The following is a 115,343-nucleotide window of genomic DNA, read 5'->3' on the forward strand; positions in this document are numbered from 1 at the left end:
CGTTGATAGGCAGGGTGTGTAAGCGTTGTGAGGCGTTGAGCTAACCTGTACTAATGACTCGTGAGGCTTAACCATACAACCCAGATGGGTTTTGCAGATGGTTTTGCTTAACTGAAAGAATACGAAGCATTTGATTTTAGTGTGACTCAATATTTATTTTAAGCTTTTCAAATTTTACCAAATTAGTCTGGAAACCATAGCATTGTGGCCCCACCTGATCCCATCCCGAACTCAGAAGTGAAACGCAATCGCGCCGATGGTAGTGTGGGGTCTCCCCATGTGAGAGTAGGTCATTTCCAGGCGCCTAATAACGATAAAGCCCATTGCTAACGCAATGGGCTTTCTTCGTTTTTAGATTGGAAAGATGACCGCTCGAACATGGGGAGTAGATAGCGCATGCGAAGCATGCATCTTATCCATGTGATAGGTCGATGATTGCATCCTGCATAATCGACACTTCCCACATCCATGTGGGTCGTAGGGTGATACCCCTGCGCTTATCAAACGCAGTTTGATGCTGTGGTAGAACGCGGAGAGCTCAGCTCGAAGCTGACCATGACAGGCGCCTAATTTTCTCGTAAAGAGAGTCGATAAAGCCCGTTGCTAACGCAATGGGTTTTTTTCGTTTTAGCCTGGAAAGAAATGACCACTCGAACATGGGGGAAATAAAGAGTCCGAACGAAGTGAGGCACAATACCCATGTAGTGCCTATGGTCGTAGGGGAGAGGTGTCTGTGTTCATCAAGCAACGCTTGAAGCTGACTCTGAACGCGGAGGATTTATCCGAAGCTGACCATGACAGGCGTTTTTTTTGTTTTATCTGCTTTTTGAAATGACCCTCTTACATGGGGCGTAAATAGCTCCTCGGCTCTAGCGTCCTGCTTCGCCCTACCTCCTATATTCATATAGTCGTGCATTTACTGCACTCCCTACTCCTTGTATGTCATAGGGTGAAATGGGCGTTGTTGGCGAAGCGAAGCTTTGCGCCCATTGAACGCGGAAGGTTTCGATAACTGCTCCTGCGTTATTCTAATCACCGTCATCCATGGCGGCATACCCGCAGCTGACCATGACAGGTGTCTTAGAGTACTGTAAAGCATCTGTATTGATATCAGACGGGGTATCCACTTAAGTGCGAATGCAAATGCCAGCCTTTCATGTCGGTCAATAATTCCCTCTCGGCTATAGCTGTCAGTTCAGTTCTACTACCTATTTTCTTATAGTCGTGTGTGATTCTAATTATCGCCATCCTTGGCAGAATGCTCGAAGCTGGGCTATCGGAGATCGCTTCACTTTTTGGTACGTAGATGCGTCGTAATTTTGCTCCTCGGTAACAGTTCTATGTACGAGTCAATCTCTGGGGTCATCCAAACGACACTTTCACTTTGTTGAATGTCGTGGTTATCTCACTCTTAGTGAAGCCTCTAGAGCTATTGAGGCCGTTTTTTATATTTACAAAGGGGTTAGGGGAGTGGGATGCGTCGTATAATGCCAGTGTATAGGGAGAGTTGCCTTGGTTTGCGGATTACTTCATTTTAATGGGCCTAGAAATGGGCTCATTTTTGCTCTTTATGCAGTTGTTGAATGTCGTCGTCAAAAATTGAACGCTTCTTTTCACCTGTCATTTAGTTGCTTTAATCTGCTAAGTGTAGAAATGTTGAACCCCTTGTGTGAAAATCATTCGGTTGAACGTTTTATTCTAAATAGTGCTTTACCTTTTAAGGGAGTTTAAGCATAATGCGTCTCGTCAACAGGGGTGTAGCTCCAATTGGTAGAGCGGCGGTCTCCAAAACCGCATGTTGTGAGTTCGAGTCTCCCCACCCCTGCCAAATAAAGAAAAAGCCGAGCATTAGCTCGGCTTTTTTGCATCTGAAATTCAGTCAATGAATTCATGGCAATCATTTCGTTACTTCTCTCTAAGGGGATCTTTCATTTTCTAGTTTCTTGCTTGATAGCTTAGGCTTTCAAGTCTACTGCTTATGATAAAGCGAAGGCATCGAGAAACTGGTATCCTAACGCATATCAAACTCTTCATTTAAGTGAACGCAGCGTGGAAAAATCGGCATATCTAGATGCAATGGGAATTTCGAGGTGGAGCCAAGGAGGGGAGGGCAAGCAGGCATATATTATTTTGGTCGATAAGGTCTCTTCTGAATTAGAAACCCACCCTGTCATCACGTCTGCGTTGTCCTTAATCGATTGCCCTTTTGCTCACTGTACATTTTCAAGTTCATTGGTTAAAGGCGCGGATGTTATTTGGGACATGCGCAGGGTGAAGCTACCTAAAGCTAATGCTATCCTGACTTCGCCTCCCTTGAAAGAGCTTGAGAAGACAGCCGAAAGTAAACGTGAGCTATGGCAGTTGATAACCGCTTATCAGGAGGCGGATTAATGAGTCTTAGTAACAATCCTCGTATAGCTATTCTTGATATCGATATATGCCCTGAGATGGCTCATATTGCGTCTCAAGCACACTCTCATCCTATGAGTCTGTCGACTATCCAATCCTGTTTCGGAAACTTGTATAAATCCTTTGGCGTTTACTTAGCCGATGAGCTGCAAGGGTTCGCCATTTTGCATCAAATATTTGAAGACGCCACACTGATGGATATTTGTATCTGTCCACAGTCCCAAGGAGCTGGCTTAGGTCGTTTTCTATTAGAGAAGGTGATTGCTGACGCTAAAGAGGCGAAAGCTGAAACTCTTTTTCTTGAAGTCAGAAGTTCTGGTGTCGCAGCAATAAAGTTGTATCTGAGGTATGGTTTTAAAGAGACCGGACGTCGTAAAGGCTATTATAAAACTGCTGATGGCAGTGAAGATGCCATTTTAATGGAACTTCATTTCAATTCATAAAAAACGACGCCAGCTAATTGTTCTGCTGACGCCATCATATCTACTAGAAATAAGAGCGTATTACTTTACTTCTTTGCCTTGAGCTTGAAGATCTGCATGGTAGCTAGACCGAACCATAGGCCCACAAGCTGCGTGAGTAAAGCCAATGCTCTCGGCAAACTCTCTCAGCTCATCAAATTCTGCCGGCGGTACATAACGCTCGACAGGAAGGTGGAATTTTGAAGGTTGCAGATACTGCCCCAATGTAAGCATCTCAACGTTATGAGCGCGTAGATCTTTTAGTACGTCAGCTATCTGCTCGTTGGTCTCGCCTAAGCCCATCATCAAACCTGATTTAGTCGGTATACTCGGATGGCGCTCTTTGAACTTCTTGAGCAGATCCAACGACCATTGATAATTCGCACCCGGTCTCGCTTTGCGGTAATGCATTGGAGCCGTTTCAAGGTTATGGTTGAAAACATCTGGTGGCTCAGTAGCTAAAATGTCCAGAGCAGCATCGATACGACCTCGGAAATCAGGAACTAAGATCTCAATTTTTATGCTCGGACTAAGCAGACGAATTTCTCGGATACAATCGGCAAAATGCTGTGCTCCACCATCCCGAAGGTCGTCGCGATCGACAGATGTGATCACCACATATTTAAGCTTCATATCTTTGATAGTTTGAGCCATTTTCTTTGGCTCATTGGCATCTGGCTTCAATGGGCGCCCATGGGCAACGTCGCAAAATGGGCAACGACGTGTGCAAATCGCGCCCAATATCATAAAGGTCGCTGTGCCGTGGTTAAAACACTCGGCAAGGTTAGGACAAGATGCCTCTTCGCAGACAGAATGTAGGCCATTACTTCGTAATGCTTGTTTGATCTCATCAATACGTTGGTTTGATGAAGGTAGTTTCACTCTGAGCCAGTCGGGTTTACGCAACATCGTTTCGCGTTCAGAGGGAACCACTTTTACCGGGATGCGAGAGACTTTATCTGCGTCTCTAAGCTTGACACCTGGTTGTAATCTTTCTGGCCTATTCATATGACTCTGGTAATCCTTGGTGGTGAACTAGTTTCTCTAAACCGAGTTCTTGGCTAAGGGTTTTAATCAGTTGCGTGCCAGCTTCTTCGACAGTTTGTGGTCCACCGAGCTGTTTGCATTGAACCATTTCCATTCCGGCGTAACCACACGGATTAATGCGCTGAAATGGTGACATGTCCATATCTACATTGAGGGCCAATCCGTGGAATGAGCATCCTTTGCGGATCCTAAGGCCGAGAGAAGCGATCTTACGCTCTTCAACATAAACCCCGGGTGCATCAGCTTTGGCGTAAGCGTCTATTTGATAACACTTGAGCATGCTAACGATACTTTGTTCTATATGGGTAACGAGTTGTCGTACACCCACTTTTAGTCTTTTGATATCAAGGAGAGGATAGATGACCAACTGTCCTGGGCCGTGATAAGTCACTTGCCCACCACGGTCAACTTGGATGACCGGGATGTCGCCAGGATTTAGGATATGCTCACTCTTACCGGCTTGGCCTTGAGTAAAAACGGGCGTATGTTCAACAACCCAGATCTCATCAGGACTGTTTTTATCGCGATTATCTGTGTAGTGCTGCATAGCGTGCCACACTGATTCGTAATCTTGCTTACCTAGATGCCGAATATGCAAACTGCTGTCTTGCAAGGGCAACCTCTCCCCTCAAATATTAGTGCGGGTATTATACGCTTCAATTTGCTAAATGTAAGACAGATCACATTTATAAGTTATGAGTAACATTTAGAGTACGCGTTTTACGCCATCTATTTTGGCAAGATCGACGTACAAAGTTTCGATATGTTCTTTACTCTGTACTGTCACTCGGATTGTGATTGAGTGATAAGTGCCTTTACTTGAGACTTTCGTGCTTGGCGAGTAATCACCAGGAGCATGTTGTTGAACAACAGCAACAACACGATCGGCTAAAGTTTCATGGGCATCGCCAACGACTTTAAATGGGAAAGAATTTGGAAACTCAATCAACTCATCAAATTTAGTATCTAACATTTTTTTACTCTCAACAATTTCAACATAGTTAATATGGTGCCAATTATACCGAATTCAAGCCCGTGAGTCTTGTTTGGGCATTAAACGAAACAAGCCACCCTAAGGTGGCTTGAGCTTTCCCTGCAATTTCAATCCTTAGCTGAACCAGCCTGAGAACATCTGCTTGAAATAATCCATTAACTTGCTAAACCAGCTGCCTTCATTTACCTCTTGTAGCGTTACAAGCGGGAATTGAGCAATATCTTTACCGTTAAGTTGGAAGAAGATTCGTCCGACAGTTTCGCCCTTGGCTAATGGAGCCGTGAGCTCTTTAGTTAACTCGAAGTTAGCCTGTAGGTTTTTAGCCTGTCCACGACTGATCGTGATTGGAGTATCTGTGAGCACGCCTAAATCTACCGACTCTTTATCACCGTACCAGATCTGTTGTGTAACGAAGCTTTCGCCCGCTTTATAAGGAGTAATCGTTTCGAAGAAGCGGAACCCATAGTTCAGAATTTTTTTACTTTCAGCCTTTCGTGCCGCTTCACTCTTGGTCCCCATAACAACGGCAATTAAGCGCATACCATCTTTCGTCGCTGAAGTGACTAAGTTATAACCTGCACCTGAGGTGTGACCGGTCTTAATGCCATCTACATGTAAGCTTTTATCCCACAGTAAACCATTACGGTTATACTGTTTTATACCGTTATAAGTAAATGATTTCTTACTATAGACCGAGTACTCTTCAGGTACATCGCGAATAAGCGCCGCACCAAGGATGGCCATGTCATAGGCCGTTGTTTTATGGTTCTCAGAATCCAGGCCATGAGAGTTTTCGAAATAACTGTCTTCCATGCCAAGTTGCTTAGCCCAGGAATTCATAAGATCAACGAATCCATCCTCTGTTCCAGCAATATGTTCAGCCATAGCGACACAAGCATCATTACCTGATTGAACAATTATTCCATGGTTCAGATCATCGACAGTGACTTGTTTACCCACTTCGATAAACATTTTTGAAGAGTCTGGAAAGTTCTTAGACCAGGCTTTCTTACTGATGGTGACTTCATCATCAGGGGAGATATTACCGACCTTAATTTCATGACCAATCACATAACTGGTCATCATTTTGGTCAAACTTGCAGGGTTTAAGCTTTCATAAGCATTTTCTTCTGCTATGACTTGTCCTGTATTGTAATCCATTAAGATGAAAGCTTTTGCGGCAACCGTAGGAGCGTTGGGAGTAACGATTGGGGTGGCATAAGCGAATGAACAAGCGACTGAGGTCGCAAGGATAAGCGTTTTTAAAGGGCGATTAAAAAAATTCATATCAATAAGGCGCATCTTATTTGGTTATATTCGGGAAATCAAAACTCGTCAAAGTATATCATTAGTCGACAAACTAATTCAGTGAAGGTTCATTAATCTTTAGAAATTGGCGGTCACTGCCATGTCAAAGCTCTGGCACTCGTTTAACCCTTTCAATGAAACTACTCAGAGATCAGGTAGCTTTGGGGATATCCATCGTTCTTTAGTTTTTCATTTAGTTTGGTCGCTATTTGGTGTTGTCCTATCGGCCCCATCTGAAGTTTGTACAGATTGTTGACCGATACGAGTCTGGTTTTGATCAGGTATTTTGTTTCAAGATTTCTAGCGAGTGCATCGATCTTCGTTTTATCCGAAGAGGCTAATACCTGAATGTAATGCGATTTGGTCTCTTGTAATTCGGCAAGTGCAATAGATTCCGGGTTTTCGATATAGATGACTTCTATCTTTACCTGCGCCGTCCCTGTTTTAAGTACGTCCAGCCTGTGCGCTGCCGCGTAGGAGAGATCTATGATTCGTCCCTCATGAAAGGGGCCTCTGTCGTTCACTCTCACGATGACTTGTTTACTGTTATCCAGATTCGTCACTTTCACATAACTAGGTAAAGGAAGCGTTTTGTGGGCTGCAGACATAGAGTACATGTCGTAGGTTTCACCATTAGAGGTCAAGTGCCCATGAAATTTGGACCCATACCATGAGGCTATGCCCGTGGCTTGATACCCTTTACCCGAGTCCATCACCTGGTATCCTTTTCCAAGTACGGTGTAGTTTTTCTTATTCCCTCCACGGCTGTAGGGTTCATATTTAGGGTGGGCATCCTCGACTCTGGTTACATCCGGTGCGCTGCTCGGTGCCTTATCATTTTCCATATCATAACGCCCACCGTTAGAACTCGAACATGCAGAGAGTGTGACTGCGAAAAATAGGGGCATTACCCATCTGGTTTTTTTATTGAGCATCATGAGCTTTCTTTAGTTTCTGACTGAATTGATAAACTGCCATTGCATATAATGGACTGCGATTATAGCGAGTGATTACATAAAAGTTATTTAAACCCAGCCAGTAATTGCTGCTTAACTCCTGTTTAAGTTCTATCACCAAGGCGGGCTGGGAAATATCCAGATCAATGGATTCAGCTAAGGAGACTGACGGAGATAAGATATCCGATGCCTGATAGTGTAAACGTTCACCAGCCCATACTTTTATACCTGAGGGCAGTTCGGTAGAGATTGTCAGTGGTATCGCCACTGGTGCCTGTGCGACCCAGCCGTGCTGATGAAAGTAGTTTGCTACACTACCGATGGCATCGATTGGATTGTTCAATAGATCTCTTCGGCCATCATTATCGAAATCGACCGCGTAGTGGCGATAGCTGGACGGAATAAACTGCCCGAAACCCATAGCGCCGGCATAGGAGCCATTGAGGTTATTGATATCGAGTCTTTCTTCTTTCGTCAGAGTTTGTAAGTTACTCAGCTCTTTTCTGAAAAAAGTCGCTCTGGGTGGGTAATAAAAGCCTAACGTATACAGTGCATCCACTACCGGGTAGTTGCCCATATAGCCACCGTAGAAGGTTTCAATACCGATAATCGCGATAATAATTTCCGGGTCGACACCAAACTCTTTGGCTGCTCGGCTAATGGTAACTTCATGTTTTTTCCAAAAATCGAGTCCGGCGTTCAAGCGTTTTTCTGTGAGAAAAATGGGGTAGTACTGATGCCAGGGCTTAGCTTCCCAAGGCTTAGTCATCGCATCAATAACTGCTTGATCAAATTTGGCCGTAGCTAGAAAAGTTTCCACCTCTTTTTCGGAAAAGCCTAAGGCTAATTGAGTTTGTAAAAACTCAGATTTTAATGTCGCTGCACTCGCCTCTTCTGGAGCTAACTTCGAATCGATAGTATTTGCAGATGTGCCGAAAGACAGTGTGGCTAAGAGCAGTGGTGCCAGCAGTTTAGACAATATTTTCACTTAAGCAGATCCCTTTGTTGAAAACCTTTCAGAGTCAGATATCGGAGGCAATCCGGATACCGATAAGAAGGACTCTGCTTTGTTAAGGTATCGATATTAACTGACTTGTCTTAATTGTCGATGAAGCATTTTACTGCTCATCAAAAAAACCAGTAAATATCGATACGCGCCTACCGCTTTTATCTGTCGATAAAACGCCTGTGTGTATGTATGCTCATTAAGATACCAAAACCCGTCATCAAAGTTAGCATGGATGTACCCCCATAACTAATTAAGGGCAGGGGAACACCTACTACAGGTAGTAGACCCGAAACCATGCCGATATTAACAAAGATATAAACGAAGAAGGTTAAGGTTATACTGCCAGCCAACAGTCGAGCGAAGCTAGTTTGTGCTCGGGACGCAATAACAAGGCCTCTGCCTATGACATAGAGGTATATGGCAAGTAGCAGTAGGCTACCGATTAAACCAAATTCTTCACCGATAACGGCGAAAATAAAGTCGGTGTGACGTTCCGGGAGAAACTCTAGCTGTGACTGTGTACCGTCAAGCCAACCCTTCCCCCACATCCCGCCCGAGCCGATAGCGATTTTAGATTGAATAATATGATAGCCAGCGCCCAAAGGATCTTTTTCCGGGTCGAGTAGAGTGAGTACCCGGGTACGTTGATAGTCATGCATCAGAAAAAACCACAACACAGGCAGCATGGCGAGGACGCCACCGATGAAGGTACCTACAATCGCCCAACTCATCCCCGATAAAAACAACACGAATATACCCGAAGCCGCGACCAGTATAGAGGTACCAAGGTCAGGTTGTTTGGCAATCAAGAGTGTCGGAATAAGTAAGAGAACGCCTGCACCGGCTAAGTATCTTTTCTTAGGCGGAAGTGGGAACTTACTTATGTACCAAGCCATGGTGATAGGGAAGGCAAGTTTGATAAGTTCCGATGGCTGAAACTCCATGAAGCCAAGGTTTAGCCACCTTTGCGCTCCCTTGTTGATCTCACCAAAAAAGTGCACCCCCAGCAGCAAGACTATTCCGGCCAGATAGATGGGAAAGGCCCAACGCCGGAGTACTTCGGGATTAATCTGAGCGACAATAAACATGATCACCAGTGATAAGCCCATTCGAACCAGTTGGCGTTCCATGAGGGCTAAGTCTTCACCGCCTGCAGAATAGATGACGAATAAGCCGAAGCCCATCAAGGCGAGAATGCCGAATAAGAGTGGCAGATCGATATGGAGTCGCTGCCAAATATTCAGTCTATGGTTTTGCGTACTCATTGAATCGACTCCCAGCTATCTCGTAACATATATTCATCAAGCAGAGCTCTGGCAACCGGGCCTGCATTGGCGCCACCCCAGCCGGCATTTTCAAGTACCACGGCCAGAACAATTTTGGGATTCTCAAAGGGGGCATAGGCAATAACTAATGCGTTATCTCTAAGGTGTTCATCAATAGTATCAGCATCATACTTTGCATCCGCAGCGACACTGATAACCTGAGCCGTACCGGTTTTCATAGCTGCACTATATGTGGCATCTTTAAATCGTTTTTTATGAGCCGTATCTCTCATCGCGTTATTGATGATCTCCCAGTTTTTAGGGTTTTTAAGCTCAATCGGTGCCATCTCATCGACGGGTGAGTTAATTTTTGCCGTGCTGTCTTTTATTGATTTCAACAGGTGTGGCACAAAGCGTTTGCCTTTGTTCGCCATAATCGCCGCAGCGTTGGCGAGTTGTATTGGTGTCGTGGTCCAGTAGCCCTGACCAATACCTACAGAGATGGTGTCACCGATATACCAAGGTTGGTTGTACCTCATGCGCTTCCAATCTTTCGATGGCATGATGCCAGCCGACTCTTCAAAAATGTCGATCCCAGTCCGCTCACCAAAACCAAAGGGTTGCATGAAATTGGCAATCTTATCTACACCTGTTTTATAGGCAAGCTCATAAAAATAGGTATCGCAAGAGCCGATTAAGGCGCTATTAACATCTACCCAGCCATGTCCCCAGCGTTTCCAGTCTCTGTACTTTCTCTCGACGCCGGGGATCTGCCAGAAGCCGGGATCCCAGACTCGAGTCTTCGCTGTGATTGTTTTCTCTTCTAAGCCAAGCAGGGCTAAATGAGGTTTAACTGTCGATGCCGGGGCGTATTGTCCCTGAGTCGCCCGGTTAATCAGAGGGCGGGAGCGAGAGTTGAGTAACTCGTTGTATGCCTTGCTACTGATCCCGTGTACAAAAAGGTTCGGGTCATAGGTTGGACTCGACACCATAGCTAATATTCCGCCATCGCGAGGATCTATTGCCACAACAGAGCCCCTGCGACCATTCAGCAATTCAACGGCTTTTTCTTGTAGCTTTAAGTCTAAAGTCAGGTAGATATCCTGACCAGGTACCGGAGGAACTGATTTTAGCGTTCGAATAGTGCGGCCACGGTTATTGACCTCTTCCTCTAAATGACCTGGCTGACCATGAAGCAGATTTTCATAGAACTTCTCGATACCTTGCTTACCTATATCTTTGGTGGCAGCGTAATTTTTCCATAGATCATTACGCTGTAGTGCTGCCCGGTCTCGATCGTTAATTCTTCCTACATAGCCTAATGCATGGGTCATCATCCCGTTGTAAGGGTAGTGACGTTTTAGTCCGGCAACCACAGATATACCGGGAAATCGATGACGATTGACGCTGAACAGTGCGACTTCACTTTCGCTCAGGCGGTTCTTTAGCGTTAACGGCTTAAAACGTCTGTGATATTTCAGTGACTTTTGGAAGTCTTCCTGCTCATCGGCAGACAGTGGGATAAGCGTACTTAATTCAGCCAGTACAGCGGGGACATCTTTTACTTTCTCAGGGATGAGTTCTAAGGAAAAGAAAGGCTGATTTTCAGCTAGGAGCTTGCCATGGCGGTCGAATATCAGACCCCGACTCGGCGCGACAGGCACAACTCTGATCCGGTTATCATTAGAACGAGTTTCGTAGTCGGTATATGAGAGTATTTGCAGGTGATAGAGGTTTGTCAGTAATATTCCCAACAAAATGACGACGCAAGCGAATGTAAACAATGCTCTTCGTTTGAAAAGCGATGCCTCCGCTGCGTGGTCATGCATAGTTATCCGCTTCTTTGGCGCCACTTACACTTTCTCCAGCTTAGATATAAGCGATTGACACATAGCCTTGTCCTTAGCTAACTAGCTTAGGTCCCAACAGGAACACCTATTCTCTATGGTAAGGGTGATTATTATTGACGCTCCAAGCTCGATAAAGGCTTTCGGCAACAACAACTCTGACTAATGGATGGGGTAGAGTCAAAGCGGATAGGCACCAGCTTTGAGATGCTGCTTGTTTACAAGCAGGGGCAAGACCTTCGGGTCCACCAATGAGCAGGCTCACATCTCGTCCATCTAACTGCCACTTACTGAGTTGAGTGGCAAGATCTGGTGTCGTCCAGGTTTTTCCCGGCAGGTCTAAGCTGACGATATGATTACTTTTGGGAATAGCAGCCAACATCTGCTCGCCTTCTTTATGAAGAATTCGAGCAATATCGGCATTCTTGCCTCTTTTCCCCGCAGGGATCTCAACCAGTTCGAGTGCCATATCTCTAGGAAAACGACGTTGGTATTCCTGGAAACCTGTGGTGACCCAATCTGGCATACGAGTGCCAACTGCGATTAACTGTAACTTCATTAAGCAGGTTTTTCTGACCAAAGCTTCTCGAGTTCGTAAAAATCACGAGTTTTATCTTGCATGACATGAAGGATCACATCACCTAAGTCAACTAATACCCATTCGCTGCTTTCACGGCCTTCAACACCATAAATGTGTAGCTTGGCACGCTTAGATTCAACCACAACATTTTCAGCAATTGCTTTAACGTGAGTTTTAGATGTTCCAGAACAAACCACCATGTAATCAGTGATGTTAGACTGGTTAGATACTTCTAATGTAACAATATCTTTGGCTTTTAAATCTTCGATTTTATCGATTACAAATTGCTTTAGCTCGGCGCTATCCACGCGGAATACCTCATTAAATTTTTAACAGCGCAGTAGTATAACAGGTTATGGCAAATCTCATAAGCGATTGGTGATACAGAATGGCAATTTCCCATGGGGAAGTGATAAAGGTGAGGTTAAACCTAGGGCTGATAAAGACTATTTTTTTGAATAAATTTAATAATCTTACTTGGTAGTGCATTTTCCGAAATGATGCCATTCAGTAGTTGATGGCGAATCTCTGTAGAGGAATAGGGCTGCGGGGCTATTTCAACCGGGATAATGAGTCCGGTGCTTTGTGGTGGTATTTGATTGGTCGGGGTTAACCTATGCTCGTATTCTTCGTAGACAGCGCTATCCGGTTTTAAGCACCAGCCATGGCGCTGAGAAACGACAATATGACACAATGTAAATATTGATCTCCATTCGTACCAGGTCGGCAGTGATACGAGCGAGTCCATCCCCATGATAAAATAGAACTCATCATTAGGATGTTCACCTCTGAGCTGTTTAAGTGTAGTCACCAGATAAGATGGACTGTCGCGTTTGGCTTCAATGTCACAAAGGTCAAATTCATCATATTGCTCGCAAACAAGCTGAACCATCTCGAGTCGCTGCTCTGTACTGACACTCGTTGACGCCTTATGAGGCGGTATATGGTTTGGCATCAACCATACCCTATCCAAATTCAGCTTCTCTCTCACCTCAAGGGCTGGGCGAATGTGACCAAAATGAATAGGGTCGAAGGTGCCGCCTAGTATGCCGATACGCATGATTAACCTAGCTCCATTCGTTGAGTTTAATATGGAACAAGCTAACATGTGCTTTACTGAGGTCGAAGGTGCCGGGCAATATACCGATACGCATGATTAACTTAGCTCCATTCGTTGAGTTTACTATGAAATAAGCTAGCGTTTGCTCTAGTGGAGCCAAAGGTGCCGATACGCATGGCTAACTTTAGCTTCATTCGTTGAGTTCGATATGGGATAAGCTAGCATGTGCTTTAGGGTCAAACAGCAGGCATAGATGGCTCATACCTGTCCAGTCTTCCATTCCCTGTTGTTTGAGCTTTAACTCGATGGCAGATGCCCCGCAGAGCAAAGACTCAATTTGAGTGAGCGTCAGCCTGTTCAGTGCAGCTTGATATAAAGGTTTACGTTTATCCCAGATCCTGAGCTTGCTCCAAAGAGTTTGCAGCGATTGTTGACTCTCAAGTGCACTCTTTAGCTGCAGTAAAATCGCTAGCTCCTTAAATACTCCCCACATAATTATCGGCATGGCAACTCCCTCAGCCTTTAGCTGTGAAAGGATATGTTGGGCTTTGTCCTGATGATTATTTAACATGGCATCGGTGAGCTGAAATACACTGAATCGCGATTGATCTTCGAAATAGGACTCGAGTTGCTGACTATTTATCTCAGTGTTGGGACTTAGCAGCTGCAGCAGTTGCAATGATTGGTCGGCTGCGAGTAAATTTCCTTCGTAAAGGCTGAATAACATCTCTCTGGCATCGCGAGTCAATAACAACTTAAAGTGACTGATGCGGCCATCGAGCCAGCGCTGAAATTGCTGACCTTCGGGAGTTGCGCAGGGGATGTAGACGCCTTTAGCGTCCAGAGTCTTAAACCATTTACTCTTTGTCTGCTCTGCTGCGAGTTTGGGACCCGTTATTATCAACAGAACATCTGGATTTTCCATCTGCATTAAGTGTTGAAAAATAGCGCCACCTTCGCTGCCGGGTTTGGCCTGCGGAAGTGTGAGTTCGATGACTCGTCTGCTCGAAAACAAGCTCATCGCCTGCCACTCGTCAACTAACTCATTCCAGTTAAAATTGTTCTCTTGTGTTAGCTGAACTTTCTCTTCAAAACCATCACGTTTAGCCTGAGCATAGATCTGGGTTCGACTTGTTTCACATAGCCAAGGATCATCGCCAAATATGAGGTAGCACTGTTGCAGCGGTTTGAGATGACGGGCTAGCTGATCCGGGTAGACCCTCATCAGTAAGCCTTAATATAGAAAAATAAGCGAAGGTCGTGGTTCTGTAAACCGTGGGTTGAAAAAGCCATCAATTTATCTCTATCGATGCGAGTGTCTGTATCATCTGATCTGCTGCCTGGATACGCATCTCTTTTAAGAGTAGCTCCATCTCTCGGCTTTTTGCTAACGCAGTACGTGGATCATCGAGGTAATCTCTCTGAATATCGACTTCGAATGTCTGTGCCTCACCTTCCGGTAAGCTTACTGCGAATGTTACGTGATAGGTCAGTTCATATTCAGCCACATTACCCGTTGGGTAAAGGGAGAGGGTCGATCTGTCCAGTGAGTCCCGCAAAATATTCAAGGTAGGCGTTTCGTCTGATTCATCCACAAGTGAGATACTGTGTAGACGTAAGCGCTCACGTACCAGACGAGTCAGCTCGCTATACTCATCTTGACTGGTAAGGTGCAGGGTTCTTAGCTGCTCTGGAATAGAGTAGCTTCCCTGAAGTTTAAAGCCGCAACCGGCGCAGAGCAAAATGCTCAATGCCATTATTGCGAAACATATGCGTTTAATTAGCATAAGCTAGGCGTTTATTCCTTGTAAGTGAAGTCACTTATTAGTAATGACACTGAGCAAAACGCTCAGTGTCATTATAATTGCGAAACATATGCGTTAAATTCGTATATGTTAAGCATTTTTCCTTGTAAGTGAAGTGTCTAGTTAGCCACGATGTTGAGCAATTTGCCCGGTACATAGATAACTTTGCGAACGGTTTTACCTTCGGTATGTTTAACTACACCCTCTTCTGCAAAACCTTGTTCCTCAACAACCTCTTTAGTCGCATCGGCTGGAACGGTGATCTTGGCACGCAGTTTACCGTTGACTTGAACGATAATTAGCTTGCTATCTTCAACGAGTGCAGACTGATCCGCTTCAGGCCAACGCACATCTTCGATGTTCTCTGCATTCCCAAGTTCATTCCACAGGCTAAAGCTAGTGTGTGGAATGATAGGGTAAAGCAGGCGGACAACTGCAGAAAGTGCTTCTTGCATCAGAGCACGGTCTTGCTGAGTTTCAGTTGGTGCTTTCTGAAGACGATTCATCAGCTCCATAACGGAGGCGATGGCTGTATTGAACATCTGGCGACGCTCAATATCATCACCGACCTTAACTATGGTCTTGTGCAGTTCACGACGTAACTCTTTCTGCTTAGCATCGAGAGATTTAACGTCTAATGGAGCTGTGGCGCCTTTAGCAACATGGTCATGGGCGACTTTCCACAAACGCTTAATAAAGCGATGTGCACCTTCAACACTCGATTCTTGCCATTCAAGTGTCAGCTCAGGTGGCGCGGCAAACATCATAAACAGACGTACGGTGTCGGCGCCGTACTTATCTACCATCACTTGAGGATCGATGCCGTTGTTTTTAGACTTAGACATCTTGCTCATACCGGTATAGACAAGCTCATGACCTTCGCTGTCAACGGCTTTTTGGATGCGACCTTTCTCGTCAGTTTCCTGAACGGTCACATCTGACGGAGCAACCCAAACCCGCGCGCCTTTCTCGTTGTTATAGTAGAAAGCGTCGGCTAATACCATACCTTGAGTCAGTAGACGTTTAGCTGGCTCATCAGAATTAACTAAACCGATATCACGCAGTAATTTATGGAAGAAGCGGAAGTAAAGCAGATGCATACACGCATGCTCAATACCACCGATATACTGATCTACCGGCAGCCAGTAGTTAGCCTTAGCTGGGTCTAACATCTCATCGGCATGTGGACTACAGTAACGCGCATAATACCAAGACGACTCCATAAAGGTGTCGAAGGTATCAGTCTCTCTGAACGCTTCCTGGCCATTAATCTGAGTTTTAGCCCACTCTTTGTCAGCCTTGATTGGGCTTTGGATCCCATCCATGACCACATCTTCAGGCAAAATGACAGGCAGTTGATCTTCCGGTGTCGGAACGACTGTACCGTCAGCAAGCGTGACCATAGGGATCGGTGCACCCCAATAACGCTGACGGGAGACACCCCAGTCGCGTAAACGGAAGTTCACCTGACGTTTACCTTTGCCTTCACTCGATAGCTTGGCATCGATGGCATCGAAAGCGCCTTGGAAGTCCAGGCCATCCAGCTCGGGAAAAGAGTCACCCGAGTTAAACACTACGCCTTTTTCTGTGTAAGCTTCTTCGCTGATGTCTAAGTCGCTATCGCTTGGCTTAATAACACCTTCGATAGCTAAGCCGTATTTAGTCGCGAACTCATAATCACGTTGATCGTGAGCTGGGACTGACATTACAGCGCCTGTACCGTAGTTCATCAATACGAAGTTAGCGGCCCAGATAGGTACTTGCTTACCCGTTAATGGATGAGTGGCATACAGACCAGTAGCAACACCTTTCTTTTCCATCGCAGCCATAGCGGCTTCGGTAGTATCGGCGTTTTTACACTCTTCGATAAAGTCGGCAAGCTCAGGGGTATTCGCTGCGGCTTTTTCTGCAAGCGGGTGACCTGCAGCAATGGCAACATAAGTTACACCCATTACAGTATCCGGGCGCGTGGTGTAGATATCGAATGTCTCTTCACTATCGACAACGCCGAAAGTCATCTCGATGCCTTCGCTGCGCCCAATCCAGTTACGTTGCATGGTCTTAACTTGCTCAGGCCATTCGTCTAACTGATCGATATCTTTCAGTAGTTCGTCCGCATACTCAGTGATCTTGATAAACCACTGTGGGATCTCTTTTTGCTCTACCGTTGTATCACAACGCCAGCAGCAACCATCAATAACCTGTTCGTTAGCCAAAACGGTTTCATCGTTCGGACACCAGTTGACCGAAGCCGTTTTCTTATAGACTAAGCCTTTTTCAAAAAGCTTAGTGAAAAACCACTGCTCCCAACGATAATACTCAGGGGTACAGGTTGCGATCTCACGGCTCCAGTCATAACCGAAACCCAGCATTTTCAGCTGGTTTTTCATGTAATCGATGTTTTCGTAAGTCCAAGGCGCCGGGGCTGTGTTGTTTTTAATCGCAGCGTTTTCAGCAGGAAGACCAAATGAGTCCCAACCTATAGGCTGTAATACATTTTTTCCCTGAAGTCGCTGGTAACGAGCGACAACGTCACCTATGGTGTAGTTACGAACATGACCCATGTGTAGCCGGCCAGAAGGGTAAGGAAACATAGAGAGACAGTAGAATTTCTCTTTGTTTTCGTCTTCGGTGACTTCAAATGTTTTTTTGTCTTGCCAGTGCTGCTGCACTTTAGCTTCAATTTCTGAAGGTTTATATTGCTCTTGCATCAATATTTCCCGGCCATGCCGCCCATTTATTTGATCTTGCGCACTTACCGCGCGAGTTAGATCTGCATAGAATAAACTAGAAGTGAGTCATTAAAAAGGTTCAGTTGAAGGAGTATTGAGTATGAGTAAAAAAAGTACTGAGTTACTAGCGCTTTATGAAGCCTTAATTACACAAGTGAAATCTGATTATTCTGACGATAATACTATGACTGTAAAGAAGTTATTTAACATCGTCACTAACAGTAAGGAGTTCCTTTCTTTAAAAGATCGAGCAAAAGCTAATGAGTTAGCTTTAGTCGAACAATTTTTAAAACGTGATATTGCGGCTTACCTTCAAGAAAAAAATGATACTGACCTCAGTCATAGTCCAACTATGATCACCGTAGAGAATACCCTTTGGCATTGGTTGAGTGGAATTACCGATAGGAGTCAGATTGAATGGCATGAAGTTATTCAAGACTTTAAGCATCAGGGGCATTACATGAGTGGCGAGATTGTGGGGCAGGGCACCATGGTATGTACCAACTGTGGACATGAGATGAGAATCGAGTTCCCGGGTGTGATCCCTGACTGCCCTCAATGTGATAAGGGGGAGTTTACCCGAGAAGCGTTAGCGCCATAGATATATTTGCTCCGTTACTTATCTGAACTAAGTAAGCATGTGTTATTTAACACATGCTTGAAGGGGCATCATGGCTTATGAATGCCCTAATATATGAATATGGTAAGCAGTCATTATTAACTGCTTAACTGCCAAATTCCTGCTTCATAGACCCCAAATTTCTGGTCGTTTTCTCCTGCTACCGGTCCAAATACCGCTATTTTTACTCAATTTTATCTACTTAATTGAATTCATTTGATATGAATAACCATGATGTGAAGAATCTTTACTATATTTGTACTGTAGTTTGTGAACTTCACTGTAGTTATTCTGTGTGAGACTGTTATTTTTTAGTTAAAGGCGGCGCGTTGTCATTTGCAAAGCCATTCGTATCTCTTGGGGGAGTTAGAATGAAGTTTGTACATAAGATTGTGATGGCTGTGAGTTTAATCTTGATGTTGTCCTTGGGTTGTCTGTCAGGATATCAATATATTCAAATAAAACAGCAGATTAATGATCAGGTGAACAGTAGTGTTTCTGAGCTTGCCAGTTCGATGAACAGTAACATTCAAGCTGTCATGGCTGAAAAGGCCGATCTTACGGCTTATGCTGTTTCACTGTTGCAGGAAGATCTATCAGATGAGCATTTCATTGAAATATTAGGGCAAGCGGTTATAAAGAAACACTTTCTTTTGGCGGGTATGGGCCTGGAGAGTGGACACTTTGTAGGAAATGATCCTAATTGGAATCCCGGATCGAGTTATGATCCTCGTCAACGTATGTGGTACAAGGAGGCTAAAAGTAATAATAAACAATTATTTACTGCGCCTTATGCCGATGCTTCCAGCGGTGAAATCATGATCTCTACCGCAGCTCCCTTATACGAAAATGGTCAATTTAGAGGTGCACTGTTTACCGATGTCAGCCTTAAGAGTCTGGCAGAGATCAGTAATGAGGCGCACCTATTTGGTGCGGGTTATGCGTTTATAGTGGGTAACGATGGGGAGTTTATCGCGCATCCTGAGGCAGCACAGAATGGACGTGCGATGGACCAATTTTTTGGTGAGAGGTTAGATACAAGCAAGGAGTTTGGTGAAGTAGAGATTGATGGACAGATGCACGCAGTGATCTTCAGTCCTCTATCCGGTCTGGGTTGGACTCTGGGTATTGTTTTGGATGAGAGCATCATCTATGCCGCCGCCGATGAACTTAGAAATGCAGCGATTCTGTATTCAGTGTTGTCACTCATCATAGCGATAATAGTCATGAGCGGGATTATCAGTCGTTTGATGAGACCTTTGGAAGTATTAAATGAAGCTATGGCCGATGTTGCAACGGGAGAGGGAGATCTTACCCGTCGTTTGAGTACAGATTCAGATGTCGAGTTTGCCACCCTAGCCGGCAATTTTAATAACTTCGCCATTAAACTTCAGGACCTAATCCAGCAAGTTAAGTTGATCGGAGGGGAGGTCAGCCTAGGTACCGAAACCACGGCGAGAGGGGCGAGTGAAGTGACGCACTCGATGAGTTTGCAAACCCAAGAGGTTGAACAGTTAGCTACTGCAATGCATGAGATGGCGACAACGGCTTCAGATGTGGCCAATAATGCTCAAGGTGCGGCCTATGCGGTTCAACAAGCCGATAATGCCGTGAGCGATGGTGCCTCGGCCGTGCTGCAGACAACCGAGTCTATCGAGCATCTGTCGAAGCAGATTGAAGAGGCTGTAGTGGTCGTTAAAGAGCTGGAAACGGATACAGTGAGTATCGAGTCAATACTCGGTGTCATAAACGAGATCGCGGGTCAAACTAATTTGCTGGCACTTAACGCGGCAATCGAAGCCGCAAGGGCCGGTGAGTCGGGAAGAGGCTTTGCCGTCGTTGCCGATGAGGTTCGTAGCCTGGCCGCACGGACTACGGAGTCGACTTCAGAAATTAAAGAGAAAATTGAGAAGTTGCAGTCAGGTGTTGCCGCCGTCGTAAATGTAATGGATGAAAGCCGTACAACAACGGTCACAACCGTTGATAAAGCCAAAGCTGCGAATGAAACCCTCAGCGAGATCCGTAAGAGTATCGAAGAGATAACCGATATGAACTTGCAGATCGCCAGCGCCGCAGAGGAGCAGAGCCAGGTGGCCGAGGAGATGAATAAGAACACCTCCAATATCAGAGACCTGTCGATGCAGGTTTCAGACAGTACCGAGCAGACAAATCATGCGATGAGTGAGCAGTTGGATCATGTTAAGAAACAAGAGGAGTTATTGAATCAGTTTATCGTGTAATAACTATCTCACTAAATAGGTGAGTCGTTCATAGCTAATGCCGGCACTTTTTTGGAACAGGGTCGGCATTTTTTTACATTGTTGGTATCTGCGATTTGAGCATAAGCGGAGAAGATCCCACGGCAAGGAAGTTCAGTAAGGTATAATACCAATCAGTATAAGCCTGCATGTATACTGGGTTCTGGGCTATTGTAGCTCCGGGGAACTAATCAGGTTCCCATTCTTTCTTGTGTCTGTGTTGCTACTCTTGCTCATTATTACCCGGTTACGGCCATTTCGTTTTGCCTGATAGAGTGCTCTGTCAGCATTTTCGATCAGACATTGGCAGTCTTTACACTGAGCATTCAGCTCTGCGACACCAATACTTACAGTGACGTTTATAGATAGTGGCTCACTATCAGGCTCTCTGGGTAACGTTAGCTTAAAGTCTGCCACGACATGCCTGAGTCGTTCAGCGAGTGTATAGGATGTTGAATCCTTAGTTCGAGGGAGAATGACAACAAACTCTTCACCACCAAAACGGGCAAGCACATCCGACTCTCTGAGCGAATGCTTGATCAGCTGGGCAATGTTTTTTAGTACCAGATCACCAACCTGATGCCCATAGTTATCATTGACCTGTTTGAAGTGATCGATATCGATTAGAAAGATGGAGAGGGGATGAGAGTAATTTAGTGCCCTTTCTGTCTCATCTTTGAGTCGGCGATCAAGGTAGCGTCGGTTGAAGATCCCCATTAGTGAGTCGGTGATATTCTCCTGTTTAAGTGCGTAGTTCTGCATGATATCCCTGGTGGTTCTGAGGGAGAGGTTACAGACAACAAAGACAAAAATAGCACCGCAGAAGAAGATGATTGGCACGACCAGATCGAGTGGTTGAGAAAATTGAACCGAACTGAATTTTGCATATACGATATAACCAGCAATAAAAATCAGGATCAGCAGAATCAGAAATCCCCAGCTGTATCGTAGTCCGCCTGTAGGTAGTTGGCGAAATATCTTCCATACCGGTGCGATTGCAGTTGCCAGCAATAGTGCACCGGAAATAACCAGACCACTTCCTAACACAGATAAAATATCGAACAAATTGAGTCCTTATTAAGGTGTCACTTCAATTTGAAAAACGCTTGAACCTTGAGTTGTTTTCAATATCGTTGTGAATATCTTCCTTGGCTCCACAGAAAAATATCCGGGATACGATTTTAGAGTAGCAGATGGATTACACAGAAAAGTGACGGGACTCAAAACTTGATCATTTTACTTACAAATGTGGCTGGTTATGTTAACCAGCCACAACTACGAGTGAATGTTGTCAGTAATTCGGTAGGCTATTTAGATATTTTTACTGCGTGAAGAGAGGGGGAACCTGCTTCGGCCGATCCCAACTAGCAATAATAAGCCCGATAATATCAGCACCGGCCACTGACCCCATTTCGAAAATAAGGTTTCACCTTCTACCAATGGTATATCTGCTACGAGTACCCCAGATTCAAACTGAGGTAGCTGGTGGGTAATGTTGCCCTTTTCGTCGACCACCGCAGTTAACCCATTGTTGGTTGCACGGACTAAGGGCCTGCCCAACTCTATTGAGCGCATCTGTGCGATCTCCATATGCTGCAAGGGACCATTAGAGGTGCCAAACCAGGCATCGTTTGATACGGTCAGTAAAAGTTCTGTGCCTTCATCTACATTGGCTCTTAATTGTTCGGGAAACGCAATCTCATAACAGATTGCAGGGGCAATCTGGTGCCCCAAGGCATTGAGGTTTGGTTGTCGGTACTGGCCACGGGCAAAGGAGGACATAGGTAAGTTGAAAAGAGGCGCTATGGGCCTTAACAGCGTCTCGAATGGCACAAACTCCCCGATTGGAAGCAGGTGATGTTTCTTAAACTCATTTGTACCATCGCCTAGATAGTTCGCCTGAGTTTGCACTTTTTCATTGTGGTTACCGAGTACAATTAAAGAGTTATAGAAACTATCCTGCTGGTGGCTGATGATGCCTGTGATAATTGCACTCTGGTTAAGGTTAGCGACCTTATTTGCATTATCAAGAAACTCGGACACCATATATTCCGGGGCTGGGATAGCGGCCTCGGGCCAGATGATAATATCAGCATTGAGTTCAGGCCTGGTCAGGTCCATGTACTTACTCATCGTCGGCCAAAGTGCATCGGGGTCCCATTTCATACTCTGGGGAATGTTGCCCTGCACTAATACAACTCTTACTGACTCACCTTTTGGCTCGATTGTTGAAAGCTTGGGAGCGAGATAAGTGGCAATGATTAACAGGGGAATAATGATGACTGCGGTTCTAAATTGTTTCTGCAGGCATAATGCTAATGCTCCGGCCACCATAGCCATAAGGTAGCTTAATCCTAATGCGCCTACGATGCTGGCAAGTTCCTTTATCGGTCCCTCTGTTTGTGAATAACCCGCCCATAACCAAGGAAAGCCAGTTAACATCCAGCCTCTGACCCATTCAGTTAGGGTCCATAAAGCAGGAAAAAGAATAATGTTCCTCATTAAAGCTGCGTTTGGAGCAAGCTTTTGCATGAGGTAACCAGCAATGGCAGGGTATATGGCAAGATAGAGAGCTAATAAGGCCATTAAGCCTATCGAGGCAATAAGTGGTAATCCACCAAACTTGTCCATACTCACATGGACCCAGCTAATGCCGACAGAGAAACACCCGAAGCCGAAACTTAACCAATAAGAAAATCCAGCTTTTGCTGGTAGGCCGCGGCTTTGGTGCAACGCAAAGATCATGGCTAACAGGTATATCGGCCATATCGCATAGGGGGCAAAAGCAAGAGCCGTACTGGCACCGGCAAAGTATGCCAGCACCAGACGAATTTTAGAATGATGGGCGAATGCCCGAAGTTTATTCAGCATTCCAGCCTCATCAAAAATAGTCACCGTGTAAGAGAGTGCGTTATGCCGTTTTCTCTTCGGTATTTGGATCGGGGAGTTTAACTCTGAGTTGCAGTAATCTGCGTGTATCGGCGCTAATCACGGTAAATTCAATCCCATCAATGCTCACCTTCTCATTTCGCTCGGGAAGATGGCCAAATGCATGTGAGACTAAGCCACCGACAGTATCAAACTCTTCATCGCTGAATTTTGTTTGAAACTCTTCATTGAAATCTTCGATAGGCGTTAGCGCTTTGATCATATAGACCTGTTTACTCACCTTACGGATCTCGGTCTCTTCTGCAGAGTCGTGGACAAACTCATCTTCGATTTCACCGACAATTTCTTCGAGGATATCTTCGATGGTAACCAGACCCGATACTCCGCCATATTCATCGACCACAATGGCCATATGATATCGTTGAGAGCGGAATTCTTTAAGCAACACATCGACTCGTTTGCTTTCTGGGACAACAACAGCCGGACGAATCACTTGTCCTAATGAGAAAGGCTCTTCGTTGTTTTTAAACCCATATTGAAGCAGATCTTTGGCCAGTAAAATGCCTTCTATATGATCTTTATCTTCATTAACGACGGGAAAGCGGGAGTGTGCCGAACTAATAACTGTAGAGAGGAGCTCTGCCACCGTGTTATCAATTTGAAGTGCGACAATTTGCGCTCTCGGAATCATGATGTCTCTGACACGTAGATCAGATACTTCTAATACACCTTTGATCATTTCGCGAGTATCTTCAGAGATAACTTCACGCTGCTCCGCATCGTGTATTACATCAACAAGATCATCACGGCTTTGAGGTTCGCCCTGAAACAACTGGCTTACTTTTTCTAACCAGCCCTTTTTTTGGGCGCTGGTACTGGGGGGGATATCGTCACTCATAGTTTTTCCTGACCAATTATGGCCAATTATTGCTCCTTGTAAGGATTGTTAAAACCTAAACTTTCAATTAGTTGAGTCTCTAAAGACTCCATCTCTTCGGCTTCGGCATCGTTAATATGATCATACCCTAGCAGATGCAGACAACCATGTACAACCATGTGAGCCCAGTGGGCTTGTAGGGGTTTATTTTGCTGCATTGCTTCTAGTTCGACAACGGGTGCACAGATGATTAAATCGCCTAATAGTGGGATTTCAATCTCCGGTGGCGCCTCAAAAGGAAAAGATAGCACATTTGTTGGTTTATCTTTTCCTCTGTATGTCGAGTTTAACTCCTGGCTCTCATCTTCATCGACGATTCTTATCGTTAATTCGGCTTCAGCCAGAGTCTTTGGGAGTGCTGTACGCACCCAAAGTTCAAAATTTTGTTTGCTCGGTAACTCACTATTTTCTATAGCGAGCTGTAGATCGAGATCTAATTCAATTTCTGCTTGGCTAGTGTTCATTTTCCGGGGTTCCCTGAAGCTTATATTGGCTATCTTTCTTAGCTTTAGCCACTTGAATTCGTTGCTCGTGCTCTTCATAGGCTTCAACAATTCTGGCTACAATGGGATGACGAACGACATCTTTAGCCTGGAAGAAGTTGAAACTCACCTCATCAACTTCACTTAACACTTCAATAGCGTGCCGCAGACCTGACTTTTGACTCTTAGGAAGATCGATCTGAGTGATATCGCCGGTGATCACGGCTCTGGAGTTAAATCCAATACGAGTGAGGAACATTTTCATCTGTTCAACCGTTGTATTTTGGCTTTCATCTAAGATGATAAATGCGTCATTGAGTGTGCGACCACGCATATAGGCAAGAGGGGCCACTTCGATGATATTACGCTCAATTAAGCGCTCTACTTTTTCAAACCCCAACATCTCGAACAGGGCATCATAAAGTGGGCGAAGGTAAGGATCGACCTTCTGACTGAGATCGCCCGGAAGAAAACCCAATTTTTCGCCGGCTTCAACCGCAGGTCTGGTCAGTAATATACGACGAACCTCTTGATGCTCTAAGGCATCGACAGCAGCAGCGACGGCAAGAAAAGTTTTTCCAGTACCGGCAGGCCCAACTCCAAAGGTAATATCGTGACGAACTATGTTAGCGACGTAATCACTTTGATTTGGATTTCGAGGCTTGATTACACCGCGCTTAGTCTTAATATAGAGCTCTTTTTCGTCTCTTGGCGCTTCGGCTTCTAATGCAACGGCTTCCTGGATTGCTAAATGAACGGCATCAGGTTCAAGATCCGGAGTACTGCCTTTGATTGCTTGAGTCTCTATATAAAGTGTTTTCAATAGATTATTGACGATGAGGCAATTTCTGGCTTGTCCGACGATCTGAAAGTGATTATCCCGGTAGCTTATCTCGACACCGATACGGCGCTCAAGTTGCTTGATATTGTCATCGAATGGTCCACAAAGGGAGATTAATCTACGTGTATCTGCTGGCTCTAAATAGAGGTTCAGCGTCGTTAACTTGTTAGACAAAATAACTCCAATTAGCAATTGTCATCTGCTTTCTATATTCACAGTTTACGAGTCAACACTAAGAAATGCTAACTGAATTTTTCTTAAAGCTGACTAAACTGATTGAAGCTAAGATGAAAGCAAAAAAAGGCGGCATTATAGTGCCGCCTTCTTAATCAATATCTCAATATTATGGGATGTATTGAGTGACACCTAAATCATCGTCTTTCTTATGTTTAGCAAGAATGTCAGATGGTGTGAGTGAGCGGCGCAGATCCATCTCATCTTCCCCGCGGACAAAGGTGCCACGCAGTGAGTTGGTGTAAACATCAACAATTTCGACATCGACGAAACTACCAATATGTTTAGGATCGGCTTCGAAGTTCACTACTCGGCTGGTTTCAGTGCGGCCTCTGAGCTCCATCGGATTCTTTACCGATGGCCCTTCGACTAAGATTCGTTGAACTGTTCCTAGCATTTGACGGCTATAACGCATGGCTTGCTGAGTAATCCGGTCTTGCAAGATAGCCAAACGTTCTTTCTTTTCAGCTAAGGTCACATCATCGGGGAAATCGGCTGCAGGCGTGCCTGGGCGGGCACTGTAGATAAAGCTGAAGCTGTGATCAAATTGCACATCTTCAATGAGTTTCATTGTATCGGCGAAGTCCTGCTTAGACTCACCCGGGAAACCGATGATAAAGTCAGAGCTGATTTGGATATCCGGACGTGCTTTTTTGAGGCGTCGAATAATTGATTTATATTCGATAGCCATATGACCACGTTTCATCTGAGTCAGAATGCGATCTGAGCCTGATTGTACCGGCAGATGAAGGAAGCTGACGAGTTCAGGTGTATCCTCGTAAACGTCGATAATATCTTGAGTAAATTCGATTGGGTGACTCGTGGTAAATCTGAGTCTATCGATTCCATCAATGGCTGCAACGTAACGGAGCAGTTCTGCAAAGGTGCAGATCTCATCATCATGAGTCGCGCCACGATAAGCGTTAACGTTTTGACCTAATAGATTAACTTCGCGAACGCCTTGGTCTGCTAGTTGAGCAATTTCCAGGATAACATCATCAAGAGGACGACTGACCTCTTCACCCCGGGTATAAGGCACGACACAGAAAGAGCAATATTTACTGCAACCTTCCATAATCGAAACATATGCACTTGGACCATCGGCACGCGGTTCAGGTAATCGATCGAATTTTTCAATTTCAGGGAAACTGATGTCGATCACCGACTTTGCTCCGCCCCTGATTTGCTCGATCATCTCAGGAAGACGATGCAATGTTTGTGGACCAAAGATCAGATCGACGCACTGAGCACGATCCTTGATGATTTTGCCCTCTTGGGATGCAACACAACCGCCAACCCCGATGATTAGATCAGGATTTTTATCTTTTAGTTTTTTCCAGCGTCCAAGTTGATGGAACACCTTTTCTTGAGCTTTTTCACGAATAGAACAAGTATTGAGAAGCAATACATCTGCTTCACTGGGCTCTTCTGTCAAGGTATAGCCTTGGTACTCGTCCATCAGGTCAGCCATCTTAGATGAGTCATACTCATTCATCTGACAGCCCCAGGTTTTAATATGGAGTTTTTTACTCATCTGTTTGCGTCACTCTTGGAACCACGGGAAAAATAGCGCGACATTTTACCTCTTGAGCACCCCAGTGGCTAGCTTTTGCACTTTTTTATTGGAAATCATTCTGTACTAACCCACTTATTCGCGACCTCTATTGTCGTGTAGGGAGAATTCCATGCTGTCATAGGTTGTTGAGATTTAGCCATTTTAAGTGAGCTGGCTCGCGCTTGAGTATAAATGTCGGCTTGGATTTGAATTCTGAATTTGCTCAATAATTCCGTGGTATATTGATGTAAGGCATAATCAAAAGGTGTCCTATAGATTACAGTAATCACTTCCATCGTTTCACTCTCGGCGGTTTCTACAGCCGGTGCAGCTTGAATCGATAATGGTAAAAGGCTGATTGCTAGTAAGGTAAGAGATGTTGTTAGTTTCATAATATTCTCACTCATTCCATTGGCTTTGGTTTGAAGACTGAGTGTAAAGTAAGAAGTTGTATTTAAATTCTACTGTTTGTAAGCAGGTGTGAGTTAAAGTGGATATAGCAACATTTGCATACTCAATTAAATAATATTGACACGCTTATTGCCCGCAGTAGGGGATTTAGCGGGTAAAACACAGTTCGATATCGGCGATTCAACCTCAGTGGCTAAGCAAGTACGCTGAGAATTTAGTAATAAATGTGGATTTTTGGACCATTTGAATCAGATAATTATAAACAAAGACATAGAATAGTATGGATGAAACCTTGGTGAGTCAGTCTCAAATGAAAGCTGTAAAAAAAGATGTTGTCATCGTTGGTGGAGGGATGGTTGGCGCCGCCGCGGCCATAGGGCTGGCACAATTGGGTCTCAATGTTGCTGTGGTTGAAGCCTATGCACCTAAACCATATAGCAGCGAACAAGCTATAGATATCAGGGTATCAGCTGTGAGCCTGGCATCAGAGCAGTTACTCGAACGCCTCGGGGCGTTTAAGAGTCTTAGTTTGATGCGTCGAGCCGCTTATCTTGGATTAGAGACTTGGGAGTTAGACGGTTTCATTACTCGGTTTCATGCGGATCAGGTCGGTGTCCCATATCTGGGACATATTATTGAAAATAGAGTGATACAACTTGCGCTATGGGAGCAGTTTGACTCATTTGATAATATTGAACTCTTTTGTCCGGCAAAGGTTGAGCAATTTATTCGCCAGGAAGAGGGAGTGACTGTAACATTAGATAATGGTGTCTCACTCGATTCTAAATTACTTGTCGGCGCCGACGGGGCAAACTCTCAGGTCAGAAGTTGGGCTGGAATAGGATTGACGGGCTGGGATTATGCTCAGTCTGCTATGTTAATTAACATCAAGACAGATCGCGCTCAACAGGATGTGACCTGGCAGCAATTTACCCCTCAAGGACCTCGTTCCCTTCTGCCTCTGCCGGGAAATAATGCATCTTTGGTGTGGTATGACGATGCAAGTCGCATTGCGCAGCTAAGGCAATTAAGTAATACGGCTCTCGCACAACAGATAAAACAGCACTTTCCAGCGCGTCTGGACAGACAGTTTGAAGTGTTGCAAAAAGGCAGTTTCAAGCTGACAAGGCGTCATGCGCAATCTTATTTCACCGACAATTTGGTTATCCTGGGTGATGCGGCGCATACCATTAATCCACTAGCCGGGCAGGGGGTTAACATTGGTTTTAAAGATGTCGAAGCATTGATTTCAACTGTTTCAGAAAAAATAAACCAAGGTGAACCTTGGTGGGAAGAACCGGCATTACGCTCATATCAAGAAAGCCGTTATAAAGATAACCAGTTGATGATGTCGGCAATGGATCTCTTCTATGCCGGATTCAGTAATGAGCTTTTGCCGGTAAAGATATTGCGTAATGCGGCATTGAAAGTGGCAAATATTGACTCTCCTATAAAAAAATATGTGCTTAAGTATGCCTTGGGTTTGTAATGCCTATCTCGCTAAATAGGTGTTCAGTTCAAATTATACTTAAGTTATATCTCTTCAAGCTCTACAGCGCTTTGGCTGACTGATAGTGAACGCTATCAGTCGCCGCTCTTCGTTCTTCTCGTGAATCGTGAAGTCATCGATAGCAAGCACTCTTTCGCTCCGTAACTCCCTACTTTTTACCTATCCGATAGAAGATTTTTGCTCATTATTTGTTGAGTCGGGCATTGAGTGTTAAAATGCCGCGTTTTTCTTTGTGACAAGTTCACTCGCAGAATGAAAGAATAGGCTAAATGAGTAACATTAAACTGATAGTTGGGCTCGCAAATCCTGGCGATAAATACGCTCAGACCAGGCACAATGCGGGGGCTTGGTATGTACAAGAGTTGGCGAGAGTGTGCGGTGCCACGCTCGTCGCAGATAGCAAGTATTATGGGTTAACAGCAAGGGCGACATTGCACGGGAAAGATGTTCGTTTACTCATCCCGTCCACTTTTATGAATCTTAGTGGGAAATCAGTCGGTGCTTTAGCCAACTTTTTTCGCATTGAGCCTGAAGAGATCCTGGTTGCTCATGATGAGCTGGATATGCAACCCGGCGTAGCTAAGTTTAAACTCGGTGGGGGCCACGGCGGGCATAATGGTCTGAAAGATATAATTGCCAAGCTTGCCAATAACAAAGGTTTCTATCGACTCAGGATCGGTATTGGCCATCCAGGTGATAAGAATCAGGTAAGCAACTATGTATTAGGCAAAGCGCCTGCATCAGAACAAACCCTGATAGAAACGGTGATTGATGAGGCCGTGAGGTCGACAGAGTTGCTATTTAATGAAGATATGGCGAAAGCAATGCATAGATTGCACTCTTTTAAAGGCTAGCCTCGGGGCATTTTTATCTCCGGTGTAGCTTGTTCAGGCATTAGTTTTTATTTGCAAAATGGATGAAAACCAAACTTAAAAGTTTAAGAAATTGATGGGGCTGCTTTGTGTGGCTCTTATAAGAACTTAATCGGCAGTGATACTGCTGGTTTACTATTGATATTAAAGGTAAAAATATGGGTTTTAAATGTGGCATCGTGGGCCTGCCAAACGTAGGTAAATCAACGTTATTTAATGCATTAACTAAGGCTGGCATCGAAGCGTCAAACTTCCCGTTCTGTACTATTGAACCTAACACCGGTGTGGTTCCTGTACCTGATGCGCGTTTAGATGCTCTGGCTGAGATCGTAAAACCAGAACGTATTTTACCTACCACAATGGAATTTGTAGATATTGCGGGCTTGGTTGCTGGTGCGTCAAAAGGTGAAGGCTTAGGAAACAAATTCCTGGCTAATATCCGTGAAACTGATGCAATCGGTCATGTTGTACGTTGTTTCGAAGATGACAACATCGTTCACGTAGCTAACAAAGTCTCGCCAGTTGCCGATATTGAAGTGATTAACACTGAACTTGCTTTAGCGGATCTTGATTCTTGTGAACGCGCCATAATGCGCCAAGCTAAGCGCGCCAAAGGTGGCGATCAAGATGCTAAATTTGAAGTGTCAGTGTTAGAAAAAATGCGTCCAATACTGGATGAAGGGCATATGTTGCGCTCAATGGACCTCTCAAAAGAGGAACTGTTAGCGGTAGATTATTTGAACTTCCTAACACTTAAGCCAACGATGTATATTGCTAACGTCGCTGAAGATGGCTTCGAAAACAATCCGCATCTGGATGCCGTTCGTGAAATCGCAGCACAAGAAAATGCCGCTGTTGTTGCTGTTTGTGCAGCCATTGAATCTGAACTGGCTGAGATGGACGCTGAAGATCGTGAAGAGTTTATGGCTGATCTTGGTCTTGAAGAGCCAGGATTAGATCGTGTGATCTGTGCAGGCTACGATCTATTAACGCTACAAACCTATTTTACCGCTGGTGTGAAAGAGGTTCGTGCCTGGACTGTGGCTGTTGGAGCAACGGCTCCACAAGCAGCTGGTGTCATTCATACCGACTTCGAGCGTGGATTTATCCGTGCCCAAGTTATGGCCTATGATGACTTCATTACCTATAAAGGTGAAGCAGGTGCAAAAGATGCAGGCAAGTTACGCGTAGAAGGTAAGACATATGTCGTTAAAGATGGCGATGTGATGCATTTCCTATTTAACGTATAAGTTATCTCTATAGGTTTGCTATCAATATATAGCAGGTTATAGCGTGAGTTAATTGAATGGCCCAATTGCAAAGTTGGGCCATTTTTGTTTTCAAGCTATGGATAACCGATCTCAACGCTTGTGACCAGAACTTGTAGCTTATAGTAAGTTGAAGGTTCGCGAACACATCAACAGAAGTGCCGATATCATTTTCGGTCGTTCACTAATTTCAGATCTCCCAGTTAGGCTCAGGTTTACCCGTTTACCGTGAAATTGATATCCGTGGATATTACAGACTGGCTACTAAGGCAGCAGTAGAAGATAAAAGTGAAGAGATAATTTATCGGGAAACGGTTAGTTGGCCATATCTTAATGCGTAATATGGGGCGTTTTTCTGGTTATTCAGCTTTTTATCAGAGAGATTTTTGCTCCTTAAGACAGTATTTAACTGCATTCATCGAGAATAATAGGCTATATTTGTGCATCTGACGCTCACTTTGGTGAAGTTATAGCCGAACAGGCGGCTTAGTTTAAAATAGAGAAAAAAAGCGGTTGACCTAAATACTCTGAATAAGCATAATACGCCCCGTTCCTCACCAAGAGGGACACGGAAACGATGGCAATGTAGCTCAGCTGGTTAGAGCACAGCATTCATAATGCTGGGGTCGCAGGTTCAAGTCCCGCCATTGCTACCATCTTTCTCGAGATGTAAAATGCGAGCCATCTTAATCAGGATGTAAAACCAGATGCAGTGCGGGAGTGGTGGAATTGGTAGACACGCCAGATTTAGGTTCTGGTGCCGCAAGGTGTGAGAGTTCAAGTCTCTCTTCCCGTACCATTTGTTTTAAAGTAATGAGCTTAGGCTTGTTATTAGTAAGAAAGATTAATTGGGATATCGCCAAGCGGTAAGGCACCGGGTTTTGATCTCGGCATTCCCAGGTTCAAATCCTGGTATCCCAGCCATCTTTGGCAATGTAGCTCAGCTGGTTAGAGCACAGCATTCATAATGCTGGGGTCGCAGGTTCAAGTCCCGCCATTGCTACCATCTTCTCAAGATGTAAAATACGAGCCATCTTAATCTAGATGTAAAACCAGATGCAGTGCGAAAGTGGTGGATGTGGATATTAGACACGCCAGTTACTTAGTACCATCCGAATCAGGATGTAAAAACAGATGCAGTGCGGGAGTGGTGGAATTGGTAGACACGCCAGATTTAGGTTCTGGTGCCGTAAGGTGTGAGAGTTCAAGTCTCTCTTCCCGTACCATTTATTTTAAAGTAATGAGCTTTGGCTTATTATTAGCAGGACAGTTTAATTGGGATATCGCCAAGCGGTAAGGCACCGGGTTTTGATCTCGGCATTCCCAGGTTCAAATCCTGGTATCCCAGCCATTTTTAAAAGGTTGATTTATTGACCTTGTCTTAATAGTGACGTGACAATCTGATTGTTGTACATTATAAAGATAAATAGGCAAGGTGACTTGTCAGAAAGTTCGATGCGGGAGTGGTGGAATTGGTAGACACGCCAGATTTAGGTTCTGGTGCCGTAAGGTGTGAGAGTTCAAGTCTCTCTTCCCGTACCATCGAATTTTTCAAAAAGTATTATTGGGATATCGCCAAGCGGTAAGGCACCGGGTTTTGATCTCGGCATTCCCAGGTTCAAATCCTGGTATCCCAGCCATACACAGAAAGCCCGTCTTATGACGGGCTTTTTTGTGTCTGGGCTTCTTGTAACAGAGAGTTATGTCGCTTTTTTCAAAAGAGTCCATGGGTCAAAGATGTTCCAGACATCTTCATGACATTCCCTCCATCCTTGGAGGTCATGGAATGAAATTGGCTTTGTGTCTGTTATAAACTTCAGTGCCAATCATTTATGTTGTTCAAGCTAAATGATGAGCTGTTCATCAGCCTATCAGCCCATAGCTGCTTTTCCTTTTATCTTTTCCTTATACCAATCGGTATCTTCGTGAGAGCTCCACACACCAGAGGTTAGGCCATTCGCTGCTCGGCGATAACGTATAGATGTATTACTCTCGATCATTGTTCTTCGGCTCTGGCATCCTGCTTCACTCTACCTCCTATATCCATATAGTCGTGTATTATTCTACCTTTGCCCATCCTTGGGCTCGTACCTCCTGAATCCTTTCAGTAGTGCTTGGCTCTACCTTCTGTATCTGCTCTCCATGGTCTTAAGCATTCCATACGCTTTAAAGACATTTCCCATATCCCTATGGGTCAGTGGAGGAAGTGTCTGATTTTGTATGGAACAAAATAGACCATATAGTCGTGCATTATTCTACCTTCGTCCCGTACTACCTATATCCATAGCCATGCAATATAGGTATTCACACCTCCTATTTGCAACGAGTGAAGGACATAGTGGCGGAGGGTTTCAGCTCGTTAATCCAGTATCAAATGCATAACCTTGAGCAAGTATCACCTAAAATTGGCTTAAACAATGCCTTCTAAAAATGTAGGTAATCGAGCTGAATCGCTTCAATATGAGCCCGTCAGTACAATATTTAGAGACATAGGCTGTTGGGCATACGCTGCACAATGGAGATAATTCCTACGCTTTGGTAACAAATCAGCGTTTTGTTAGCTTTTGTTAGTGCTTTAGGTGCTAACAATCACACTATAAAAGATGGCTGAAACCTTTTTGCAGCATCCAGGCATCATTTTGCCTTTATTTTTTTATCAGTTTGTTATCGTTTTGTCTTGTTTTTGTGCTCTGTTTCTCGTTGATTGCTTTCGAGGCAATTGCAAGCGTGCTAGTCACACTTTATTTCCTGTCACTTAGGTACATTTCTTCTGCCCCAAATTAGAGGGCACCAATAAAAGTGAGTGAGGGAAATGATGAAACGATTCGATATGAAGGTTGCTACATTAGCAACATTAATCGGTCTGGCACTTTCAGGCTGTAGTGGCGATGATGGTAAAGACGGAGTAGATGGCAAGGACGGCACGCCAGGTACTCCGGCCATTATTGTTGCAACCAGTGCGCAAAGTTTGAATGTGACAGTCGACAAGGTGGCCATCGCCAGTGACTCAGCTGTCACTTTTATGGTGACCAATGAGAAAGACCTGCCTGTCGTTGGGTTGAGCCATTTTGGCTTTATGCTCTCTGGCCTTGAGCAAGGCGAAAATGGCGATGCCAATAACTGGAAACTACTGAGCTCAGAATCTTGTCCGGACAGCAAATATGCCAAGTGTGGCACTCTGACTGATAATGGTGACGGTACTTATAATTATCACTTCCTTAAAGATGTGACTGCTGAGCCTGCATTTACTATCAACGATGACAAGACACTGCGTCTGATGGTCAATACCGGTGGTGAAAAAGTAGGGGCTTCAGAGCTACCCTACGCCAATATGAACTATGATTTCCGTGCTCAGGGCGAAACCCCTCTGTACACCAAGAATGTGGTCAACAACCAGAACTGTGAAAGTTGTCATGATGACTTTACCATTCATGGCGGACATTACACTGAAGTGGAGACCTGTGTATCTTGTCATACAGACAACAAGGTCAGCAGCAGTGAAAAAGTGTTCCCAATGCTGGCTCATAAGGCTCACATAGGTGTGATCTCTGCGCCAGTCGGTGGTTGTGATAACTGTCACTCCCCAAATGAGCAGGCGACAGATTTCGCCAACTGGAAGAACGTACCTACCCAGGAAACTTGTATTACCTGTCATACAGACGTTAACTTTAAGGAAGGCGTTGGCCATTGGCCGTATCAGGACAATGCACAATGTGCCAATTGTCACACGCCAGATACCCTCGAGATGGTGCATTTGTCTACCTATAAGGGACAAAACGAGCGCCGTAACAATCTTCACCTGACTGTGACCGAAGCCAAGATGGTTGATGCTCCGGAAGCAAAAGCCAACATCGACGCCAACTTAGATACCGATAAGACTGGCTATGTACAGTTGACAGTCGACATTTTAGACAAAGATGGCAAGACGCGTAACGAGCAGCTAGATTTGGTTAAGTACATGTACTACGCCGAGTTCTATATCAACTGGGGCGGCCAGGATATGGGCATGGAGCGTGGTAAGGTACTGCGTGTTCATACTAACAAAGAAAACTTCCCAGGCTATGTAGATGCTCCAATCGTGCTTAACTATGAAAATGGTAAGACTACGTTTGAAATTGGTCCATTCGATCTTGAAGATGACTTCGATGGTGACTTGAACGATAGCTACGGTATGGTGACGCCGCGTATTTGGTTCTGTATCGACAAAGATGGCGAAACAATTCAGGACTGTGATGGCAAAACTGATTGGAGTAACGGTGCCGCTGGTTATAACTGGCAACACTTCTTCAATAAGGAAGGCATGCTGGAAGAGCGTCCACGTCGTCAAATCGTGACTAATGAGTTGTGTGGCGACTGTCATGGAACCACTACCTCAGAAGATGGCTTCGTACAGATGACTCTTAACTGCCGTAGCTGTCATTCTGTGGTCAAGAACGATAGTACCTACTTCGCTACCACTTGTGCTTCGGGCTCGGTCGATTCCGATGGTGACGGTTCTTTGGATCCAATGATTATGATGAAGAGTCTGATGCCACGTGGTGAGCGTGACTGGACTACTGCATCGAATGCTGGTGAAGAATGTCTGGCTTGTCATAACGCCAACAACATGCCAACTCAGGTCATACGTAATTCGCAAACCAAGCAAGGTGATGAGGATTACGTTGAGCAGCTGACCATGAGTCATCCTGATCAGAAGGTATGGATTCATGCTATGCATGCTAACAACCGTGCTAACCAAAGTGGTAAAGGTTGGAAGCGTAATGTTGAGTACTCGGCAGATCTGGCAAACTGTGCCAAGTGTCATATCGCAGACAGCTTCGATGCCAAGTACCTAGTGGGTCGCAAGCCGCTAGCGCTGGATCTTGACTACATGGATACCTATGACGGTCTGGACCCTGCAAATGGTAAAGACACCAGCGGTAACAAGCGTTATGCCGTCGATGCAGTTGCAGATGCTTTTGTATCGCCTACCGCAGCTGTATGTTTGAGCTGCCATGGTAAGCGCGCCGCGGAAGAGGGTGAAGATCGCCGTCAAGTCCGTAAAGATGTGGTCAGTCACATGAAGCAAAATGGCGCTCAGTTCGGTGTCGAACTTGGTCAGTACACAGGCGAAGAGTCTTGTGCAGTCTGTCATGACCTGACCAATCTGAAAGAGGTTCATGGTCTGAAGTAAAAATGCTCCACCCTGCAATCCCATCTTGGCCCTGGTCTTTTGATCAGGGTCTTTTTTGCTGAGTGCAGGCAGGTTCACATTTTTTCTTGATTTCATTGCCGAATTCGGAGAGGCATCAAGCTTAAATGAAATTCATTCCAATATAATATAATGCTTAATAATCGCTTAAGTATCACTAAAGGGAGTTATGATCTGAGGATGAGATATGGTGAAGTTATCTAAATATCTTTCGATTGATCTGGAGTCAAGAGAGTTGCTGGATGAGAGCAATCAGGACCGCAGTCCACTGTCTCTGGCCGAACTCGAAATCATCAAGTTGCTGGCCCAACGCATCGGTGAAGTCGTCAGTAAGGAAGATCTTAATGAAGCCGGCTGGCCCGGACGTTTGGTGGCTCCCTCATCGCTGACACAATGTATCAGTACCTTGCGACGTAAATTAGAGTCCCAAAATGATATAGAGCTCAAAAACATTCCCAGGTATGGCTATAGTCTGTGCGTGATTGAAACCGATGAGTCGGTCGAATTGATGGAGCCGCAATCTCAGGTTGACAACGCCTCGCCTGTAGCTCGCAATTTTAGTCGTCACTGGCGTTGGCTAGGAGTCGTGATGTTTGTTGTGCTCCTAACTAGCCTGCATTTCTCCGGCAAGTTGAAGCAGACGGTCAACTATCTGGCTCTGCTGGCTCAACCCGGGGTGGCGTCAATTTTGGATGCTGAGACTGAGCTTGCCGGGCAAAAAGTACAACTGAGTCAACTCAGGTTAGAGGAGCAGCCCGAGGTCAATCCGTCGGCAGATCGTTTAATCGGTAATTGGTCGAACACAGAAGCCATCTTTGGCAACGGACAACTGAAGCGAATTTTTGCTAATGACAACAATCGTTATGAATCGGTTGCCCTGTGTAATCAGTACGAAGGGGAGTGTAATGATACTCAGCCCCTGAATCTGGTGAGAGAGATCAATACAGTTTCGCCATTAGATCTGCAGTGGCTCAGTGAAACTAAGCTGCGTATGGAGCAGGTGACCTATAACAAGATTTTGTTGGATAAGTTTGATAACCCGTCTCAGGGGTTGGTAGAAGATATCTATCGGGCCGATGTCTACTATTATGGTGCCAGTAAGAATGTGGTTCGAGCCGACGTACGCCTGTCTTTGGTTTATCAATCTCCGTCCCGGGGGACTCTGGTGATGGCGGCCTGTATCACAGACGATCTACTACGGCATGTATCTATGCGCTATCAGTTCAGCGGCGAGTTTAAGATGCGGCAAAAGACGGTCGATGGTCAGTTGGTGAAGTCATTTCTGCTGGATACTGAGAATGTCAGCTTTACAAGCCCGGATGCGATATCCGAAGAGTCGGCGACCATCTACCGTGAGATCCGCAAGTCGGTGCTGAGCAATGAAACTCAAATCCTGCGGCAGATTTATCAGGATGCCAATAGCGGGGTATGGATGCTACCGCTTTGGGGCGATACCATGGTATGGGCACACAGGGTAGAGGTGACGTTATAAACCCAAATTGAACGTGAGTCTCTCTTTCCGTACCCTGATTTAAAACTTAAACAGCAGATAAAAAAAATGCACTCATCTGAGTGCATTTTTTAGATATTAATCAGCGATTAATGCTTGAACATCGCAGAGATAGATTCTTCATTGCTAACGCGACGAATAGCTTCAGCCATTACAGACGACATACTCAATTGAGAAACCTTATCGAGTGCCGCAATTTCAGGGCTCAATGGAATAGTATCGGTCACAATCACTTCATCGATAACAGATTCAGCGATGTTCTTAGCGGCATTACCAGAGAATACAGGGTGAGTCGCATAAGCAAATACGCGGTTAGCACCATGTTCTTTCAATGCTTCAGCTGCTTTACAAAGCGTACCGCCGGTATCGATCATATCGTCAACGATGATGCAATCACGTCCCTGAACATCACCGATGATGTGCATGACCTGAGCTACGTTCGCTTGTGGGCGACGCTTATCGATAATGGCCAGATCTGAATCATCGAGAAGTTTAGCTACGGCACGTGCACGAACAACGCCACCGATATCAGGAGAAACCACAACTGGATTTTCAAGATTCTTAGCTAACATATCTTCCAGTAACACAGGGCTACCAAATACGTTATCTACAGGTACATCGAAGAAACCCTGGATCTGCTCGGCGTGTAGGTCACAAGTCAATACACGGTCAACACCTACGCTAGACAAGAAGTCGGCAACGACTTTAGCGGTAATCGGTACACGAGCACTGCGAACACGACGATCTTGGCGAGCATAGCCAAAGTAAGGGATAACTGCAGTAATACGTCCTGCAGAGGCACGACGTAACGCATCAACCATAACGATAAGTTCCATTAGGTTGTCGTTAGTTGGTGCACAAGTAGATTGAATGATAAAGACATCCGCACCACGTACATTCTCGTTTATCTGGACACTGATTTCGCCGTCACTGAAAACGCCAACGGCTGCGTCTCCAAGTTTACAAAATAGACGATCGGCTATCTTCTTAGCGAGACTAGGTGTAGCGTTACCAGCAAAAAGTTTAATGTCAGGCACTGTGTCAACCTCAGGCGTATGCTTTATTTTTAGTGGCTGGAGTTAATGAATACAAGCTATAACTCCAGGATATTGTGTTTAGAGCTGAGCTAATCTCAGCTCTAAAGATGATGTATTTGCCCCTTTCGCCACAAGCCCTGTCATATCGCTTGGCAATGTCGCCAAAACATCTAAGGCCTGCTGCTGCTGTTCGAACTCCCCGAAAACACATGCTCCTGTTCCGGTCATTCTGGACGGCGCATATTCTAGCAGCCAGAGCAGTGTTTTGGCAACTTGAGGGTGACGCTTTGCAACCAGTGATTGGCAGTCATTTTGCCAGATACCGTTCATTAAAGAGGCAATATCAAGCTTAGGTGTATCACGAGGTAACTCAGGATCCTGGAATATTTCTGCGGTAGAAACATGTACATTAGGGATCAGCACTAAGTACCAATATTCTTTTGGGGAAACGGCCTGTAACTCCTCACCAACGCCTTCGGCGAAGGAGGCTAAACCATTAATAAAAACAGGGACATCGGCACCGAGTTGTAATCCGATTCTCATCAATTTATCTTTACTTAATTGGGTATTCCAAAGGTGATTCAACGCGACTAATGTTGTTGCGGCGTCGGATGAACCACCACCGATACCTCCCCCCATAGGGAGTCGTTTATCAAGCCAGATCTCAGCGCCTTTGCTACAGCCGGATTCCTGTTGCAGTAATTTTGCGGCACGCAGAATTAAGTTATCGCTATCGGCGACAGCGCCGCCCATATTGGAGTGCAATTTAAGGTTCGATGTGTCAGTGACTTTGAAGTCGAGATAATCGCAGTAGTCGATAAATTGAAAAAGGGTTTGCAGCTCATGATAGCCATCAGCCCTGCGACCATTGATGTGTAAAAAAAGATTGAGTTTGGCCGGAGCGGGCCAGCCTTGTGATAATTTATTGCTCATTTAAGCGCTCTTCTGGTTGATTCGAAGGCAATAAGTGGGCCGCTGACAAGGCCTGCCAGTGGCTGATCTGTAATTTGAGGCGCAGGTCCTCTCTTTTTAGTTGTAGTAATCGGGGTAATTCTGCACCACTTTGTTGTTGCCAGCTTATAAACTCAACTTCCCAAGGTGGTGGATTCTGTGTTGTTAGTTTTATCGGTCTTTGTTGCTCATCTTGAACGAGCAGTTCGTCGTCATCACTGAGTTGCCCCGTTATCCATAGCGGAAGAGCATCGACCGGAATCGACCAGCCCGTCACTCTGGTGAGGAGCCGTTGAGCATCTCTATCCCGATAGACCTTGCCATCGACCTCTAAGCGAGCCTCGTCTTCTAAGGTCGTTAAAGAGAGTACGGTTGTGCCTAACATGGTGGTGAGCGTTAATTCATTTTTCTTATCGGTATGAAACCAGTAGATATTCGTACTGAATTTGTCCTTACTGGTTCTTACTGCAAGTTTTCCCTGCATCTCCCATGCCTGAGCGTTTGAGACATCATCCACCTGCACCGGAATGAAATTCTCTGGTGGTGCTATGGAGCAGGCTGAAAGCAAAGTTACGCTTAACAGCACCCAGATGAGTGGTATTTTTGTGAGATAGCTCAAATTATTCATCTATTACTGATATTAACGACTTCATATGATACGAGGGCTTGATAAGAATACCAATGGTAATCGTAAAATATACTGTAAGGCGCAGCCAATCAAGCTTGTGACTCACTCCTGTCAGCGTCTTTAGAGGCGTAAATTCGGTGACCTTAATTGTGAAAATGGATAAGAAATGAGATTATTATTCGGTTTTGTTAAGCATATTCTGTTTTTAGTTCACTCAATTCAGTAGAATGGCTGACAATAAATGAGATGCCTAGAGACTAAAACGAGTCAGATGAGCCTTGTAGCAATCGGTATTAATCATAAAACAGCCACGGTCGACCTACGTGAAAAGGTAGCGTTTTCACCAGATAAAATTCATGATGCTATGAAAAGTCTGGCGAGTCGTACCAAGACCGGCGAAGCTGTTATCATATCAACCTGTAACCGAACAGAGCTTTACACCAACACAGGTGATGAGGCTGAGGTTATTCGTTGGTTAGAAGAGTATCACCAACTCTCCCACGAAGACGTCGAGCCTTGCTTATATAAGTTTGAAGGCCAAGCCGTTGCACAGCATTTAATGCGTGTATCTTCAGGTCTCGACTCCCTAATTCTTGGTGAGCCTCAGATCTTAGGCCAGGTAAAGCAATCTTTCGTTAAGGCGAAGGAGGCGGGCAGCGTTGCGATTACCATGGACAGGCTTTTCCAAAATACATTTTCAGTAGCAAAAAAGATTAGAACTGAAACAGAGATCGGCGCTGCCGCCGTTTCTGTCGCTTTTGCTGCCGTGAGTATGGCCAAGCATATCTTTTCATCCTTGAGTACCACAAAAGTGTTGCTCGTCGGTGCCGGTGAGACCATAGAACTGGTTGCACGGCATTTGAAAGATAATGGTGTCGACTCTATGGTGGTTGCAAACCGCACCCTTTCACGTGCAGAAGGCATGTGTGAAGAGTTCGGTGCCACGGCAATTACGCTGGAACAGATACCTGATTATCTCCCGCAGGCCGATATCGTGATATCATCTACCGCAAGCCCGCTACCTATCTTAGGTAAAGGCATGGTAGAAAAAGCGCTTAAGCAGCGTCGTCATCAACCTATGTTGTTGGTTGATATAGCCGTTCCTCGTGATATTGAAGCTGAGGTAGCAGAGCTTGACGATGCCTTCCTCTATACAGTGGATGACCTGCAAAGCATTATTGAACAGAATATGGCCTCGCGAAGAGAGGCTGCCGAGCAAGCGGAAGTAATTGCTGAAGAACAATCGCATCTTTTCATGGAATGGGTCCGCTCCTTAGAGTCGGTCGACAGCATTCGTGAATACCGTACCGCGAGTATGGCTATAAAAGATGAGCTGGTTGAGCGTGCAATCAATAAGTTAGCCCAGGGCGGAGACAGTGAGAAATTACTACTCGAACTGGCCAATAAGCTAACTAATAAGTTGATCCACGCACCGACTCAAGCATTGACTGTTGCAAGCCGCCAAGGTGATTTGAATAGCATTGGCCAGCTTAGAACCGCGCTCGGATTAGATAAAAACTAAGGTTAGCGTTTTAATGAAGGACAGTGTCATTCGCAAGCTAGAAGGCTTGCTTGAGCGTAATGAAGAAGTGTTAGCTCTACTCAGTGATCCGGGTGTTATTTCCGATCAGGAGCGTTTTCGTGCACTCTCAAAAGAGTATTCTCAACTTGAAGATGTCGTCAAAAGCTTTAAGTCTTTCCAGCTAGCTACAGAAGATCTTGAAGCTGCGAAAGAGATGGCTAGTGATGATGATCCTGAGCTCAAAGAGATGGCTCAGGAAGAGATGAAAGAAGCTAAGTCACTAATAGAAAGTCTTGAAGATGAGCTGCAGATCCTGCTGCTTCCTAAAGATCCTAATGATGATAACAACTGCTTTATTGAAATTCGTGCAGGTGCGGGTGGCGATGAAGCGGCTATTTTTGCCGGCGACCTGTTCCGCATGTACAGCAAGTACGTTGAAAGTAAGCGCTGGCAGTTAGAAGTGATGAACACCAACGAAGGTGAACATGGCGGCTTTAAAGAGGTTATTGCTAAAGTCAGCGGTGAAGGCGTATACGGACAATTGAAGTTTGAGTCTGGCGGACATCGCGTTCAACGTGTGCCAGAAACAGAGTCTCAAGGCCGTGTACACACCTCTGCATGTACCGTTGTTGTTTTGCCTGAAATTCCTGAATCAGAAGCCATTGAAATTAATAAGGGCGATTTGAAAGTCGATACTTTCAGAGCATCGGGCGCCGGTGGACAGCACGTCAACAAAACAGATTCGGCTATTCGTCTTACGCATATCCCGTCAGGTATTGTCGTTGAGTGTCAAGACCAGCGCTCACAGCATAAGAACCGTGCCCAAGCGATGAGTGTGCTTACAGCCCGTATTCAAGCTGTAGAAGATGAAAAGCGTCGTAGTGCCGAAGAGAGTACCCGCCGCAACTTAGTCGGTAGTGGTGATCGTTCAGAACGAATTCGTACCTATAACTTCCCACAAGGTCGTGTGAGCGAGCATAGAATCAACCTGACTCTCTATCGTTTAAACGAAGTGATGGAAGGTGAACTCGATGTAATCATTGAGCCCTTAATGTTAGAAAACCAAGCAGATATGCTAGCGGCATTATCAGAAGAGTAATTAGTTTTTTGCTCCTTCTGACTGTTTAAACAAGGTTTCAAATTAAGGAACGCTTTTGTACCAGACTCTAGCCGAAGCCCTCAAGTGGGCTTCATCTCAATTGCAAAAAATTTCAGATACGCCTAAGCTCGATGCCGAGGTGATATTACTTCATATCATTCATAAACAACGTGGATATCTCTATACTTGGCCCGATGAGCGATTAACATCGGATCAGGTGACCGCTTTTGGCGAGATGGTTGCCAGACGACTCCTGGGGACACCTATTGCGCATATCGTCGGAGAGCGTGAATTCTGGTCTCTGCCGTTTATGGTTAATCCGACGACGCTGATCCCGAGGCCGGATACCGAAATTTTAGTCGAGACCGCCTTGAATCTGCCTCTGGCAGAGAGTGCCCGGGTATTAGATTTAGGCACCGGAACCGGAGCGATTGCGCTATCTTTGGCCTATGAGAAGCCAGAGTGGCAGATCACTGCGGTCGATAAGATCATCGAAGCGGTGGCTCTGGCTAAGGCGAATCGAGCACATCTGAAGCTCCCACAGGTCGAGATTGTACAGAGTGACTGGTTCGACTCTGTTGGCTGTTATGATTTCAACTTAATTGTCTCTAATCCGCCTTATATAGACGAAACTGATGAACACCTGAGTCAGGGGGATGTCAGGTTTGAGCCTCAAAGCGCGTTGACGGCAGGAGAAGAGGGCTTCGCGGATCTCTACCATATCGCCTCATGTGCTCGAGACTACCTCACGCCGGGTGGCTATCTGCTACTTGAGCATGGCTTCGGGCAGGCCATACAGCTTCGAGATAAGATGATTGAGCTGGGCTATGAAAATGTCGCCACTGTGCGTGACTTTGGTAGCAATGACCGTTGCACGGTAGGTCGTTGGCCAAGATAGCCAGCTTGGGTTGATCCCCAAGGTAGTCTCTTTAAGGTGAAGAGTGCTGAGGCATTGGCTGGTGCTGCTTTTAGCTGAATGAATTTGAACGCCATTGGTATTTGTTTACCAATGGCGTTTTTGTTTGTCGAACGGCAAAACTAGCTAGCCTTGAAATGAAGGTTGATCACATTTTCTATGTGGGTTGTTGATATTGGGAAGTTTGCTTGAAGGTCGTACCTTCATTGTTATCTATCGCCTCCGGCGAGGTGTGTGCAGATACTTATATGGACCCATCCCGTTTTATATGGACCCATCCCGTTTGCAAGACATTTGATATCAATTTTGAGAAGAGTTCATTGCACCCATATATTCGGCCTGTTTATGAGGTTAACCTCCGGCCCTGATGGATATGTGCCTCTACTTTCCTTATCATCTGCACGGCTTCTTATAGAGCCTAAGTATCTGTAAGGTTTTAAGTAGAGCAGTCTGACTGTCTCATCATCAAATCAAGTGTCATAGCAACTTGCTGGTATGTTTTACACTAACTCGGTTCGTCTTACTTTAGGGCAACTGCTAAGCAAATGTCCTATATTCATCTTTCCAAGCTGCGATAGCCCAGGCCATTCGCGCAAGCTTGTTAGCCAATGCAACGCAGGCCTTATTGAACCCCTTTCTTTCAGCCAAAGCGTATGCCCAGCGGCTCAACCTATCTTGTTTGCCCCCGCAGTGCTGCAAGACCGCTCTTGCTCCATGTATAAACAACGTTCGTAAGTAGGCATTGCCTCTTTTACTTATCCCTAGCAGGTTATCTTTGCCGCCACTGCTATGTTGTTTTGGCACTAAGCCACACCAAGCTGAGAAGTGCCTACCATTGGAGAAGTCTTTTCCTTCTCCCACAGCCGCATAAAAAGCTGTCGAAGTGACAGGGCCAATACCTGGGGTTGTCTCTAAACGCTGGCAAACTTGATTTGTATTTCTCTCTTCTAATATTTGAGTATCACAGCTTTTTAGGCGTTTCTCTATGTCGATAAACTCGCCATGTAACTGATTAAATATGTATCGCCCTTTCACTGTAAGTTCATTGCTTTCATCAGATAGAATTTCAGGAAAAGCTTTTCTAAATGCCGCTTTGCTTTTCGCTATTACGATGCCGTATTCTGCCAGCATGCCTCTGACTTGGTTGACTAAAGCTGTAGACTGTTTGTTTAAACGCTCCCTCATTCGGTGAAGCATCTGTACATCCTGCTGTTCGACAGGCTTTGGTTGTACGAAGCGCATGTTCGGCCTTTGGGCAGCCTCAGCGATGGCAAGCGCATCGTTATAATCATTCTTATTCCCTTGTCGATAGGGGATGACAAATTGTGGCGCGATTAACTTCACTTGGTGTCCGAGTTTTTGAAACTCCCTAGCCCAATAGTCTGCGCTACCACAGGCCTCCATGACTATTAGGCATGGCTCTATCTTGGCAACAAAGTGCATCACATCTTTTCGCCTGAGCATCTTCTTTTTAACTAACTTGCCTGCCTGATTTACTGCAACAAAATGAAAAACAGACTTTGCGATATCTAAACCAATTGTAGTAATCTTCATGATGGACCTGTCCTCTTTCTGATGAGTTGTATCAACTTAATCGTGGCCCATTGCGAGGCCGATTAGAAGGGGATGGGTCCATTCCATTATCTACACCTGTTGATTTTAAAGAAAGTTATCTCTTCGGCTTGGCAGTGTTAATGGGAGATAAGGTGGGGAAGCATAAAGGTTCTCCAATATGTGCGAACTCTATAACGCTAAAAAATATAATTTTACTTATTGTGAAACTGACATAGTGAGGCAAATTGATTATAGGTTATCTAAATTCTCGGCTTTTCAGCCAAAATGGTCATAGTGTAAACCTCCCTATTTTAGTTCCACTTAAAAGTAGAGTTTTCTCCCTGTTTCTTGCTCGCCAAATATTCCCACGGAGTGAGATCTCCAAGTGAGTCATGTGGCCGCTCTTCGTTATATTCATTCATCCAGTTATCAGTCATTTCACGTACCTCCCTGAGACTTTTAAACAGGTACATGTCCAGAACTTCTGTTCGGTATGTGCGATTAAATCGCTCGATATATGAATTCTGCGTCGGCTTTCCTGGTTTGATGTGCTCCAGTTGAACTCGGTTGCGCTCTGCCCAATCAGCCAGAGCCAGCGAGATAAACTCCGGACCATTATCCATCCGCAGCTTTTGTGGCATACCACGCCAGGCAATAATTCGCTCCAGCACTCTGATAACGCGTTGGGCCGGGAGGCTTAAATCGACTTCGATAGCCAATATTTCCCGGTTAAAATCACCAATGACATTAAACGTTCGGAAGCGGTGCCCGCAGTGTAAACTGTCACACATAAAGTCCATCGACCAACATTGATTCATTGCCTCAGGAACCGCTAACGGTGCGGGGGGGCGATTCGGCAGGCGTTTCTTGCCCTTGCGACGGAAGTTCAATTTAAGCTCGCAATACACACGGTAAACACGTTTATGGTTCCATGACTTTCCCTTGCGTCTAAGGACTTTAAACAGCTTGCCAAACCCGTATGCCGGATATTTTTCGGCATGCTCCTGAAGCGCGGCAATAACGGGGTCATCCCGGCACTTATCAGGCTGATAACGATATACCGATGGACTGATGCCAACAACGCGGCAGGCAAGACGAATACTGGTTTGATGTACATTGAGCACATACTCAACCAGTTCGCGCCTGACCGCTGGCTTCAGAGCTTTTTTTCGACGAGATCTTTGAGGATCTTATGTTCCAAACTGATGTCTGCAAACATCTGTTTTAAGCGCCGATTTTCATCTTCAAGCTCGCGTAAGCGTTTAATGTCTGAGGCCTCCATACCACCGAACTTGCTCTTCCAGTTGTAATAGGTAGCCTCTGAAATACCGTATTCCTGGCTGACTTCCTTGATCAGACGACCACCTTCTACTTCTTTCAGGATCTTAATTAACTGAGTTTCGGTATAGCGTGATTTCTTCATTGCTGTTCTCCTTGAGATATCAGTGTACCGGGAGAACTCTAATTATGCATGAGACTATTTTAGGGGAGGGTTACAGGAGCATCTGAGTCGTCAGACAATTTTTGTTGAAGTATGAGGAGCACAACTTCGCCGGGGCGTTATGGTACTTTGGTTCACCAAGAGTCAAGGAGGATAAGGACGAGCAGTCCTCCTTGCCCGGGTGTGGGTTGGATACCCACGACGTTAGTTGTTAGACGTAGTCTAACTATAAGGATTCAAGCGTAGCTTGATTAACCAAAAGATACTTGAAACTTGCTATCAGACAAGTGAATCAAAGCTAAATATAAGATGATAATGGCTTATTTCTAAGCCACCAGATTTTTGACCATAAAGTATTTGCAGCCGGTTTTGGGGTAGGCTACTTGGGTCCATTGCAGTGTGTAGCCTCTGGCTTCGTAGAAGGGGCGGGCCTGGAAGTTTAGGGTGTCGAGGATGGCGAAGATGCAGCCGCGCTCGATGGCTATGGCCTCGGCTTCTGCTAAAAGCTGGCTGCCTATATTCTGCCCTCTTAGTGTCTCACTTACCCATAGGTTGTCTATCTGCAACCAGTTACCGAATGTTCGGGCCGAGAAGCCAGCCAATAACTCACCTGCTTCGTCTTCGAGTTTGAGTCCAAGAGATAAACGTTCTGAGACTTCCCAGTTCTGCCAGTTGAACTCGGCAATCTTATTTTCGACGGCGTTGGCAAATTCTTTGCTATCGTCGAGTGTAAAGTTAGTTGTGAAAGTCGGGGTCATTAGCGTTTCCATATTGATTGCCTGTTTGTAGAGATTCTAACCGTTTGAAGAGATTCTGACCATGATATTGGTGATGGTGGAGGGGATCGGGTACACTACCGCCTTTGTCAGCCAAATAAGAACTATTAATGGAAACTTTTTACAGTCTTTATCCGGTGATTAAGCATCTTCATTTGACTCTGGTTGCGGCTAGCGTCTTGTTTTTTCTGGTACGTTTTGTATTACACCTGCGTCAATCTCCAATCATGGAGAAGAAGCTGGTTAAAATCGCTCCCCATGTGATCGACACCTTCCTGTTGCTATCAGGCTTGCTCCTTTGTGTTCTTATTAAGCAGTACCCTTTTGTCGATCCTTGGTTATCAGAAAAGTTAGGGGCTGTTGTTGCCTATATCTTCCTTGCGACAATTTCGATGAAGGCACAAAAAGGTACTTTGTTCAAAGTCTTTGCGGCTCTCGGTGCGATTGGCTGGGTTGTTTACGCTGCTAAATTGGCTATGTTAAAACAAGCGATGCTGTTGGGATAATGACAACTTTTACATTGAAAGAGACGATTCAACTTCCCGAATCGGCATTTGAAATTACCGAACATTTGGGATTCTCCAAGGTCGAGTCCGCTAAGTGGGCTTGGCTTGAGATCGCCGGTGCAGTATTGAGCCATTATGTTGTGGATAGACATGCTAGATTAGATGGCTTATTGCACTGGTTCTATCAAGATCTCGGCTTTTGTGCCCGAGAGTCTTATTTCAGTGTTGAGGCTGCCGATCTCGGTGCTTGTGTTACCACCCGTCAGGGAAACAGTACCACGTTGGCGACAGTGCTTATGTTACTGGCCAAACAGTTGGATCTTAACCTTGAGCCTCTTCTGCTTCCCGGAACCACCGTTCTTTGTAGCCGAATCGACGATGAGGTCTGTTATATCGATCCCCTGACCGGCGATCGACTTAACCGCCATCAACTGCATGCTTTGGTGAGGGGGGAGCTGGGCAATGGCGCGCCTTTTAAGCCGAGTTACTTAAAACCTGCCAGTCTAAAGCGCTTGATATCGAGGATGATACATGAGCTTAAGGCCGGTAGTATCGTCTCGCATCAGTTTGAGCCGGCGATGGAGTGCTGTAACTTGTTATTGCAGTGGCATGAAGACGATCTGAATCTTAATCGTGAACGTGCCTTTATCGCTCAGCAGTTAGGTTGTATCAGTGTGGCGGCTGCTGATCTGAAACATTTTGTCGATAACAGCCCTCATGATCCTGTGATTGAGTTAGTTAAGATGCAATTGAAAGAGCTTAAAGAGGAACAAGAGGTCTATCATTAGCCTCTACTCGAGTCATCGAAAGATGCAGCAAGGTGAGAAGTGGATAAACATAGGGTTGATACAGTAGTACAGGTAATTTAAATTCTATAAATTAAGAATGAAAATCTTGTACTGCACTCTTCTCTGTTTTACCACTTCTGGTTCAGTTGCAAACCGTTCGTAAACAATTCGATAAATTTCATCCGAAAACACCATTTATCAAAACGCCAAGCACGATAACAAGAACGATAACGATAACGATAAAACTAAAAATAAAAAATAATCAAGAAATGCCAGTTAGGGAGATAACACCGAATGAGTAGTACTGCTTTAGTGACGAATGATGCCACAGGTTTAGGCTTGTTGGCTGTGATTTTAGGTTTTGTATTCTATACGAGTAACAGTAAACACCCCTTCTGGAAGAAGTTCTACAAATTCATTCCGGCGTTATTGATGTGCTATTTCCTGCCATCACTACTTAATACGTTTAATATCATTGACGGAAATACTTCTCAACTTTACTTCGTTGCATCTCGTTACCTGCTACCTGCGTGTCTGGTTCTGCTGATCTTAAGTGTCGATCTAAAGGCTATTCTCTCTTTGGGGCCAAAAGCGATCATCATGTTCCTGACCGGTACGGTTGGTATCGTGATCGGTGGGCCCATTGCTCTGCTCATTATCTCCAGCCTTAACCCCGAAATTATCGGTGGTCATGGACCCGAAGCCGTTTGGAGAGGAATGACCACGCTGGCAGGCAGCTGGATTGGCGGCGGTGCCAACCAGGCAGCCATGAAAGAAATTTATGAAGCGGGTGGTGACATCTTCTCTATCATGGTGACCGTCGATGTTATCGTGGCCAACATCTGGATGGCTGTGTTGCTGTTTATGGCATCTAAAGCCAAGCAGATAGATAAGAAGACCGGGGCCGATACGAGTGCTATCGAGAGACTCAAAGAAAAAGTTGAAAAGTACCACGCCGAGAATGCACGCATTCCGAGCTTAAATGACCTGATGATGATCGTGGCGGTTGGTTTCGGTGTCACAGGTTTAGCCCATGTTTTTGCCGATTTCCTTGGCCCATTCTTCGAGGCCAACTACCCATGGACGCGTGACTATAGCCTGACATCTAAGTTTTTCTGGTTAATCGTAACTGTGACTAGTATTGGTCTCGCCATGTCATTTAGCCCGGTTCGTCACCTTGAAGCTGCCGGCGCATCTAAGGTGGCATCTGCGTTCCTTTATATTCTGGTCGCAACCATCGGTTTGCATATGGATGTGTCAAAACTTGCCGATCCCGATAACCTTTGGTACTTCGCGATCGGTATAATATGGATGATGGTTCATGCGAGCTTTATGTTGATCGTGGCTAAGTTGATCAAGGCCCCGCTGTTCTACATGGCGGTAGGTAGCCAGGCCAACGTAGGTGGTGCCGCATCGGCGCCCGTAGTCGCTGCGGCATTCCATCCGGCCTTAGCCCCCGTGGGTGTGTTACTGGCGGTATTAGGCTATGCTGTTGGAACATATATGGCGTGGATGTGCGGACAGATCTTGCAGATCATCGCGACCTAACTTTTAGATTCTAGGTGCTAGGTGCCAGCTTGTAGCTTGTTATCTATACTCTGGGTGTGTGGCATGCTGTTAGTGGGTTGGGCCGCAAAGTAGACGTTAAACCAAATTGATTCATGCCGATGCATCGCCTCGGCTCTTTAAGAGAGAAGTTTTAATGAGTAATAAAATCATAGGTCTGGGTTCAATCGAGATTGCAAACGATAAACCTTTTGTGTTGTTTGGCGGTATGAATGTACTCGAGTCGCGCGATTTAGCAATGAAGATTGCTGAAACTTACGCAGAAGTGACTCAAAAGCTTGGTATTCCTTATGTTTTTAAAGCGTCTTTCGATAAGGCTAACCGCTCTTCAGTAAATTCATACCGTGGTCCGGGAATGGAAGAGGGGTTGAAGATCTTCGAAGAGATTAAATCGACCTTTAATCTTCCTCTTATCACCGATGTGCATGAAGTACACCAGTGTGCCCCTGTGGCAGAAGTGGTCGATATCATTCAACTGCCGGCTTTCCTTGCTCGCCAAACCGATCTGGTTGTGGCGATGGCTAAAACCGATGCCATTATCAATGTTAAGAAACCTCAGTTCTTAGCGCCTCACGAGATGCGCCATATCATTACTAAGTTCAATGAAGCCGGTAACGATAAGATCATCTTGTGTGAACGCGGCAGCAGCTTTGGCTATAACAACTTAGTGGTTGATATGTTGGGCATGGATGAGATGAAGCAGTCCGGTTATCCGGTGATCTTCGATGCGACTCACGCACTACAGCGTCCGGGCGGACGTTCCGATAGCGCCGGTGGTCGTCGTGCTCAGGCGACAGAACTTGCCCGTAGCGGTATGGCACTTGGCTTGGCTGGTCTGTTTATCGAAGCACACCCAGATCCTGATAATGCCAAGTGTGATGGCCCATGTGCGCTGCCACTTCATCAGTTAGAAGCGTATTTGACTCAGATGAAGGCAGTCGATGACCTGGTTAAATCATTCGATGCGATTGATACCAGTAAGTAGCACTCGCTAACGCTCTATTTTCAAAGCCCCTGTAGATACCGGGGCTTTTTTTTAGCTGCTTTTTTAATACCAATTGTATTAAGTACCTGACCATTCAGCGAGAGTTCAAAGCTCTGTAGGCAAGTAGGATGGTTGAAGCTAATAGTTATTCTATATCGAAAGCATCCAGTGCAGCATAAAGGGCTTTGAAGCTCGCACTACGTGAGTCTCTCAGGCTTCCCACTTCTGCTTTGCATTGACTTAAAAGGCCGAGTTCTACAACCAAGAGCAGCATTTCCTCATCAATGCGCCTTGAATTGGTTAATTATTTAATGCAACTGGTATAAAAGATTAAGGTTGATTACAGAGTTCATCTGTATCCTGCTGCGACATAAAAAAAGTCGCGCCCGCTTTTTGTCGAAAAGTCTGGAGTGCTTAATTAAGTAGAGGGTGATGAACTATGGCAAATGAACAGGCAGCTCCGGGTATACTCGGGCGGGTGTTGGATGGAATTGAAAGGGTCGGTAATAAACTACCTGATCCCGCAATGCTATTTCTTATTTTACTCTTTGCGGTGTGGGGGTTATCGGCACTGCTGTCTGGTATCAGTTTTGAGGCCATAGATCCCAGAACCAGTTCACCTATAGAAGTTAAAAACTTGCTGAGCGCTGAGGCGTTGACTCACTTTTTAACCAGCATGGTTACCACCTTCACGGCCTTTGCACCATTAGGCGTGGTGTTAGTCGCTATGTTAGGTGTCGGTGTTGCCGAGCATTCAGGCTTTATCAATACCGCACTTAAGAAGATGCTTAAAGTCACCCCGCTTAAGTTTTTAACGCCTGCAGTTGTCTTGGTGGGGATTATCTCTCATACCGCTACCGATGCAGGTTATGTGGTGGTGATCCCGCTTGCCGGGGTGATTTTCTTTACCGTAGGTCGTCACCCGTTAGCGGGTATTGCGGCAGCTTTCGCCGGCGTTTCTGGTGGTTTCTGTGCTAACTTTATTCCGTCAGGTATCGATCCGCTACTGCAAAGTTTTACTCAGTCGGCAGCGCAAATTGTTGACCCTGATATTCAGATTAACCCGTTGAACAACTGGTTCTTCGCCGCAAGTTCTTGTATCCCTATCGTGTTAGTTATCTGGTATTTAACCGATAAGGTACTTGAGCCCAGGTTGAATCGTACTCATAAGGTCAATACCGAAGAGGTCGATGTGCCCTCTATGGAAGAGAGCACACCTAAAGAGGAAAAAGCATTTCGCGTTGCCAGCCTGGTTATGTTGGCTGCAATTATAGCTTTCTTCTCGCTCACTGTTTCTGAAACCTCAACACTGCGTGATGCTAATGGGTCGCTCACCAGCTTCAGCGCCCCCTTAATGCAGTCAATTGTGCCCTTGATCTTCATCTTCTTTGTTATACCTGGGGGGATTTATGGTTATATTACCGGCACCTTTAAAAATTCTACCGATGTCGTTCAAGCCATGTCTAAGTCGATGGGCGGAATGGCTCACTATATCGTGATGGCATTTTTCTGTGCTCAATTTGTGGCAGCATTTTCTGCATCAAACTTAGGAGCGCTAATCGCGGTTGAAGGGGCAAGTGGTCTTCAGGCGATGAATTTGTCTGCTGAAGTGACCATAGTGGGTATGATCATCTTAGTCGCCTTTGTGAATCTGTTTGTTGGGTCATCATCGGCTAAGTGGGCCTTAATTGGTCCGGTGCTGGTACCTATGTTAATGCAATTGAATATCAGCCCGGATCTGTCACAAGCGGCTTACCGTGTCGGTGATTCCAGTTCCAATATTATTACCCCATTAATGCCATATTTCCCACTTGTCGTTGTCTATTGTCAGCGCTACGTGAAGAATATCGGTATCGGAACCCTCATTTCAATGATGTTACCGTTTAGTCTTTGTTTGCTTGCATTGTGGAGTAGCTGGTTACTGATTTATTGGTCGATTGGTATGCCACTAGGCTTGGGGGCCAGTTACACATATTAGATATTGACCCATCTGCCAGCTATCTGAGGATGCTACCAATATTAGATTAAAGCCTCGAATTTTCGGGGTTTTTTTATGTATTATTACTTTGACTGATAATGAGTATATTTAACTTTCCTCTGTTCTTGGTCGTTTGATTCAAGCCGATGGGATATTCTTAGCGCCTATTTTAAGCTTTCAGAAGTGGTCGATCTTTATGTGGATCTTGTTTACCTTTCTGGCCGCCTCCATGCAGGCCTGGCGTAATGCGTTTCAGAGCCAACTGAGTAGAGAGGTGAAAGTCGCCGGAGTCACTCTGGCGCGATTTCTCTGGGCCGGGCCCATAGCTGGGCTTTACCTGTTGATGCTCTATCTGTGGCAACCAGTAGAATTACCCGAGATCTCATTAGCCTTCTCGCTTTATGTGCTCGGGGCGTCGGCAATGCAGATTGTGGCTACGGCCTTGATGGTTAAGTTGTTTAAGCTGAAAAATTTTGCCGTTGGAGCCGGGCTTGCTAAGAGTGAGGCCTTAGTGGCTGCGATATTGGGGGTTCTCTTTTTCGGTACTCAGCTCTCTCTACTGGGCTGGCTTGGTGTGATGATCGGTGGCGTCGCTATTTTCCTGATGAGTAGCCGTCGGGGATTAAAGGATATCTCTTTGCAGACGGCCTTAATCGGGCTGGCTTGCGGCAGTGCATTTGCGCTGACATCTCTGTGGGTGCGTGAGGCGAGCCTGAATTTAGACCTACCTTTTCCTCACCGGGCCGCCTGGGTTTTACTCTTTGTGATAACGATTCAAACCATCGTGCTGTTGGCATATATCTATGCTTCCGATAAGCAGACCTTAACGGCACTCTGGCAGCGCCCCAAGCTGACCCTGCTGACTAGTACAACCAGCTGTTTGGGTTCCATTGGCTGGTTTAGCGCCATGTCTCTACAGGCCGTGCCCTATGTAAAGACATTGGGGCAGATAGAGGTATTTTTCACTTTGATGATTGCCATGTTCTGGTTAAAGCAGAAGGTCAAAATTAAAGAGGTATTTGCCTTAGTCTTGATCGCGGTTGCAGCGATACTGGTTATGTGGGGTTAATCACTTTTCTACTGGCTGAAACCTGTCTGGTAAAACTATACCAGAAAATGGTTTACCTAGAACAACCTAGGCCTGCAGCTTCTGCTGCTCGCCTTCTCAGTTACAATAATAACCATATGCGCGATAAATGTCCCCAATGTCGCACCAGCTAGCAAGTCCCCCAGATAGTGATAATTTTGCCCCAGTTGTCCGATAAATACTGCACACATGGTGGCTATCCAGAGCAGACGATAGCGGGGAAGGTGATACCAGAAGGTTGTCGCCAGTGCAAAGGTGAACAGGGCGTGACCCGATGGAAATGAGTTATAGGCGAGCCCCTCGGCGAAAGGGTGAAACCCTTCGATACGGTCGCTTATCCAGGAGGGGTTAGAGTTAACCCAGGTCTGAGGCCAAGTGCGGCCAAACAAGGCTTTTGCACTCACGCGCAGTATCGATGCCAGGATAAAGGTTGCCGCCAAGTTTATCGCTAACCATCTATATTGGTGACGTAGCTTAGGGACGATACAAAGCGCGACCGCAATAGCAGATAAGATTTCTAAAAAAAGGGGGGTATTACTCAGCAATTTGATCAATGAGTTGGCAAATGAATGTTGATAAATAAAGTCTGCCAGCTCTCGATCGATAAAATTCACGCTGACAAGTATGGCGATAAACATGGCGGCGTAAAATATCGCACTTCTTTTGAATGAATAAAGAAAGGCTGGGGTATGGGGTGTCGGCATCTTGATTCGTATTAACTGCTGGGGAAGTGAGGAGTAATTTAACTCGGATAAAAAATTGCTGCAACTGACGATGCAGGGAACCGCAAACAATCTGAATAGCTCGTTCGCCAGGATGTGCCCTATTTGGAGGGGATATCTAAAATTGAGACCCTGATAAGTCGCTAAGTTAAGCTGCTGTGCTAGCTATTATACCTATGGGTATTACTTAAGCTTTCGGGCTCTCATCGCTATCCCGATGCAAATTGCGGCGCCACCCCAAGTGATGGTAAGGGCCAGCACCAACATAATTATCGCTCCGGTACTCATAGTTCCTCCTTGTGATTGGATGCGAAGTTTATCAATATTGAGATAAACAACATGATGGCAATGAGCCCCCAACCTAAGAGTAGCTGGTCTGCTATCGGGTAATCACCATAACCATTATTGATAGTGTTGACTAAATTTCTGACGAGAATGATGCCCAACATTGCCGGGCTGATAAAGCGTAAACAGAGCTCAAACCATATGCCTATGGTGAATTCCGAGAGTCGATTGCTGTAGTCTCTTATATCGGCAATTTTAAATAGCCAGGTAAGGATGATGAGCTCAATGAAGCAGCTGAATAGCAGGGCGATATTATTAATAAAGTAGTCGATGAGGTCGAGCAGTAGCAGCCCGCCATTCGTGGCAAACGCCATGGAGATGATAAAGCCGCTACCGCATACTATCGCAGCCGCTTTTTTGCGGGGCAGGTGAAGCTTATCCATAATGGCTGAGGTCACGGCTTCAAGGATAGAGATATGGGAACTCAGACCTGCAACCACCAATGCGAAGAAAAATAGTGGACCGAGTATATAAGGTGCCGGGAGTAGATTAATGGCTGCGGGGATCGTTACAAACGCCAGCCCAACGCCGGATGTGACCACCTCAGTCAAAGGTTTAGCCTGCTCTTGTGCCATATAGCCAAGCACTCCGAATATCATGATCCCGCCCATGATAGAGAAACCACAGTTGATTAGCACTGTCATGAACGCGTTATTGTTGATATCCGACTTTTCAGGGAGATAGCTCGAATATGCGAGCATAATGGCGAAACCTACACTTAAGGTGAAGAAGATCTGCCCATAGGCTGCAGACCAGACCTTAGTGTCCAATATTTTGCTAAAATCAGGCTGAAAAAGATAGTTGAGGCCTTCGAGCGCACCGGGAAGAAATACAATTCGGCCTATCAAGACTAACACCATGATGAACAGTAGGGGCATCATAATTTTACTCGCGCGCTCTATCCCCCTCCTCACGCCGGTGAAAATGGCTAGGGAGGTAATGGCCCAGGCGATGGCCATCGGCAGGGCGATATGTGGTTGGAAAACCCCTAAGCTGGTGGGGGAGTTATCGCCAAGTTGCAGGTATTCATTGAAGAAGAAAGCGTTGGTGTCGGTTCCCCAACTCTGTGTAAATGAGAAGCCTAAGAAGGAGATAGTCCAGCCAATAATGGCCACATAGTACACCGCGATGACGGCGGCGATGAGAACTTGAAACCAGCCGAGCCACTCTAGCCTGAGCCCATAGTGTATGCCTAATCTCGAGAATACTTTGGGCGCGGCTCCGCGCAGTTTATGTCCGAGACTAAACTCCATTATCATAAAAGGGATACCGGCAGATATCATGGCAAAGAGGTAAGGGATAAAGAAGGCCCCGCCACCGTTTTCATAAGCCATATAGGGGAATCGCCAGATATTACCTAACCCGATAGCAGAACCAACAGCCGCGAGAATAAAGCCAATACGTGAGTTCCACTGCTCTCTTTGCATATGCTTTTTCCATAGTTTTCAATCTGCTTTCTCTTCTCATAATAGTAGACGAAAAATGAAGTGATGCACTCTGTCACTAAGTACTCACTCAATGTTCACTCAATAGAGCGGGGGAGTGGGAAATACAATGTGGTTAAAAGGGGCGGGGGGGAGATAAAAAATAGTGCTTCGGTATTCTTTATCGCCCACAGCTGTTGGCACTGATGTGATCAACTTATTTGAGGTAATCAGATTCCATATTTTTGACCTGCTCAAGGAGGCTTAAGTTCTCATTTACGGTTAAATTATGGTGTTGTGCTCTTTGAACCACAAAACCATTTATCGACTCGATCTCTGTCTTTCTCTTGTTCAGGACATCTTGATGCATTGATGAGAAGTTGGCCGCTGTCAGCCCTATAACCTCGTATACCCGGTTAATGAGTGCTGACTTATCTAGCTCGATACCATCCGCTGATGCGACCTCAATCAACTCAGAAACAACCACAGAGATTTGCTGGCGATATTGTTCTTCGGCTAATTTTCCATTGCAACAGTCATGTATCGCAGTGAGAGGGTTGATCGCCGCATTGATGGCGAGTTTGTGCCAGAGCGAAGGTAAAATCGGCTCACACCATTGGCTGTTTGGAATGGCGCTTAACAAGCGTGTTCTTAACTCTTGGCTTAGCCGGGGACCGGTGAGATGTCCTAACTGAGTGCTTCCCGAGCCGGTTTGTTCTATGTGCCAGCGTTCGTGCTTAAGCGCCGCCTGAGAGGTGGTTCCTAAACTTAACCCTTGCCCATGGAGAAGCGCTGGTACCTCGAGATGAGGGCCCATACCGTTATGAAGCAAAAGGATATGACATTTTGGGGATAGCTTATCTATGATGGAGTTTAGCGCGTCACAAACCTGATAGGCTTTGACACAGACGATGAGGAGTCGAACCTGTTCAAGTAGTGGAGACACACTCTTAGGCGAGGCCAGTATGGCTGTCGATTCGGTTACCTCACCATCTAAAGCGGTAAAGGTAACTCGCTGCTGCCGTTCATTTTCTCTGGCGATGAGTAGAGGGGCATTTCCGTCGGTGAGCAGTTGTTGGTAGATGAGCTGACCCACGGCGCCGGCGCCCAGAATCGCAATGTTTTTTTCATCGACTAGTTGTTGACCCATGGATGCACTCTATTGTTTTAATCTGAATTAGTTTGCTTGGACTCGGTGAGCTTAGCTGCACGGAAATAACGAAAGTTGTTGACCCATGGATTCACCCTATTATTTCAATCAAATTAGTTTATTCGGATTCGGGGAGCTTTGCTGCACGGAAATAACGAAGGTAGCTCCAATGGCTTAAGTAGAACAGCATTACTCCGGCCATATCGGCAATGAAGTCGCCCACCGATGCGCTGCGATAAGGCAGTGTGGACTGAACCAGTTCAATGAAAACAGCATAACCGGCAAGAGTGAGAGCCAGATATTGCCATCTGGGTTTAAACGCTAAGTGGGTCAGGTAAGAGAGACAGAAGAAACTACCCAGGTGCCCAACTTTGTCCATATGGGGGATCAGTTGAGGGTAGTTGGGCCTGGAAAAAACCAGGTAACTGATGACTATCAGGGCTATGGCCAGCGCCAGTTTAAATATGTTTCGTCTTGATATCACTATGTCGATGGAAGTTTTGTTGTTTGTGCCATCATAGAAAAATGGTGGCAGATTGTCACCAAGAATATCATCCATAATTTGCAGTTAAGCAGAGATGTACTCTCGTTGATAAGGCTTCATATTTATTCCAGATACGTTAAACTAACCCCACAAAAAATATTGTAATAGGACACTAAAATGCCTTCAATGGATATTGTTTCTGAAGTCGATGAAGTTGAGCTGCGAAATGCCGTAGATAACTCAGTACGTGAACTGAAGAGTCGTTTCGATTTTCGTGGTAAGGAAGCGAGTATCGAATATAAAGACCATGTGGTCACGCTATCGGCTGAAGATGATTTTCAGTGTCAGCAACTGGTCGACATACTACGCATGCAGATGAGTAAGCGTAGTGTCGATCCGGCTTCCATGGATGTTGATGAAAAGGCGCTGCATAGTGGCAAGACTTTCTCTTTAAAGGTGCGCTTTAAAGAGGGCATTGAAACCCTGATCGCTAAAAAGTTAGTCAAGATGATTAAAGACAGTAAGCTGAAGGTTCAATCATCTATTCAGGGTGATTCGGTGCGTGTTACCGGTAAGAAGCGCGACGATCTGCAAGCCGTCATGGCATTGGCACGTGAGTCTGAATTAGGTCAGCCATTCCAGTTCAATAACTTCCGTGACTGACTCTTAGTTGTTAGCCTGTAACGTTAAAGCCCTCATCATGAGGGCTTTTTTGTTTTTTAGCTGTTTATCTGGGAAGTTAAGTCTGCCGCTCGGCTGAGTCATGGGACTCGTCACTTTTTGTCTGCAGCTCCTGCTTTAATCTCTCGTCATGCCGGGTTCGCCTGTCTACCAAGAGCACTAACCATAGAACGGGTAAGCCGATAATACTGGCGCCAATGAAGAAGTTCACATAACCGTAGGCATCGACGTAGGCACCCGAGAAGCCCGCGATAAATTTCGGGAAAAGTAACATGATAGAGGAGAGTAGCGCGTATTGCGTGGCACTGTAGCCACTGCTGGTCAGACTCGAAAGGTAGGCAATAAAGGCCGCCGTTGCGATACCGGCACTGAAGTTATCGATGGAGATGACGACAGTTAACAGGGGGACGTTGTATCCCACCACTGCTTGGTAGGCAAACAATAGGTTAGTGACGGCGACAAGCAGGGCACCGACAAAGAGTATCTTCATGGTACCGTAGCGAGCCAGCAGCACGCCACCAAATCCAGCCCCGACTAAGGTCATAATCAGGCCATAAATCTTGCTGATGGCGGCAATTTCCGCTTTGGCAAACCCCATGTCGACGTAAAAGACATTGGCCATGATCCCCATGACGATATCAGATATGCGATAACAGGAGATGAGGAGTAAGATCAATATGGCGTTGCGACCATAACGTTTAAAGAAGTCCATGAAAGGCAATACACTGGCGGTATATAACCAAGATAGCGTACCAGCCACAGGTTTAGGGTAACGAAGGCTCAGATCCTGTTTTAGCTTTTGCTCCAGCTCATCGGCTTGTTTATTCTCGACTTCAGGCTCTTTGCTTAAGAGAGTGGTGAGAATACCTACCGACATGAGTCCGGCCATAATAAGGTAAGCCGTCTGCCAGGAGACTAGGTTGTATTCGTTATTCCCCGGGTCAACCCAGGCGGCAATCGTCAAGGCCCCTGCAGTGGCGAAAATCATGGCACTACGATAACCAACTTGATAGGCGGCCGCTAATGCAGCCTGCATCTTCTCCGGAGCGGATTCGATACGAAAAGCATCGATAACGATATCTTGTGTGGCCGAGGCAAAGGCGACCATTAAGGCAAACAGGGCAAGGCGTTCCAGATCTTGCAGCGGATCGCTAAAAGACATGCCTAAAATGGCTGCGACGAGCAGCATCTGTGCAAATAGCATCCATCCTCGTCGCCGTCCGAGTAAGCGAGTAAAAATAGGTAACGAGAGTCTATCGACCAGCGGTGACCAGGCCCATTTGAAGCCATAGGCGAGGGCTATCCAGCTGAAATAACCTATTGCGGTTCTGTCGATGCCGGCCTCTCTAAGCCAGAATGAGAGGGTTGAAAAAACCAGCATTAATGGTAAGCCTGCCGAAAAACCAAGAAATAACAGAACCAAGACTCGTTTATGACAGTATATGGAGAGCGCATCTTTCATGCGGGAATAATTAGAGCCTAACGCTGGGGACATAGATACATTTCAAGAGGGTCATTAATGCTAGCTTAAGGGGGGGAGTCGTTTGGTTCAAGATAAAAATAAAAAAGCCCAGACAAGTTTGTCTGAGCTTTTACTGCCGTAAAACATAAAGTAAGAATAAAACAATCATATAAATGATTTCAGTTTTATACCCGTTAAGAGTTAGGTCTATTCCCTATACATCCCTTAGGTATTTGGCCGCCTATGCTCAGATAATCACAGCATTCATCAATCTGCTTACGCAGGTATTGATTACCACGTATCATCCAATCCGGCCATTTATCAAAGGCATGTAACAAGTGCCAGAACACTCTCTCCATATCTGTTTGCGCATCACCTTGATGATTGAACTGTTGCCACTCTTCAAGGACGTCCCATAGATAAAGCTGGACTTCATTAAAAGCGAGCTGATCGCTCAGAAACGCTTTTCCATATTCGGCCAGCTGGGGCGCTTTTTTATCGATGAACTCATCTGGGGTCATCGGTTCGCCTCCTTAATTACTGCTTAATTAGTATAGGACGATAAACAAGCTCTTGGGGGATATTGTGTTAAAAATATTGAACTATTACTTTCGGGGGAGTAGCGTCGCTTTCTTTAAGATGATCTCTTCTACAGGAAAGTCGGGCCAGTCCAGTTTTGAGTTATGTTCTGTTGCAACGCCAGCCATGACCGCAAGTACCTCTTCCCCCTCGGTTACTTCGCCAAAAACCGCATAGCCCCAGCGCCTGGAGGAGGGATCAAGTCGTTCATTGTCACCGACATTGAAGTAGAATTGGCTGGTGGCCGAATGAGGCTCGTTATCACGGGCCATGGCGATAGTGCCGAATGAATTTGATAAACCATTTCCCGATTCGTTAACGATAGGTGCATCGTATGGCTTCTCTTCCTGTTTGAGATTTAATCCACCTCCCTGAACAACGAAGTCGGCGATCACTCGATGAAACAAGGTATTATCATAGTGTCCCTTCACGACATAGGTCAGAAAGTTATCAACTGTGATGGGGGCTCGCGTTCTGTCTAATTCGATAACTATCTTTCCCATGCTGGTGTCGAGTTGTACTTGCGGGTAAAGCGTATCGGGCTGAATGTCGACGGCAACCGCAGCCTGACTTAAACAGAGTATGAGTAGAGCATTAATCCAACGGATCATGGGGCTTCCTTGTTCTTGTTGTATCTATAGTCTTATGCGAGTTTTTATCGATGGGTATTACTGTTGAATAAACTGGTTCAGTTCAGGATCATTAATAATATCGCCGCTTAATTGACCGAGAAGTTTATTTATCTCAAGTTCTAAGGTCGCAAAATCGGCACTAAACGGGCCCGATAGTGTTCCGCGAGCCGTGTAACGTTTCGTGAGCTCTTGGGTGCTGTTTTTAGCTATCACATTGATGATGATGTTGCTCTTAGCCTCGAATCCGAAGGTGCTCTCATTGACGTCAGTCAGTAACTGCTCTAATTGAAACTGTATATGTTGAACCGCACTGGGGTCGACTTGATAACCCGCTTGAGTGAAGCCCTTACGAAAGACGGCGTCTATCTGCCTTCTTGGTGCTTCAGAAGGGCTGACAAGCTTGGCCGCATCGCCTTCGTTGTTGAAGCGCACAATGAAATTGGCTGAGCGGGTATCGATAGTCTCTATGGCCAGATTCTGTCGCGACTGAGTTTGAGGCTGTACATGCGGAACTTGTGGCTCCAGAGCGATGTGACTTGGCGTTTGAGTCGCGCAACCACAAAGTGCGGTAGCGGCGGTTAACAATAAAAAGAGACGTTTCATTTTCTGGATTATCTTTATTTAAAATTGCGGAGTGTAGTGGCATCAGCATACCAGAAATGACTGCTGATGCCATCGTCTTTGCCTGTGCCATCCAGACCTCTGAATCTCTCCCTGTTTGTTATACCGATAGGAATTAATGTCTGAGTTAGGGACCATTCACGCTATTTCAGAATTATGCTTTAAATTTTACTTTCATCACGTTAGAGTAAAATTTGATAAATGCTCTGGGGACTAACGATGACGGCAAGCGGTTCAAAGGTGATAAATATCGAGAGTCAGACCGCTCCCGAGTGCTTGATGTCGAGTCATGGTACCCCACTCTTTGGTCATTTTGATGGCCCGGTGACCTCCTTGGGCCTCGAGCAATTCAATTATTTTAATGAAATGGATAAACCCGCCTCGAGGCTGAGTCGCTACTTTAACTATAAGCAGTTTCAATTTATTAATATCGTCACTCCCCGTTTCGTCATTGGTGTTGCCATTGCCGATATTCGTTATGTGGGCAGTGCATTTTGTTACCTCTATGACATCAGTAAAAATCGACTCACCGAAACGACCTGGTTGAAGCCATTGGGCAGAGGGTATGAATTGACGCCGTCTCCGATGTCAGGCGTTGCAAAGATGGGCAATAGGAGGGCGAAAGTCTCCTTTACGATATCTGACGGTGTGTGGCATGTGTCAATTTTGACGGCCAATATTCAGGCCGAGCTCGATCTTAATACCCCTGTATTGAGCTTACCTATGGCCATGTGTAACCCGACCGGATACAGCGGCTGGACCTATACGCAGAAGCATAACGGGCTCAAGCCTACTGGGGAGCTCACCATCGACGATGAACCTCAGCCCTTGAACAATGCATTAGCTGGCTATGATTTTTCCGCAGGGTATATGCGCCGAGAGACGAGTTGGCGTTGGGCTAGTATCAATGCCCATACCCATGATGGTGTCCTGGGACTTAATTTAGCGGCTGGGGTTAATGAAACCGGTTGTAATGAGAATGTCTTCTGGGTTAACGGTGAGCGGCACCTGTTAGGGCCGGTGCACTTCATCTTTCAACGGGTAACCGGAGTTGAGAGTCACAGGCAGGCCCAGACTTCATGGCGTATCTATTCGGATAATGGTCAGGTTGAATTAAGTTTTAATCCCGTCAACTGCCGGCAAGAGAAGCTTAACCTATTGCTGTTAAAGAGTAACTTCAGACAATATTTGGGGTATTACTCCGGCTATATTATCGATAATTTTGGTAACAAGCATATTATCGACAATCTACTGGGGCTCACCGAAGACCATTTCGCCCGCTGGTGATTGACTCGCTGGGCTTCCCCCCCTTATTTGCAAGTTTCACTACCATGACAAATTAACCTTTCCTTATTTTGGTCATGCTTTGTGGCTTAACTTCTTGGCATCATAATTTCGCCACCGGATATTCAGCATCCAGGCTTACCATTTCTGGTTTACCATCTCAGGTTTGTTCAGCTTAGGTACAGCTTCTGTCTCTACTATTGCGGCATGTCTGTTACCTGGTTGTTTCAAGGTTGGCCGAAAGCCAACAGATGTATCGCTTTGTTTCTGGCAATCTAATGGCTATTAGATAACAGGCCTGTATTCGAAATAAATTAATTAAAAGTTAAAGCATTATAAATTAAGGAATTAACCATGACGAGATTGTTGTTGGTGATCGGCTGCCTGGTGAGTGTAGGCGCCTATGCCGGTGATTCAAATCATATTGTCGGAGGCAGCCTAGGTTTCGGTGTGCAGGATTTTGAATCCGGCTCCGGGCAGGAAACCGGCGGCGGAGATAGTTACGATATGGATGTGTATTACCGGTATATGTTTAATGATCACTTCGGCATTGAAACCGGGCTATTTGGTGGTACGGGTGGCGTAGTGACGGCTATAACAGGTTTATTCGCCGAAGTTGATAATATTAGCTATAAAGGGATACGAGGCGTACTTTACGGGCAAGTCCCGCTATCAGAAAGTAACCATCTCTATGCAAAGCTTGGTGCCAGTGCCAATCGGCTCCGTTACGATGTTTCACCTGTATTCAGTAGTGATGTGAGCAAGAGTGTCGAAACCAGCGGCAGCGACTTTTATGGCGCTGTGGGGTGGGAGGTACGGTTTCAATCTGGAATCGGGATGAATATCGAGTATCAATATGTGCCGGTTCAAGAGCTTAAGGTACAAAATTTTAATATCGGTATGAGCTACCGTTTCTAGATTGAACGCTTTATCTTTTTGCCGTCATTCTGAACGTGTTTCAGAATCTATGGCTCCCATGATTGGAGGAAGGAAGGTTTGAGGGCGGGAAGGCTCGCAGCCTTCCCGCTTTGTTCGCTCTTACTTACTTTTTCTTAGTTCTGTCTTTAACTCTCTGACCCTATTGTTTTGTTGCGCCATAGAGTGAACTTTGGGGATGAGGCGCTTCGGTCGAGGTCTCCTGGGTTTCATGGGGCTCGGCTTTCTTGCTTATCTTCTGCGCCTGCAAAATAACAAACTTACCGTTAGATGCGACTGTGGTGCAGTTTTTAAAGATACGCTGCAGTTTCACATGATAAGCCAGGTGACGGTTACCCACGACATGTAAAATGCCGCCATTTTTTAGTGCTCGCCAGGACTGGAGGAACATCTGCCAGGCGATATGATCCGTTATTGCTTCCCCTTGATGAAAAGGAGGATTACAGAGGATCAGTTCGGGGCGAATACCTTCATTGAGGTGAGTCAAACAATCATCCCAGCCAAAGGTGGCTTGCTCGCCGACAAGACCCTGTGTATCTAATTTATTCAATGCCCAGTTCTGTCTCGCCGATTCGACCGCCATCTCTGAATCGTCCACAAAATGAATATAGGCCTGCGGAAAGAGTTGCTTGGCATTGAGCCCCAATACGCCATTTCCGCAGCCCAGATCGATAATCGACTTGAAGTCACCCTTAGGCATGTTGTCGAGCATTATGCGGGCACCGATATCGAGTTTGCCGGAAGCAAAGACATTGCTGAGATTGGTGATCTTGAGGTTTAAGTCAGGAATCGACCATAGGTTTTCTTTTGGAAGCTCGCGGGCTTTTCCGTCCGCAATGCAGGTGATAACACGGGTCTTTTTCCAGGTCAGGCTGGCACTCGCCGGGCCCAGATTTCTAGCAAAAAGCTCAAGTAAAGATTTGTTGATCGATTTGGCTTTAGCGCCTATCAATACCTGGGTACCTTCTGGCAGGATCTGAGATAAACGGTTGAGCTGGTGGGCAAAATAGCCGAGGTTCTTTGGTAATTTCATCAACACCAACTCGATGGCTCCGGGGATATTTTCACGACTGTTTAGCCACTGAATATCATCTGAGCTGAGTTTGTTATTCTCTAAGTTTTGCAGCGTACCTAATTGACTGGTTTTAGCGTCGGTTTCGACGGCTAATGGCCATTGTGGTTCCATCGAACGCAGGCATGCTGTCAATGCTCCGAAATTATCATTGATGATAGCCGTAGCAACAGGCACTTGTTCAGTCTCTTTAAGATGTTTAATCAGGTGTTCATCGGCCGCATCCCAAGCCTGTAAATTCGATTCCTGATTTTTAGGATAACGAGTTAATTCGAGCTCGATACCTTCGACTGAAAATTGTGTTGTCATATGCCAAACTGCACCAATAAAATAAGGGCACGTATTATCGCAGATTTAGGCTGCAAGGTACATATGACTATTGCTTGCGGCTAGTATAGAGCTTATTGGGTTGAGGGATTGGAGAATGAGATGAAACAACAAGGTTTGAGATTCGATGCTCCTCAAGACTCAGGTGTTAATGCCCCAGAGCCACCGATTAAACTTATTCGGGGCTACCTTAACGAAGCACAACAGACAGCCTTATTGGAGGAAGCGAGTGCTTACCCTCTGTCCAGCCCCATTATTAAGGTCTATGGGAGGCAACATGCCATCCCCAGAACCCAAGCTTGGTTCGGTGATGAAGGGTGTGACTATCTCTACTCGGGTCTCTTTATTCATGCGCTGCCATGGCCGAAATATGCTCGTATGTTACAACAAAAATTGAAGCGCGACTTTGGTTTAAATGCCAATGGTGTTCTGGTCAACCGTTATGCCGATGGCACAGAGTCTATGGGATGGCATAGTGATAACGAGCCCGAAATAGCCATTGGCAGTGATATAGCCTCTGTGACGTTGGGGGCGACGCGTGACTTCTTTATTCGTCATAAATCAAGTCATCATAAGATTACTATTTCGCTTGAGAGTGGCGATCTGTTGCTGATGCAATGGCCGATGCAGAAGGAATGGGAACATAGTCTGCCTAAGCGAATGAAGGTTATGGAGCCCAGGCTTAATTTTACCTTTAGGACCTTAGTTAAAAATTTCCATAAAGAGATCACAACGGATTGAAAATATGTGCCAATATTAGGTTAGGTGACTTGTCTACTTTTATGTTATTCAGATCTCAATATTGACCAGATAAATATTCTAAGCTCAATCTGATAGAAGTAAGTATTGAATGTCATTCTGCTCGTTTTTTTAGCATAAGGAGTATCAAATGAAGAAGCTGTTTATTACTACCGTAATTGGGCCAATCACACCGGGTATAATCAAGTCTTTAGCTGAAGTGACTCGCAGTTTCGAAGGGGAGTGGCTAACGAGTAAAGTGATAAAAGTGGATGGTCACTTCTCAGCCATGATGAAAGTGGCTATCGCGCAGGAAGCAGAAGCTGAATTGAAAGCAAAATTCGAGTCAGAGTTCGCCGCGCTACGCTTTTTCTTCGACGAGGTCGTCACTGAAGCCGAAACAGTATCCACGGCGTTACATCTGACCCTAGATTGTGGTGACCGTGCCGGTTTGACCCGGGATATTGTCGATATACTCTCTAATTTAGATTTAGTTATTGAACATATGGAGTTTAATCGGGTACATGTGTCCACGATAGGGCAAACCGTTTTCTCTTCTACCTTGAATCTTGCAATACCGGAAGGGATAAGTACCGAGAGTGTTGTTGAGTTGCTGGAAGGCGTGAGCGAGGATGCAAGGGTCTCAATTTTATAAAGGTAACGGTCTTATAAAGGGTCAGAGTCTTATAGTCGTCACTCCTTATCCTCTTGAACATAGGGGTAAGAAGGGGACTGAACACCGGGACTTGAATATAGGGGCCTCAACATAGTGGAAAACGGGGGGAGTTGACCTTTTCCCCCCTAAGCAGTAATCTGCCGCCATAGCATTTATGTATCACTGAGAATATCGTTATGTCAGTAGAACAGATCATTACCGAAAAACTCACCGCGGCTCTGTCTCCATCTCACTTAGAGGTGATTAACGAGAGTCATAATCACCATGTGCCACCGAATTCAGAGACACACTTTAAGGTGATCATTACCTGTGGCTCATTTGAGGGCAAACGTTTATTAGCACGTCACCGTGCGGTAAATGAGGCTTTAGTGACTGAGTTTGAGAATGGTTTACACGCATTATCTATGCATACTTTTACGCCGACAGAATGGGCAGAAGAAGGCGACCTACCAGCCTCGCCGAAGTGTAAGGGCTAATACTGTTTAGTGAGATTGGTATAGCGGCTTGCTTCCTGATATACATAAAGGCCATAACGCTAATCGTTATGGTCTTTTCTTTATCTGGATCTCGTCCAGAGATAAGTGACACTTTATTTGGTGTTTAACTCCTCACTCCTCACTTATCACTCACTTCGTGTTTTCGACTCTCCATTATCTATCGCACCTATTCCTAACCACTATTTTGCTCATCCTGGCAAACACGCATCGATTAGCACTGGTTGAGAGCGGCGATAAACAACATATACCTGATAATACCAGTTGCATTAAGTACCTGACCATTCAGCGAGAATTCAAAGCTCTGTAGGCAAGTAGGATGATTGAAGCTAATAGTTATTCTCGGCAACAAGCTCCTGCGTTGCTCTACCTTCTGCATCCATGCAGTCGTATATCGAAAGCATCCAGTGCAGCATAAAGGGCTTTGCCCTTGGCTTTAAACATCAGTCGCACTACGTGAGTCCCTCAGGCTTCCCACTTCTGCTTTGCATTGACTTAAAAGGGAATAACCATTTTTTCATCAATGCGCCTTGAATTGAAAAACCTGAGGGGCTCTGAAGTGGTTAATTATTTAATGCAATTGGTATAACGGAACAGTATGAAAAGTCGTACAAAGTATGTGCTAGTATGCAGTTAAAAGAAGACGGATGTGCGTTGCTGATACCATTATCATCAACGCCACAACACTTGGAGACTAGATATGCCCTTACTTGATAGTTTTACTGTTGACCATACCCGCATGCAGGCCCCGGCGGTTCGAATTGCGAAAACCATGAAAACCCCAAAGGGTGACGTCATTACGGTTTTCGATCTGCGTTTTTGTGTACCTAATAAAGATATCTTAAGTGAAAGGGGAATTCATACTCTGGAACACCTTTATGCCGGGTTTATGCGTGATCATTTAAATGGTGATTCTGTCGAAATTATCGATATATCTCCAATGGGCTGTCGTACTGGCTTTTATATGAGTCTGATTGGCACTCCGGCAGAAGCTGATGTTGCCGAAGCTTGGCTTGCTTCTATGAATGATGTATTAAAAGTTGCCGAACAAGCTCAAATCCCCGAATTAAACGAATATCAGTGCGGAACATTTGATATGCACTCGTTAGAGCAGGCGCAGAGTATCGCCCGTTCAATTATCGCTGCAGGGATCAGCATTAATAAGAATGATGAATTGAAATTGAGTGACGAGATACTGAACGGATTATAAGCAATACTAAACCGTCATTGATAAAAAAGCGGCTTTGCCGCTTTTTTTATTCAGAAATTCTGTTTGAAATAATCAGCCAAAAAAATCGTGAGATTAGTAAGTTAGACCTATTTTACGCACTTAACTCACAATTGGGGTGGTTAAAAATCATCCGTTAATAGCGCTGGGGTTGTTCAATTAATAGGCGGTTAAACTTAAGTTAAAAATTGTTTAAAATTAACCTATTTAAGGGGAATCATCTCTTTTAAATGCTTGATAACCTTGCTAGGTCAGGGGCTGAATCGCTTTAGTAGTACCTGAATCAAATATAAATACTAAAGTGTGATCTTAGGCTGATTCTAAAAAACTTCATTATCCACTTAAAACACTCACATTTTTCATGGCGATACAGTGATATTTGCGGTAAAATGCGCGCGAACAGCGTGATTGCGGTCGCATTTCTGTAATAAATCTGCGCTAGCTCAATGAGATGGGTTTTGATGAAGACTTGTCATATTTAGCAGGAACGCGTCGCATTTTCTTTCCTTCATAACGTAGTGCTTGTGGATATGATTACAATAAAGAAAGGATTGGACCTGCCCATAGCAGGCGGACCAGAGCAAGTTATCCATAATGGCTCAGCCATTAAACGTGTAGCTACTTTGGGTGAAGAGTATATTGGCTTACGTCCTACCATGAAAATTAAGGTGGGTGATAAAGTTAAAAAAGGTCAGGTTATCTTTGAAGATAAAAAGAACCTTGGTGTTAAATATACTGCTTTAGCCAGTGGCACAATTTTAGAAGTTAACCGGGGCGCCCAACGTGTACTTCAGTCTGTCGTCATCGCTATGGAAGGGGAAGAGAGTGTTTCCTTTGCTAAGTTTGATGCCGCACAACTAGACACGCTTGACTCTCAACAAGTTCGTGACAACCTGATTGAATCGGGTCTGTGGACGGCGTTGAGAACTCGTCCTTTCAGTAAAGCCCCAGCTGTAGATTCTACCGCTGCCGGCATCTTCGTTACCGCGATAGATACTCAACCTCTTGCAGCCGACCCGGAAGTGGTTATCGGTGAGCATAAAGAAGATTTTGCCAACGGACTTAAGGTCCTGTCGAGATTGACTGAAGGTAAAGTTTATCTGTGTAAAGCGCCTGGAACCGATATTCCAGCTGCTAACGCGCAGGTAGAAGAGTTTGCAGGAGCACATCCAGCAGGTCTGGCCGGTACACATATTCATTTCCTATTACCAGCTTCAGTTAACAGAACTGTTTGGCATATAGGTTATCAAGATGTGATTGCGGTTGGTCAGCTATTTACTACCGGTGAGCTAAATACTCAGCGTGTGATAGCAATTACCGGCCCAAAGGCGGCTAAACCACGACTCGTACGTACTCAACTTGGCGCTTCTACCGCAGAGATCTCTGCCGGTGAAGTTACCGATGGTGAAGTACGTGTGATCTCTGGTTCAGTTCTTAGTGGTCGTACCGCTACTGGCCCACATGCCTATCTTGGTCGTTTCCATCAGCAAGTGTCTTTACTCGAAGAAGGTAGAGAGATGGAGTTTATCGGTTGGGCTATGCCTGGACCGAATAAGTTCTCAATCACTCGCGCTTTCCTTGGTCACTTCTCACCTTCTCGTTTGTTCAATATGACGACGAGTACCGGTGGTTCAGACCGAGCCATGGTACCGATTGGTAACTATGAGCGTGTAATGCCACTCGATATTCTGCCAACCATGTTGCTTCGTGACTTAGTCTCGGGTGATGCAGATGGTGCCGTTACTTTGGGCGCATTGGAGTTGGATGAGGAAGATTTGGCACTGTGTACCGTCGTATGTCCCGGTAAGTATGATTACGCCACTTATCTGCGTGACTGTTTAGATACGATCGTGAGGGAAGGCTAATGGGTCTTAAGAAAATATTCGAAACTATTGAACCGCAGTTTGAGAAAGGCGGAAAATATGAGAAGTTTTATGCGCTCTTCGAAGCGGCGTACACGGTTTTTTATACCCCAGGTCAGGTGAACAAAGGGGCAACCCATGTTCGTGATAATCTCGACCTGAAGCGTATGATGATCATGGTTTGGGCCTGTGTATTTCCTGCGATGTTTGTGGGTATGTATAACATAGGACTACAGGCTCAAATTGCTTTAGCTGCTGGCTTTGCCACTCCTGATGTTTGGCAGGTAAGTCTGTTTAGCATGTTTGGTACCGAGTTGAGTGCAAGTTCTGGCTGGCCGGCGCTAATGTGGTACGGGGCCTGCTTCTTCCTGCCTATCTATGCGGTTTCATTCGCAGTCGGTGGTATTTGGGAAGTCTTGTTTGCCTCTGTACGCGGTCATGAAGTTAACGAAGGTTTCTTTGTTACCTCAATCCTGTTTGCGCTGACACTGCCACCTAACATTCCTTTGTGGATGGTAGCACTGGGTATCACCTTCGGTGTGGTTGTAGCCAAGGAAATATTCGGCGGAACTGGCCGTAACTTCCTCAACCCAGCACTTGCTGGTCGTGCTTTCCTATTCTTTGCTTACCCTCTGAGTATGTCAGGTGACACCTCTTGGGTAGTTGCCGATGGGTTCACTGGCGCTACAGCATTGAGTCAAGCGGCTCAAGGTACTCTTGAGTTTGGCTTTAACCAAGATTGGTGGGATAACTTCCTGGGCTTCATTCCTGGTTCGGTCGGTGAAGTCTCGACCTTGGCACTTCTATTGGGTGGCGCAGTCATCGTTTATGCCCGTATCGCTTCATGGCGCATCATAGCAGGTGTAATGGTCGGTATGATTGCCGTCTCTATGCTCCTCAATGCAATTGGTAGTGATACTAACCCTATGTTTGCTATGCCTTGGTACTGGCACTTGGTACTCGGTGGTTTTGCCTTCGGTATGATGTTTATGGCAACCGACCCGGTATCGGCTTCGTTTACCAACCAGGCGAAATGGAGTTACGGGATCTTGATTGGTGCAATGGCTGTGTTTATTCGCGTCATTAACCCAGCATTCCCAGAAGGTATGATGTTGGCCATCTTATTCGCCAACCTGTTTGCACCGCTGTTTGACCATTTTGTGGTTCAGGCAAATATCAAGCGGAGGATCGCTCGTGGCTAGTAATAAAGATTCGTTCGGCAGAACTCTCTTTGTGGTTGTCGGTTTATGCTTTATCTGTTCGGTTTTTGTATCAACCGCAGCGGTATTGCTACGACCAATTCAGATAGAGAATAAATTGCTCGATAAGCAGAAGTATATTCTTGAAGCTGCAGGCCTTATCGATACTAAAGAAGCAAAAGTAGATAAAGCTGAAGTACTTGAGACTTACGCTAAGTTTGTTGAAGCTAAATTGGTTGACCTGAAAACAGGTGAGTGGGTTGAAGGTGATGCAGATTCATTCGATGCCGATAAGGCAGCGCGTGACCTGAAAAACTCATTCAAACCGCAAAATGATGTCGCATCAGTTAAACGTGTTGCTAACACTGCTGTTGTCTATGTGGTTAATGATGAGCAAGGTAAACCTAAGACACTCATCTTACCTATTAAAGGTTACGGTCTTTGGTCGACCATGTATGCTTTCTTAGCCGTTGAACCAGATATTAATACCATTAAAAGTCTGGTTTATTACTCATTTACCGGTTCGGGTGAAACACCTGGCCTGGGTGGTGAAGTACAAAACCCTCAATGGATGGCAAAATGGCACGGTAAGAAGCTCTATAACGAGCAAGGGGAGTTAGCGATTAAAGTTACTAAGCTTCCGGCTGTTGCTGCTTCTGTCCATGGTGTTGATACCCTCTCTGGTGCAACCTTGACGGGTAACGGTGTTCAAAACTCATTAGATTTTTGGTTAGGTGAGGAAGGTTTTGCTCGCTTTATCGAGAAAGTTCGTAAGGGAGGGCTGAGCTAATGGCTAACGCTAAAGAACTTAAGGAGGTCCTGTCGGGACCGATAGTGAGTAACAACCCGATTGCCTTGCAGGTATTGGGTGTATGTAGTGCACTTGCTGTAACCAGTAAGTTGGAAACTGCATTGGTTATGACGATTGCATTAACTGCCGTTTGTGCATTCTCTAACTTGTTTATCTCAATGCTACGTAACCATATTCCCAGCAGCGTGCGTATTATCGTTCAGATGACGATTATTGCATCACTGGTAATCGTGGTTGATCAGGTGCTACAGGCCTATGCCTACGATGTGGCTAAGCAGCTTTCGGTATTTGTTGGTTTGATTATTACTAACTGTATCGTAATGGGGCGCGCCGAAGCTTATGCGATGAAAACGCCACCAATGATGAGCTTTATGGATGGTATAGGTAACGGTATCGGCTACGGTGCTATCTTGCTGTCAGTTGGTTTTGTCCGTGAACTCTTTGGTAATGGTTCGCTATTTGGTGTCGAGATCTTAAGCAAGGTTTCAGACGGTGGCTGGTATCAGCCTAACGGTCTGTTATTGCTACCACCGAGTGCGTTCTTCTTAATCGGTACTTTGATCTGGATCATCCGTACTATTAAGCCAGAGCAAGTTGAAGCAAAAGGGTAAGCGCGATGGAACATTATATTAGTTTGCTAATTCGCTCTATTTTCATCGAGAATATGGCACTCTCTTTCTTCCTGGGAATGTGTACATTCCTGGCGGTTTCAAAGAAAGTGACCACAGCGATGGGATTGGGTATTGCAGTAGTTGTGGTACTGGCGATTTCAGTTCCGGTTAACCAGATCATCTATCAGGGGCTGTTAGCGCCAGGTGCATTGACTTGGGCTGGTCTTCCGGAAGCCGATTTGAGCTTCTTGAAGTTTATCACCTTCATCGGTGTGATCGCTGCACTCGTACAGATCCTTGAGATGGTGTTGGATAAGTTCTTCCCACCACTTTATAACGCTCTGGGGATCTTCCTTCCACTTATCACCGTAAACTGCGCAATTTTTGGTGCGGTATCTTTCATGGTTGAACGTGATTACAACCTGGTAGAAAGTATGGTGTTCGGTGTGGGTTCAGGGCTTGGTTTTGCATTAGCTATCGTCTTGTTAGCTGGTATCCGTGAAAAGCTGAAATATGCTGATGTGCCTGATGGACTACGTGGCTTAGGTATTACCTTTGTTACTGCGGGTTTGATGGCGCTTGGATTCATGTCGTTTTCTGGTGTGTCCCTATAACAGGGGCCCATTGGGTTCCTATTTCGGACTTTTAAGGATAAGTTAATGGATATTCTTAAATCTACTCCTCTCGAGGTTTACCTCGGTGTGAGTATGTTTACCGCTATTGTCTTAGGTTTGGTGTTAATCATTTTATTTGCCAAGTCAAAGTTAGTGAACAGTGGTGACATTACAATTGGTATCAATGATGATCCTGAAAAAGGGATCAGCATACCTGCTGGTGGTAAGTTACTTGGTGCACTCGCTGAGCAGGGTATTTTTATACCGAGCGCCTGTGGCGGCGGTGGTACTTGCGGTCAGTGTAAAGTACACGTTAAATCAGGCGGCGGTGATATTCTGCCAACTGAGATGGACCATATCAATAAAGGTGAGGCTCGTGAGGGCTGTCGTTTATCTTGCCAGGTAAACGTGAAAACCGATATGGAAATTGAACTCGAAGAGGAGATCTTCGGTGTCAAGAAGTGGGAATGTACCGTTATCTCTAACGATAACAAGGCCACTTTCATTAAAGAGCTTAAGCTTCAAATCCCTGATGGTGACTCGGTACCTTTCCGCGCCGGTGGTTACATTCAAATTGAAGCGCCTGTTCATCACGTTAAATATGCAGATTATGATATTCCTGCAGAATACCGTGGCGATTGGGAACACTTTGGTTTCTTCAATTTAGAATCTAAAGTTGATGATGAGACAATCCGTGCATATTCAATGGCGAACTATCCTGAAGAGGAAGGTATCATCATGTTGAACGTGCGTATTGCGACGCCTCCTCCACGTAACCTAACACTTCCTTGCGGTAAGATGTCTTCGTACATCTTTAGCCTTAAAGAGGGTGATAAGGTGACAATCTCGGGGCCATTTGGTGAGTTCTTTGCTAAAGAGACTGATAATGAAATGGTCTTTGTCGGTGGCGGTGCAGGTATGGCGCCTATGCGTTCTCATATCTTCGACCAACTTAAACGTCTTAAGACTAACCGTAAGATGAGCTTCTGGTATGGTGCTCGTTCTAAGCGCGAAATGTTCTATGTAGAAGATTTCGATGGCTTAGCGGCTGATAACGAGAACTTCGATTGGCATGTGGCACTTTCTGATCCTCAGCCTGAGGATAACTGGGAGGGCAAGACTGGTTTCATTCATAATGTACTTTATGAAAGTTACCTGCGCGACCATGAAGCGCCGGAAGATTGTGAGTTCTACATGTGTGGTCCTCCAATGATGAACGCCGCAGTTATCGGTATGCTTAAAGATTTAGGTGTCGAAGATGAAAACATCCTGTTGGATGACTTCGGTGGCTAATTACTTCTTATAAAGCTAGAATCTGCTGAAGTCGTTGTCATCTGATTTGAACCGGGAAAAGTGGGCATAGATAATTCGTAATGTGCACTTTTCTTCTTCGAAACAGACGACATAAGTAGAATAGTGATTAAGGATCCAGGTCAAAATGAAAAAGACCTTAGTAAACTGGTTAGCTCTCATCGGGCTAGCCTTTTTTGTTTCAGGCTGTACTCAACCAGCTGAAATGGTGTCGCTTTCGGGTAATACCATGGGCACGACGTACCACATCAAAGTTGTTCCTAATGAGCAACTGCCTGAGGCTAATCTGTTACAAGCCGAGGTAGACCTTGCACTCGAAAAGGTCAATGATCAGATGTCGACTTATAGGCCCGACTCTGAGTTGTCTCGCTTTAACAATATGAGCCATGAAGAGACTGTGACGATATCTGCCGATACGGCATTTGTTATCGCCGAGGGGATACATCTGTATAAGGTTACAGGTGGTGCGCTTGATATCACCTTGGGACCGCTGGTCAATCTATGGGGGTTCGGGCCTGACAAACGGCCGACAAAATTGCCCTCTCAGGCGGTAATTTCCGCCGCGAAAGCCAAGACTGGCATTGAATACCTGCACCTCAAGGGCAACAAACTTAGTAAGACCAACCCTGACTTATATGTGGATCTCTCATCGATAGCCAAGGGCTTCGGTGTCGATGTTGTCGCAGCTTTGCTCGATAAGTATCAGGTATCGGGTTACTTGGTCGAGGTGGGCGGTGAGCTAAGCGTATTTGGTCAAAAAATCGATGACTCACCATGGCGCGTAGCTATTGAGCAACCCGATGTCGATGATCGTGAGATACAGCAGGTGATTGCACCAGGTGATATGGCGGTTGCAACGTCTGGTGATTACCGTAATTATTATGAAGAGGAGGGACGTCAATTCTCTCACCTTATCGATCCTCGTGACGGTTACCCTATCGACCACAGGTTAGCGTCAGTTACCGTCTTACATAAGCAGTCTATGGTGGCAGATGGTTATGCTACCGCTATGATGGTCATGGGGACGCAGGCATCACTGGAGCTTGCTAAGCAAGAGGGATTGGCTATCATGTTGATCGAGAAACAGGATGATGGCTTTAAAGTTTTTTATAGTGATGCCTTTAAGCCATTCGTAGCTGAGTAGGACACATTTTAAGCGTTAACTGTGTATCAGGATGATAGCTTTAACGTATTCGATAGTGATTTGATGGTATAATGTTCTAATCACGCTATTGTTGGAGTGCATAATGAGTACATTTATAGCGGCATTTGTAGTATTACTGCTGTTCTTTTTATTAATGTCGATTGGGTATTTGGTTAAACGCACAGCCGTTGCCGGTAGCTGCGGTGGGTTAGGTGCACTCGGAATTGAGAAGGCGTGTGATTGCGATGACCCATGTGAAAATCGCAAGGCTAAAATGGCCGAAGCGGAACGATTGGAAAAACTTAATAAGAATCGCATTCTTTAGTTAACTTAGATTCACCCTAATTGAGCACCTTAACTAACACTTTTAGTAAAAGGTGCTTTTTTATGTCCGAAAAGCAACGACTTCCGAAGATGTTTGGCTATACTTTGTTCAACGATTTGTCGATGAATGAGCATGGCCGATGAGTTTTGACATGGAAGTTATATTAGATTCAGTTGTTCACTTGACGGAACATCGTCAGCTAGATTCACTTACCGCAAGCCTTATCTCCACAGTTAGACAGTTTATCGCCCCCATAGATGTACAGATACTCGATACCTCCCTTTCTGATGATGGACGGGAAGAGGTGATACTTCCCGAACATCTGCTCAATGATGCCGGTGGATTAAAGCAAAGCTTAGCTTGCTTTACTCACTGTGTGTCGATGCGCCAAATTTACTGCTGCCGCGATACTATCCCGGCACAAGTTGCCATACCTATCATTTTAAACAACTGTATTGTTAAGGTGCTTTGGGTAAAAATCACCTATCTTTCAGACCAAAATATTAATTTATTAAATGGTTTCGCAAAAGTTTATGAAAATTTTCTCGGCATAGTTATCGAGTGTGAAACAGACGTGCTGACCGGCTTACTGAACAGAAAGGCATTCGAGGCCAGGTTGAAGCTGGCGAGTGAAACCAGCCATAAAAATACCGAGCTCGATAGTCAGAGGTTGAGTTACTGGCTCTGTATTTTTGATATCGATAAGTTTAAATCTATCAATGATACTTTCGGTCATCTCTATGGTGATGAAATTCTGTTGGATTTAGTTACCGTTATGCGAAACGTATTTAGTGAGAATGACGAAATGTTCAGATTTGGGGGCGACGAGTTTGTGCTCTTGATTGCTCCGGATACTAAACAGAGGGTGCGTGCTAAGTGCGAGCGTTTCTGTAACGAGCTGTGCGAGTTTCATGATGATAATATCCAGGTTACGCTCTCCATGGGGATGACAGAGATATTGCCCGGTGAGCAAGCCAGTGGTTTACTGGAAAAGGCCGATCAGGCTCTCTATTATGTTAAGGAAAATGGTCGTAACCGAATTGAGATATTTGAAGAGCTGGTATCTCAGCAGTTAATCTCCTTGAAGAAATTTGAGGACGATATCGAAATTTTTTAGTGTTCTTAAACTGACTGAGCTTAAGATGATCTACGCACAGTTTTAACCTCAATCGAGTCTCCTGCCAACTGCTTGCTAACCCTGTAAATGCTTATGCGGTGAATGACGAAAGTCATATGCAGGCAAACTTAGTAGAGATTTAATTCAATGAAGCTAATATTGAGAGGAGGCCTAAGGCCTCCTTTCTGTTTTTGTGTGTTCCCCTTGAGTACTGTTTAAATATACAGTATCTTGTTTGATAGGTACTATTTGTGAATTTAGTTTAGTGAAAAAAATCATTCATATCGATATGGATTGTTATTTTGCCGCGGTGGAGATGCGTGACTTCCCTGAGTTAAGGGGGAAACCTATAGCCGTGGGAGGAAGAAGCGACAGGCGTGGTGTCATCAGTACCTGTAACTATGAAGCCAGACAATTTGGTGTTCGCTCGGCCATGGCCTCGGGCTATGCCCTGAAACTCTGTCCCGATCTGATATTGGTGCCGGGACGTATGTCAGTCTATAAGGAGGTGTCGGCCCAGATCCGAGAGGTTTTTTCGCGTTACACCGACTTGATAGAGCCACTCTCGCTCGATGAAGCCTATCTCGATGTTACTGATTGTACCCAGTGTCAGGGCTCGGCAACCTTGATCGCTGAGGCCATTCGACAAGAGATATTTGAACTGACGGGGTTAACCGCCTCAGCCGGGATCGCCCCCATTAAGTTTCTCGCAAAGATAGCCTCCGATCTTAATAAACCTAACGGACAGTATGTGATAACACCCAATATGATCCCGGCATTCGTAAAGGATTTGCCACTCACCAAGATCCCCGGAGTGGGCAAGGTTACCGGAAAAAAACTTGAAGATATCGGCTTAATCACCTGTAGTGATCTGCAGGCTTACCCTGAAGGGGCGTTAATTGAGCGATTTGGCAAATTTGGCTCCGTATTGATTGAACGTGCACAAGGTATTGATACCCGTAATATCTCCCCACACAGGGAACGAAAGTCCGTAGGCGTAGAGACCACGCTGGCTAAAGATATCTATAGCTTAGAGCAGTGTCAGGCCGTGATGCCCCAGTTAATCCAGGAGTTAGCGACTCGAATAAAGCGTAGCGCCAAAGATCGCACCATCCATAAGCAGGTTGTTAAGCTTAAGTTTAATGACTTTAAACAGACGACCATAGAGCATCGAAGTGATGAGGTGTCGGTAAAGTTGTTTTATGATCTACTTTCTCAGGCGTTAGAGCGGCAGGAGGGGCGAGGCATTCGATTGCTTGGCGTTTCTGTAGGCTTAGCGAGTCAGTCAGACATTAAAACAGCCGAAGATAACGAAGTGAGAGAGTCTCAGATGGACCTTGGGTTTTAAGAGGTAACTAGATTCTAGGCTCGAGTGCCTAGGATTAAGAGAAGAGCTTGAGATACTAGGATTTAGAGTGGTTCGAGTTCCTAGAATCTAGCCCCTAGGATACTAAGAAGTCACTAGGCCCTAGGTTCTAGAACCTAGGGCCTGATAAACTTAACCTTTCTCTGGAATACGTTCCAGTACGGCTAACAGCAGCTGGTAATATTGACCTACCGTTTCAATAAGCACCTTCTCATCCGGGCTATGTGGGAAACGAATAGTCGGGCCAATTGATACCATGTCCATTTCTGGATAGGGCTTCTTAAACAGACCACACTCTAGTCCCGCATGAATTACCATGATAACAGGCTCTTTGTTATAGATGCTGTCGTAGGTCTCACGTACCAACGCCATCACCGGTGAGCTGTTATCCGGCTTCCAGCCCGGGTAAGTACCGCTAAAGGCAATTTTTGCACCGGCTAATTGGCTTAGAGCGCTCAAGTGACCTTCAACATTCTCACGACCCGAGTCCATCAGTGAACGGATAAGGCAGAGCAGGGTAACCTTATCTTCACCTGTGGTGATCACACCTAAGTTCAGCGATGTCTCAGTCACCCCCTCAATCTCATCACTCATGCGAACGACACCGTTCGGACATGCGTGCATTAAGTTGACAAGGCTTGTTTGTGCCTCAGTGCTTATCACCTGTGTTGCATTAGAGGTTTCCACTAAGGTTAATGCGAGGTTCGGCTCAGTGATACTTAACTCTTGCTTCAATAAGTTTTCATACTCAGTGACGGCCTTTTGTAGCTCAGCGAGTTTTGCAGCGCTTACATTGAGTGTCGCGGTGGCTTCTCTTGGGATAGCGTTACGAAGAGAGCCTCCCTGGAAGTGACTCAGCTCGAGTCCCAGCGTCAATGCGTTATCGAACAGGAAGCGGGCCAATAGTTTGTTGGCATTTCCGCGACCTAAATGTATATCAACGCCTGAGTGACCGCCTCGAAGGCCTGCAATGGTCAGGTTCAATGTTTGGCTATCTGCTGCCGGAGCTTGCCAGCTGATCGGTAGGGTTATCTCTCCATCGGCGCCGCCGGCACAACCCATGTAGATCTCGCCCTCTTGCTCGGAATCCGTATTAATCAGGATTTCAGCATCGAGATAACCAGCTTCCAGGCCAAATGCACCCGTCATGCCCGCTTCTTCATCTATTGTCAGCAGGACTTCCAGTGGGCCGTGAGGAATATCGTCTGAACCTAAAATGGCTAACGCAGACGCCATGCCGATACCATTATCAGCACCCAAGGTTGTTCCGGTCGCTTTTACCCACTCACCATCGATATAGGGTTCAATCGCGTCTTTCTCGAAATCATGGACCTTGTCGGAGTTCTTTTGCGGCACCATATCGATATGAGCCTGCAGGGCAACAACCTTGCGGTTTTCCATACCCGGTGTAGCTGGCTTCTTAATGATGAGGTTACCGACTTTATCTTCAACCAGTTCGAGTTGCTTATCTTTGGCCCAGGCTTGAATATGTTCGCTCAAAGCATGCTCATGTTTAGATGGATGGGGAATTGCACAAATTTGTTCGAACCACTGCCACAGGGCTTGAGGTTGTAATTGACTTAATGCTGTCACTGATGACTCCTCTTTTAAAGTCGATGAGGCTAAAAATTGCCATAGTTTACCACAGTGTTTGGAGCACTTTGGGAGATGAGTGATTCCTGTGAGTGTCTGCCGGTAATTAAAGTGTCAGCGAAAGTTGCCATTGTGATTCCTTCCCGACAAAGAAGCTCGACAAAAGAGCTTGGCATTGAAGTGGATTTAAGGGCATATTGTTTGCCAAAACTAGATGATTTTATCTTCGGCAACTATTTATAAAAATAGGTTCGAGGTTATCAATATTCGACTCGGTACTCACTGCCTGCAATGATATCGGTTTGATCTCACAAGCAAAAGGATGGTTCATGGCTCAGGTTAATGTTGTTGATGTACAAGATGATGATGCAATTTTTGAAGGTAGCGGCTGGGATGCACTCGTCGTTGTCGCTGCCGATACTAGCCAAACCGGCTTCGATGAAATTTCACTGTTGGCAGATCATGGCGCTAAGGTAGATAAGCGCGTCGGTCACTCTCCTACGTTACTGTTTGCCCCGGGATTAGTCGGCGGTCGTCTCATCATCTCTCCGGTAAAAAATAGTGTGGATGATTTCGAAGATGTCAGAGTCTTTGCCGATGCTGCCAGAGTCGGTATCAAGCTGGCTAAGGACGCCGGCGCTACTCGTCCGTTACTGCTGGTGGCTAAAAATGGTGATCCCAGATATCAATTTGCTTCTGAAGTGGCAGCTCTGTCTTGCGGTCAGGAATTATGGCAGGCGCTTGAGCTGCGTGAGGCTAAAGGGGACAACCCGGAATTTGAGGCTATCGGTTTGCTTAACTCATCTAAAGCATCCCAGAGTCTGAACGCCATCGAGGCCGGGCGGACACTGGCGCGAGATCTTTGTGGTACAGAGCCTGAGCGAATGTCGGCGCCGGCATTTGCCGACTACTGTGTTGCGGCTTATCGGGACTCGGGCCTCAAGGTCGGTGTGATCGAAGATAGGGATGTCTTGGAGCGTGACTATCCTCTACTCAGCGCTGTCGGACGTTCATCTTTTGCAGTATCGAGACATCAGCCACGTGTCGTTAAGCTCGAGTATGTGGGAGAGGGGGCTATCGAGCGTACCTTTTTCTTTGCCGGAAAAGGCGTGGTTTATGATACCGGTGGTGCAGATATTAAGGTTGCTGGTGGTATGGCGGGGATGAGCCGCGATAAAGGTGGCGCCGCAGCCGTTGCCGGCCTGATGAAAACCTTATCTTTGCTTAAACCTAAAGGTATTCGAGTGGTCGCTGAGCTTGGCTTAGTCAGAAACAGCATTGGCAGTGAAGCCTTTGTGACCGATGAGATCATTACCAGCCATGCCGGTGTCAGAGTCAGAATTGGTAATACGGATGCGGAAGGGCGTTTAGTGTTAGCGGATCTCCTGTCCCATCTCAGAATTAAGGCTGAAAAAGCGATAAAGCCTGAACTCTTTTCCGTTGCCACACTTACCGGCCACGTGGTCCGCTGTTATGGTGGTTATACCGCGACGGTTGAGAATGCTGTCGCTAAGCAAGCCGGTATTGCTGCGAGCATGGCAAACGAAGGGTTGGCTTGGGGGGAACCTATCGAGCAATCGGCACTGCGTCGTGAGGATTTTGCTAAGATTATCGATCCATCGGGGGCCGCCGATATACTCTCTTCGAATAATGCCCCCTCTTCGGTTACCGCGAGAGGACATCAATATCCGGCGGCGTTTCTTCTGCAAGCCTCAGGTTTAAGTTCCCATGGAAGCACATCAAAAATGCCACTGGCCTATACCCATGTCGATATAGCGGGTAGTGCGACCGAAGGTCACCCACAATACGGAAAGCCGACGGCGGCTCCTTTAGTCGGCCTGTATAAACACATCACCAGAGGATAAAATTCCATTAAGCTGCAAGTGACACAATGTGTCACTTGCAGTGACTAGTTTGCAAAGTATGATGTCATTTCCCTTCTCTAATCAGCTGCCCCAGTTTTTATCTTGGTTGTTTTTCATCGTTTATCTGAAACTTTTCTGTAACTTATTCACCAACGCTCACTACATTCCGACTGAAAAATACCAAAATAGTGGTTAATTTACGCAAAAAAAGCGTTTTTCTAGATATAAATCAAAAAAGCTTGTAATTAAATTACATTTAACTATAATTGATTTCGTTGGTTAGGCACTGAGCCTTCCATCATTAAGTCTATCCAGGATGGATAACTCTCCAAGGAATCGAGCGACAGGTTGACTCTACGGCTTTTTAGCTGCTTTGTTTTACAAGTTAAGCCAAATTTGAGTAGAGTAATTTTATTACAACTTTGTTTAGGAGTATTGACTATGTCTTATACCGGAAATCAGCACGTTTATTGGCAAAACACTTGGTTCTGTACCGATGCTTTGCGTGGCGGCTTATTTGCAATGAACTCTAAGGGTTAATCCTTTAAGGTTTACAGGGCTGACTACCCCTTTAAGTAGTTTCCATCATCCATCAACCTTAATCCCTTTTGGGATGTTTAGACTCAAGTTGCATCTTGATCATCTGATCGATATGCCAGTGTAACTGCTAGCGTGGTAACTCTTTCCTTTAGGAACACTTGAAATTAGTCTTTGCCCGCTCTTTGAGCGGGCTTTTTTTTGTCTGCTTATCGCCTGTAGCCAGTCAAAACCATCTTATCTGCTGGTCGATTTTTTTGGTCAAACTAATTCAAGGCTAATGGGCGAAGGAATGGTGCTCTCTCCTTGGAGGTCAGATGTTGTGAATGCCTATATTGCAAGACGATATGGTCTATTTTATATGGAACGCTTAAGACCATGGAGAACAGATATAGAAGGTACGAGCCCATGGATGAGCGAAGGTAGAATAATGGAGGAGCAATTATCGAGAGTAACGCATGGATCAGTTACCGAGGAGCAATAAATAGCCTTGCCTCAGAAGCGCTAAGTTCTCGCTGAGCTAACACATCTTTATGCCGGTTGGTATTAACACCCTGTCTCTGTTTAACCTATCTCGTGCCAATTACTCACCTTTCATGTATTAAACTTACAGTATTTGGCTGGGATCGATTAAATTTCAGATAAATCTTGTAATAAAATTACAGCAAGGGTATAGTTATCTCGTTGGTTAGGCAATGATGCCTTCCACCTCTAGGTCTATCCAGGATGGATACTTCTCCAGGGAATTGAGCGACAAGTTGACTCTGCGGCGTGATAGCTACTGTCTTATGTAAGCTAAGCCAAGTTTAACTTGAGTATTTTTTTACAACTTTGTTAGGAGTATCTACTATGTCTTATACCGGAATTCAGAATGTTTATTGGCAAAACACTTGGTTTTGTACTGATGCATTACGTGGCGGTCTATACGCCATTAGCTTCAAGGGCTAACCACCCCTCAAGCTAGTTACCATCTATCGACCCTTATCCCTCTGGGATGTTTAGACTCAAGTAACATCTTGATCTTAAGATTGAAATGTTAGTACAACTGTTAGCGCGGTAACTTCTTCCTTTAGGAACACTTGATTTAGTCTCGGCCCGCTCTTTGAGCGGGCTTTTTTTTGTTTTATCCCCCCAATAATTAAATAACGAATGTCACTTCACTTCGACTAATCGATACGCTGTTGTTGTGTCGTATCTCAAGACGTGGGATCTTTTTTGAGTTAGCGGCGCGCGAGCTGCAGCTCACGGAACTCGCTCTATGAGTCGGGGGGATCAGCCTTTCAAGATAAAGAGTGCAGGCATAAATAGCGATAGCGTGAATAAACGAAAACTACATTAGATGTTGTAAAATTACAGAATAAGGCATTTTTGTACGTTTTTTAAATTAAATCTTGTAATAAAATTACATTTGGGTATAATTGGTCTCGTTGGTTAGGCAATGAAGCCTTCCACCTCTAGGTCTATCCAGGATGGATAACTCTCCACGGAATCGAGCGACAAGTTGACTCTAAGGCTTTTTAGCTGCTTTGTTTAGTAAGCTTAAGCCCAGTTTGACTAGAGTAATTTTATTACAACTTTGTTAGGAGTATTGACTATGTCTTATACCGGAAATCAGCACGTTTATTGGCAAAACACTTGGTTCTGTACAGATGCTTTGCGTGGCGGGTTGTACGCTATGAATTTTAAGGGCTAACTAGCCCCTAAGTGGTTACCTTAGTCTGCATAACTCTGACCCCTTGGGTTATGAAGACTGAAGATAACGCTGGTTATTGTTATTACAGTAACGCTTCCCTTCGGGAACACTTGAAATTAGTATCGGCCCGCTCATTGAGCGGGCTTTTTTTTGTCTGCAATTTGTACATAAAAACTCTTATACGTATCAGATCGTCCCATTTCTATAGCGCTAGCCTCACTAGAGTAAACCCCCTATAATCGTCGGAAAATGCAGATAGTTCAGGGGGACTCTCTCTATCTTATTTGCATCATTTTTGTACCTACATAATAAAATGCTCAGTTCCGGGTCATATCCTCGGCTAGAGATTCAATCAATACACCCTACTTACAACTATAAAAATAAAAGGAACCCAGTTCCATGTTAGAAAAATTATTTAAATTAAAAGAAAACCAAACATCGTTAAAGCAAGAGGTTGTAGCGGGATTAACGACCTTCTTAACCATGGCTTACATTATCTTTGTTAACCCTATGATGTTAGCTGATGCCGGTATGGATCATGGTGCCGTTTTTGTTGCGACCTGTCTGGCTGCCGCTATCGGATGTTTGATTATGGGGATAGTGGCTAACTATCCCATTGCGCTCGCTCCAGGCATGGGCTTGAATGCCTTTTTTACCTATACGGTGGTCGGGGAGATGGGTTATAGCTGGGAAACGGCACTCGGGGCGGTTTTCCTGTCGGGGATCTGCTTCCTGGTCCTGTCTCTGGTTAAGATCAGAGAGTGGATTGTAAATAGTATTCCTATGTCGCTGCGTTTAGGTATTGCGGCCGGTATCGGTCTTTTCCTTGCCTTGATAGGACTGAAGAGTGCCGGGATTGTCGTTGCCAGTCCGGCGACACTCGTGACCATGGGAGATGTGACCGCTTTTCCTGCTGTGATGGCCATCTTGGGCTTCTTTATGATCATTGCGATGGTGCACCGTGGCATGAAGTCTGCCGTTATCGTGAGTATTCTTTCAATAACAGTATTAGGGATCCTGTTTGGCGATGTTCAATATCAAGGGGTGATGTCGACCCCTCCCTCTATAATGCCTACCTTTATGAAGATGGATCTCGCCAGTGTACTGGAAGTGAGTATGCTCTCGGTTGTATTCGCCTTTCTGTTTGTTGATCTGTTTGATACCTCTGGGACATTGGTTGCCGTGGCACAGAGGGGAGGTTTCTTGGATGATAAGGGACGTCTTCCCAGATTGAACCGTGCATTGACTGCTGACAGCACGGCGACGATTGCCGGCGCTATGCTTGGAACGTCAACAACGACCAGTTATATCGAAAGTACCGCGGGGGTGAGTGCGGGCGGGCGTACTGGTTTAACCGCCGTCGTGGTAGGCATGCTGTTCTTGTTCTCCCTGTTTTTTTCGCCACTCGCGGGAATGGTTCCAGCCTACGCTACCGCGGGAACCCTGTTTTACGTGGCTATTTTGATGATGTCGGGACTGGTACATGTCGAGTGGGAAGACTTAACCGAGGCGGCCCCCGTCGTCGTGGTCTGTATCTTGATGCCACTGACCTTCTCGATTGCCACGGGCATTGCGATGGGCTTTATCTCCTATGCCGTCATTAAACTCTTGAGTGGGCGATACAGAGACTTGAGTTTAGGCGTACTTGTTTTAGCGGCGCTGTTTATTGCCAAATTTGTCTATGGCTGATTAGCTAAATAGGCCTTAGACTGAGAGTCTCACGATTCATATTCAGCGTGAGACTCTGCCAGTTTGTTCGAACTTCCCCTTTTTTAATCAACAAAGTTCGAGTCAAAATCGGCTTACACTTCCCATTACCACTCCAAATATCCTATCAGCTTTGATTTAAATACTTACTGCAACGGATAAGCTAGATCAATTTTTAGCAAATTCGGACAGATGTTTATGTATTTAAAAACAGGAGGATGCTTTTTTTTACTACACTCTGGTAACGTTGTGCCTACTTTTGCGTGACATTGGACGCCTCGCCATGAAAACAAATTTCAGCCTGTTGCCTACACTCCTTATCGGTTTTCTCTGTTTGTCTTTTAGTTTGCCTGTGAGATCTGTGTTGTCCGAAGACCCACCTACTCACTTTCGTCCGGTAAAGGTGACTCCGTTTGCTTATGGACAGGGCACTCGAGAGCGTATCTTACCCGGAGAGGTGAGGGCATCTGATCGGGCTGTACTCTCGTTTCGTGTCACGGGCGAGATAGCCAGTATCCTGGTTAGCCCCGGTGATGAAGTGCGTATGGGGGATCCGCTCGCCACATTAGACTCGGCCATTTATGAGCAGCAAAGAGAGGTGGCTAAGGCCCAATTTGAGCTGGCTAAAGTCTTATTTCAGCGGGCGAGCAACTTGGTAGAGCAGGGGGTTGTGTCACGCAATGATTATGATCAGTCAAAGAGTGATTATACCGTGGCACAGGCTGCACTGGATAAAGCAAATTCTGATCTAGCCTATACCCGTTTATTGGCTCCCTATGATTGTGTGATATCTAAGCGTTATATGCGTGTCTTTCAGTTTGCGCAGTTGCAGGAGCCGGTATTGGGGATCCAAACCGAGACTGCAGTCGATGTCAGCTTTCAACTACCCGAACAATTTATTGGCGCATTACAACGCCTGAACCGATTCGATAGAGAGCATGCTGCTATTAAAGTGAAGTTTGACAGTCGTGAACAGTGGTTTGAAGCTAGGCTGAAGGAGCTCAATACCGTAGCCGACCCCGGCACCGGAAGCTATACCGTGATAGTGACCTTACCCATACCTGAGAAGCTTAATGTATTACCGGGGATGGCTGCCAGTGTGAAAGCACTGCTTCCCACCGATGCTCGCGGGGGGCTGCAGGTAGTTTCAAAGGGCGCCGTTATTGAAGAGCAAGGACAAAGCTATGTATTTCGATGGCTCGAAGGGCTTAATCGAGTAGAAAAAGTAGCTGTAGTTATAGAGTCAAATCAGATAGTTAAAGGCTTAAATGATGGTGACTGGCTAGTGGTTGCGGGGGCTTCGGAGTTAGTCGATGGCCAAAACGCTGTGCGCTGGGTGAAAGAGAGAGGGCTTTGATATGAAAATTCTTATGGCCTCATGCTTATGTTGCGGGCTTTTACTTATGGGCTGCAGTGAGCCTGTGGTGATTGAACCTTATGTTGCACGGGTTGAAACATACACCCTGCCAAAGTCCAATAATCAAGTGATTAGAGAGTTTAATGCGGTGGCTCGGGCCCAGGATTTAACCCCGCTTTCATTTCGAGTCGATGGCAGAATCGGCAGCATACCTGTTGTGAAAGGTCAGCGGGTAAAAAAGGGAGACTTGCTGGCGGCATTGGACAAGCGGGATTATGAAATTGCGTTAAACGATCGCACCGCCAGGATGGAGGTCTCTCGTAAACAAGCCGAGCGGGTCAAGCTGTTAGTGGATAAACAGCTTGTTGCGCAATCGGAGTATGATCAGATAAACGCGCAATATTTAGTTTCTCGTGCCGAGGCCAGACAAGCTCAATTATACTTGGATTACACTGAGTTACGGGCACCATTTGACGGCGTTGTCAGCGATGTCCTCCTGGAGTCATTCGAAAATGTTCAGCCCGGCTCCGCTATTGTCACCATGCACAAAATTGAACGCATCGATGTCGAGGTTCAGATCCCCGATATCTTGCTTGCCGTGTCTAAACGTAACGATATTAAGGCACAAAGGCAGGTGTATGACGTGACTTTTGATGCGTATCCGGAAGTTGTCTTTAAAGGCACTATCTTAGAGATGAATACGGAAAAAGATCCCTCCTCTTATACTTTTATTGCCACGCTTGCCGTGCCTTTGGATGAACAATATAAGGTACTCGAAGGGATGCCTGCAAAAGTAAAAGCCAATTTAAGTAACTTGACCTATACCTATAGCCGCCAACATCTGGTGCCAATCGATGCGGTGTTGATGCGAGACGGTAGTGAAATTAGTGAGCAAGAGGCTGGTGTATGGTTGTACCAAGCGGACAGCCACAGCGTCAAATATCAGCGGGTCAAGCTAGGGGTTATTGTCGGTGACACTATTGAAGTGGTTGCAGGCTTAGCCGACGGGCAGGTGATAATCACCAGTGGTGGTAAGCGTTTAGTTGACGGGCAGAGAGTTGAGCTGATTAAGGGATAGTCGCGATGAATGTAGCAGGGTACTTTGTCAAAAATGCGGTGATCAGCTGGATGTTTTCACTGATCTTACTCATAGGTGGTCTAATGGCTTTTACGGGCCTGGGTCAGTTAGAAGATCCACCCTTCACCATTAAAGATGCCGTAGTGGTGACCCTCTACCATGGGGCAACTTCAACCGAGGTTGAGGAAGAGGTGACCTACCCCATAGAGAAGGCGATTCAGGCGTTGCCCTATGTGGATAAGATCCGCTCCTTGAGTACTTCGGGATTATCACAGATAACGGTCACAATGAAAAATCATTATGGCCCAAATGAACTGCCGCAAATTTGGGACGAGTTACGCCGTAAGGTGAATGACATGTCGGCTCAGTTGCCACCGGGGGTGAATCCGCCAATGGTGAATGATGATTTCGGTGATGTATATGGCATCATGTATATGGTCAGCGGGCCTGATTACAGCTATCGAGACCTGCTCGACTATGTTGATTTTGTGAAACGTGAGTTGGAGTTGGTTCCCGGTGTTGGCAAGGTATCACTGGCGGGGGCTCAACAGGAACAGATCTTTCTGGAGATATCATTAAACAAGCTTTCTAATTCAAATATCGATCCCGCAACCATTAGTAATCTTTTGAATTCTCAGAATATGGTGTCTGATGCGGGTAATATTCGTGTCTCTGGCGATAATCTGAGGATCCGAACCAGTGGCGGTTTTAAAACGGTGACCGAACTTGGCGATCTGATTATTCCTGGTGCCGCTGGTGCTAAGCTTATTTATTTGAGAGATGTAGCCACCATAAAGCGTGGTTTTCAGGATATTCCAAGTGATGTGTTGAGTTTTAATCAAGATAGCGCCATCAATATCGGCGTCTCATTTTCATCCGGGGTGAATGTGGTCCTGGTCGGGGAAGCCGTAGCCGAAAAGTTAGCCGAAATTGACGATGCCCGCCCCGCGGGGATGAAGATAGCAACCATGTACAATCAGCCCGAAGAGGTCGATCAATCGGTGGGCAGTTTTGTCTGGAACCTAATCGCGGCCGTTGTGATCGTGATTGGCGTCTTGCTTGTGTTTATGGGATTAAAGAGTGGGGTTTTGATCGGTTTAATCCTATTTTTAACCTGTCTAGGCACCTTTATATTAATGTTACAGGCAGAAATAGAACTGCAGCGGATCTCTTTGGGGGCCTTGATCATCGCGCTGGGTATGTTGGTGGATAATGCCATTGTGGTGGTCGAGGGGATCTTAATTGGTCGCCAGCGAGGGCAAACAACTTTAGAAGCGGCGCAAGCGATAGTCAAACAGACCATGTGGCCGCTATTTGGAGCCACGGTTATCGCCATTACAGCCTTTGCGCCGATTGGACTGTCGCCCGATGCAACGGGGGAGTTTGCCGGTTCACTGTTTTGGGTTCTGCTGTTTTCACTCTTTCTCTCCTGGATAACGGCCATCACTATCACCCCCTTCTTTGCGCAACTTTTCTTTGGACCCGAGGGGGAACCTATTGTTCAGGGAGAAGAGAAGGATCCCTATGGCGGTGCATTTTTTACGGCCTATAAAGGGCTGTTAGATCTCTGTATGCGTTTTCGTTGGCTTAGCGTCTTTCTGGTGTGCACGGCTTTCGTCGTTTCTCTGGCGGGGTTCTCCTATGTGAAACAGTCCTTTTTCCCACCATCGACGACGCCAATCTTTCTTGTCGATGTTTGGTTGCCTGAAGGAACTGATATCCGTGAGACACAGCTAGTCACACAAGAGATGGAATCGATGGCGGCCCAAGTCGATAATGTTGAATTTGCAGCTTCGACAGTAGGCAAGGGCTTCCCGCGCTTCCTGTTGACCTATGCTCCGGAGAAGAACTACTCCTCCTATTCACAACTGGCGTTACGAACCACAAGCTTTGATACCTTGCTGCCCGCAATGACAGCCTATCGTGAACAAGTTGAAGCTAGCTTCCCTCAAGTACAGTTTAAGTTTAAACGTCTGGAAATTGGTCCCTCCACCGATGCAAAAATTGAAGCGAGAGTCAGTGGCGCTGATCCGGATGTACTGAGGGAGATTGCATCTCAGATCATGACGATCTTTAATAGCACTCCTGGAACGGTTAATGTGCGCCATGATTGGCGCGAACGTGTCAAGTACATCTCTCCTCGCTTTAACGAATCCCAGGCTCGTCGTTTAGGTATAGTGAAAAGTAATGTCGATGAAAACCTTAAGTTTGCTTTTGCCGGATTTAAGATCGGTCTCTACAGAGAGGGAACGACCCTGTTACCGATAGTGGCTCGCTTACCCAAAGAGGAACGTGTCGATATCGGTTCACTGGAGAGCCTTAGGATCTGGAGTCCCGTACTGGGAGCCTATGTTCCTATGCAGCAGATCGTGGATGGATTTGATGTAAAGTTTGAAGATCCTATTATTCAGCGCAGAGATCGTAAACGTACCATCACAGTGTTTGCAGATGCCGATTTTGCCTATGACATATTGCCTGCTGAGTTATTCTCGAAGATGAAGCCCAGCGTCGAAGCTATCGAGCTCCCATCCGGTTATGAGCTCAGTTGGGGGGGAGAATATGAATCATCCAATGACGCTCAAGAGTCTCTGTTTGCGACTTTACCCATGGGCTTTTTATTTATGTTCCTGATCACCGTTTTTCTTTTCAATTCGGTACGTAAGCCCCTGGTTATCTGGTGTTGTGTGCCTTTAGCCATTATTGGTATTACCTCAGGGTTATTGGTCCTTGATAAACCATTTAGTTTTATGGCCTTATTGGGAATGTTAAGTCTATCGGGCATGTTATTGAAAAATGGGATTGTGTTGTTAGATCAGATTAATACAGAAATCGAATCGGGTACGGAGGTATTCGAGGCGGTATTTGAGTCCACGGTTAGCCGAGTCAGGCCCGTTTGTATGGCGGCAGTCACCACCATTTTGGGTGTGTTACCGTTAATTACCGATGTTTTTTTTGAATCTCTTGCCGCGGTAGTGATGTTTGGTCTTGGGGTTGCAACAGTGCTGACATTAGTAATTGTGCCTGTGTTTTATATTATTTTCTTCAAGGTAAAATACCGTAGTTATAAAACGTTCTCTGGATAGAGATATTATTTGTCTTCAGGCTTGAAAGTACGCTCAGCAGGCATTTTAAAACCTGCTGTTAAGCGCCAAGATGTTAATCTTTTAACTCATTAGCTATCAATTTCACCGTGGATTGGGTATAACGCTAAGTTCGGCATTATTTACTATTTTTAAAATGAACTTAAGTGAGATTGGTTACCGCCGCGTAGTGGTAAAATTGGGAACAAGCGTACTTACATCCGGCAGTCGCCAGTTGGATAAGGCGCATATGGTTGAATTAGCCAGACAGATGGCGGCGTTAATGAAGGCCGGAGTTGAGGTCGTACTGTGTACCTCTGGGGCAATTGCCGCCGGCCGTGAACATCTGGGCTACCCCGAACTCCCCGATACCGTAGCCAATAAACAGCTTCTTGCCGCAGTAGGGCAGAGCCAACTCATTTTAGCCTGGGCGCAACTGTTCAGCATCTACGGCCTGCATGTGGGTCAACTGCTATTAACCCGGGCCGACCTTCATGACAGAGAGCGTTATCTGAATGCGCGAGACTCTCTCAATGCGCTGTTGGACCACGGAATTATCCCTATCATCAATGAAAATGATGCCGTGGCGACCAATGAGATCAAGGTCGGTGATAACGATAACCTTTCAGCCCGAGCGGCCTTGCTCTGTGATGCGGACCTCTTGATACTGTTAACCGATCAACGGGGGCTTTTCGATGCCGATCCTCGTTCGAACCCCGATGCGAAACTCATTAAGCAAGTGGTTAATATCGACGACAGCCTGCGTCTCCTCGCTGGTGGCGCCGTCTCAGGTCTTGGAACCGGAGGCATGGCAACCAAGCTCGAGGCGGCCGATATTGCGAGACGCGCCGGCGTCGAAGTGATTATTGCATCGGGACATCATCCTAAAGTTATACAAGATGCCGTTTGCAAGGAGTCTGTAGGTACTCACTTTACGGCACTGGAAAATCCATTGGAGAGCCGTAAACAGTGGATCTTAGCCGGTCAGGCAACCAGAGGTAAGTTGATATTGGATCAAGGCGCCCAAAGTGCCGTGACGCAAAAGGGGAGAAGCTTGCTCTCTAAGGGCATCGTTAGTGTCGAAGGTAAGTTTGAACGAGGCGCAACACTGCAGCTTGTCGATAGTGATGGCAAAGAGTTTGCGCGGGGCATGAGCCGGTACAGTGCCAAAGATCTGCATCAGATAGCCGGTAAGCACTCGGATGATATCGAGTCCCTGCTTGGCTACGATTATGGTGATGCCGTGGTTCACCGTAATGATATGGTCGTGCTTTAGAATTAAAGTTTACAGGACCTGAAATTCAGGTCCTTTGAAAATGAAGGTGATGTGACGTGATTGAGAATAATGCAGCTTATCTGCAAACACTGGGACAACAGGCTAAGCAGGCAAGCTATGCCTTAGCGGGATTGACCGGCCAACAGAAACAGGCGTTATTGAGCGCCATTGCCGGCAGCTTGACAAAAAATAGTGCCACCATCCTGGCAGCCAATAGAAAAGATGTTGTCGCTGCGAGAGATAATGGCCTTAATGACGCCATGATCGATCGTTTGCTGCTCGATGAGTCACGCCTGCAAGGCGTGATCAGTGATATCGATAATGTAATTAATTTAGTCGATCCGGTAGGTACCGAGCTGGAAAGCCAGGTTTTAGATAATGGCCTGCGATTATCACGTCGTCGCGTGCCGCTGGGAGTGATCGGGGTTATCTATGAGGCGCGCCCCAATGTGACCGTCGATATTGCCGTGCTGGCACTGAAAACCGGTAATGCCGTTATCTTGCGAGGGGGTAAAGAGACGCTGCAATCTAATCTTGCCCTGAGCGAAGCGATTCGCGCCGCCGTCGTTGAGCAAGGCTTGCCGGCAGATAGCGTACAGCTCATTCAAAGTCCTGACAGAACCTTAGTCAGCGGGCTGCTTAAACTCGACCAATTCGTCGATATGATCGTGCCTCGAGGTGGTCAAAACTTGCAGCGTCTGTGTGCGGAGCAGGCGACGATACCGGTTATTTTGGGGGGCATAGGAATATGCCACCTCTACGCAGATAAAGATGCAGATATCGCTAAGTCGATAGAGGTCATTGCCAATGCAAAGGTTCAGCGTCCAACGGTCTGCAATGCGCTCGATACTGTCTTAGTTCACGAGTCAATCGCGGATCAGCTATTGCCGCAGCTTTATACTCACCTTGCTGCATCTGGCGTCAGTTTCTATGGTTGCCAACAAGCGCAAACTATCGCCGAAAAACAGGGCGTAGCCATCTCAATCGCGACTGAAGAGACCTATGGGCAAGAGTGGTTATCACTCACCTTAGGCATCAAGGTTGTCAGAGATATCGCCACCGCTATCGACCATATCAGAGCCTATTCGAGTGGCCATTCTGAAGGGATCTTAACCGACAATATTCACGCATCGGCCCACTTTGTTAATGCAGTGGACTCTGCGGCGGTGTACGTCAATGCCAGCACACGCTTCACCGATGGTGGTCAATTTGGCCTTGGCGCCGAAGTTGCGGTGAGTACTCAGAAGTTGCATGCTCGTGGCCCTATGGGACTCGAGGCGTTGACCACCTATAAGTGGATCGGTGTTGGGGAATATACAGCAAGAAGCTAATCAGCTTCGAATGAAACTGAATTACATTTTTGTTTTGCTTCTTTGGTATTGAGCGGTGTTTTTGAAAGTCGTACATTCACTGCTATCTATAGCCTGCGGCTCGCCTAAAGTGTTGATACTTCTGCGAGTCGCCGTGAACACTTCCATGTGAGCTCTACCAAAACCTCCATGTTTTGGAAGCTCGCAGCCGCATCTACACTTGGTGATTTATTTCTTCGATTACACCTTACCGGTTAATAATACTGTATTTTTAGACCTGTCTAATTTACTACGTTCTTTGTTTTTGATGCTATTGTATATGAACTAAAAAGGAAGCTCGCTGGCTTCCTTTTTAGTTGTTAACTTAACTTCTTAATCATGCCTGCTGCCGACTCCATAGCTTCCTGAACCGGGCGAGCGGGAGATATTTTGGTCGACTTAAATATTCCCGGACATGCGATACGCCAGGAATTGATGACATTCGAAACGCTCCCGACATCATCAGCTTCTACCAGGGTCACTCCCCACAGATCGGGTGTCGTATCAAACCTGAGCACTTCTACGTTTTGCGGTGGAAATAACTCTGCCGCGGTCAGTTTTTCAGCCGCCTTCAGTCTGGCTAAGGCATCTGTCTCTTCATTCAATTCCCAATAGATTAAAAATAACATCTTCTCGCCTCCGGTAGTGATCTTGTCGCAACTCAATTTTTTGTAAGAGTCGCACTGGATATGACTCAAAAGTATAGTCCCTTAGTCGGAAGTTGGGAGTTCGGAGTTAGGAGGAGCATCTCAAGCACTCAGCTGCCGTTATTCTGAACTTTTTTTTGGTAAAAAGTGGGAGCCAGCTTGAAGGTATATATGCGGTTGGTACTATTTAGAGTTGAGCGTATTGGTAAATACAACAGAATTGTAGGCCTGTTTACTTAGTTAAGCCCCCCTTTGTTTCCCCCTGATTAAGCTTTATTTAATTGTTAAGCATGACAATGGCTTTGTGTTGATGTGAAGGTGATGGTCGTCCCGCCCGGTAAATGTTAATTTGATCGCTATTCATCACTCGCTGCGTTGCCTTCTTGTGTTGGCAATAACAAAAATAATAATCCAATCAAGGAGAAGAACCGTGAAGAAAGTCGGAATTCTACTGTTGTGCATCTTGCTGCCTGTTGCATCGGCGTTTGCTGAACAAGCTAAGCCTGAGCAGGCGAAACCTGAACAAGCTACAACACTATCTGTCGATCTGCTGTGGCAGTTAAAGCGTATCGGTAGTCCAATTGTTTCGCCACTGGGCGAGTATATTATTGCACCTGTTACTCAATATGATGTTCCTGAAGACAAAGGTGCGACTCAACTCTGGTTGTTTGCTAAAGATGGTTCTAACCAGCGGCCAATAACTGCTGAAGGTCTGCTTGTCAGTGAGCCGGTTTTCTCGCCTGATGGTAAGACATTAGCTTTTGTGAGCAAGCGTGATAAAGACGAAGCCGGGCAGGTGTATCTGTTGCCGATGGATAGCCCAGGTGAAGCGCAGCGACTCACCAATGTACCGGGTGGTGTTAAAGGCGTGAAGTGGGTGGGTGAGCATATCTACTTTATTAGCCGTGTTTTCCCCGGTAAAAACTGGGACGAAATGGCTGAGCAGTTAAAAGCCAATGAAGACGATAAAGTGTCTGCACGTCAATGGAACGCGCTGCCTTACTCTAGTTTTGATCACTGGATTGAGGAGGACCGCCAGGCGCACGTTTTCCGTATTCCTGCGAAGGGGGGGGAGGTTGAAGCGATCACACAACCGCTGAATAGACAGTTACCTCGCTCATCTCAAAGTGCTGCGAATTACGATATTTCTGCTGATGAAGGTCTGATTGCCTTTAATAGCAATGGCTCGGCAAACCAGGTCGATCCTAAAGTTGATATCTTTATGGCAAAGGTTGGTAGCGATAAAGTGGAAAACTTAACCCCAAAAAATGAAGCGCCAGACACTAACCCGACTTTTAGCCCCGATGGTAAAACGTTAGCCTTCACTCGTCAGCTTATTCATGGTTTTTATGCAGATACCGCCAATTTGGTGTTGCTTGATCTGAACAAACGTACTGAACGTGAAATTACCACCGACTGGGACCGCTCAGTTACTCGTTTTAGCTGGACAGCGGACAGCAAGGGATTTTATGCCGCTATTGACGATGCTGCAACCCGCCGCATTTATCATATCAATGGCCAAAATGGCAAAATAAAGCCTATCACCAAACAAACAAATTTCGGTAAACCTTCAATAGCTAAAGACGGTACCTTAGTTGCTGCAAACGATAGCTTTCTATATCCGGCTCGCGTAGTAAAAATTAATCCTGATAATGGTAAAACAACCCGTTTAGATAGTTTTAATGACGATATACTTGCCGATGTCGATATGGGTACTTATGAGTCGGTAACCTATAAAGGTTACAACGATGAAGATGTACAGATGTGGGTGCATTATCCGCCAGGATTCGATAGCAGCAAGAAGTATCCGTTGATGATGCTGATCCACGGTGGTCCACACGGCGCTATCTCTGATGGTTTCCATTACCGCTGGAATGCACAGACATTTGCCTCCTGGGGCTATGTTACCGCATGGCCTAATTTCCACGGTTCTAATAGCTTCGGTCAAGATTATACCGACAGTATTAACCCCGATTGGAAGAACAAGTCATTGGAAGATGTGTTTAAAGCCACCGAGTGGTTTACGCAAAAAGAGTGGATCGATGATGAGCGTTTAGTGGCTGGTGGCGCAAGTTATGGGGGCTACCTAACCTCAATAATCTTAGGGCAGGAGCATCCGTTTAATGCCCTGTTTATCCATGCTGCGGTATATAACATGTATTCGCAGATGGCGGCGGATTTCTCAGTGCATAGCACTCGATTTGGTAGTTACTGGGAGAAGCCTGAGATTTATAAAGCGATTTCACCCCATTACGGTGCTAAGAACTTTAATACGCCAACCTTAGTGGTGCATGGCCAGCTGGATTACCGTGTCCCTGTGGGGCAGGGGTTCGAATTATTCCGCACCCTGCAAACCCGCGGTATTGAATCTCGAATGATCTACTTCCCTGATGAAAACCATTGGATCATGAAGCCGAATAATTCAATTTATTGGTATAACCAAGTGGAAGACTGGATGAACAAGTTTGCTGAGCCTGGCGGGAAATAGCCTAAGCTGAGCTGCTTTAGTTGAGGTACTTTGTGAGTACCGCTCGCTGGATTGATGTTTGAACAATGCCGCACTAACCTCAGTGCGGCATTTTTATATGTGGGCAAATAATGGACTATTTACCGCCGACTAAGATGTCATTTTCATTGTAATGGCAGCTTACGCAAGCATAAGGGTCGGGCATCACTTTACTCACTCTGATCCCATCTTTTTCGAAAGGATGAGACGAACCGTTTACTTCGATAGCATCGGCGTGACCAACCATATCGAAGTGACAACGATAGCAGCCGGCTTTTTGGTCATGCCCCTTTGGTGCACCATTGTTGCCGTGACACTCGGCACATTTGGCAGGCTCGAGTAGTTCATCCGTATTCAGCCCGTTATGGGAACCATAATCCATATCTTGAGTGGAGTGGCACATTGAGCAATCCGCAACTTTCCAGCCAAAATGAGCAGAAGTTAATGGTGACATTGGATCAAGTACCGCTTTGCGGGTATTGACATAGGGATCGTTTTTATCACCCTGAATAAACTTTTGTACTTCATAGTATGATTCATAAAAGTTGGCATACTGAAATACCAATAGATCCGGGCTCGCAAGAATGGCAGAGTCTGCAACTATATGTGGTGAGCTATCCCAGGGACTGGTCTGGAACGCATCATGAATCATGGAGTGGGTCCAGTTATAGTTCCATCCATAAAAACCACTCGAGTAAAGCCCATCGATGCCATTAACGGCATAAGTATCGACCTCTGAACCGGTATCCAGTGTAGGCCACTTGATTAAGTCGCCGGAGTGACCATTTATATCATTCAATGACAATACAAAGTCAGCCATGGTGATGACACCATCATAGTAGAGATCGGGACGTAGGTTATGAGCCGTAACCTCCACATTTGGGATCATATAATCCGGCGTATAATCCCAGTACAACAGACCCGAAATTCCAAGACCAACAAAATTACCTTCTTCATCATCATAGCCCGTGTGATACATGGGGCGACCATTGTCATCGAGTTGAGCCTCATCGATATCATCAGTATATTCTGAAGGTGCCCACATACTACCGGCGTATACCTTGATATACTTTTGATAGAAATTGATGCCTTTATAATGTTTCATTCCTGTCTGAACAAAGGTTGCAGGAATGATGACCTTACCGCCATTTTTATTAAGACGTTCAATCTCCTGGCGCTGAGCCTCTTGGTATAGCTCTACCTCATCGATAGGATATGGGTAAACACCCATGGACATCTTATTTTTGACAATGACTTCATCCGGTCTGGACGCTGTAACGAGTTCAAGTACGGGATCTTCAATGCCGCCAGAGTAATCTTGAACTGCTAACCAGTTGCTCTCTCCATTGATGGCATAATCGAAGCTTCTGCGATCTTCTGACCAGTTGTAGGTAAAGTTTACCTCGCAGTTACTTGGTTTTTCCCAACGCTGACAGATCTCCGCTTTTCGATTCTCCGTTACATAGGCGAGAACATCAAACTCGGTAAATACACCGGGTTTAAACATTTTTACATATTGGTTTTTGATGGATTCTCCACCGTGATTTTCATCCAGCCAACGTAACACCTCATCACCTGAGATATCAATTGGCTCCGATTGTGGCGGATTAAATTCTGCGCCACCTTCAAAAAATATCATTCCATCTTTCTCATTCCAATAGAAATTGAAAGACTTGCCCACCATTGTATATTTTGGTTGGGCGCCAAATACATTTTCTTGTGGACGGTTTATGTCGCCGATGGGAGGAGTGACTGGTTTTTCTGTTTCGCCCTTATCGCTGCCGCCGCAACCCGATAAAGAGGTCGCTGACAAGGCTGCAAATAGCATCATGGTCATTGGTTTCATATCATCATACTCATATCTGTTAATGTTACTTTTTATTTTATGGAAGCAAATTTTGTAATTGTTTTGCAAAAATGAGAGTAGAGCATGGCAGCGCGTAAAGGAGTGTGCATTTGGCTACGACTTTTTGTGTTTTAAATACTCTTTGAACTCGAACACGAAATGAGCTGTTCTGAGAGCTTTATCACTTTAATGAGCCATGATTAGCTTGTTATCTTCGGCTCCGAGAGATAATCCTAAGGAGTTGGGGGAATATCGGACTCCATCTGTGTTAGTTGTCATACAGCTCCCAAAAATATTACGATCGTGAACTCTCCCTCACATTTAAAGGGGGCTTTGCTTTAGTGTGCATTTCCACACTAAAAAAGCGTAATGAAAGTGTAAAGATAGAGTGTTGAAATTAGGCCTTGGGGGAGGATTATGTTTTTCAATAAGTACCGTATTGATTCGAGGTGGGGGGAGATACTTCAGCAAGAGCTGCAGAAGTTTGGTATCAATGCCTTCTATTACACCAGCTTCTATCAACATGAAGATAGATTAAGTTCATGTTCGAAGACGGTGGCAGAAAAGCTTAGTTACACCAAGCTCAAACCAAAGCGCATGAGAAAAATGCACTACTGCTCTTCAAACTCGAGGGCATTAATGTCGGTTATGGATTGGTTTCTATCTAAACAGGCGGATAAGTACACAGGTTTTTATCGTCAACCTAGCTGGGAGTTGGAAATTAATTCAGAGGACATTCAAGATCCGGTGCAGCAGCGGGTGAGAGAGGCCTATCGGCATATTGGACTTAGCTCCTCGGTTATCTATGAAGTCCCATCTCTGGATGGCAGTGGCTTCATGGGTTTTTTCGAATTAGAAAGCCAACTTACTAACGATGCTCTTCAATTTGAATTGGCAAAAAATTCGCGTGCATTGAAGAATTTGCTCGCTAATTTTCATCAGAGGTTCAATACAGAGCATTCTGAGGTATTAAATCCATGGACCAATACAGGAATCATCTCCGCCAAGTCGCAAAGGATATTGCAGATGTTGTCTGAAGGGATTACTGGTGCAGAGGTTGGAGAGGAGCTCTATATCACTCGAAGAGGGGTAGACTACCACCTCGATGTACTGAGATCTCAATTTAATGTGGTAAACCGTAACCACCTTCTGACAAAGGCATGTGCTTTAAATATTGTCGATAGTCAATCGATACTTTTTCATACTAATCAATCAGCTAACTGAAGTAGGTTGATGGAAGGTTTTCTTGGGTAAGGTGAGTTTTATACTCTGCTATTTCAGGTACTTCATCCCACCCAAAGCTCCTTCGTTAGCTTACAGGCTTTAATTAATCCCCGCCTGATACTGAGTGCCCCTCTGTTTTACCGGTAAATCCAAATCGAAGAAATAAACACTCAAGTGTAGATACGGATGAGGACGTTGGTGGCATGGATGCCACCGTCGAGCTTACATGGATGTACTTGCAGCGTGCCGAAGAAGTATCTGCACATTCAGCGAGCCGCAGGCTATAGATTCATTTGAAGCCATGCCAGCCTATATCGAACAAAAAACCATAAAGTTAAATGATTAAGCTAGAGATACTTGAAACTTGTTATCTGACAAGTTAATGCCCTTTTGGTGAAATTTGCCAAGCCTTAGCGCAATTCACTAGTAAACTTCATCTAAACCACCTAACCAAACAATTCAGCTTGGTTAATTGTTTGAAATACAATTAAAAAATAAACTTGGCTTGGCTTTTGCTTTATCTGTATGTATTCCAAGGGAATTCAATGACAGGATGGCACTAATGAACAAGTTAATAAAAAAATGTCTTACAGCGACCCTGAGTAGTTTTTTTGTGATCTCAGCGGCTTTTTCAACATTGGCTATCACGTCGGTTCAGGCCGATACAGATAGAACATTGAGCCAACTGTATAACTATAGTGGTCAGGAAGTGGTACTCGATATTGATGTCGGTTCGGCGGAGATCTTTGCCACCGATGAACAAGAGATCAGAGTAGAAGTCGTCGTGAGTCAGACAGAGACCAGCTGGTTCACACTCTGGGGGAGTGCGGATATCAGTGGTGTCGAGTTGGATGTCGATCAGAGTACTAAAAGGGTTACCCTTAAACTGAACGAGCAGGATGATATTAAGCAGGAGTGGAAAATTTACCTTCCCCGTCAGGCGGCGGTTAACCTCAATGTTGGTGTCGGCAATGTAGAGGTTTCTAACATGGAAAACGATATCGATATCGATCTGGGTGTAGGCCATGCTCAGGTGAAACATAACATCATCTATAGTACGACTTCCCTTGAATCCGGCGTTGGAGAGGTATCGGTACGGAATTTGGGAGAGAGGGTCGCTGTTGAACGTAGTTTTGTCAGGCAAGCTTATTACAATGAAGAGGGTACAGGCTTTGGCCAATTAAACGTGAATGTCGGAGTGGGGCAGATTGAAGTTGAACATTATTAACACAATCGGTAATACCAGCAGTAATACCGGCAGTAACATCATCCCAATAAAAAGCCCACACTATGTGGGCTTCTTATTGGGTTCAGAGCTTGTCTATATTGATTCGCCGGAGGTGCGAATTTTTGAACGCAGCTTATTCAGATGAGGTAATAACTGCTGTAGGGCAAGTGCAATCAGGATCAGAAACAGTCCTACATAGGTAGATTTAGCTATCTCCTCTTGCAATATCCAGGCGATAAAGCCGATAGACATGACCGGAGACATAAACACCATAGTGCTGATGCTGGCGGTGCGGTCGGTCTTTTTCAGAGCCACTAACCAGAGCACGAAGGTGACGCCCATTTCGAACAGACCCACATAGATGCCGGCAGCGAAGGCCTGAGCGTTCCAACTTGGCAGCTCTTGAGTGAATAACAAGGCGCCCAAGATGAACGGGAAGCCCACGAGGAAGCTGAGGAGTAGGCTGACAACAGGATCGCCCTTGTCCTTAGTGTTGACTATCCAATAGAGCGACCAGAGTAATGTACTGGTCAGTGCCAGCATGACTCCGGTACCACTCTCAAATGAAAACCCTGTCAGCTCACCATTGGTGGCAATGACGAATACGCCTAAATACGCTATGACTGCAGCAGTCATATCACTCTTTCTCAGCTTCTGAGCTAATAAAGGCACCGAAAGCAGTGGCAGTAAGATGGCCCAGGTGTAATTGAGCGAGAGTGCTTGTTGAGCAGGAAGAAGATCATAGGCTTTAAACAGGACAAGATAGTAGAGAAACGGGTTGAGTAATCCAGTCTGCAGATAAAACAGAGGGCGTTGAGAAAACTGTGTCTTTATCAGACTTAGTTTACGCTGGGCCGTAAGAATAAGACCTAAGGCAAATATTGAGGTTAGCACGGCGACAAACACCAACTGCAATGGAGTGAAGTGGGCTAATGCCAACTTAAAGGCGGTGGCGACAGTAGACCAAAGGCAGATAGCGCCGATGCCGTACAGGTAAGCCTGATTGGACTGTTTCATTTTTTACTCTTACAGAAGCGAACAGATAGAGACAACTCGATGCCGATTATATGGTTAGTTTTGAACTAAAAAAATCGTCACCCTCATAATTGTATCCATTATACGGTATCCTCTTTGGTGATTGTGAGTTCGCGATCAAAAAAATTAACGATGTCACAATTTTTACCTATTTCCCCTTGTATTCGATATCAACGACCCAATATAGGGTGTTAAGGAAAGATATCGGGAAACTCAGGACTCGAAGCTTAAGCCAACATTAAGGCTTGAAAATAGTTTAGTCCGTCCCCATATCTCCAATCAGATAACGAATTTAGCTTTTATATATAAAAGATTTCAGGAGCACCCCATGGGTAAAATTATTGGTATCGATTTAGGCACAACAAACTCTTGCGTAGCTGTATTAGACGGCGACACACCACGCGTATTGGAGAATGCCGAAGGCGATCGTACTACCCCTTCAATCATCGCCTACACTGGCGAAGAGATCTTAGTGGGTCAACCTGCAAAGCGTCAGGCTGTAACAAATCCAACAAATACTTTCTATGCAATTAAGCGTCTTATCGGTCGTCGCTTTAAAGATGACGAAGTCCAGCGTGATGTTGACATCATGCCTTTCAAAATCATCGGTGCCGACAATGGCGATGCATGGGTTGAAGCTCATGGTAAGAAGATGGCTCCGCCACAAGTTTCTGCTGAAACTCTGAAGAAGATGAAGAAAACTGCCGAAGATTTCTTAGGCGAAGAAGTGACAGAAGCCGTTATTACTGTTCCTGCATACTTCAACGATTCACAGCGTCAAGCAACTAAAGATGCTGGTCGTATCGCCGGTCTTGAAGTTAAGCGTATCATCAACGAGCCAACAGCAGCTGCACTTGCTTACGGTATCGACAAGAAGCAAGGTGACAATATTGTTGCTGTTTACGATTTAGGTGGTGGTACTTTCGATATCTCTATCATCGAAATTGACAGTGTTGACGGTGAGCAGACATTCGAAGTACTTGCGACTAACGGTGACACTCACTTAGGTGGCGAAGATTTCGATAGCCGTCTAATCAACTATCTAGCTGACGAGTTCAAGAAAGAGCAATCTCTTGACCTACGTAACGACCCGCTAGCGATGCAACGTCTGAAAGAAGCGGCTGAGAAAGCGAAAATTGAGCTTTCAAGTGCATCACAAACTGAAGTGAACCTGCCTTACATCACTGCCGATGCAACAGGTCCTAAGCACTTAGTGGTTAAGATCACTCGTGCTAAATTAGAATCTTTAGTTGAAGACCTTATTACTCGTACTCTTGAGCCGCTAAAAGTTGCTCTTGCAGATGCAGACCTATCAGTTTCTGATATCAACGAAGTGATTCTTGTTGGTGGTCAGACTCGTATGCCTAAAGTACGTACTGAAGTGTCTGAGTTCTTCGGTAAAGAACTTCGTCAAGATGTTAACCCTGATGAAGCGGTTGCAATCGGTGCTGCAGTTCAAGCCGGTGTACTTTCCGGTGATGTAAAAGACGTACTTCTACTAGACGTTACACCTCTGTCTCTTGGTATTGAGACTATGGGTAGCGTAATGACTAAGCTTATCGAGAAGAACACCACTATCCCGACTAAAGCTTCACAAACATTCTCAACTGCTGATGATAACCAGAGTGCCGTGACAATTCACGTACTTCAGGGTGAGCGTAAGCAATCAAGCGGTAACAAGTCTCTGGGTCAATTCAACCTGGAAGGTATCCAAGCTGCACCACGCGGTACGCCACAAATTGAAGTGGGTTTCGATATTGATGCCGATGGTATCTTGCATGTTTCTGCAACCGATAAGAAAACCGGTAAAGCGCAGAACATCACCATTAAAGCCTCTTCTGGCCTAAGCGAAGAAGAAGTTGAAGCTATGGTTCGTGATGCTGAAGCTCATGCTGATGAAGATGCTAAGTTCGAAGAGCTAGTGACTGCACGTAACCAAGCCGATGGCATGGTTCATGCGACTAAGAAGCAGATCGAAGAAGCTGGTGAAGCATTACCAAGCGATGAGAAAGAGAAGATTGAAACTGCAATGGCTGCAGTCGATACCGCGGTTAAGGGTAACGACAAAGAAGCAATCGAGAAGTCAACTCAAGAGCTAATGGAAGCGTCTTCAAAGTTGATGGAAATTGCCCAAGCTAAAGCACAAGCTGAGCAGGGCCAGCAAGCTCCTGAAGGTGAAGCACAAGCAGCTAAACCAGATGAAGATGTTGTTGATGCTGAGTTTGAAGAAGTGAAAGATGACAAAAAATAATGTAGGCTAACCCCTAAATTATTTTATGCGGGCGTTATGAGTTTTACTCTAACGCCCGTTGTTTCAAGTTTAGTTGCAATTTTAGCTGGAACTTCAGCTACAACTTCAGCACAGAAAGCGTGAGATTATGTCAAAGCGAGATTATTACGAAGTACTAAGCGTCAGCCGTGACGCCAGCGAACGTGAAATTAAAAAGGCTTACAAGCGTTTAGCCATGAAATTTCACCCTGATCGTAACCCAGGTGATAAGCAGGCAGAAGCCAACTTTAAAGAGGTGAAAGAAGCCTACGAAATCCTGACGGACGCGGATAAAAAAGCGGCCTATGATCAGTTTGGTCATGCTGGTGTCGATCCTAACCGCGGTGGCGGTGGTTTTGGTGGCAATGCCGATTTCGGTGATGTCTTTGGCGATGTCTTCGGTGATATCTTCGGTGGTGGGCGCCGTGGTGGCGGTCAACGTCAAGCTGCCCGTGGTAGCGACTTGCGTTATAACCTTGAGCTGTCTCTCGAAGAGGCGGTTAAAGGCTTAACTAAAGAACTGCGTATTCCTACACTGGCTGCGTGTGATTCCTGTGACGGTAGCGGTGCTAAGAAAGGCACATCGCCCACTACATGTGGAACCTGTCATGGTCAAGGCCAAGTTCAGATGCGTCAAGGTTTCTTTGCCGTTCAGCAGGCCTGTCCGACGTGTCATGGTCGCGGTAAGATCATTAAAGATCCGTGCAACAAGTGTCATGGTGAAGGTCGAGTCGAGAAGAGCAAAACCTTATCTGTTAAGATCCCTGCGGGTGTCGATAACGGCGATCGTATTCGCCTCTCTGGTGAAGGTGAAGCGGGCGAGTTCGGTGCACCTCCTGGTGATCTGTATGTACAGGTAAGCGTGCGCGAGCATGCTATTTTCGTACGTGATGGTAATAATCTGTATTGCGAAGTGCCTATTTCGTTCAGTAAAGCTGCTCTTGGCGGTGAAATTGAAGTGCCTACTTTAGATGGCAAAGTTAACCTTAAGATCCCTGCCGAGACACAAACGGGTCGTATGTTCCGTATGCGCGGTAAAGGCGTTAAGTCTGTACGTAGCCATGCGGTCGGTGACTTGCTGTGTAAGGTTGTGATGGAGACGCCTGTTAAGCTAAACGAGCGTCAAAAAGAACTACTGCGTGAATTCGATGAGACCTTAACCGGTTCATCATCTAAGAAGCATAGCCCTAAGGCTGAAGGTTTCTTCGACGGCGTGAAGAAGTTCTTTCAAGACCTGAATAGCTAAAGTCTATTTTGCTATATAAAAAAGCCTCGCTAATGCGGGGCTTTTTTGTGTCTCAATGCTGAGCTAGGAGCTAGGAGCTAGGAGCTAGGAGCTAGGAGCTAGGAGCTAGGAGCTAGGAGCTAGGAGCTAGGAGCTAGGGGCTAGGAGCTAGGAGCTAGGGGCTAGGAGCTAGGGGCTAGGGGCTAGGAGCTAGAAGAGTCATAGATTACGCTATCTTTTTCTCAGCTTTTATCGTCTAATTTAAATCTTAAACTCGTAACTCGTTACTTTCTCTGCTTTGTCTTTAGCTACAAATTCTTAGCCGATATAAAGGATTATCATCTATGAAAACCTTATTTATCCTATTCACTACTCTCGTGTTTTTGAGTGGCTGTGCCACACATCAATCACCGACGGGGCGAAATCAGGTATTACTCTTCTCCTCTCAAGAGTTGGAACAGATGGGCACTAGCTCGTTTGCTCAAATAAAAAAACAGGAAAAAATAAGTCAGGATGCGGCGATAAACCGCTATGTAGATTGTGTCGCCAACCGAATCACGGCAGTGCTGCCAAATTCCGGTTCACCTTGGGATGTCGTTGTGTTTGAATCCGAGCAAGTCAATGCGTTTGCTTTGCCAGGAGGGCACATCGGCGTCTATTCCGGCTTACTAAATGTTGCTGAGAATCAGCATCAATTAGCGACGGTTATTGGCCATGAAGTGGCACATGTGCTGGCCAAACACAGTAATGAACAGGTTTCGCGAGCACAACTTTCCGGTATAGGGATGCAAATTGCTGATGCGGCACTCGGTGCGGGGGGGATCAGTAATAAAGAGCTGTATATGGCGGCTTTGGGCTTAGGGGCACAAGTTGGATTTATTTTACCCTACGGAAGAGAGCAGGAGAGTGAAGCGGATATCATGGGCGTAGAATTAATGGCACGCGCAGGCTTCGATACAAGTCAAAGTATCGCATTATGGCAAAATATGGCAAAACATGGTGGAGATCAGGGGCCAGAGTTATTGTCTACACACCCTTCGCACGGACATCGAATCGATGATTTAACTAAGATGCAGCAGCAAGTGATGCCCTTATATCAGGCCAGTAAACACGAGGTTAAAAACAGCTGTCAATTTACGAAATAATCTATTAGTTATAAAGAATCTTAGCCGGAATTATGGTAGAGTTTCGCGCGAAATTAATTGAATCATTGAGAGTAGAATTATTATGTCTGACAAGTTCACTACTATTGAAGAGCAAGCAAGCTACGGTGTTGGTCGTCAACTAGGCGAGCAATTAGCTGCAAACTCATTCGAAGGTATCAATATCTCTGCTGTACAGCTAGGTCTTTCAGATGCATTTGATGGCATAGAAAGCCAAGTCGCTATGCAAGATCTTCAAGTTGCTTTTACTGAGATCAGTCAGCGTATTCAGAAAGTACAAGAAGCGGCTGCAGAAGCTGCGTCTGCTGAAGGTGAAACTTTCCTTGCAGAAAATGCCAAGCGTGATGGTGTTCAGACTCTGGAGTCTGGGCTACAGTATGAAGTTATCACTGAAGGTAAGGGTGATAAGCCTGGTCTTGATTCAACAGTTCGTACTCATTACCACGGTACTTTCATCAATGGTGATGTATTCGACAGCTCTGTTATTCGTGATCAGCCTGCTGAATTCCCGGTATCGGGTGTTATCGCTGGTTGGACAGAAGCATTACAGCTTATGCCTGTAGGCACTAAGTGGAAGTTATATGTTCCTCATCACTTAGCTTACGGCGAGCGAGGTGCTGGCGCATCTATCCCGCCATATTCGGCTCTCGTATTTGAAGTCGAATTACTCGAAATTCTGTAATTCTAAAAGCCTAAGCCAATGCTTAGGCTTTTTTTTGAATTAAATATAAGTGCTGCATCAAGTCTATCTAAGTGGCAGTGTTAGCAAGAGTGACTTACATAAGGAAACAGATGATGAGTGAACCAGTAAGAGTGGCTATTACGGGCGGTAGTGGCCGCATGGGACGAACTCTTATCGAAGCCGCCAGACAACAACCGAGTATTTTGTTGGGAGCAGCCATCGAAAGGGCTGGTTCGACATTAATTGGTGTGGATGCGGGTGAGCTTGCTGGTGTGGGTGCAATGAATGTCGCTATTACGGATTCACTCGATAAGGTTGTCGATGACTTCGATATCCTTATTGACTTCACTTCTCCTGAAGCGAGCATAGTCCATACCGATTGGTGTGCTAAAAACGGTAAAGCCATTGTCATTGGCACTACCGGTTTCAATCATGCTCAAAAAGAGCAGATTTCGGCTTACTCAGAATCGACACCCATTGTGATGGCACCTAATATGGCTGTCGGTGTTAACCTTATGTGGAAGTTACTTGAGGTTGCGGCGAAGGTGATGGGTGATTACACCGATATCGAGATTATCGAGGGTCACCATAGATATAAGAAAGATGCACCATCGGGAACGGCGCTTAAGATGGGTGAAGTCATTGCCGAGGCTTTAGGCCGTGATCTTGAAAAATGTGCGGTGTATGGCCGTGAAGGGATCACGGGCGAACGAGATCGTGAAACGATAGGTTTCTCAACCATTCGTGCCGGTGATCTGGTTGGTGAACACACGGCCATGTTTGCCGATATCGGTGAGCGAATAGAGATCACTCATAAGGCGTCGAGTCGAATGACCTTTGCCAATGGTGCTATGCGTGCCGCATCCTGGCTTGTTGATCAAGATCCTGGTCTTTATGACATGCAGCAGGTATTAGGACTCGATTAGAGTCAATGAAAAACCGTCAATATGGCGGTTTTTTTATACATGGAAGTATTTATCCCTGATCGCATGGACTGCGAAGGAAGGGATTTATACATGGCCACTCTCTTCTTAGAGAGGTTCCATACATTTCATGGCATTTCCTCCTTGACCCATAGGGATATGGGGAATGTCTGAGTGCTATCGGGAGTAGCACTGACCCGTGGAGGTCAGAGTATTTATCCCTGATCGCATGGGTGCCAGATGTTCCTTTCATCTGTAGCACATTTCCACCTTCCATGGTGGTCACTGCGAAGGAAGGGGGTTTTGCAAAATAAAAATAAAAATAAAAATAAAAAACATAGACGAAGTTGGTTAAAGCGTATATGCTTGTCCGAATTTGTCAAAATTTCGTATTTACACGAAAATTGGTATTTTAAAAACAAATAAAACCATTATATTTCAGTGGCTTGGCTCTATATGGAGGTCGCGTTGACAAAGTCTGCCTTACTCGTACTCGAAGATGGAACTGTATTCTCTGGCACAGCAATTGGTGCCGATGGACATGCTGTTGGTGAAGTGGTTTTTAACACTTCAATGACTGGATACCAGGAGATACTGACTGATCCGTCTTATTCTCGCCAAATTGTAACTCTAACCTATCCTCATATTGGTAACACGGGTACCAATGATGAAGATACAGAATCTGACTCAGTTCATGCTCGTGGTCTGATTATTAGAGATCTTCCTTTAATTGCTAGTAACTTTCGTAATAAGCAAAGCTTAAGCGATTATCTTAAAGCCAACAATATTGTTGGTATTGCAGATATCGATACACGTAAGTTGACTCGTATTTTGCGGGAAAAAGGAGCTCTGGCTGGATGTATTCTGGTCGGTGAACAGGATGTGGCTAAGGCTCTTGCCGAAGCAAACGCATTTCCTGGTTTAAAAGGCATGGATTTAGCCAAAGAAGTGACGACTGAAACCAGTTATCAGTGGCGAAGTGGAAGCTGGCGTTTAGTCGGTGGTCTGCCGGATGATACACCTGAATCAGAATTAAAATACAAAGTTGTAGCTTATGACTACGGTGTGAAACGTAACATTTTACGTATGCTTGTTGACCGTGGTTGTGATGTGACTGTTGTACCTGCTAAAACTCCTGCATCGACAGTGTTAGCTATGAATCCTGATGGGATTTTCCTATCGAATGGACCAGGTGATCCTGAACCATGTGACTATGCAATTGCTGCAATTCAAGAGATCTTAAAGACGGATATCCCAGTTTTTGGTATCTGTTTGGGTCATCAGTTGTTGGCATTAGCCTCTGGAGCTAAAACTTCAAAGATGAAGTTTGGTCACCATGGCGCTAACCATCCAGTCAGTAACATCGAGCAAGGTAACGTAATGATCACCAGCCAAAACCACGGTTTTGCGGCTGATGAGGATAGCCTACCTGATAATATTAAAGTGACACATAAGTCGCTGTTTGATGGTTCGCTGCAAGGAATACATTTGACGGATAAGCCAGCCTTTAGCTTCCAGGGACACCCTGAAGCGAGTCCGGGTCCCCATGATGCAGCTCCTTTGTTCAATCATTTTATTGAACTTATAGACTTGTATCGTCAACACGCCAAATAGTCCGGGAGAAGGTTTAAGAGATGCCAAAACGTACAGATATAAAAAGTATTCTTATCCTGGGTGCTGGCCCGATTGTTATCGGACAAGCATGTGAGTTTGATTACTCTGGTGCCCAGGCTTGTAAAGCGCTGCGTGAAGAGGGTTACCGAGTCATCCTCGTTAACTCTAACCCTGCAACTATTATGACCGATCCAGAGATGGCCGATGCGACTTATATCGAGCCAATTCACTGGGAAGTTGTTCGTAACATTATTGCCAAAGAGCGCCCTGATGCGATTCTTCCGACTATGGGCGGCCAGACTGCACTTAACTGTGCACTTGAGCTAGAGAGCAAAGGCGTCCTCGAAGAGTTTAATGTTGAGATGATCGGTGCGACTGCCGATGCGATAGATAAAGCTGAAGATCGTAGCCGTTTCGATAAGGCAATGAAAGCCATTGGTCTTGAGTGTCCTCGTGCCGGTATTGCCCACACAATGGCTGAGGCGAATGCCGTAGTGGCAGAGCTTGGTTTCCCTTGTATTATCCGCCCGTCATTCACCATGGGTGGCAGTGGCGGTGGTATCGCCTACAACAAAGAGGAGTTCGAGGAGATCTGTTCTCAGGGTCTTGAACTCTCACCGACGAGCGAATTGCTTATCGATGAATCTTTGATTGGTTGGAAAGAGTATGAGATGGAAGTGGTGCGTGATCGCAATGACAATTGCATCATCGTCTGTGCTATCGAAAACTTTGATCCTATGGGCGTTCATACCGGTGACTCTATTACGGTCGCCCCAGCACAAACCCTAACTGATAAAGAGTATCAGCTGATGCGTAATGCATCACTTGCTGTACTGCGTGAGATTGGTGTTGAGACGGGTGGATCAAACGTACAGTTTGGTATCAACCCCGTTGATGGCCGTATGGTTATCATCGAGATGAACCCACGTGTATCACGTTCATCTGCACTTGCGTCTAAAGCAACGGGCTTCCCAATCGCTAAAATTGCGGCAAAATTGGCCATTGGTTATACACTAGATGAACTTAAAAATGATATCACTGGTGGTCATACACCAGCATCATTTGAGCCTGCAATCGATTACGTCGTGACTAAATTACCACGCTTTAACTTTGAGAAGTTTGCCGGTGCGAATGACCGTCTCACGACTCAGATGAAGTCAGTGGGTGAAGTGATGGCCATTGGCCGTACTTTCCAGGAGTCGCTACAAAAAGCCCTTCGTGGCCTTGAAGTTGGCATGAATGGTTTAGACCCGATAATCGATATCGATGAACCAGAAGCTATGTCGCGTATTCGTCATGAGCTTAAAGAACCGGGCGCCGAGCGTATCTGGTATATTGGCGATGCTTTCCGAGCCGGACTTTCTGTCGATGATATCTTTGGCCTGACCAATATCGACCCATGGTTCCTTGTTCAGCTTGAAGAGCTGATAAATCTTGAGTCAGAAGTTAAAGACTCTGGTATGTCAGGTTTGAATGAAGGCTTCTTACGTAAGTTAAAGCGTAAAGGTTTCTCAGATATTCGTCTTTCACTTTTATTGGGTGTTAGCGAATCTGAGATGCGAAAGTTGCGTCACAGACATGAGATATTCCCTGTCTACAAGCGCGTCGATACTTGTGCTGCTGAGTTCTCAACCGATACGGCTTACATGTACTCTACCTATGAAGAGGAGTGTGAAGCAGCACCATCAAATCGTGACAAGATCATGATATTAGGTGGTGGGCCAAACAGAATTGGTCAAGGTATCGAGTTTGATTACTGTTGTGTTCATGCGGCGTTAGCGCTGCGTGACGATGGTTACGAAACCATCATGGTGAACTGTAACCCTGAGACTGTATCGACCGATTACGACACTTCAGACAGACTCTATTTTGAGCCTGTTACCCTTGAAGATGTCCTCGAGATAGTCCGTATTGAAAAGCCGAAAGGTGTTATCGTTCAATACGGTGGCCAGACTCCGCTTAAGCTGGCACGTGAACTCGAAGCCGCCGGTGTGCCGATAATCGGTACCAGCCCGGATGCGATTGACCGCGCCGAAGATCGTGAACGTTTCCAGCAGGCGATTCAGCGTCTCGAGATGAAGCAGCCAGAAAATGATACGGTAACTACGGTTGAAAGTGCGGTTATTTCAGCTGCGCGTATTGGTTATCCATTAGTCGTTCGTCCATCTTATGTACTGGGTGGCCGTGCGATGGAGATTGTTTATGATGAGCAGGACTTGCGTCGTTACTTTAACGAGGCGGTCAGCGTATCAAATGCATCACCGGTACTACTGGACCGATTCCTGGATAACGCGATTGAAATTGATATCGATGCCGTGTGTGACGGTGAGACCGTTGTTATCGGCTCTATCATGGAGCACATCGAGCAAGCGGGTGTTCACTCGGGAGATTCAGGCTGTTCACTGCCACCCTATAGCTTAAGTGACGATATTCAAAATCGTATGCGTGAGCAGGTGGGTAAGCTCGCGATGGAGCTTGGCGTTATCGGTTTGATGAATGTCCAGTTTGCGGTGAAGGATGATGAGATCTATATGATCGAAGTTAATCCACGCGCAGCGCGTACAGTGCCATTTGTCTCTAAAGCGACAGGTGTGCCTTTAGCTAAGATTGCGGCACGAGTGATGGCAGGTCAAAGCCTTAAGTCACAGAACTTCACCCAGGAGGTTATCCCACCTTATTACTCTGTTAAAGAGGTGGTATTGCCTTTCAACAAGTTCCCAGGTGTGGATCCTCTGCTTGGCCCTGAGATGCGCTCAACCGGTGAAGTGATGGGAGTTGGTGAAACGTTTGCCGAAGCCTATGCTAAGGCTCAACTTGGTGCCACCAGCGAAGTACCTAAGTCTGGCCGCGCGTTATTGTCTGTTCGGAACAGTGATAAGGCACGTGTTGTCGATTTAGCGGCTAAGTTAATTGGCTTAGGTTATGAGATCGACGCGACCCACGGTACCGCAGTTGTACTAGGTGAAGCGGGTATCAATCCTCGTCTGGTTAACAAGGTACATGAAGGTCGTCCACACATTCTTGACCGTATAAAGAATGATGAGTACACCTACATAGTTAACACCACCGAAGGTCGTCAGGCGATTGAAGATTCACGCCAGTTGCGTCGTGGTGCCTTGAGATACAAGGTTAACTACACGACAACCTTGAATGCTGCGTTTGCGACCTGTATGGCTCACTCGGCAGATGATCGTAGTAATGTAAACTCTGTGCAAGAATTGCATCGTAAAATTAAGTGATATTAATTGCTTAATTACAAAAGGCCGCGTTTGCGGCCTTTTTTGTCTTTGTTTGAAACTGATCGTTTGGATAAATTTTATGGTGAACTTGTGATTCAACTATTTTTT

Annotated in this window: 93 protein-coding genes, 9 tRNA genes and 1 rRNA gene; 62 read left to right on the forward strand and 41 right to left on the reverse strand. The window is 45.6% G+C overall.

Translation table 11 applies throughout. The features are described 5' to 3' along the window. The first annotated feature begins 186 nt into the window (after positions 1 to 186). From rrf to rimI, 4 genes are all read left to right on the forward strand, one after another. A 5S ribosomal RNA gene (gene rrf / locus EKG38_RS20265) occupies positions 187 to 302 on the forward strand. 1,449 nt (positions 303 to 1,751) lie between these two features. Then, positions 1,752 to 1,828: transfer RNA gene (locus tag EKG38_RS20270), tRNA-Trp, on the forward strand. Positions 1,829 to 2,049: 221 nt separating this feature from the next. Then, on the forward strand, positions 2,050 to 2,391 hold the full coding sequence (locus EKG38_RS20275; protein ID WP_221767770.1) for a hypothetical protein: 342 nt from the start codon (positions 2,050 to 2,052) through the stop codon (positions 2,389 to 2,391). Next, positions 2,391 to 2,852 (forward strand): ribosomal protein S18-alanine N-acetyltransferase, encoded by a 462-nt coding sequence (gene rimI, locus EKG38_RS20280; protein ID WP_246033235.1) that lies wholly within the window; start codon positions 2,391 to 2,393, stop codon positions 2,850 to 2,852. Before EKG38_RS20275 ends, rimI begins: the two co-directional genes overlap by 1 nt. A 60-nt stretch (positions 2,853 to 2,912) precedes the next feature. Here the strand turns inward: rimI and lipA are convergent, their stop codons facing one another. The 14 genes from lipA to leuS all read right to left on the reverse strand — a co-directional run bounded on the left by lipA (position 2,913) and on the right by leuS (position 17,452). Further along, entirely contained in the window at positions 2,913 to 3,878 is a 966-nt protein-coding gene (gene lipA, locus EKG38_RS20285) for a lipoyl synthase (RefSeq protein ID WP_126522505.1), read from the reverse strand. Beyond that, entirely contained in the window at positions 3,871 to 4,530 is a 660-nt protein-coding gene (gene lipB / locus EKG38_RS20290; RefSeq protein ID WP_126522760.1) for a lipoyl(octanoyl) transferase LipB, read from the reverse strand. Before lipB ends, lipA begins: the two co-directional genes overlap by 8 nt. 93 nt (positions 4,531 to 4,623) lie before the next feature. After that, on the reverse strand, positions 4,624 to 4,890 hold the full coding sequence (gene ybeD / locus EKG38_RS20295; RefSeq protein ID WP_126522508.1) for a DUF493 family protein YbeD: 267 nt from the start codon (positions 4,888 to 4,890) through the stop codon (positions 4,624 to 4,626). A gap of 135 nt (positions 4,891 to 5,025) precedes the next feature. Continuing rightward, positions 5,026 to 6,198 carry a serine hydrolase gene (locus EKG38_RS20300; RefSeq protein WP_126522511.1) on the reverse strand — a complete coding sequence of 391 codons (1,173 nt, stop codon included), beginning with the start codon at positions 6,196 to 6,198 and terminating at the stop codon, positions 5,026 to 5,028. A 161-nt stretch (positions 6,199 to 6,359) separates the two neighbouring features. Next, on the reverse strand, positions 6,360 to 7,157 hold the full coding sequence (locus EKG38_RS20305) for a septal ring lytic transglycosylase RlpA family protein (protein ID WP_185826920.1): 798 nt from the start codon (positions 7,155 to 7,157) through the stop codon (positions 6,360 to 6,362). After that, on the reverse strand, positions 7,144 to 8,163 hold the full coding sequence (mltB, locus tag EKG38_RS20310; protein WP_126522514.1) for a lytic murein transglycosylase B: 1,020 nt from the start codon (positions 8,161 to 8,163) through the stop codon (positions 7,144 to 7,146). Before mltB ends, EKG38_RS20305 begins: the two co-directional genes overlap by 14 nt. Positions 8,164 to 8,342: 179 nt before the next feature. Continuing rightward, positions 8,343 to 9,449, reverse strand: a complete 1,107-nt coding sequence (gene rodA, locus EKG38_RS20315; protein ID WP_126522517.1) for a rod shape-determining protein RodA — start codon at positions 9,447 to 9,449, stop codon at positions 8,343 to 8,345. Then, positions 9,446 to 11,302 (reverse strand): penicillin-binding protein 2, encoded by a 1,857-nt coding sequence (gene mrdA, locus EKG38_RS20320; RefSeq protein ID WP_126522519.1) that lies wholly within the window; start codon positions 11,300 to 11,302, stop codon positions 9,446 to 9,448. The genes rodA and mrdA overlap by 4 nt, the downstream gene beginning before the upstream one ends. 82 nt (positions 11,303 to 11,384) lie before the next feature. After that, positions 11,385 to 11,855 carry a 23S rRNA (pseudouridine(1915)-N(3))-methyltransferase RlmH gene (rlmH, locus tag EKG38_RS20325; RefSeq protein ID WP_126522521.1) on the reverse strand — a complete coding sequence of 157 codons (471 nt, stop codon included), beginning with the start codon at positions 11,853 to 11,855 and terminating at the stop codon, positions 11,385 to 11,387. Then, positions 11,855 to 12,184 (reverse strand): ribosome silencing factor, encoded by a 330-nt coding sequence (gene rsfS, locus EKG38_RS20330; RefSeq protein ID WP_012143817.1) that lies wholly within the window; start codon positions 12,182 to 12,184, stop codon positions 11,855 to 11,857. Before rsfS ends, rlmH begins: the two co-directional genes overlap by 1 nt. A 122-nt stretch (positions 12,185 to 12,306) precedes the next feature. Further along, positions 12,307 to 12,936: a nicotinate-nucleotide adenylyltransferase gene (gene nadD / locus EKG38_RS20335; RefSeq protein ID WP_126522524.1), complete on the reverse strand. Its 630-nt coding sequence runs from the start codon at positions 12,934 to 12,936 to the stop codon at positions 12,307 to 12,309. Positions 12,937 to 13,126: 190 nt separating this feature from the next. Further along, positions 13,127 to 14,161 carry a DNA polymerase III subunit delta gene (gene holA / locus EKG38_RS20340; RefSeq protein ID WP_126522526.1) on the reverse strand — a complete coding sequence of 345 codons (1,035 nt, stop codon included), beginning with the start codon at positions 14,159 to 14,161 and terminating at the stop codon, positions 13,127 to 13,129. A gap of 67 nt (positions 14,162 to 14,228) precedes the next feature. Further along, positions 14,229 to 14,723, reverse strand: a complete 495-nt coding sequence (locus EKG38_RS20345; RefSeq protein ID WP_126522529.1) for an LPS-assembly lipoprotein LptE — start codon at positions 14,721 to 14,723, stop codon at positions 14,229 to 14,231. Positions 14,724 to 14,860: 137 nt separating this feature from the next. After that, positions 14,861 to 17,452 carry a leucine--tRNA ligase gene (gene leuS / locus EKG38_RS20350; protein ID WP_126522531.1) on the reverse strand — a complete coding sequence of 864 codons (2,592 nt, stop codon included), beginning with the start codon at positions 17,450 to 17,452 and terminating at the stop codon, positions 14,861 to 14,863. A gap of 121 nt (positions 17,453 to 17,573) precedes the next feature. On the opposite strand from leuS, the gene EKG38_RS20355 reads away from it, so the two are divergent. Both EKG38_RS20355 and EKG38_RS20360 read left to right on the forward strand, forming a co-directional pair. Then, complete coding sequence (locus tag EKG38_RS20355; RefSeq protein ID WP_126522533.1) at positions 17,574 to 18,074, forward strand: zinc ribbon-containing protein; 501 nt, start codon at positions 17,574 to 17,576, stop codon at positions 18,072 to 18,074. Positions 18,075 to 18,463: 389 nt separating this feature from the next. After that, positions 18,464 to 20,332, forward strand: coding sequence for a methyl-accepting chemotaxis protein (locus EKG38_RS20360; RefSeq protein WP_126522535.1), 1,869 nt, complete (start codon positions 18,464 to 18,466; stop codon positions 20,330 to 20,332). A 186-nt stretch (positions 20,333 to 20,518) separates the two neighbouring features. Here EKG38_RS20360 and EKG38_RS20365 read toward each other — a convergent pair whose 3' ends face one another. The 7 genes from EKG38_RS20365 to EKG38_RS20395 form a co-directional block, all read right to left on the reverse strand. Beyond that, on the reverse strand, positions 20,519 to 21,415 hold the full coding sequence (locus EKG38_RS20365; protein WP_126522537.1) for a GGDEF domain-containing protein: 897 nt from the start codon (positions 21,413 to 21,415) through the stop codon (positions 20,519 to 20,521). Positions 21,416 to 21,661: 246 nt separating this feature from the next. Continuing rightward, entirely contained in the window at positions 21,662 to 23,221 is a 1,560-nt protein-coding gene (gene lnt / locus EKG38_RS20370; protein WP_126522540.1) for an apolipoprotein N-acyltransferase, read from the reverse strand. Between the two features lie 40 nt (positions 23,222 to 23,261). Then, on the reverse strand, positions 23,262 to 24,137 hold the full coding sequence (gene corC, locus EKG38_RS20375) for a CNNM family magnesium/cobalt transport protein CorC (RefSeq protein WP_012143808.1): 876 nt from the start codon (positions 24,135 to 24,137) through the stop codon (positions 23,262 to 23,264). 26 nt (positions 24,138 to 24,163) lie between these two features. Next, positions 24,164 to 24,640, reverse strand: a complete 477-nt coding sequence (gene ybeY, locus EKG38_RS20380) for an rRNA maturation RNase YbeY (protein ID WP_126522542.1) — start codon at positions 24,638 to 24,640, stop codon at positions 24,164 to 24,166. Then, positions 24,630 to 25,673, reverse strand: a complete 1,044-nt coding sequence (locus tag EKG38_RS20385) for a PhoH family protein (protein ID WP_126522544.1) — start codon at positions 25,671 to 25,673, stop codon at positions 24,630 to 24,632. Before EKG38_RS20385 ends, ybeY begins: the two co-directional genes overlap by 11 nt. A gap of 169 nt (positions 25,674 to 25,842) precedes the next feature. Beyond that, on the reverse strand, positions 25,843 to 27,267 hold the full coding sequence (gene miaB, locus EKG38_RS20390) for a tRNA (N6-isopentenyl adenosine(37)-C2)-methylthiotransferase MiaB (RefSeq protein WP_126522547.1): 1,425 nt from the start codon (positions 27,265 to 27,267) through the stop codon (positions 25,843 to 25,845). A 95-nt stretch (positions 27,268 to 27,362) separates the two neighbouring features. Then, positions 27,363 to 27,680 carry a hypothetical protein gene (locus EKG38_RS20395; protein ID WP_126522550.1) on the reverse strand — a complete coding sequence of 106 codons (318 nt, stop codon included), beginning with the start codon at positions 27,678 to 27,680 and terminating at the stop codon, positions 27,363 to 27,365. A gap of 299 nt (positions 27,681 to 27,979) precedes the next feature. On the opposite strand from EKG38_RS20395, the gene EKG38_RS20400 reads away from it, so the two are divergent. The 13 genes from EKG38_RS20400 to EKG38_RS20460 all read left to right on the forward strand — a co-directional run bounded on the left by EKG38_RS20400 (position 27,980) and on the right by EKG38_RS20460 (position 38,032). Next, positions 27,980 to 29,188, forward strand: coding sequence for an FAD-dependent oxidoreductase (locus tag EKG38_RS20400; protein WP_246033236.1), 1,209 nt, complete (start codon positions 27,980 to 27,982; stop codon positions 29,186 to 29,188). A gap of 290 nt (positions 29,189 to 29,478) precedes the next feature. Next, positions 29,479 to 30,063: an aminoacyl-tRNA hydrolase gene (gene pth / locus EKG38_RS20405; RefSeq protein WP_126522553.1), complete on the forward strand. Its 585-nt coding sequence runs from the start codon at positions 29,479 to 29,481 to the stop codon at positions 30,061 to 30,063. 176 nt (positions 30,064 to 30,239) lie between these two features. Next, positions 30,240 to 31,331, forward strand: a complete 1,092-nt coding sequence (gene ychF / locus EKG38_RS20410) for a redox-regulated ATPase YchF (protein ID WP_126522555.1) — start codon at positions 30,240 to 30,242, stop codon at positions 31,329 to 31,331. 597 nt (positions 31,332 to 31,928) lie between these two features. Further along, a tRNA-Met gene (locus tag EKG38_RS20415) sits at positions 31,929 to 32,005 on the forward strand. A 58-nt stretch (positions 32,006 to 32,063) separates the two neighbouring features. Continuing rightward, positions 32,064 to 32,148 (forward strand) — tRNA-Leu (locus EKG38_RS20420). Between the two features lie 50 nt (positions 32,149 to 32,198). After that, positions 32,199 to 32,273, forward strand: a tRNA-Gln gene (locus EKG38_RS20425). 5 nt (positions 32,274 to 32,278) lie between these two features. Continuing rightward, positions 32,279 to 32,355 (forward strand) — tRNA-Met (locus EKG38_RS20430). A gap of 135 nt (positions 32,356 to 32,490) precedes the next feature. Next, positions 32,491 to 32,575 (forward strand) — tRNA-Leu (locus EKG38_RS20435). Positions 32,576 to 32,625: 50 nt separating this feature from the next. Continuing rightward, a tRNA-Gln gene (locus EKG38_RS20440) sits at positions 32,626 to 32,700 on the forward strand. Between the two features lie 106 nt (positions 32,701 to 32,806). Further along, a tRNA-Leu gene (locus EKG38_RS20445) sits at positions 32,807 to 32,891 on the forward strand. Positions 32,892 to 32,914: 23 nt separating this feature from the next. After that, positions 32,915 to 32,989, forward strand: a tRNA-Gln gene (locus EKG38_RS20450). Between the two features lie 1,172 nt (positions 32,990 to 34,161). Further along, a complete protein-coding gene (locus EKG38_RS20455) occupies positions 34,162 to 36,522 on the forward strand; it encodes a multiheme c-type cytochrome (protein WP_126522557.1) in 2,361 nt (786 codons plus the stop codon). A gap of 205 nt (positions 36,523 to 36,727) precedes the next feature. Continuing rightward, positions 36,728 to 38,032: a winged helix-turn-helix domain-containing protein gene (locus tag EKG38_RS20460; protein WP_126522560.1), complete on the forward strand. Its 1,305-nt coding sequence runs from the start codon at positions 36,728 to 36,730 to the stop codon at positions 38,030 to 38,032. 107 nt (positions 38,033 to 38,139) lie between these two features. Here the strand turns inward: EKG38_RS20460 and EKG38_RS20465 are convergent, their stop codons facing one another. From EKG38_RS20465 to lolB, 3 genes are all read right to left on the reverse strand, one after another. After that, positions 38,140 to 39,087: a ribose-phosphate pyrophosphokinase gene (locus tag EKG38_RS20465; protein ID WP_126522563.1), complete on the reverse strand. Its 948-nt coding sequence runs from the start codon at positions 39,085 to 39,087 to the stop codon at positions 38,140 to 38,142. Positions 39,088 to 39,165: 78 nt separating this feature from the next. Next, complete coding sequence (ispE, locus tag EKG38_RS20470) at positions 39,166 to 40,020, reverse strand: 4-(cytidine 5'-diphospho)-2-C-methyl-D-erythritol kinase (protein WP_126522566.1); 855 nt, start codon at positions 40,018 to 40,020, stop codon at positions 39,166 to 39,168. After that, a complete protein-coding gene (lolB, locus tag EKG38_RS20475) occupies positions 40,010 to 40,666 on the reverse strand; it encodes a lipoprotein insertase outer membrane protein LolB (protein WP_126522568.1) in 657 nt (218 codons plus the stop codon). Before lolB ends, ispE begins: the two co-directional genes overlap by 11 nt. 271 nt (positions 40,667 to 40,937) lie before the next feature. Here lolB and hemA point away from each other — a divergent pair, with 271 nt between their 5' ends. From hemA to prmC, 3 genes are read left to right on the forward strand one after another with little or no spacing between them, the layout of a single operon-like run. After that, positions 40,938 to 42,188, forward strand: a complete 1,251-nt coding sequence (gene hemA / locus EKG38_RS20480; protein WP_041421787.1) for a glutamyl-tRNA reductase — start codon at positions 40,938 to 40,940, stop codon at positions 42,186 to 42,188. Positions 42,189 to 42,201: 13 nt separating this feature from the next. Continuing rightward, positions 42,202 to 43,287 carry a peptide chain release factor 1 gene (prfA, locus tag EKG38_RS20485; protein ID WP_126522570.1) on the forward strand — a complete coding sequence of 362 codons (1,086 nt, stop codon included), beginning with the start codon at positions 42,202 to 42,204 and terminating at the stop codon, positions 43,285 to 43,287. Between the two features lie 55 nt (positions 43,288 to 43,342). Next, the gene (gene prmC / locus EKG38_RS20490; RefSeq protein WP_126522573.1) at positions 43,343 to 44,185 is read left to right on the forward strand and encodes a peptide chain release factor N(5)-glutamine methyltransferase; all 843 of its coding nucleotides are present in this window, start codon (positions 43,343 to 43,345) and stop codon (positions 44,183 to 44,185) included. Positions 44,186 to 44,740: 555 nt separating this feature from the next. On the opposite strand, the gene EKG38_RS20495 is transcribed toward prmC, so the two are convergent. The 3 genes from EKG38_RS20495 to EKG38_RS20505 all read right to left on the reverse strand — a co-directional run bounded on the left by EKG38_RS20495 (position 44,741) and on the right by EKG38_RS20505 (position 47,956). Further along, on the reverse strand, positions 44,741 to 45,757 hold the full coding sequence (locus tag EKG38_RS20495; RefSeq protein WP_126522576.1) for an IS110 family RNA-guided transposase: 1,017 nt from the start codon (positions 45,755 to 45,757) through the stop codon (positions 44,741 to 44,743). A 311-nt stretch (positions 45,758 to 46,068) separates the two neighbouring features. Continuing rightward, positions 46,069 to 47,180, reverse strand: a protein-coding gene (locus EKG38_RS20500) for an IS3 family transposase (RefSeq protein WP_126522579.1) whose coding sequence is annotated in 2 segments (ribosomal slippage) — positions 46,069 to 46,919 and positions 46,919 to 47,180 — 1,113 coding nt in all. Because the reading frame shifts where the segments join, the coding sequence is not laid out codon by codon here. Positions 47,181 to 47,524: 344 nt separating this feature from the next. Further along, complete coding sequence (locus tag EKG38_RS20505) at positions 47,525 to 47,956, reverse strand: GNAT family N-acetyltransferase (protein ID WP_126522582.1); 432 nt, start codon at positions 47,954 to 47,956, stop codon at positions 47,525 to 47,527. Between the two features lie 128 nt (positions 47,957 to 48,084). Between EKG38_RS20505 and EKG38_RS20510 the strand changes: the two genes are divergently transcribed. From EKG38_RS20510 to EKG38_RS20535, 6 genes are all read left to right on the forward strand, one after another. Then, positions 48,085 to 48,480, forward strand: coding sequence for a SirB2 family protein (locus EKG38_RS20510; RefSeq protein WP_126522584.1), 396 nt, complete (start codon positions 48,085 to 48,087; stop codon positions 48,478 to 48,480). After that, on the forward strand, positions 48,480 to 49,268 hold the full coding sequence (locus tag EKG38_RS20515) for a transglutaminase family protein (protein WP_126522588.1): 789 nt from the start codon (positions 48,480 to 48,482) through the stop codon (positions 49,266 to 49,268). Before EKG38_RS20510 ends, EKG38_RS20515 begins: the two co-directional genes overlap by 1 nt. A gap of 294 nt (positions 49,269 to 49,562) precedes the next feature. After that, complete coding sequence (locus tag EKG38_RS20520) at positions 49,563 to 50,816, forward strand: DUF819 family protein (protein WP_126522590.1); 1,254 nt, start codon at positions 49,563 to 49,565, stop codon at positions 50,814 to 50,816. A gap of 154 nt (positions 50,817 to 50,970) precedes the next feature. Then, complete coding sequence (kdsA, locus tag EKG38_RS20525; protein WP_012143784.1) at positions 50,971 to 51,819, forward strand: 3-deoxy-8-phosphooctulonate synthase; 849 nt, start codon at positions 50,971 to 50,973, stop codon at positions 51,817 to 51,819. A gap of 439 nt (positions 51,820 to 52,258) precedes the next feature. Further along, positions 52,259 to 53,797, forward strand: coding sequence for an AbgT family transporter (locus EKG38_RS20530; RefSeq protein WP_126522594.1), 1,539 nt, complete (start codon positions 52,259 to 52,261; stop codon positions 53,795 to 53,797). A 196-nt stretch (positions 53,798 to 53,993) separates the two neighbouring features. Continuing rightward, positions 53,994 to 54,866 carry a DMT family transporter gene (locus EKG38_RS20535; protein WP_126522597.1) on the forward strand — a complete coding sequence of 291 codons (873 nt, stop codon included), beginning with the start codon at positions 53,994 to 53,996 and terminating at the stop codon, positions 54,864 to 54,866. A 56-nt stretch (positions 54,867 to 54,922) separates the two neighbouring features. On the opposite strand, the gene EKG38_RS20540 is transcribed toward EKG38_RS20535, so the two are convergent. From EKG38_RS20540 to EKG38_RS20560, 5 genes are all read right to left on the reverse strand, one after another. Continuing rightward, positions 54,923 to 55,588, reverse strand: a complete 666-nt coding sequence (locus EKG38_RS20540; protein ID WP_126522599.1) for a phosphatase PAP2 family protein — start codon at positions 55,586 to 55,588, stop codon at positions 54,923 to 54,925. Between the two features lie 201 nt (positions 55,589 to 55,789). After that, entirely contained in the window at positions 55,790 to 55,894 is a 105-nt protein-coding gene (locus EKG38_RS20545) for a MetS family NSS transporter small subunit (protein WP_126522602.1), read from the reverse strand. Continuing rightward, positions 55,891 to 57,378 (reverse strand): sodium-dependent transporter, encoded by a 1,488-nt coding sequence (locus tag EKG38_RS20550; protein WP_126522604.1) that lies wholly within the window; start codon positions 57,376 to 57,378, stop codon positions 55,891 to 55,893. The genes EKG38_RS20545 and EKG38_RS20550 overlap by 4 nt, the downstream gene beginning before the upstream one ends. Positions 57,379 to 57,592: 214 nt before the next feature. Further along, entirely contained in the window at positions 57,593 to 58,525 is a 933-nt protein-coding gene (locus EKG38_RS20555) for a ketopantoate reductase family protein (RefSeq protein ID WP_126522607.1), read from the reverse strand. Positions 58,526 to 58,643: 118 nt separating this feature from the next. Continuing rightward, entirely contained in the window at positions 58,644 to 59,084 is a 441-nt protein-coding gene (locus EKG38_RS20560) for a VanZ family protein (protein ID WP_439332672.1), read from the reverse strand. Positions 59,085 to 59,186: 102 nt separating this feature from the next. Between EKG38_RS20560 and EKG38_RS20565 the strand changes: the two genes are divergently transcribed. Beyond that, positions 59,187 to 59,672 (forward strand): YajQ family cyclic di-GMP-binding protein, encoded by a 486-nt coding sequence (locus tag EKG38_RS20565; RefSeq protein ID WP_126522609.1) that lies wholly within the window; start codon positions 59,187 to 59,189, stop codon positions 59,670 to 59,672. Between the two features lie 76 nt (positions 59,673 to 59,748). On the opposite strand, the gene EKG38_RS20570 is transcribed toward EKG38_RS20565, so the two are convergent. The 4 genes from EKG38_RS20570 to EKG38_RS20585 all read right to left on the reverse strand — a co-directional run bounded on the left by EKG38_RS20570 (position 59,749) and on the right by EKG38_RS20585 (position 62,966). Beyond that, complete coding sequence (locus tag EKG38_RS20570) at positions 59,749 to 61,185, reverse strand: AmpG family muropeptide MFS transporter (protein WP_126522612.1); 1,437 nt, start codon at positions 61,183 to 61,185, stop codon at positions 59,749 to 59,751. A 161-nt stretch (positions 61,186 to 61,346) separates the two neighbouring features. Further along, positions 61,347 to 61,673, reverse strand: coding sequence for a hypothetical protein (locus EKG38_RS20575; RefSeq protein ID WP_012143775.1), 327 nt, complete (start codon positions 61,671 to 61,673; stop codon positions 61,347 to 61,349). An 84-nt stretch (positions 61,674 to 61,757) separates the two neighbouring features. Continuing rightward, positions 61,758 to 62,342 (reverse strand): peptidylprolyl isomerase, encoded by a 585-nt coding sequence (locus EKG38_RS20580; RefSeq protein ID WP_126522614.1) that lies wholly within the window; start codon positions 62,340 to 62,342, stop codon positions 61,758 to 61,760. Between the two features lie 57 nt (positions 62,343 to 62,399). After that, positions 62,400 to 62,966: a YajG family lipoprotein gene (locus tag EKG38_RS20585; protein WP_126522617.1), complete on the reverse strand. Its 567-nt coding sequence runs from the start codon at positions 62,964 to 62,966 to the stop codon at positions 62,400 to 62,402. Positions 62,967 to 63,224: 258 nt separating this feature from the next. Between EKG38_RS20585 and EKG38_RS20590 the strand changes: the two genes are divergently transcribed. Together EKG38_RS20590 and EKG38_RS20595 are read left to right on the forward strand one after the other, a co-directional pair. Beyond that, positions 63,225 to 64,271 carry a DUF2804 domain-containing protein gene (locus EKG38_RS20590; protein WP_185826923.1) on the forward strand — a complete coding sequence of 349 codons (1,047 nt, stop codon included), beginning with the start codon at positions 63,225 to 63,227 and terminating at the stop codon, positions 64,269 to 64,271. A 351-nt stretch (positions 64,272 to 64,622) separates the two neighbouring features. Next, entirely contained in the window at positions 64,623 to 65,186 is a 564-nt protein-coding gene (locus EKG38_RS20595; protein WP_126522622.1) for a porin family protein, read from the forward strand. Positions 65,187 to 65,346: 160 nt separating this feature from the next. Here the strand turns inward: EKG38_RS20595 and EKG38_RS20600 are convergent, their stop codons facing one another. Beyond that, positions 65,347 to 66,585, reverse strand: a complete 1,239-nt coding sequence (locus tag EKG38_RS20600) for a methyltransferase (RefSeq protein ID WP_126522625.1) — start codon at positions 66,583 to 66,585, stop codon at positions 65,347 to 65,349. Between the two features lie 120 nt (positions 66,586 to 66,705). On the opposite strand from EKG38_RS20600, the gene EKG38_RS20605 reads away from it, so the two are divergent. From EKG38_RS20605 to dinB, 14 genes are all read left to right on the forward strand, one after another. Continuing rightward, positions 66,706 to 67,344, forward strand: a complete 639-nt coding sequence (locus EKG38_RS20605) for an alpha-ketoglutarate-dependent dioxygenase AlkB family protein (RefSeq protein ID WP_126522627.1) — start codon at positions 66,706 to 66,708, stop codon at positions 67,342 to 67,344. A 148-nt stretch (positions 67,345 to 67,492) separates the two neighbouring features. Beyond that, the gene (locus EKG38_RS20610) at positions 67,493 to 67,996 is read left to right on the forward strand and encodes an ACT domain-containing protein (RefSeq protein ID WP_126522630.1); all 504 of its coding nucleotides are present in this window, start codon (positions 67,493 to 67,495) and stop codon (positions 67,994 to 67,996) included. A gap of 197 nt (positions 67,997 to 68,193) precedes the next feature. Further along, positions 68,194 to 68,493 carry a BolA family protein gene (locus EKG38_RS20615; protein ID WP_126522632.1) on the forward strand — a complete coding sequence of 100 codons (300 nt, stop codon included), beginning with the start codon at positions 68,194 to 68,196 and terminating at the stop codon, positions 68,491 to 68,493. Positions 68,494 to 69,211: 718 nt separating this feature from the next. Then, positions 69,212 to 69,721: an S-ribosylhomocysteine lyase gene (gene luxS, locus EKG38_RS20620; RefSeq protein ID WP_126522635.1), complete on the forward strand. Its 510-nt coding sequence runs from the start codon at positions 69,212 to 69,214 to the stop codon at positions 69,719 to 69,721. Positions 69,722 to 70,269: 548 nt separating this feature from the next. Continuing rightward, positions 70,270 to 71,604 (forward strand): Na(+)-translocating NADH-quinone reductase subunit A, encoded by a 1,335-nt coding sequence (locus EKG38_RS20625; protein WP_126522637.1) that lies wholly within the window; start codon positions 70,270 to 70,272, stop codon positions 71,602 to 71,604. Next, positions 71,604 to 72,803, forward strand: a complete 1,200-nt coding sequence (locus EKG38_RS20630; RefSeq protein WP_126522642.1) for an NADH:ubiquinone reductase (Na(+)-transporting) subunit B — start codon at positions 71,604 to 71,606, stop codon at positions 72,801 to 72,803. The genes EKG38_RS20625 and EKG38_RS20630 overlap by 1 nt, the downstream gene beginning before the upstream one ends. Then, a complete protein-coding gene (locus tag EKG38_RS20635) occupies positions 72,796 to 73,590 on the forward strand; it encodes a Na(+)-translocating NADH-quinone reductase subunit C (RefSeq protein ID WP_126522645.1) in 795 nt (264 codons plus the stop codon). The genes EKG38_RS20630 and EKG38_RS20635 overlap by 8 nt, the downstream gene beginning before the upstream one ends. After that, positions 73,590 to 74,222, forward strand: a complete 633-nt coding sequence (locus EKG38_RS20640) for an NADH:ubiquinone reductase (Na(+)-transporting) subunit D (protein WP_126522648.1) — start codon at positions 73,590 to 73,592, stop codon at positions 74,220 to 74,222. Before EKG38_RS20635 ends, EKG38_RS20640 begins: the two co-directional genes overlap by 1 nt. A 5-nt stretch (positions 74,223 to 74,227) precedes the next feature. Beyond that, complete coding sequence (gene nqrE, locus EKG38_RS20645; protein WP_012143761.1) at positions 74,228 to 74,836, forward strand: NADH:ubiquinone reductase (Na(+)-transporting) subunit E; 609 nt, start codon at positions 74,228 to 74,230, stop codon at positions 74,834 to 74,836. A gap of 45 nt (positions 74,837 to 74,881) precedes the next feature. Beyond that, positions 74,882 to 76,129 (forward strand): NADH:ubiquinone reductase (Na(+)-transporting) subunit F, encoded by a 1,248-nt coding sequence (gene nqrF / locus EKG38_RS20650; protein WP_126522650.1) that lies wholly within the window; start codon positions 74,882 to 74,884, stop codon positions 76,127 to 76,129. Between the two features lie 145 nt (positions 76,130 to 76,274). Further along, entirely contained in the window at positions 76,275 to 77,291 is a 1,017-nt protein-coding gene (locus EKG38_RS20655) for an FAD:protein FMN transferase (RefSeq protein WP_126522653.1), read from the forward strand. Positions 77,292 to 77,394: 103 nt separating this feature from the next. Further along, positions 77,395 to 77,616 (forward strand): (Na+)-NQR maturation NqrM, encoded by a 222-nt coding sequence (gene nqrM, locus EKG38_RS20660; RefSeq protein WP_012143758.1) that lies wholly within the window; start codon positions 77,395 to 77,397, stop codon positions 77,614 to 77,616. A gap of 151 nt (positions 77,617 to 77,767) precedes the next feature. Continuing rightward, on the forward strand, positions 77,768 to 78,733 hold the full coding sequence (locus EKG38_RS20665; protein WP_185826921.1) for a GGDEF domain-containing protein: 966 nt from the start codon (positions 77,768 to 77,770) through the stop codon (positions 78,731 to 78,733). 265 nt (positions 78,734 to 78,998) lie between these two features. After that, positions 78,999 to 80,081, forward strand: a complete 1,083-nt coding sequence (dinB, locus tag EKG38_RS20670) for a DNA polymerase IV (RefSeq protein WP_126522658.1) — start codon at positions 78,999 to 79,001, stop codon at positions 80,079 to 80,081. Positions 80,082 to 80,231: 150 nt separating this feature from the next. On the opposite strand, the gene EKG38_RS20675 is transcribed toward dinB, so the two are convergent. Further along, positions 80,232 to 81,692 carry an aminoacyl-histidine dipeptidase gene (locus EKG38_RS20675; RefSeq protein ID WP_126522661.1) on the reverse strand — a complete coding sequence of 487 codons (1,461 nt, stop codon included), beginning with the start codon at positions 81,690 to 81,692 and terminating at the stop codon, positions 80,232 to 80,234. A gap of 329 nt (positions 81,693 to 82,021) precedes the next feature. On the opposite strand from EKG38_RS20675, the gene EKG38_RS20680 reads away from it, so the two are divergent. The 7 genes from EKG38_RS20680 to EKG38_RS20710 all read left to right on the forward strand — a co-directional run bounded on the left by EKG38_RS20680 (position 82,022) and on the right by EKG38_RS20710 (position 95,616). Beyond that, complete coding sequence (locus EKG38_RS20680) at positions 82,022 to 83,557, forward strand: M17 family metallopeptidase (protein WP_126522664.1); 1,536 nt, start codon at positions 82,022 to 82,024, stop codon at positions 83,555 to 83,557. Between the two features lie 2,629 nt (positions 83,558 to 86,186). Next, positions 86,187 to 87,476, forward strand: coding sequence for an NCS2 family permease (locus EKG38_RS20685; RefSeq protein ID WP_126522667.1), 1,290 nt, complete (start codon positions 86,187 to 86,189; stop codon positions 87,474 to 87,476). A gap of 301 nt (positions 87,477 to 87,777) precedes the next feature. Continuing rightward, positions 87,778 to 88,851 carry an efflux RND transporter periplasmic adaptor subunit gene (locus EKG38_RS20690; protein ID WP_126522670.1) on the forward strand — a complete coding sequence of 358 codons (1,074 nt, stop codon included), beginning with the start codon at positions 87,778 to 87,780 and terminating at the stop codon, positions 88,849 to 88,851. A gap of 1 nt (position 88,852) precedes the next feature. Further along, the gene (locus EKG38_RS20695) at positions 88,853 to 89,929 is read left to right on the forward strand and encodes an efflux RND transporter periplasmic adaptor subunit (protein ID WP_126522672.1); all 1,077 of its coding nucleotides are present in this window, start codon (positions 88,853 to 88,855) and stop codon (positions 89,927 to 89,929) included. A 5-nt stretch (positions 89,930 to 89,934) separates the two neighbouring features. Beyond that, on the forward strand, positions 89,935 to 93,012 hold the full coding sequence (locus EKG38_RS20700) for an efflux RND transporter permease subunit (RefSeq protein ID WP_126522675.1): 3,078 nt from the start codon (positions 89,935 to 89,937) through the stop codon (positions 93,010 to 93,012). A gap of 154 nt (positions 93,013 to 93,166) precedes the next feature. Next, positions 93,167 to 94,285, forward strand: coding sequence for a glutamate 5-kinase (proB, locus tag EKG38_RS20705; protein ID WP_126522678.1), 1,119 nt, complete (start codon positions 93,167 to 93,169; stop codon positions 94,283 to 94,285). A 56-nt stretch (positions 94,286 to 94,341) separates the two neighbouring features. Continuing rightward, entirely contained in the window at positions 94,342 to 95,616 is a 1,275-nt protein-coding gene (locus EKG38_RS20710) for a glutamate-5-semialdehyde dehydrogenase (RefSeq protein WP_126522681.1), read from the forward strand. A gap of 338 nt (positions 95,617 to 95,954) precedes the next feature. On the opposite strand, the gene EKG38_RS20715 is transcribed toward EKG38_RS20710, so the two are convergent. Further along, positions 95,955 to 96,263 (reverse strand): DUF3303 family protein, encoded by a 309-nt coding sequence (locus tag EKG38_RS20715; RefSeq protein WP_126522684.1) that lies wholly within the window; start codon positions 96,261 to 96,263, stop codon positions 95,955 to 95,957. Positions 96,264 to 96,711: 448 nt separating this feature from the next. Between EKG38_RS20715 and EKG38_RS20720 the strand changes: the two genes are divergently transcribed. Beyond that, entirely contained in the window at positions 96,712 to 98,769 is a 2,058-nt protein-coding gene (locus EKG38_RS20720) for an alpha/beta hydrolase family protein (RefSeq protein WP_126522687.1), read from the forward strand. A gap of 115 nt (positions 98,770 to 98,884) precedes the next feature. Here EKG38_RS20720 and EKG38_RS20725 read toward each other — a convergent pair whose 3' ends face one another. Next, the gene (locus tag EKG38_RS20725; protein WP_126522690.1) at positions 98,885 to 100,633 is read right to left on the reverse strand and encodes a cytochrome c3 family protein; all 1,749 of its coding nucleotides are present in this window, start codon (positions 100,631 to 100,633) and stop codon (positions 98,885 to 98,887) included. A gap of 417 nt (positions 100,634 to 101,050) precedes the next feature. Here EKG38_RS20725 and EKG38_RS20730 point away from each other — a divergent pair, with 417 nt between their 5' ends. Further along, positions 101,051 to 101,857, forward strand: a complete 807-nt coding sequence (locus tag EKG38_RS20730) for a helix-turn-helix transcriptional regulator (protein WP_126522692.1) — start codon at positions 101,051 to 101,053, stop codon at positions 101,855 to 101,857. 562 nt (positions 101,858 to 102,419) lie between these two features. Beyond that, entirely contained in the window at positions 102,420 to 103,085 is a 666-nt protein-coding gene (locus EKG38_RS20735) for a hypothetical protein (RefSeq protein ID WP_126522695.1), read from the forward strand. Positions 103,086 to 103,178: 93 nt separating this feature from the next. Here the strand turns inward: EKG38_RS20735 and EKG38_RS20740 are convergent, their stop codons facing one another. Beyond that, on the reverse strand, positions 103,179 to 104,102 hold the full coding sequence (locus EKG38_RS20740) for a DMT family transporter (protein ID WP_126522698.1): 924 nt from the start codon (positions 104,100 to 104,102) through the stop codon (positions 103,179 to 103,181). 346 nt (positions 104,103 to 104,448) lie between these two features. Between EKG38_RS20740 and dnaK the strand changes: the two genes are divergently transcribed. From dnaK to carB, 7 genes are all read left to right on the forward strand, one after another. Beyond that, the gene (dnaK, locus tag EKG38_RS20745; protein ID WP_126522701.1) at positions 104,449 to 106,371 is read left to right on the forward strand and encodes a molecular chaperone DnaK; all 1,923 of its coding nucleotides are present in this window, start codon (positions 104,449 to 104,451) and stop codon (positions 106,369 to 106,371) included. Positions 106,372 to 106,498: 127 nt separating this feature from the next. Beyond that, positions 106,499 to 107,635, forward strand: coding sequence for a molecular chaperone DnaJ (dnaJ, locus tag EKG38_RS20750; RefSeq protein ID WP_126522703.1), 1,137 nt, complete (start codon positions 106,499 to 106,501; stop codon positions 107,633 to 107,635). 323 nt (positions 107,636 to 107,958) lie between these two features. Next, positions 107,959 to 108,759 carry a M48 family metallopeptidase gene (locus EKG38_RS20755; RefSeq protein ID WP_126522706.1) on the forward strand — a complete coding sequence of 267 codons (801 nt, stop codon included), beginning with the start codon at positions 107,959 to 107,961 and terminating at the stop codon, positions 108,757 to 108,759. A gap of 82 nt (positions 108,760 to 108,841) precedes the next feature. Next, positions 108,842 to 109,459 carry a BamJ family beta-barrel-assembly machinery protein gene (bamJ, locus tag EKG38_RS20760; RefSeq protein ID WP_126522709.1) on the forward strand — a complete coding sequence of 206 codons (618 nt, stop codon included), beginning with the start codon at positions 108,842 to 108,844 and terminating at the stop codon, positions 109,457 to 109,459. Positions 109,460 to 109,572: 113 nt separating this feature from the next. Then, positions 109,573 to 110,385, forward strand: a complete 813-nt coding sequence (gene dapB / locus EKG38_RS20765) for a 4-hydroxy-tetrahydrodipicolinate reductase (RefSeq protein WP_126522770.1) — start codon at positions 109,573 to 109,575, stop codon at positions 110,383 to 110,385. Between the two features lie 453 nt (positions 110,386 to 110,838). Next, a complete protein-coding gene (gene carA / locus EKG38_RS20770) occupies positions 110,839 to 111,996 on the forward strand; it encodes a glutamine-hydrolyzing carbamoyl-phosphate synthase small subunit (RefSeq protein WP_126522712.1) in 1,158 nt (385 codons plus the stop codon). A gap of 20 nt (positions 111,997 to 112,016) precedes the next feature. Then, the gene (gene carB / locus EKG38_RS20775) at positions 112,017 to 115,235 is read left to right on the forward strand and encodes a carbamoyl-phosphate synthase large subunit (RefSeq protein ID WP_126522715.1); all 3,219 of its coding nucleotides are present in this window, start codon (positions 112,017 to 112,019) and stop codon (positions 115,233 to 115,235) included. Positions 115,236 to 115,343: the final 108 nt, after the last annotated feature.

It is taken from the genome of Shewanella canadensis (assembly GCF_003966225.1).
Lineage (GTDB): Bacteria > Pseudomonadota > Gammaproteobacteria > Enterobacterales > Shewanellaceae > Shewanella > Shewanella canadensis.

What these genes read in the sequence shown, in the direction of transcription:
- rimI (WP_246033235.1), top strand. Translation starts at nt 2,391, where the DNA reads ATGAGTCTTAGTAACAATCCTCGTATAGCTATTCTTGATATCGATATA.
- lipA (WP_126522505.1), bottom strand. Translation starts at nt 3,878, where the DNA reads ATGAATAGGCCAGAAAGATTACAACCAGGTGTCAAGCTTAGAGACGCA.
- ybeD (WP_126522508.1), bottom strand. Translation starts at nt 4,890, where the DNA reads ATGTTAGATACTAAATTTGATGAGTTGATTGAGTTTCCAAATTCTTTC.
- EKG38_RS20300 (WP_126522511.1), bottom strand. Translation starts at nt 6,198, where the DNA reads ATGAATTTTTTTAATCGCCCTTTAAAAACGCTTATCCTTGCGACCTCA.
- EKG38_RS20305 (WP_185826920.1), bottom strand. Translation starts at nt 7,157, where the DNA reads ATGATGCTCAATAAAAAAACCAGATGGGTAATGCCCCTATTTTTCGCA.
- rodA (WP_126522517.1), bottom strand. Translation starts at nt 9,449, where the DNA reads ATGAGTACGCAAAACCATAGACTGAATATTTGGCAGCGACTCCATATC.
- rlmH (WP_126522521.1), bottom strand. Translation starts at nt 11,855, where the DNA reads ATGAAGTTACAGTTAATCGCAGTTGGCACTCGTATGCCAGATTGGGTC.
- nadD (WP_126522524.1), bottom strand. Translation starts at nt 12,936, where the DNA reads ATGCGTATCGGCATACTAGGCGGCACCTTCGACCCTATTCATTTTGGT.
- holA (WP_126522526.1), bottom strand. Translation starts at nt 14,161, where the DNA reads ATGAGGGTCTACCCGGATCAGCTAGCCCGTCATCTCAAACCGCTGCAA.
- EKG38_RS20345 (WP_126522529.1), bottom strand. Translation starts at nt 14,723, where the DNA reads ATGCTAATTAAACGCATATGTTTCGCAATAATGGCATTGAGCATTTTG.
- leuS (WP_126522531.1), bottom strand. Translation starts at nt 17,452, where the DNA reads ATGCAAGAGCAATATAAACCTTCAGAAATTGAAGCTAAAGTGCAGCAG.
- EKG38_RS20355 (WP_126522533.1), top strand. Translation starts at nt 17,574, where the DNA reads ATGAGTAAAAAAAGTACTGAGTTACTAGCGCTTTATGAAGCCTTAATT.
- EKG38_RS20360 (WP_126522535.1), top strand. Translation starts at nt 18,464, where the DNA reads ATGAAGTTTGTACATAAGATTGTGATGGCTGTGAGTTTAATCTTGATG.
- lnt (WP_126522540.1), bottom strand. Translation starts at nt 23,221, where the DNA reads ATGCTGAATAAACTTCGGGCATTCGCCCATCATTCTAAAATTCGTCTG.
- corC (WP_012143808.1), bottom strand. Translation starts at nt 24,137, where the DNA reads ATGAGTGACGATATCCCCCCCAGTACCAGCGCCCAAAAAAAGGGCTGG.
- ybeY (WP_126522542.1), bottom strand. Translation starts at nt 24,640, where the DNA reads ATGAACACTAGCCAAGCAGAAATTGAATTAGATCTCGATCTACAGCTC.
- miaB (WP_126522547.1), bottom strand. Translation starts at nt 27,267, where the DNA reads ATGAGTAAAAAACTCCATATTAAAACCTGGGGCTGTCAGATGAATGAG.
- EKG38_RS20395 (WP_126522550.1), bottom strand. Translation starts at nt 27,680, where the DNA reads ATGAAACTAACAACATCTCTTACCTTACTAGCAATCAGCCTTTTACCA.
- EKG38_RS20400 (WP_246033236.1), top strand. Translation starts at nt 27,980, where the DNA reads ATGGATGAAACCTTGGTGAGTCAGTCTCAAATGAAAGCTGTAAAAAAA.
- pth (WP_126522553.1), top strand. Translation starts at nt 29,479, where the DNA reads ATGAGTAACATTAAACTGATAGTTGGGCTCGCAAATCCTGGCGATAAA.
- ychF (WP_126522555.1), top strand. Translation starts at nt 30,240, where the DNA reads ATGGGTTTTAAATGTGGCATCGTGGGCCTGCCAAACGTAGGTAAATCA.
- EKG38_RS20455 (WP_126522557.1), top strand. Translation starts at nt 34,162, where the DNA reads ATGATGAAACGATTCGATATGAAGGTTGCTACATTAGCAACATTAATC.
- EKG38_RS20460 (WP_126522560.1), top strand. Translation starts at nt 36,728, where the DNA reads ATGGTGAAGTTATCTAAATATCTTTCGATTGATCTGGAGTCAAGAGAG.
- ispE (WP_126522566.1), bottom strand. Translation starts at nt 40,020, where the DNA reads ATGAGCAATAAATTATCACAAGGCTGGCCCGCTCCGGCCAAACTCAAT.
- lolB (WP_126522568.1), bottom strand. Translation starts at nt 40,666, where the DNA reads ATGAATAATTTGAGCTATCTCACAAAAATACCACTCATCTGGGTGCTG.
- hemA (WP_041421787.1), top strand. Translation starts at nt 40,938, where the DNA reads ATGAGCCTTGTAGCAATCGGTATTAATCATAAAACAGCCACGGTCGAC.
- prfA (WP_126522570.1), top strand. Translation starts at nt 42,202, where the DNA reads ATGAAGGACAGTGTCATTCGCAAGCTAGAAGGCTTGCTTGAGCGTAAT.
- EKG38_RS20495 (WP_126522576.1), bottom strand. Translation starts at nt 45,757, where the DNA reads ATGAAGATTACTACAATTGGTTTAGATATCGCAAAGTCTGTTTTTCAT.
- EKG38_RS20505 (WP_126522582.1), bottom strand. Translation starts at nt 47,956, where the DNA reads ATGACCCCGACTTTCACAACTAACTTTACACTCGACGATAGCAAAGAA.
- EKG38_RS20510 (WP_126522584.1), top strand. Translation starts at nt 48,085, where the DNA reads ATGGAAACTTTTTACAGTCTTTATCCGGTGATTAAGCATCTTCATTTG.
- EKG38_RS20515 (WP_126522588.1), top strand. Translation starts at nt 48,480, where the DNA reads ATGACAACTTTTACATTGAAAGAGACGATTCAACTTCCCGAATCGGCA.
- EKG38_RS20520 (WP_126522590.1), top strand. Translation starts at nt 49,563, where the DNA reads ATGAGTAGTACTGCTTTAGTGACGAATGATGCCACAGGTTTAGGCTTG.
- kdsA (WP_012143784.1), top strand. Translation starts at nt 50,971, where the DNA reads ATGAGTAATAAAATCATAGGTCTGGGTTCAATCGAGATTGCAAACGAT.
- EKG38_RS20530 (WP_126522594.1), top strand. Translation starts at nt 52,259, where the DNA reads ATGGCAAATGAACAGGCAGCTCCGGGTATACTCGGGCGGGTGTTGGAT.
- EKG38_RS20535 (WP_126522597.1), top strand. Translation starts at nt 53,994, where the DNA reads ATGTGGATCTTGTTTACCTTTCTGGCCGCCTCCATGCAGGCCTGGCGT.
- EKG38_RS20540 (WP_126522599.1), bottom strand. Translation starts at nt 55,588, where the DNA reads ATGCCGACACCCCATACCCCAGCCTTTCTTTATTCATTCAAAAGAAGT.
- EKG38_RS20545 (WP_126522602.1), bottom strand. Translation starts at nt 55,894, where the DNA reads ATGAGTACCGGAGCGATAATTATGTTGGTGCTGGCCCTTACCATCACT.
- EKG38_RS20550 (WP_126522604.1), bottom strand. Translation starts at nt 57,378, where the DNA reads ATGCAAAGAGAGCAGTGGAACTCACGTATTGGCTTTATTCTCGCGGCT.
- EKG38_RS20555 (WP_126522607.1), bottom strand. Translation starts at nt 58,525, where the DNA reads ATGGGTCAACAACTAGTCGATGAAAAAAACATTGCGATTCTGGGCGCC.
- EKG38_RS20560 (WP_439332672.1), bottom strand. Translation starts at nt 59,084, where the DNA reads ATGGATGATATTCTTGGTGACAATCTGCCACCATTTTTCTATGATGGC.
- EKG38_RS20565 (WP_126522609.1), top strand. Translation starts at nt 59,187, where the DNA reads ATGCCTTCAATGGATATTGTTTCTGAAGTCGATGAAGTTGAGCTGCGA.
- EKG38_RS20570 (WP_126522612.1), bottom strand. Translation starts at nt 61,185, where the DNA reads ATGTCCCCAGCGTTAGGCTCTAATTATTCCCGCATGAAAGATGCGCTC.
- EKG38_RS20575 (WP_012143775.1), bottom strand. Translation starts at nt 61,673, where the DNA reads ATGACCCCAGATGAGTTCATCGATAAAAAAGCGCCCCAGCTGGCCGAA.
- EKG38_RS20580 (WP_126522614.1), bottom strand. Translation starts at nt 62,342, where the DNA reads ATGATCCGTTGGATTAATGCTCTACTCATACTCTGTTTAAGTCAGGCT.
- EKG38_RS20585 (WP_126522617.1), bottom strand. Translation starts at nt 62,966, where the DNA reads ATGAAACGTCTCTTTTTATTGTTAACCGCCGCTACCGCACTTTGTGGT.
- EKG38_RS20595 (WP_126522622.1), top strand. Translation starts at nt 64,623, where the DNA reads ATGACGAGATTGTTGTTGGTGATCGGCTGCCTGGTGAGTGTAGGCGCC.
- EKG38_RS20600 (WP_126522625.1), bottom strand. Translation starts at nt 66,585, where the DNA reads ATGACAACACAATTTTCAGTCGAAGGTATCGAGCTCGAATTAACTCGT.
- EKG38_RS20605 (WP_126522627.1), top strand. Translation starts at nt 66,706, where the DNA reads ATGAAACAACAAGGTTTGAGATTCGATGCTCCTCAAGACTCAGGTGTT.
- EKG38_RS20610 (WP_126522630.1), top strand. Translation starts at nt 67,493, where the DNA reads ATGAAGAAGCTGTTTATTACTACCGTAATTGGGCCAATCACACCGGGT.
- EKG38_RS20615 (WP_126522632.1), top strand. Translation starts at nt 68,194, where the DNA reads ATGTCAGTAGAACAGATCATTACCGAAAAACTCACCGCGGCTCTGTCT.
- luxS (WP_126522635.1), top strand. Translation starts at nt 69,212, where the DNA reads ATGCCCTTACTTGATAGTTTTACTGTTGACCATACCCGCATGCAGGCC.
- EKG38_RS20625 (WP_126522637.1), top strand. Translation starts at nt 70,270, where the DNA reads ATGATTACAATAAAGAAAGGATTGGACCTGCCCATAGCAGGCGGACCA.
- EKG38_RS20630 (WP_126522642.1), top strand. Translation starts at nt 71,604, where the DNA reads ATGGGTCTTAAGAAAATATTCGAAACTATTGAACCGCAGTTTGAGAAA.
- EKG38_RS20640 (WP_126522648.1), top strand. Translation starts at nt 73,590, where the DNA reads ATGGCTAACGCTAAAGAACTTAAGGAGGTCCTGTCGGGACCGATAGTG.
- nqrE (WP_012143761.1), top strand. Translation starts at nt 74,228, where the DNA reads ATGGAACATTATATTAGTTTGCTAATTCGCTCTATTTTCATCGAGAAT.
- nqrF (WP_126522650.1), top strand. Translation starts at nt 74,882, where the DNA reads ATGGATATTCTTAAATCTACTCCTCTCGAGGTTTACCTCGGTGTGAGT.
- EKG38_RS20655 (WP_126522653.1), top strand. Translation starts at nt 76,275, where the DNA reads ATGAAAAAGACCTTAGTAAACTGGTTAGCTCTCATCGGGCTAGCCTTT.
- nqrM (WP_012143758.1), top strand. Translation starts at nt 77,395, where the DNA reads ATGAGTACATTTATAGCGGCATTTGTAGTATTACTGCTGTTCTTTTTA.
- EKG38_RS20665 (WP_185826921.1), top strand. Translation starts at nt 77,768, where the DNA reads ATGGAAGTTATATTAGATTCAGTTGTTCACTTGACGGAACATCGTCAG.
- EKG38_RS20680 (WP_126522664.1), top strand. Translation starts at nt 82,022, where the DNA reads ATGGCTCAGGTTAATGTTGTTGATGTACAAGATGATGATGCAATTTTT.
- EKG38_RS20685 (WP_126522667.1), top strand. Translation starts at nt 86,187, where the DNA reads ATGTTAGAAAAATTATTTAAATTAAAAGAAAACCAAACATCGTTAAAG.
- EKG38_RS20690 (WP_126522670.1), top strand. Translation starts at nt 87,778, where the DNA reads ATGAAAACAAATTTCAGCCTGTTGCCTACACTCCTTATCGGTTTTCTC.
- EKG38_RS20695 (WP_126522672.1), top strand. Translation starts at nt 88,853, where the DNA reads ATGAAAATTCTTATGGCCTCATGCTTATGTTGCGGGCTTTTACTTATG.
- EKG38_RS20700 (WP_126522675.1), top strand. Translation starts at nt 89,935, where the DNA reads ATGAATGTAGCAGGGTACTTTGTCAAAAATGCGGTGATCAGCTGGATG.
- proB (WP_126522678.1), top strand. Translation starts at nt 93,167, where the DNA reads ATGAACTTAAGTGAGATTGGTTACCGCCGCGTAGTGGTAAAATTGGGA.
- EKG38_RS20715 (WP_126522684.1), bottom strand. Translation starts at nt 96,263, where the DNA reads ATGTTATTTTTAATCTATTGGGAATTGAATGAAGAGACAGATGCCTTA.
- EKG38_RS20725 (WP_126522690.1), bottom strand. Translation starts at nt 100,633, where the DNA reads ATGAAACCAATGACCATGATGCTATTTGCAGCCTTGTCAGCGACCTCT.
- EKG38_RS20730 (WP_126522692.1), top strand. Translation starts at nt 101,051, where the DNA reads ATGTTTTTCAATAAGTACCGTATTGATTCGAGGTGGGGGGAGATACTT.
- EKG38_RS20735 (WP_126522695.1), top strand. Translation starts at nt 102,420, where the DNA reads ATGAACAAGTTAATAAAAAAATGTCTTACAGCGACCCTGAGTAGTTTT.
- EKG38_RS20740 (WP_126522698.1), bottom strand. Translation starts at nt 104,102, where the DNA reads ATGAAACAGTCCAATCAGGCTTACCTGTACGGCATCGGCGCTATCTGC.
- dnaK (WP_126522701.1), top strand. Translation starts at nt 104,449, where the DNA reads ATGGGTAAAATTATTGGTATCGATTTAGGCACAACAAACTCTTGCGTA.
- dnaJ (WP_126522703.1), top strand. Translation starts at nt 106,499, where the DNA reads ATGTCAAAGCGAGATTATTACGAAGTACTAAGCGTCAGCCGTGACGCC.
- EKG38_RS20755 (WP_126522706.1), top strand. Translation starts at nt 107,959, where the DNA reads ATGAAAACCTTATTTATCCTATTCACTACTCTCGTGTTTTTGAGTGGC.
- bamJ (WP_126522709.1), top strand. Translation starts at nt 108,842, where the DNA reads ATGTCTGACAAGTTCACTACTATTGAAGAGCAAGCAAGCTACGGTGTT.
- dapB (WP_126522770.1), top strand. Translation starts at nt 109,573, where the DNA reads ATGAGTGAACCAGTAAGAGTGGCTATTACGGGCGGTAGTGGCCGCATG.
- carA (WP_126522712.1), top strand. Translation starts at nt 110,839, where the DNA reads ATGGAGGTCGCGTTGACAAAGTCTGCCTTACTCGTACTCGAAGATGGA.
- carB (WP_126522715.1), top strand. Translation starts at nt 112,017, where the DNA reads ATGCCAAAACGTACAGATATAAAAAGTATTCTTATCCTGGGTGCTGGC.